Source organism: Pseudomonadota bacterium, from assembly GCA_041395565.1.
Classification (GTDB): Bacteria; Pseudomonadota; Gammaproteobacteria; order UBA9214; family UBA9214; genus UBA9214.
The window spans coordinates 1-83,847 of the sequence record JAWLAI010000011.1; the positions used below are offsets into that span (position 1 = coordinate 1).

The window sequence follows — 83,847 nt, forward strand, 5'->3', positions numbered from 1 at the left end:
GATACGCGGCCAGCGCAGTTCCCGGATCACGGCGGCCGCCATGCTGTCACCGTTGCCGGAAAGCACCGCCAGCAGGTCGTGCCAGCCGGTCGCGACGCTGCCATTGAGCAGGCCATAGGCCGCGCTGCCCGCGGCCAGTGCCAGCAGCAGGGAGAACAGTGCCAGGCCGCGCATCAGCCGTCGTGCCCCGTGGCCGCTGGCGCGGGCTGCGGCGCCGTCATCGCAGGCTGATCACCGGCCAGTCCCGCGCCCGCGCATGCGCCTCGAGGATCTCGTCGGGATCCACCGCCGTCGGCCAGGTGACCCGGGACAACAGCGGCAGGTCGTTGTGCGAATCGCTGTAGAAACTGCTGTCCTCCAGGGTAAGACGGCGGCCCGCCAGCCAGCCCTCCAGCACCCGGACCTTGCCGTCCTGGAAACAGGGGATGCCGGCGACAGCGCCGGTATAGCGCGGGCCGGCCATTGCCGGCTCGGTGGCAAGCAGATGCTCGACGCCGTAGAGATCGGCGATCGGGCGCGTGATGAAGCTGTTGGTGGCGGTGATGATCACCAGCGTGTCGCCGCGTTCGCGATGTCGGGTGATCAGCTGACGCGCCTTGGGCAGCAGGATGGGGACGATCTTTTCCTCGATGTACCTGGTACGCCAGTCCCGGAGCTGCGTGGGATCGTGTTCCGCCAGCGGCCGCAGCTGGAAGGCCAGGAATTCGTGGATATCCAGTTCGCCGACCTTGTACTGGTCGTAAAAACGCCGGTTCGCCTGTTCGTAGTGCGCGCCGTCGACGATACCCTGCTCGACCAGGAAACAGCCCCAGAGGTAGTCGCTGTCACCCGCGATCAGCGTGTTGTCGAGATCGAACAGTGCAATGCCCACATGAAAGCTCCGGCCGCCGCAGGTCACCAAGCATACACGAACGCGCCGCGCCGGCATGCGCGTGCCCGTGTGCCGATTTGCCAGAAATTGCGGCCTATGGGAGAATCATTTGCATTCGCGGTCGCGAGCGGGTTTTAGTAAGTGATTGATCCGGATGGGTTCAGGCCAAACGTCGGCATCATACTGTCCAACAGCAGCGGGCAGTTGCTGTGGGCGCGCCGCGCCGGCCAGGATGCCTGGCAGTTCCCGCAGGGCGGGATGCGCTCCGACGAAACCCCGACCGAGGCGATGTACCGCGAACTCGGTGAAGAGATCGGGCTCACCCCCGGCGATGTCGAGGTCATGGGTACCACGCGCGGCTGGCTGCGCTACCGCCTGCCGCGACGCTATATCCGCCACGCCAGCCGGCCGCTCTGCATCGGCCAGAAGCAGGTATGGTTCCTGCTGCGCATCCTCTGCACGGACCGGTCAGTCTGTCTCGACCGCTGTGCGCGCCCGGAATTCGACCGCTGGCGCTGGGTCGATTACTGGCACCCGTTGAGCGAGGTCGTCGCCTTCAAGCGCAAGGTGTACCGGCAGGCGCTGAAGGAGCTGGCACCTTTGCTGTTCCCGGAGGGTATTCCCGATCTCCCGGCGGGGCGCGAAAACTGACCGTGGCCGCAAACGCAATATTCGTGCACCGGCTGCGTGCTCCACCGGGGGCCTAAGCGCCACGCATCGACGTCCGCCATGCTGGAAACTCTCAGACGCATCATCCAGGAGGTCAACGCCGCGCCCGATCTCGAGCAGGCGCTCAAGATCATCGTGCAGCGCGTGCGGGCTTCGGTGAATGTCGATGTCGCCTCGGTGTACCTGCGCGATACCGAACGCCGTGAATTCGTCCTGCGTGCGACCGAGGGCCTGCGCCAGGATGCGGTGGGCAAGGTGCGCCTGCGTTACGGCGAGGGACTGGTCGGCATGGTGTGCGAGCGCGAGGAGCCGGTCAACATCGAGGATGCGCCCAGCCACCCGCGCTACATGTTCGTCGCCGAAACCGGCGAGGATCCCTATCACGGCTTTCTCGGCGTACCGATCATCCAGCACGGCAAGGTGCTCGGCGTGCTGGTCGTGCGCCAGCGCCGGGTGCGCCGCTTCGAAGACGAGGAAGAGGCCTTTCTGGTCACGCTGGCAGCACAGCTGGCCGGCGCGATCACCCACGCCGGCGCCAGCGGCGAGATCGCCAGCGCACTGACCCGCACCGAGGACGTGTCGGCTGCCGTGCGCGGCCTGCCGGGCTCGCCCGGCGTCGCCATCGGTCAGGCCATGGTGGTCTATCCGCCCGCCAACCTGGAGGCCATCCCGGACCGCGTTGCCGCGGACCAGGATACGGAGGTGGCGAATTTCGAGGCGGCCGTGTCCGCCGTGCGGGATGACCTGCGCGCCTACGCCAATCGCATGTCCGCGGTATTGCCGGCGGAGGAACTCGCGCTGTTCGACGCGTTGCTGCTGATGCTCGGCGGCGACAGCCTGGTCGCGGAAACCATCGAGCGCATTCGCGCGGGCAACTGGGCGCCCGGCGCGCTGCGCGAGACGGTGTCGCAGCACGTGGCCGTGTTCGAATCCATGGAGGACAGCTACCTGCGGGAGCGCGCGAGCGATATCCGCGATCTCGGGCGCCGCATCCTGACCCACATGCAAAGCCGGCCAGCGGCCGGGATCGAGATCCATCCGCGCACGGTGCTGGTGGGCGAGGACATCAGCGCCAGCCAGCTGGCGGAGATTCCGCTCGAGCATCTGGCCGGTATCGTGTGTGCGAGCGGGTCGAGCTCATCGCACGTCGCCATCCTGGCGCAGGCGCTCAGCATCCCGGCGGTGATGGGCGTCGCGGACCTGCCGGTCGGCCGGCTCGAGGGACAGACCATCATCGCCGACGGCTACCGTGGCGATGTGTATATCAATCCCACGCCGCTGGTGCGCGAGGAGTTCCTGCTGCTGCAGTCGCAGGAAACCGAGCTGACCCAGACGCTGAAGAAGGTTGCCGGTCAGCCATCGGTCACGCCCGATGGCATCCCGGTACCGCTGTACCTGAACATCGGACTGGTGTCCGGGATCGGGCCGGAGGTGCACAGCGAGGGTGATGGCGTGGGCCTCTATCGCACCGAGGTGCCGTTCCTGATGCAGGACCGCTTCCCCTCCGAAGAGGAGCAGCTGCGTATCTACCGCGGCGCCCTGGAGGCGTTCAGGCCGCGGCCGGTGACCCTGCGCACGCTCGATGTCGGCGGCGACAAGATGCTGCCTTATTTCCCGGTGCGCGAAGACAATCCGTTCCTGGGCTGGCGCGGAATCCGCATCTCCCTCGATCACCCGGAGATCTTTCTCACCCAGATCCGCGCGATGCTGCGCGCCAGCATCGGTCTCAACAACCTCACCATCATGCTGCCGATGGTGTCTTCGGTCAGCGAGCTCGATATCGCGATGACACTCATCAACCAGGCGCACGGCGAACTGCTCGAGGATGGCATGCCGGTCATGCGTCCGCCGATCGGCATCATGGTCGAGGTCCCGTCCGCGGTCTACCAGGTGGCGGCGATGGCCCAGCGGGTGGACTTTTTCTCGATCGGCACCAATGACCTGACCCAGTATCTGCTCGCGGTGGATCGTAACAATTCGCGCGTGGCGGGCCTGTACCAGTGCATGCACCCGGCGGTGCTGCGTGCCATCCGCCAGGTGGTCACCGATGCGCAGCGCCTGGGCAAGCCGGTGAGTGTGTGCGGCGAAATGGCGGGTGATCCGGCCGCGGCGCTCGCGCTGCTGGGACTGAAGGTCAATAGCCTGAGCATGAGTGCCAGCAATCTGCCACGCGTCAAATGGGTCGTCCGCAGTTTCACCCAGAGCGAGGCCATCGATCTCGTCGAACAGGCGCTCACCCTGGAAGAGCCGCGCGCCATCCGCGAACTCTATAACAGCGTGCTCGAACAGGGTGGCCTCGGCGGTCTGGTGCGTGCCGGCAACTGAGCCGCGACACTATGCCGCAGCCGTTGCCGCGGCGGGACGGACAGCGGCCGCAAGTGCACGAAATCCCGACGGAAAGGCAGACAGACGGCGGGCCGCTGCGGCTTTGCCGCCGCGACCGTATGTGCAACCGCCACCGCGCGCCCTGTCGAGTGCCAGCCGTTTCCGCTAGAATCTGCCGCCTGGTGTAATTCGTTCATTTCACATTGACTGATTTCGGAGCAAGTTATGCAGTGGTACAAGCAAGGTTTACTGGGCACGGTATTCGGCATCACGGCGACATGTGCGCTGGCAGCGGACTGGCAGGCGCTGCCGGAACAGGCCCCTGCGCCGGCAGACAACCCGACGACGACCGCGAAGGTCGAGCTGGGCCGGATGCTTTATCTCGATCCGCGTTTTTCTGCGACCGGCACCGTATCCTGCAATTCCTGCCACAATGTGATGCTGGGCGGCGATGACAACCGTCCCGTCTCGATGGGCGTGCATGGCAAGACCGGCGGTCGCAGTTCGCCGACCGTGTGGAATTCGGCCTTCAATTCGTCCCAGTTCTGGGATGGCCGTGCCGCGACGCTGGAAGACCAGGCCAAGGGCCCGGTGGTCAACCCGGTCGAGATGGGCATGAGCGAACTGGAGGAGGCGATGAACCGGGTGCGCGATATCCCCGGCTACCGCCCCTATTTCGAACAGGCCTTCCCCGGCGACAAGGAGCCGATGACGGTGGACAATGCCGCCAAGGCCGTCGCCGCCTACGAGCGGACGCTGATCACGCCGAACAGCGCCTATGACCGCTATGTAAAGGGCGATGAGCAGGCCATGACCGAACAGCAGGTGCGCGGCATGCAGACCTTCGCCGAGGTCGGTTGCGTCTCATGCCATTCCGGTCCCGCCTTCAACGGCCCGGCCATGGCGCCGGGTACCGGCTTCTTCATGAAATTCCCGACCTTCACCGACAACGACTATGTCAAGCAGTACGCTTTCACCGCCGACGGCGGCCGCTTTGCGGTCACGGGCAAGGAAGCGGATCGCGACATGTTCAAGGTGCCGACGCTGCGCAATATCGCGCTGACCGCGCCGTATTTCCACAATGGCGCGGTAGCGACGCTCGACGCGGCCGTGCAGGTCATGGCGAAGACCCAGCTCAACCGCGACCTCAGCGCCACGGAAACCGCCGATCTCGTTGCGTTCCTGGGCGCGCTGAGCGGGCCGTTTCCGCAGCAGACGCTGCCGCAGCTGCCGCCGACGCCGGGCCGCAGCATCGTCGCCAAGTAGGCAGGCGCTGTCCGCCGCGCCGGCGGCGGGAGCAGCGACCGCGCCGGCCCGTCACCGCACCGGTGTGCATTCTGCACGGGTGCGCACGGGCCGGCCCGCGACCCTGCGGGGTATGACATGATCCAACTCAAACCATCGATCCGGAGAGCGTGACATGAGACTTGCCCTGACCTGCCTGATGCTGCTGACGACCCTGCTGCAGCCGTTGCTGGGGCAGGCGGTGCAGCTGACCACGGGACTCGGCAGTGCGGATTATCCTGACTACCGTATCGACACCAACGGCTTCCTGCACCTGGTCTGGCACGATGCCACCGTGGACAACGGCGCCGTCATGTACAAGCTGTTCGACACGGCCGGTGTGGTGCGTATCCCCGACATCCAGATCAACAACAGCAGCGGCAGCGCCAATACCACGCCGGTGACGGCACTCGATGCCGCAAACCGCCTGTTCGTGGTCTGGCAGGACCTGGCCGACCAGGAAATCTATATCATGCGTCTGCAACCGTTGCTGGATGATCTCGATCCGGCCACGCCGGCCGTCCTGGCGACCATCAAACCGGTGCTCGGCGGCGTCGCTGATCAGGTGCGGGTGTCCAGTCCGACCGATGGCTGGCCCGCACGCAATCCGGCCATGGCCGTCGCTGCCGGAGGATTCCTGCATCTCGTCTGGGAGAGCGGCGCCGGCGGACCCGTGCAATACGTGAAGCTCGATGCCGAGGGCCAGCCGCAAACCACCATCCTGGACCTGTCGGCCGCCGCGGGTACCACGGGCAGCGGCAACGACCTGCCCGATATCGCCGTCGATTCGGCCGGCCACGTGCATGTGGTGTTTACCCAGGCCGGCGCGACCGCGGCTGACGAGGTGTACTATGCGATGATCGACGGCAGCAGCGGCGCCCTGCGCATCGCGCCCACGCTGCTGAGCGTCGACGACGGACTGCGCGCTGGCAATGCCACCGTCAGTGTCAATCTGGCGGACAATCGCGTCTACGTGGTCTACAAGCAGGCGACGACCCTGGCAGGTAGCGGTGACGAGCAGATCTATCTCGACGCCCTGGATCCGGCGCTGGACGACCAGAACGGCGGGCCGGCCGATCCCGCCGTCATGCGCCTGCACCGGACCGCGCTGACCTCCACGCCGGCGCAGTCCGCCTGGCACGTGTTCTCGCGCATCGGTTACGACCGGCGCGTGCACGCCATCTACATGGATTACGACGCGGTCGCCTGTCCGAGCGGCGTGAACTATTCCATCTTCAACACGCAGGCCACCTACGACGGGGTGATTCTGGCGAACGATATCCTGACCCAGACCGGTGCCACGCTCGGCTGCAATCCCCAGGCCCGGCTGGCGCCGCGCGGCGACCGGGTGGTGTGGGCCGACAACGCCACGGGCAATCTGGAGATCTATTCCGCCGGTTTCGCGCGGGCCGACGCCGGCAGCCGCGGTTACCTGACCTGTTCCCTGGGCGATCCGCATGCCGGTGCCGCGCGCGCCGGTGAGCTGTGGCTGCTGCTCGCCTTCATCGCCATCCTCTGGCGCTGGCGCGGTCGCAGGCACGCCCGCAACGCCCGGTAGTCCGGGTCGCCGGCGCGGCTGCAGACCCGCAGGGGTTCAGTTGCCGTCGGGGTCGGGGTGCCGGCCGCCGCTCCGATGCGCCCGGGCGCTTACCAGCCGTTTGCCCCAGAGCCAGATGCCGCTGACCGCGAGCAGCAGAAACAGTATGGCCGCCCCGTCCATGAGGTAGATGCCGCCGCTGCCGAGGATGCGGCCACTGTGCAGATCGAGCATGATCCGTTCCAGCGTCAGGCCGTCACCGCGCCAGGCATGGTTGAGTGCCGTGCGTTCGGCAGCCGTCGGCTGCGTCGGTGCTGCCCAGCGCACGGCGGCGTTGCCGGCGGGGCGCCAGGCGAGGAAATCGGCATCGGTGAGGAAGCTGCCGCCCGTCGTGCGCAGCGCGAGTTCGTCGCGGTCGCTCACGCCGATGGCGCGGATGTCGGCCGGAATCCCGCTGGCTGCATCGAGGCGTTCCACGAGTGTGCCGGCAGGCTCCAGCAGCAGCAGCTGGCTGCCGGTGGCGACCACGACCAGACCGGCGAATTCGACGGCGCCCTGCAACGGGCCTTGTGTGCCGGGCAGGCGCACCTGGTCCAGGAAGATCCTGTCCTGGGCCGCGCAGACCGCATGCGCGCCCGCACGATAGACAAGCAGCTGTTCCGGTGCATGGACACCATACCAGTCGAGCAGTGCGGGCGAGGCGATGTTGATCGAATCCAGGCCGAGTTCCTCGGTGTGATTGAGCAACAGGCCGGTGGCGGCAAGCACCACGACGAACGCAGCGGCGGCAAGGCCGAGGTACCGGTGCCAGATATACAGCGAGCGCAGCAGCCTGGCGCGCGCCTTACTGCGCGGCTGTCGGGTCATGTCGGCTGCTGGTCTGGGCGTGCAGGTAGAGGGCGAGGCGTGCGAGTTTCTCCAGTGCGCGAACCGAGAGCGTGGCGCCGGAGATGCCGTCGATGGATTTATCGAGTGCATGCTCGGGACCGCTCAGCCGGAGACCGCGGAACTGGTCGGTGAAAAAGGGATAGCGCACCTCCCAGCCGCGGTTCTCCCGGTAGGCAAGCACGCGTACCAGCTCGATACCCTCGGCATTGACCACCAGGCCCACGGTGATCGGCTGCTCCTTGCCCGTTTCCTCCAGGATCCAGGCGCTGCGACCGTCCTGCAGCCAGTAACGGATACGCAGGCCGGGGTAGGGGTGCCCGAGAATGGCACTGCTGGTCGTGCGGAGCTCGTCGCGTAACCAGAGCACGGCCGGTTGCGGTGGTGCGCCGGCAAAGACCCCCGCCAGGAAATCCTGTGGCGACTGGTAGACATCCTCGGCAGGCAACGCGCCGGCGAGTGACAGCAATCCCAGGAATGCGAGGAAACGGTACATAGCGAGCGGGAAGCATAGCAGAAGCTGTTCATGCGGGTAGTGGCCTCCCCGGCGTCAGAACTGGTAGCCGATGCCCAGATCGAAGGCGTCGAAGTCGCGGCCGGCCTCCGCCGCCAGGTCATGGTCGCGGCTGCGGTAGTCCGCCTTGATCACGACGTCCGGATGCGGCCAGTAATTCACGCCGATCTCCCACTGATCGAAGCGGTCCTGGCTGCGGGCGGCCGCGACATCCTCGTAGCGGGCATACAGGCCGATATCGCTGCGCACCCGGTAGCTCGGTTCGAGGTACCAACCGGTCTGCCGATCGGCGTCCGCGGCCGCCACCGCCGCACCGTCGAAGTCCCAGCGCGCATACAGGGCGCGCAGTCCGAACGGACCCTTTTCGTACACCAGGTGGGTTTCCAGCAGCAGTCCGGAGTCGAGGCCGTCACCGCCCACCTGCGAGGCATCGGTCTGGTAGTTGGCGCTGGCGGCCAGTTCCAGGCCCGGGATGCCGGTATAGCGCAGGCGGCCGCTCCAGGCCAGGTCGTCGGCACGGGCCTCGCTGGTCTTTTGCCGGCCGTCGCGCACGCGGAAGCTGGTGGTATCCATCCTCAGACCCTCGTGCACGGCCAGGTCCCAGCTGATGCCATTGGCGTGCCGGCCGCTGAGGCCGGCGCCACCGGCCCACCAGGTGGCCGGGATGATGATGCTCTCCACATCGTTGCGCTCGACACCATAGAAGGTATTCGGTTCGTGGGTCTCGTTGAGGATGCCCACCGGCAGCAGGAACAGGCCGCCCCGGGCCTGCAGGTTGTCGCGCAGATCGAACTCGAGATAGGCCTGCTCGAGTTCGAATTCGCCGTTCTGTCCTTCACCCGCTATGCTGTGTTCGAGCTCGATCTCCGAAAAAAAGCGGATGTCATCGGTGAACTCGTGACCGGCGAACAGCACGAAGCGCTTGAAGTCGAGTTCCTTCACGTCGTTGGCCGAGTCGCTGGCGTCGATGTTGTAGTAGTGCAGCTCGCCGTAGCCGCCGATCCGGGTGCGCTCGGCCCAGCCGCCACTGCCGCTGCTGTCACTCTCCACCGCATCCACGGCGGCCTCGGCCTTCTCGTCGGCCGCATCCGCCTTGCGCTCCGTGGCCTGCTGCTGGCGTTTCAGCGCCTCGATTTCCTGCTGCTGCTGCTGGATGATCTCCCACATCTGTTCCGGGGAGGGCATCGGTGCGGCACTCTGGCCGGTCAGTGGCAGGCCCAGGGCGGCAGTGCACAGGGCAAGCGGGAGGGCGGTGTGCTTCATGGGGCGGTACTCCTCTACGGTTGCTGAATGGTGCCCAGTCTACACAATCTAATTCTTAATGCAAATCATTATCATTTAGATATTCATCCAGTGTGTCCGGGATTGCGTCAAATTAAGCCGTTGTAATGTATTAATAAATATGTGGGATTCGGGCGATTTCCAGTTGACGTTAGGGGTGGAATACGGCAGTTGCTGCATATATATTGCATGGAGCGACAACTTTCCCGGGAACCATGGAGTTTGCTATGACACAGACAGCGAATGGCTTCAGCATGGAGCTATCCGATGCCGACCTCGCCCTGACCGAGGCGGCGCGCACGAAGATGCTGGAACTGTTCGGCCAGGTCGAAGACGAGGATCTGAAGGCGATCCGCGTGTTCGTCTCGGGCGGCGGTTGCGGCGGGATGGGCTATGGTATGACCTTCACCGATACCCGCACGGAGTACGATTGCGTGCGCACGCTGAACGGTTTCGATGTCTATGTCGATGTGGTGGCGCTCAACTACCTCCGCGGCGTGGAGATCGATTATGTCGAGCGTCCGACCGGCGCCAGTTTCGTCTTCAACAATGCCTTCGCGGTTACCGGCGGTTCCGGCACCTGCGGCGCCTGCGGTGCGGCGGGTGGCGGTTGCGCCTGATCCGATAGCCTGATCCCCCGACGCCAGCTCCGCGCCGGCCCGCGCGGGTCGGCGTGCGAGGCAATGGCAGCGGCTTCCACAGCAGGTGCGCAGCGCCCGCCGGCGCAGTCCGCCGCGCGGCTGCTGCTGGTGGCTGCGCCGGACAGCTATCGTACGGCAGCCTATCTTGCCGCGGCGCAGCGCTGCGGGATTGCCGTGCTGATCGCATCGGAAGGCCGGCATTCGCTGGTCAGTGCGATAGCCGGCGGCCTGCATATCGACCTTGCCGATCCCGCGGCATTCGAGGTCCTGCTGGCGGCGGATCGCGCGCACCCCTTCTGCGGTGTGGTCGCCACCGACGACGCTACCGTGGAACTTGCCAGTCGTGTCGCCGAACGGCTCGGCCTGCCGCACAATCCGCCGGAGGCGGCACGCCGCACCCGGCGCAAGGATCTGTCGCGGACGGCGCTGGCGGCATACGGAGCCGGCGTACCCGAATTCCGTATCCTGGATCTGGCGCGGCCGCTGGCTGTACAGCTGGCGCCGGTGTGCTATCCCTGCGTCATCAAGCCGCTGACATTATCCGGCAGCCGCGGCGTCATCCGTGCCGACAACCAGGCGCAGGCACTGGCCGCCTGTCGACGGATCCGGGCACTACTGGCGCGCGAGCCGCTTCCTGACCGGTTTGCCGCCACGCACCTGCTGCTGGAGTCCTTCGTGCCCGGGCCAGAAGTTGCGCTGGAAGGTATGCTCAGCGACGGTCAACTGCAGGTGCTGGCGCTGTTCGACAAACCGGACCCGCTCGATGGTCCTTACTTCGAGGAGACCTACTACATCACGCCCTCACGGCATGCCGCCAGTGTGCAGCAGGCGGTCAGCGCCAGCGTGCAGGTGGCGTGCCAGGCGCTGGGTCTGCGTGCCGGTCCCGTGCATGCCGAGGTGCGTATCGCCGCGCAGGGCTGCGTCATCATGGAGGTGGCCGCGCGCACGATCGGCGGCGATTGCGCGCGCCTGCTGCGGGCGGCGACCGGGCACGGGCTGGAGGAGCTGGTGATCGCGCATGCCAGCGGGCGGCAGCTTGCGTTCGAGCCGGCGCCCGGTGCCGCAGGGGTGCTGATGCTCCCGATCGCGCAGGCCGGCATCCTGCGCCGGATCGAAGGTATCGGGGCGGCGCGCGCCGTCCCCTTTATCGAGGACATCTCGATTGCCATCCGGGAAGGCTACGAGCTGGTGCCCCTGCCGGAGGGGGCGAGCTACCTCGGCTTCATGTTCGCCCGGGCGCCGACGCCGGCGCAGGCGGAGGCCGCATTGCGTGCGGCCCATGCGCAACTGGATATCGTGGTGGCCCCGTTGCTGCGCATGCACGACCTGCGTGCGGGTGACTGACTGGCGTTATTTCTTCGCGCCGGGCGGGCGGAAACCCTGCGGCGTGCCGCCGAGGTCGCCTTCCCCGAACAGGAAACCGACCATGTGCTGCTCGATCATCTCGACGCTGCCGGGATCGGCGGTATTCAGGCCGTTCTCGTTGATGATCATGGTGAGCCGGTCGAGCCATTGCTTCCAGCCTGCGGCGGAGACGTTTTCGTAGATCCGCTCGCCCAGGGTACCCGGGTGGGGCACGTAGTCCAGGCCCTCGGCCTCGCGTTTGAGTACGACACAGTTGACGATACGGCTCATGCGTTGATTCCTTCGGCTCGTTGGCGATAGCTGGCGGTTCCGCGTCATCCCGCGCCGCATCACGGGGGGGCTCCCCGGGGGGCGGTCGCGGCATGACAAGTCGACACATATTGTAACCGCTGCCGGGCGACTTGTCGTTGCGGTGACCCCGCAATCAGAAGGGTTTCACGACCACGAGCAGCACGATCGCGATCAGCAGCAGGGCGGGGATTTCATTGATCCAGCGGTAGAACACATGGCTGTGCTGCGCGGTCCCGGCCCGGAACTGACGCATGATGCTCAGGCAGTAGAGATGATAGACCACCAGTGCGGTGACCAGCGCCAGCTTCGCATGGAGCCAGCCCGAGGCCCGGTAGGCCTGCCAGGCGTAGTCCGCCAGCAGCCAGAGACCGAACACCGCCGTCAGCACGGCGCCGATGGTCATGATCGCGAAGAGTTTGCGTTCCATCACCAGAAACCGGGCATGGCTGATCTCGTCGCGTGCGTCGGCATGGTAGACGAACAGGCGCGGCAGGTAGAACAGGCCTGCGAACCAGGTGACCATGAAGATGATATGCAGTCCCTTTACCCAGAGCATGATGCGGGATCCCCTCGTTTGTCGTCGCAGCGGGTGGCGGTGGTGGCCTGCGGCAGCAGGCCATTGATCCTGGCGCGCAGCATGTCCGGGTCCAGTTCGCCGGCGGCGTGGAACACGATACGCCCGTCCGGGGCGATCAGAAAGGTCGTCGGGGTCATCTGCACGTCACCGAAGGCGTGCGCGGCAGCGGCGGTGATGTCGAGCGCGATCGGATAAGGAATGCGCCGCCGCTCGCGCATGGCGAGCACCTCGTTGGGCGGATCGTAGTGCATGGCAATGCCGATGATCTCGAGTCCGCGGGGCGCGAGTTCACGGTATAGCGCCGCCAGGCGCGGCATTTCCCGAATGCAGCCGGGGCAGCTCGTGGCCCAGAAAGTGACCAGCAGCGGGCGGCCGCGGTAGTCGGCCAGGTGCAGTTTCCCGCCGTCGATTCCGAGCAGGCTGATATCCGGGCTGGTGCGCAGGACCGGCGGGGCGAACAGCAGCCAGCCGAGGCCGACGAAGACGACCAGTGCCGCCACTGTGAGCAGTTCCTTCATGGCTTGTGCTTCCCGTGCGTCCCGTTGTCCTGCACCAGCTTCCCGCCTTGCCTGCCGCCGCTGCCGAACAGCCGGGCCAGCCATCCGAACAGCGACCTGATGCCGCGCCACAGCCTCGGCAGCAGCCAGATCATGAGCAGGATGAACAGTGCCAGCAGGATGATGAACAGTACCGGATTGTGCAATGCCGTCCACAGGCCGGCTACGACCGCGACGTCCTCGCCCACCGAGGCAAACCAGTTGCTGAAGGGTTCCGGCGAGCTGTTGATCATGACACGGGTGCCGGCCTTGGTGGCATGGCTGCCTGCGGTCAGGGTCCCGCCGGCGATACCGGCTGCCAGCTGGGCGGCCGTGCCGGCGTCGCCGATCGCGCCGGCCGCCAGCACGGCGCCGGCGGGGATGCGGATAAAGGTGGACAGCATGTCCCAGCCGCTGTCGATACCGGGGATCTTGTCGGCGAAGAATTCCACGCAGTACATGGCGCCGGCCGCCAGCATCACCGGCGGCTCGGTAAGGATCTCCAGTGCCGGCGGCAGATCGATGCTGCCGGTGCTGCCGAGGTAACCCAGTACCAGCAGCGCGGCATACAGGTTGATGCCGCTGGCCCAGGCCACCCCCATGGTCAGGGCGACGGTATGCGTGATATCCATCCCGACAGCCCCCGTCTACCCCGTGCGGCGCATGCGCGGCTGCCCGGTGCTATCCGGTCCTGCCTGCAGCCGTTTGGCGATTTCCCGTCCGGGCCCGGGCGGCGGCGTCGCCGTATCATGTAACATCCTGTTTGTGAAATAAAAAAAGATCATGAAAAACTGTAAATTTCGGACTGTGCCTTTATATAATAGGCGCGCTGTAAACAGGAAGTCATCGCTTATCGCTACCCAGGAGCAGCGCGTGCTGGAAGAATTCAAGAAATTTGCCATGCGCGGCAATGTTGTCGATATGGCGGTCGGTATCGTGATCGGCGCAGCGTTCGGCAAGATCGTAACGTCTTTCGTCAATGACGTGCTGATGCCGCCGCTCGGCAAGCTCATGGGTGGTGTGGACTTCAGCAATCTCTTCATCAACCTCGGCAGTGAATCCTATCCATCGCTGGCGGCGGCGCAGGAAGCCGGTGCTGCAACCCTCAATTACGGCGTTTTCATCAACACCGTGCTGGATTTCCTGATTGTTGCATTTGCTATCTTCATGCTCGTCAAGGCGATGAACAAGGTCAAGGCCGAGGAGCCGCCCAAGGCACCCGATATTCGGTCGTGTCCGCAGTGTCTCTCCGAGATCCCGATCGCGACCAAACGCTGCAGGTTCTGTACCTCGCAACTCGACTGAATACCGGACCTTGATTCAATCCGTAAAGCAAAACCAGGAGTAACGTTATGCACAGGAAACTCATTACCGCCGCCGCTCTGGCGCTGATTCTCGCCGGTTGTGGCGACAAGAACGATACGGCTACCGGTAGCAACGAGCCGGGCATGATGGACAAGGCGATGGATTCCGCCAGCGAGATGGCCTCCGATGTGGCCGACAAGGCCGGTGAGATGGCCGACGATGCCGGCGCAGCCGCATCCGATGCGGCCGATGCCGTCGGTGACGCGGTCGGCGACGTTGCCGAGGGCGCGAAGGAAATGGCTTCCGATGCAGTGGATGCGACCAAGGAGGCCGTCCATGACGCCGCCCAGGGCGTTGCCGATGCGACCGCCCCCGCGGAGCTCGACGAGGCCGCCACCAAGGAGGCCCAGGAAGCGTTCGATGCCATGAGCAAGGAAGCCGACGAGGCGCTGGGCCAGAAGTAGCGGCCGCATGCTCCGGGCAACAGGCGGCCGGGTGCGAGCCCGGCCGCCTTTTTGTTGCAGGTGATCGCGGATGTTGCGCAGCGCTTTCCTGGTCTTCATCGCCGGCTGGCTGGCCTGGTTCTGGATCGACAAGCCGGATCCGCGGCAGCTGCGTCTGCCGGGCGCGGGTGACAGCCTGGTCAATGATTTGCAGCAGGCATTCGACCTGCTGCGGGCAGGCCCTGCGGACATCGCATACGTGTATCTCTGGGATGCCCATTACCTCGTGCTGTCGCTGCTCGGGGGCGCGTTGCTGGCCCTGCTCTACGGTAGCGTTGCACAGCTGCTGGGGCGGCGGCGCATGCGCCGGTTGCTGTTGCCGCGGCATGGCGCCGCGGGCGCTGGCGGGAAGGAACCGGGCGGCGCGGGGGCGGGGCCACCGGCGACCCCGCCCACGGGCGAGTCTGACTAGAACCTATTTCATAATCCCGCGCTTGCCACCCGCTAGGGGTCAATGCGACAGGTGCTAGTGCTCGATCATCGGCTTGAGGTTCTTGGCTGCTTCGATCCACTTGCCGACGACCGTCTCGGATGGCACGGCGCGAGTCAGTTTCTTGCTCGCGTTGACCTCGGCCATCTTCGCGGCCAGGTTGTCAGCACGGCGGTTGCGCAGCTCCTTCACCGTGTCCACGCCGGCGGCCTCGAGCAGTTCCGAAAATTCCGAACCGACGCCCGAGATGCGCATGAGATCGGCCATGTTGGCCCATTTCAGCAACTGGCTTTCCTTCAGCCCGGTCTTGTCCGCGGTGGCCTTGCGGCCGCCCGCATCGCAGCACAGCTGCAGCAGGTCGGCGGTGGTCTTGATGCCGGCCGGCTCGAGTTTTGCTGCAAATGCAGGGCCGATGCCCTCTATTTCCTCGATTTTGTACGCCATTTTCTTCCTCGCTTGTTTTGCGTCAACCCGTTGCATTAAACAATGCTAGAAACAATGCTAGTCGGGTGCGATCAAGCGCGGTGCGTGAACATCGGCTTGCCGCCTGCGCTAGAATACCCGCGTGCGCGAGGCTGCGCGGATGTGCCGGCACAGTGCCGGTGGCGCCGTTGCCGCCATCGCTGCGAGAGAGATGCCATGAGCGGAAGCAGTCCCGCGGCCAACGGCCACACCGAGGAACTCGAACGCATCATCCGACGCATAACGGATCCAGCGTGCGATCAAGGCCGCGCGACAGCCTGCCTCGATGCTGGAACTGGAGGAGCTGCAAGCGCTGGGACGGGAATACGCGCGTATCATCGATCGCATGGCGAATGATCCGGACGATGCCGGACTGGCCTGACACCATCACAGCGGAGTCGCGACATCATGAATGACGAGCAGGACATATTCATCGGCAAGGGCGAGCAGCCCGTGTTCCTGTTGCCACGCCTGGCCAACCGCCACGGCCTGATCGCCGGTGCCACCGGCACCGGCAAGACGGTATCGCTGCAGATACTGGCCGAGGCCTTCTCGCAGCGTGGCGTGCCGGTGTTCATGGCGGACGTCAAGGGTGACCTTGCCGGCATCAGTCAGGCCGGTAAGGAAAACCCGAAGCTGGAGGAGCGTGCTGCGGCGGTCGGATTGGCCGACTATCACTACCAGGCATTCCCCGTGGTGTTCTGGGATCTGTTCGGCAAGCAGGGCCACCGGGTGCGCGCCACCGTCTCGGAAATGGGGCCATTGCTGCTGTCCCGGCTGCTGGACCTCAACGACACCCAGGAAGGCGTGCTCTATGCGGTCTTCAAAATGGCGGATGATCAGGGGCTGCTGCTGCTCGACCTGAAGGACCTGCGGGCGCTGCTGGTGTTTGCCGGCGAGAACCGGCAGCAGCTGCAACTCGAATACGGCAATATCTCGAGCGCCTCGATCGGGGCCATCCAGCGGCGCCTGCTGGTGCTGGAGGAGCAGGGCGCCGACCAGTTCCTGGGCGAGCCGGCGCTGGATCTGCTCGATTTCATGCGCAACGGTGCCAATGGTTACGGCAACATCAACATCCTCGCGGCCGACCGCCTGATGCAGTCGCCGCGCCTGTATGCGACCTTCCTGCTCTGGCTGCTGTCCGAACTGTTCGAGGAACTGCCGGAGGTCGGTGATCCGGAGCAGCCGCGCCTGGTGTTTTTCTTCGACGAGGCCCACCTGCTGTTCGATGACGCGCCGAAGGCGCTGGTGGACAAGGTCGAACAGGTCGTGCGCCTGATCCGCTCCAAGGGTGTGGGCGTGTATTTCGTCACCCAGAATCCGCTCGATGTTCCCGATGCCATTCTCGGCCAGCTTGGCAACCGTATCCAGCATGCGTTGCGTGCCTTCACGCCGCGCGACCAGAAGGCAGTGCGCGCCGCGGCGGATACCTTCCGTGCGAACCCGGCCTTCGACGCGGCCGAGGCTATCACGCAACTCGGTGTCGGCGAGGCGCTGGTCTCCACGCTGGGCGGCAAGGGTACGCCGGGCATCGTGGAACGCACGCTGATCCGGCCGCCGTCGTCGCGCATGGGTCCCGCCACGCCGGCCGAGCGCGATGCGATCATCGCGCAGAGCCTCCTCGGTAAGCGCTACGATACCGCCATCGATAGCCGTTCCGCCTACGAGATGCTGAGTGAACGTGCCCAGAAGGCCGCGGTGGACGCCGCGGAGGCGGCGTCTGCAAAGGCGAAGGAGAAGGCCGGGGGGCGCAGCAGCAACCGCCAGGGGGTCGTGGAGGCCATGGTGAAGAGTGTGGTGCGCTCTGTCGGCAGTTCGCTGGGGCGGAGTATCGCGCGCGGTATCCTGGGTTCGCTGCTGAAGGGCTAGGCGGCCGTATATCCATGCGCAGCAAGCGGTTAGGTGCCGGCAGCCGCCTGCTCGCGGTGTTGGTCGTGCTGGGCGCGCTGGCCTGGCAATATTATGAGCGCGGCGGCGTGGCGTTACCGCTGTCGCCGGCCGGGGATGCGGCAGCGGTCCAGGCCGCCTTCACCGCGCACCGTTCCGGGGTCTGGCTGGAGACCGGTGGCCGCGTCAGCCGCTTGCTGGCGGATGACAACGACGGCTCGCGGCACCAGCGTTTCATACTCACGGTCGGTGACGGTCATACGGTCATGGTGGCGCACAACATCGATCTGGCCGAGCGCATTCCCGTGCGTACCGGCGCGCGCCTGTCATTGCGCGGACGCTATGAATGGAACGAGCGCGGCGGTGTCATACACTGGACACACCACGATCCGCAAGGCCGGGAACAGGGCGGCTGGATCAACTGGAATGGCAAGAGGTATGAATAACACGCCGTCGCCGCGATCGGCACGGCTTTGACTTCCCCGGAGGATACCCATCATGAATCTGCTCGGAATGCTGCTCGATACCCAGGGTTCGGCTGCCCTGAAGCAACTCACTGGCGCGTTCGGCGTCAGCGAGAGTGAAGCAAGAACTGCATTGTCTGCGCTGGTGCCGGCACTCGCGCGTGGCATGCAGAACAATATGGCGACCCCGCAGGGCGCCGAGGATCTGCTGGGCGCGCTCGCGCGGGGCGGGCACCAGCGCTATATCGACCAGCCCGGCGCCGTGCCGGCGCAGCAGGTCACCGCGGACGGGAACGCCATCCTCGGGCACCTGTTGGGCAGCAAGGACGTGAGCCGCCGGGTGGCCGGACATGCAGCGGACCAGACCGGTCTGGACAGCGGCTTGCTGAAAAAGATGCTGCCGGTCATCGCCACGCTGGTGATGGGCGCGGTGAGCAAGCAGACCGGTGCTGTCCAGGGCCTGCCGGGCGGGCTGGGCGGCCAGGCCGCAGGGGGCGCCGGTCTCGGCGGGATGCTGACCCAGTTTCTCGATGCCGACAAGGACGGTTCCATACTCGACGATCTGATGGGCATGGCCAGGAAATTCCTGTAGCCAGCTCCCGTGCTGCATGGAGGGTGCGATGGCAGACCTGGAAAAGTGCTACGAGGACATCATCCGGGGGATCGGCGAGGACCCCGGGCGCGAAGGCCTGGTGAAGACGCCGGCGCGTGCCGCACGGGCCATGGAATACATCACGCGCGGCTATGGCCAGCGGCTCGACGAGGTGGTCAACAACGCCATCTTCGAGTCGGACAATGATCAGATGATACTGGTCAAGGACATCGAGCTGTACTCGATGTGCGAGCACCACCTGCTACCGTTCATCGGCAAGTGCCACGTGGCCTACATTCCGTCCGGCAAGGTGATCGGCCTGTCCAAGATCGCGCGCATCGTCGACATGTATGCGCGCCGCCTGCAGATCCAGGAAAACCTGACCAAGCAGATCGCGGACAGCCTGATGCAGATCATCCAGCCATACGGTGTCGGGGTGATCATCGAGGCGCAGCATCTGTGCATGATGATGCGCGGCGTGGAGAAGCAGAACTCGATGATGACCACGTCCATGATGCTGGGATCATTCCGGCACCACGACCGTACCCGCTCCGAGTTCCTGCGCCTCGTCAGGGACTGAGCGCGCGGGCCGTCAGACAACAACCCGTGGAGGGGCGGTCATGAGCATCGCCAAGGTTTCCGAGATCACCGCGTCGTCCGCCAAATCGTTCGAGGATGCCGTGAGCAGCGGCATCAAGCGCGCCAGCAAGACGCTGGACAACATCAAGGGCGCATGGATCCAGGAGCAGGGCGTGGTCGTCGCCGACGGCAAGATCACGGAGTACCGCGTGAACATGAAGATTTCGTTCGTGTTGAAGGACTGAGCGGGCGTGGCCTGCACCCGCACGCAAGCGCATGCTGTGTGCGGGAGTCTGTGACAGGCGCTAGCGATCCGGCGCGCCGCCGTCACTGGCGGCGGGTGCCGCCGGCTTCCTGCCGGGATCGTTGCCGAGGAAACTCTGCGCCAGTTCGGGATAGAGTGAATCGGGGCAGATCACGCGCGAGGTGATGTAGGCCATGAACGCCGTTGCCATCAGCGGCAGCACCAGGCCGGTGTCCCGGGTCATCTCCATCACGATCACCAGGGCGGTGATTGGCGTTTGTACCACCCCCGTGAAGTAACCGACCATGCCGAGGATAATGATGGCGCCGACGTCGGTGCCGGGCATGAGCGGCGCCAGCGCCGAACCCAGGCCGGCGCCCGTCGCCAGCGACGGGGAGAAGATACCGCCGGGTATGCCGCTCAGGTAGGATCCCAGGGTTGCCAGCATCTTCAGCAGGGGGTAGCCGCTCGGCAACTCGCCGGCGCCGGTAATGACCATGCGCGCCTCCTGGTAGCCGGTGCCGAAGGTCAGGTTGCCGCTGAGCATGCCCGTCACCGCGATGAACACGCCGCACGTCGCCGCCAGCAGGTAGGGATGGCGCTGCGCCAGCGGCGCGATACGGCGGGTGCTCCAGATCAGGGTATGGCTGAAGAGCCCCCCCAGCAGTCCGCCCACGATGCCGCAGATCAGGACGGGCCGGATCGTTTCCAGCGGGGTCAGCGTGGCGGAGCTGAAGCCGAAATAGGCGTAGTTGCCCTGGATGATGACCGCGACAATGCCCGCCAGGAAGACCGCTGTCAGCAGGGTGCCGCTGGTCCTGGCCTCGAAGCTCTTGCTCATCTCCTCGATCGCGAACAGGATCCCGGCCAGGGGGGTGTTGAAGGCGGCGGCGATCCCTGCGGCACTGCCCGCAAGTATCAGGCCGCGATCCATGTAATGCATGGGAAAATTGGCGAACCGGCCGAGCGAGAACATGATCGACGCACCGATATGCACGGTGGGACCCTCGCGGCCGATGGCCGCCCCCGAGAACAGGCCGATGACGGTGAGCATGATCTTGCCGCAGGCGATACGCAGCGAGAGCACCCTGCTGCGGGTGGCGTGCTCCGTCATCGCGAGCGCCGCGATGGATTGCGGGATGCCGCTGCCCTGCGAGCCGGGAAACAGGGTGCGCGTCAGATAGGCCACAACGGCCAGCCCCAGCGGGCACACGACCAGTGGGGCGAATGCCCAGGCGTCGATCAGCGCATGAAAGCCGTCGTTGGCGAACTCGGCGGCGGCGGCGAAGGCGACGGCCACCAGGCCGACGGTCACGGCGCCGGCCCAGAACACCAGCCGCGTCTTCCAGGCGTCGGCGGAAAGCAGTTCCCTTCCGGTTGTCTTCAGGTGTCCGAACATGGCGGGGTCTGGATCGCGGAATCAGTTGTGAACGATACCCCGTGTGATTACGATTCAGCAAGTTGCCGACAACGGGCGGCAGGCGTGCCGGCCGGTGCGTGCCGCAATCGCGCCGTGCCGTCGTTTTATTTTTGCTAACAATCAACGTTTGCTGTAAAAAAATGCCCATGCAGATCAAGGTAGGTGTCGTTGGCGGGACCGGTTATACGGGCGTGGAGCTGCTCCGTTTGCTGGTTACCCATCCACAGGTCGAACTCGAGGTGATCACCTCGCGTACGGAGGCGGGTCGCCGGGTGGCGGACCTGTTCCCGAACCTGCGTGGCCACACGGAGCTGCGCTTCACGTTGCCCGCTGCCGGTGAGCTGGAATCCTGTGACGTGGTCTTCTTCGCCACCCCGAACGGCACGGCCATGACCCTGGTGCCCGCGCTGCTCGCCGCCGGGGTGCGCGTCATCGATCTGGCCGCCGACTTCCGCCTGCAGGACGCGGCGAGCTGGGAGCAGTGGTACGGCATGCCGCATGCCTGCCCGGAGCTGTTGGGCGAGGCGGTGTATGGATTGCCCGAACTCAACCGGTCCGCACTCGCGCAGGCCCGGCTGGTGGCGAATCCGGGCTGTTATCCGACCGCCGTCCAGCTCGGCTTTCTGCCGCTGCTCGAGGCCGGCCTGGTGGATACCGACCACCTCGTCGCGGATGCGAAATCGGGGGTCAGCGGGGCCGGCCGCAAGGCCGCCACCGGCTTCCTGCTGTGCGAGGCGAGCGAGAATTTCAAGGCCTATGCCGTGCCGGGTCACCGCCACCTGCCGGAGATCCGCCAGGGTCTGCAGCACATGGCCGGCGCACCGGTGGGGCTCACATTCGTTCCGCATCTCACCCCCATGATCCGCGGCATCCATGCCACCCTCTACGCGCGCCTGACCGCACCGGCAAGCGACCTGCAGGCGCTCTACGAGACACGCTATCGCGACGAATTCTTCGTCGACGTCATGCCGGCCGGCAGCCATCCGGAAACCCGCAGCGTGCGCGGTGCCAACCATTGCCGGCTGGCGGTTCACCGCCCCCAGCAGGGCGATACCGTGGTCGTCCTCGCGGTGATCGACAATCTGGTAAAGGGTGCCGCCGGCCAGGCGATACAGAACATGAACGTGATGTTCGGGCTTGCGGAACCGACCGGTCTGGCCGATATCGCATTACTGCCCTGAGGTGCCGTGGCGCGCGGCTGCCGCGAGCCGCACCAGCGGGGCGCTGGACCACGGAGAGACAGGCGGGGCGCTGGTCCGTTCCGCAACAGGTTCATGAACCGTACCCTCATAACACGGCTGGCCGGTCTGGCCGGGATCCTCGCACTGCTGGCCTATACCGGCTGGCGGCTCTACGACCTGGGCAAGCTGCGTGGCGTGAGCGAACTGCAGGCCCTGCGCACCGAAAACGCGACGCTGGAACGGCAGAACAAGGAACTCGCTGCCGATGCCGAAGACCTGCGCGAGCGGGTCGCCATCCTCGAACGCTCCAGCCAGATCGACCGCGAGGCGGCGCAGTCGGTCAAGGCGGACCTCGGCCAGCTCGAGGAGGAACTGCAGGCGACGCGCGAGGAGGTCGAGTTCTACCGCGGCATCGTGGCGCCGGGCGACGTGAACCCGGGCTTGCATATCCACCGCTTCACGCTGGAGCACGGCAAGGCGGCGGGCGAATACCACTTCGATCTCGTGCTGACCCAGCTCAAGCGCAACGATCAGTACGTCAGCGGCGAGGTGGACTGGAAGATCGCCGGCCGGATCGCGGGCGAGCGCGGGGCGCTGACGCTGGTCGACGTCACCCGGCCGGCGACCCAGCACCTGAAGTTCCGCTTCCGCTATTTCCAGGATCTCGCGGGGACGATTACCCTGCCGGGCGATTTCGAGGCCGAGCGCGTGGTGCTGACCATTCGTCCGGAAGGCAAGGGTAAACAGGAGCCGGTGGTGCAGCAATTCGACTGGCCCTAGGCCGGCGGGTGCTGCGGCGTGCGGCGGGTTAACACAGGAGAAGGCATATGTTTGGAGACAGCAAGAAGCCCAAGAGCGGCGGCGCAAGGGTCGATACCATCATCGGCCAGCAGACCCGGATCGAGGGTGATATCCACTTCACCGGCGGCCTGCATGTCGATGGCATGATCAAGGGCAACATCATTGCCGAGGCCGGGTCCGCATCGGTACTGACCGTCAGCGAGCACGGCCGGATCGAGGGCGACGTGCGCGTGCCTACCGTCATACTCAACGGTACCGTCAGCGGCGATGTCCGTTCCGGCGAACGGATCGAGCTGGCCGCGCGGGCCGAGGTTACCGGTGATGTCTACTACAACCTCATCGAAATGGCGATGGGCGCCGCGGTCAATGGCAGCCTCGTGCACCAGGTGGCGCAGACGACGGCGCCGGCCGGAAAGGGCACCGCCGCCCAGGGTGGCGGCAAATCCGCGGTGGTCAGTTTCGAGCGCGAGGCGCCGGCGGAGCCGGGTCTCGGCAAGGAGAAAACTTGACCGAATTACTCGGGATATCCATACTTGCCGGCATCCGAGTGAACCTTTTTTTGACGAGGCAGTGATTTCATGAACGAGGCAGCAACCGCGACGGATGTCGATATCACCTTTACCGACGCCGCGGCGGGCAAGGTCAAGCGATTGATCGATGAGGAAAATAATCCGAATCTGAAGCTGAGGATCTACATCACCGGCGGTGGCTGCTCAGGTTTCCAGTACGGTTTTTCCTTTGACGAGAACATCACCGAGGGTGATATCACGGTCGAGAACGGCGGCGTCGCCCTGGTGATCGATCCCATGAGCTACCAGTACCTGATCGGCGCCGAGGTCGATTACAGCGAAGGCCTGCAGGGGGCGCAATTCGTGGTGCGCAACCCCAACGCGACCACCACCTGCGGCTGCGGTTCGTCGTTCTCCGTCTGAGCGCCGCACACCCGGACTGTGGCGGGGGCCTGCGGGCCCCCGCGCTGTTTCCGGTGTAAGGCCTCAGTGCCGGAACAGCCTACCCAGTACCACGGCCGCGCGTGCGCCGGTGACCGCCGGGATATTGCCCGGCAGCCCGCGCAGGTGGCGTTGGGCCAGCCAGCCGAAGGTGAGCGCCTCCACCCAGTCGGGGTCCACGCCGGCCGCCGCGGTGGATTCGACGCTGATCCCGGGCAATGCAGCCGCCAGCCGTTGCAGCAGCAGCGGGTTGTGCACGCCGCCGCCACACACCAGTACCCGCGTTGCCGCGGCGGCATGGTTGCCGATCGCGGTGGCGATGCTGCGTGCCGTCAGCTCGCACAGGGTCGCCTGGACATCCTGGGCGGAACAGGCGCTAGCCGCGCCGGCCGCTTCCAGCCAGGCGGCATTGAAATACTCGCGGCCGGTGCTCTTCGGTGGCGGCTGGCTGAAATAGGCATCGGCCAGCAGCTGCTCCAGCAGTGCGGTGTCGACCTGGCCACCTGCCGCCCAGCGACCGCCCTCATCCATGCGCGTCCCGAGGTGGCGCGTGGCCCAGATATCCATGAGGGTATTGCCGGGGCCGGTGTCGAAGCCGCGTACTGGCTGGCCGCTCTGCGACGGCGGCAGTACGGTGATGTTGGCGATGCCGCCGATGTTGAGCACGACGCGGGTCTCCCCGGTGGTGCTGAATGCCGCCTGGTGAAAGGCGGGGACCAGCGGCGCGCCCTGGCCGCCGGCCGCGATATCCGCCGTGCGGAAGTCGGCGACCACGTCGATCCCGGTGCGCTGGCTGATGGTGCGGGGAGCGCCGATCTGCAGGGAGTACGGGGCCGGCGCATTCGGTTCGTGCCGTATGGTCTGGCCGTGACTGCCGATCGCGATCACGTCGCCGGGTGCGACGCCGGCCTGTGCGAGCAGGGCATTGGCGGCGTTGGCAAAGGCTTCGCCGACGGCGATGTCGAGCGCTTCCAGGCTGCCCGTATGCGGATCGTCGAGCAGCAGGGCGGCATCCAGCGCCCGGCGCAGCTCGGCGGAGTAACTGCCCGCGTGGGTGGCGAGGAGCCGGGGCCGGGGTGTGCCGCAATCGAGCAGCGCCGCGTCGACGCCGTCCATGCTGGTTCCGGAAATCAGTCCGACGAACAGCTCTGCCATGGCGGGAGGCGGCGGGCAGGTCGGGGCAGCGGCGGACCTACTGGGTGCTGGCGAGCTGGACGTCGCGGACCAGGTCGAGTTGTGCCATGAGCGCCTCGGCCTTCTGCTCGAAATCGGCGCGGTACTTGCCGTCCAGCGGTTCGGCGCCCGGCAGCTTCACGCGCAGCGGATCGCGGTGCACGCCGTCGATCCGGAACTCGTAGTGCAGATGCGGCCCCGTGGCCAGTCCCGTGCTGCCGACATAGCCGATGATCTGACCCTGCTTGACGCGGCTGCCGGTCGTGAGGCCGCCGCGGTACTTGGACATGTGCGCGTAGAGTGTACTGTACTTGTTGCCGTGCTGGATGATGATGGTGTTGCCATAGCCGCCTTTGCGGCCCAGATGCACGATCTTGCCGTCACTGGTGGCCTTGATCGGGGTGCCGGTGGCGGCGGCGTAATCGACGCCCTTGTGCGCACGGATCTTGTTGAGCACGGGATGTTTGCGGCCCAGGCTGAAGCCGGAGCTGATACGGCTGAACTCCACGGGCGTGCGCAGGAAGGCCTTGCGCATGCTCTTGCCGTCCAGTGAGTAGTAGTCGGTCTTACCGCCGGCATCGGTATAGCGCACCGCCTGGTAGCGCTTGCCCTGGTTGATGAACTCTGCGGCCAGGATGGTGCCGTTACCGATGTTCTCGCCGTCCACATACATTTCCTGGTAGAGGACAGTGAAGCGGTCACCCTTGCGGATGTCGAGCGCGAAGTCGATGTCCCAGCCGAAGATGCCGGCCAGCTCCATGGTCAGGCTGTCGGCCAGGCCGGCCTTGCCGGCGGCGGTGAACAGCGAGCTGTCGATCACGCCGCTGGCATTCTTGTGGCGGAATTCCGGAGTGCGGGTGACCGTGCTGATATCGAATGTGTCGTCCTGGCGTGCGATCTCGAGGGTATTGAGTTCGTCTATCGGATAGCTCAGCCCCAGCAGGCCCTGTTCGCTGCTGGACTGGATGCGCAGTGTCTGGCCCGGATAGATCTTCTTCAGGTTCTCGACCGGTCCGCCCTGGTCCAGCAGCGCCTGCAGCTGCTGCGGGGGGATGTCGAAGCGCGCGAAGATGGCCGCAAGACTGTCGCCGCGCTTCACGGTGACTTCCTGCCACAGCGCGAGCGGCTCGGTGTGCGCCGGGGCAGTCGCCGGTTGCGTTTCCGGCAACGGCAATTCGCGGGCCGTATCCTGCGCCGTGGTGGCCGCCAGGGCCGTCGCTGCCGGCTGCGCCTCGAGCGCGGCCGGACCCGCCTGCGGTGCCGTGGCCGCCGGCGGCAGCGAGAGTACGGTGTCCTGCGCCGTGCGCGCGCTGTGGATGCGCGGGTAGCTCAGTGCCAGCGCCGTCATGACGGCTATGCTGGCCAGCAGGAGGAGGAGGGACCTGTCGAATATCGCCCCGATTCTGGATGCCCCGTTCAGCGACTTGATGTCGCGCTTGCTAAGGTACTCGGTAGTCACGATAAGCCCTTGTAAAGGTTTGGCATAAGTTAAACCCAGAGCGATGGCCGGTCAACAGGTCAATAAGCCTGTATCGCCTGCTGCGGCGGTGATCTTGAGTCGTATTCCCGCCGGGGCCCGGCGCATCTGGCCGGATGCGTATGTTAATCTCTGCTGCTGCTGCTGTGGGGAGAATTTCATTCATGTCGAAGTCCGAAGCGCTGGCGCAGATACGCCGTGGTGTGCATGAACTGCTGGTTGAGGCGGAGCTCGTCGAGCGGCTGCAAACCGGGGTGCCGCTGCGGGTCAAGGCGGGTTTCGATCCGACCGCGCCCGATCTGCACCTGGGGCATACGGTGCTGATCAACAAGCTGCGCCAGTTCCAGGAACTCGGGCACGAGGTGCTGTTCCTGATCGGGGACTTCACCGGCATGATCGGCGACCCGACCGGCAAGAACGTCACGCGCAAGCCGCTCACGCGCGAGGAAGTGCTGGCCAACGCGGCCACCTACGAGCACCAGATCTACAAGATCCTGGATCCGGAACGGACCACGGTCATGTTCAACTCGCAGTGGATGGGCGCTATGAGTGCGGCCGATCTCATCCAGATCGCGGCGAAGTACACCGTCGCGCGCATGCTCGAGCGCGACGATTTCAGCAAGCGCTATGCCGCCAACCAGCCGATTGCCGTGCACGAATTTCTCTACCCGCTGATCCAGGGCTACGACTCGGTGGCCATGCGCTCGGATGTCGAACTCGGCGGCACCGACCAGAAATTCAACCTGCTGGTCGGGCGCGAGCTGCAGAAGCACTACGGGCAGCGCCCGCAGACGATAATCACCATGCCGATCCTCGAGGGGCTCGACGGCGTGCAGAAGATGTCGAAGTCGCTCAACAACTACATCGGGATCAACGAGCCGCCGGAAGAGATGTTCGGCAAGCTCATGTCGATCTCGGACGGCCTGATGTGGCGTTATTTCGAGCTGCTGAGTTTCCGGCCCCTGTCCGAGATCGAGCAGCTGCGGCGCGACGTCGCGGCGGGCGCCAACCCGCGCGACATCAAGTTCCAGCTCGGGCGCGAGATCGTGGCGCGCTTCCATGACGGGCCGGCGGCAGAGGCGGCCCAGGCGGCGTTCATTGCACGCTTCCAGCAGGGCGCGCTGCCGGATGATATGCCGGATGTGACCCTGCAGTCGCCTGCCGCAGGGCTCGGCATCGGCAACCTGCTCAAGCAGGCCGGCCTGGTGGAGAGCACCTCGGAGGCCTTCCGCCTGATCCGCCAGGGTGCGGTGCGCTGTGACGGGGAGCGCATCGAGGACCGGAATCTCTCGTTCCTGCCCGGCGCTACCCATGTGTTCCAGGTGGGCAAGCGCCGCTTCGCGCGCGCAACCCTAATCTCGGATTGAACATGGGGTTGCCCGCCCGGCGCGCGGGGTGAAAATTTGTTGTAAACGGCTCTACCTTTCCCGTGGGACTGCGGCTATACTGGTTGACCCAGCCGGGTGTTTTTCTCAGCACCCCATCCGGGGTTGCGGGCACGAAGGCATCACGATTATTTTCTCGAATCGGGTGTTGACGGGGCTGGAATCGTGCGTATAATTTGCGCTCCTTGTCGGGCACCGTTCCTGGCAACTGCTCTTTAAAAATTCGATCAGGTAATTTGTGTGGGCGCTCACGTCGACAGGTTGCGTATGCAACAAATTTCGATGAGAGTGTCTGATGTCCGGCAACGGACGTCAATTTAGACAGTAATCATCGAGCAAGGATCCGGTTGCTCCTAAAAGCAACCAAGCAAACTTGAAGTGAAGAGTTTGATCCTGGCTCAGATTGAACGCTGGCGGCATGCCTAACACATGCAAGTCGAACGGCAGCGCGGGCTTCGGCCTGGCGGCGAGTGGCGGACGGGTGAGTAATGCATAGGAATCTGCCCAGTAGCGGGGGACAACCTGGGGAAACTCAGGCTAATACCGCATACGCCCTACGGGGGAAAGCGGGGGACCTTCGGGCCTCGCACTATTGGATGAGCCTATGTCAGATTAGCTTGTTGGTGGGGTAAAGGCCTACCAAGGCGACGATCTGTAGCTGGTCTGAGAGGACGATCAGCCACACTGGGACTGAGACACGGCCCAGACTCCTACGGGAGGCAGCAGTGGGGAATATTGGACAATGGGCGAAAGCCTGATCCAGCAATGCCGCGTGTGTGAAGAAGGCCTGCGGGTTGTAAAGCACTTTCAGTAGGGAGGAAACTGTAACGGAACAATACCCGTTACCTTGACGTTACCTACAGAAGAAGCACCGGCTAACTCTGTGCCAGCAGCCGCGGTAACTATAGAGGGTGCAAGCGTTAATCGGAATTACTGGGCGTAAAGCGCGCGTAGGCGGCCAAGCCAGTCGGATGTGAAAGCCCCGGGCTTAACCTGGGAATTGCATTCGATACTACTTGGCTAGAGTGTGGTAGAGGGAAGCGGAATTCCAGGTGTAGCGGTGAAATGCGTAGATATCTGGAGGAACATCAGTGGCGAAGGCGGCTTCTGGACTAACACTGACGCTGAGGTGCGAAAGCGTGGGGAGCAAACAGGATTAGATACCCTAGTAGTCCACGCCGTAAACGATGTCAACTAGACGTTGGGGGGTTTAACCCCCTTAGTGTCGCAACTAACGCATTAAGTTGACCGCCTGGGAGTACGGCCGCAAGGTTAAAACTCAAAGGAATTGACGGGGGCCCACAAGCGGTGGAGCATGTGGTTTAATTCGATGCAACGCGAAGAACCTTACCTGCCCTTGACATTGACAGAACCCTGCAGAGATGCGGGGGTGCCTTCGGGCCTGGAAAACAGGTGCTGCATGGCTGTCGTCAGCTCGTGTCGTGAGATGTTGGGTTAAGTCCGCAACGAGCGCAACCCTTGTCCCTAGTTGCCAGCATTCAGTTGGGCACTCTAGGGAGACTGCTGATGTCAAACCGGAGGAAGGTGGGATGACGTCAAGTCATCATGGCCCTTATGGGCAGGGCTACACGTGCTACAATGGTCGGTACAGAGGGTTGCCAACCCGCGAGGAGCCTAATCTCACAAAGCCGGTCGTAGTCCGGATTGCAGTCTGCAACTCGACTGCATGAAGTCGGAATCGCTAGTAATCGTAGATCAGCATGCTGCGGTGAATACGTTCCCGGGCCTTGTACACACCGCCCGTCACACCATGGGAGTGGGTTGCAAAAGAAGTAGGTAGCTTAACCTTCGGGAGGGCGCTTACCACTTTGTGATTCATGACTGGGGTGAAGTCGTAACAAGGTAGCCCTAGGGGAACCTGGGGCTGGATCACCTCCTTTAAAGAGAATGCGTCGCAGCCAGCGGCGTGAGCTCCCACACAAGTTACCTGATCAAGTGAATAGGCTGTAGGAATGCAACGGCCGTCAGTCTTATGCTCTGCAATGGGCCGGACCGGCGTATGCGCACACCGGGTCTGTAGCTCAGTTGGTTAGAGCGCACCCCTGATAAGGGTGAGGTCGGTGGTTCAAATCCACCCAGACCCACCACTTTCGCGCAGCTCTTCGTTGAAGCGATGCTCGTTTATCCCAATAAACTTCGCATCTCTTCGCCTCGATCTGCACAAAAGTCCGAATATCGGCTTAGAACGAGCACTTTGTTCTTAGGCATGGCGCACGAGCGATGAGATAGGGAATGTGCTGCAAGGTACCATGACCCACGAAAGTGAGTGCAACGCGGCATAAGGGCAAAAGGCGAGGTTATAAGGGGCCATAGCTCAGCTGGGAGAGCACCTGCTTTGCAAGCAGGGGGTCGTCGGTTCGATCCCGACTGGCTCCACCATACCGCAGCCTGGTCGTCAGTCCTGAGCAACCTGTCGAGGTTGTTCACGACTGATCACCGTAATCAGTACTGTTCTTTAACAATTCGGAAAGTTGTAAATAGGCGCGAGGCAAGCCCCTCTCAAGAGCTTGCCTCATAGAAACGAATTTGTGATGAATTCGTTTCGGGTATGTTACATTTGTAAACGAGTAACCAGTTAGTCAGCATATAACCTGTCGCAGCGATGAAACTTGCATTGCTACGACGAAGTCAAGGTTTGGCGCAGATCATGGTTTCGAGTGCAAGGTGCGCGATGAGCGAGGCCCAGGTGTACACATGTACATGAGGACCGAGCGAAGAGCTGGCACAATCGGAAACAGGATCAAGCATAAACGACTAGCAGGGTTATATGGTCAAGTGACTAAGCGCGCACGGTGGATGCCTAGGCAGTAGGAGGCGATGAAGGACGTAGTAGTCTGCGATAACTGGTGAGCTGACAAACAAGCTTTGACCCGGAGATTTCCGAATGGGGCAACCGGCACTTCTGGTGGTCATCCGTACCTGAATACATAGGGTGCGGAAGCGAACCCGGGGAACTGAAACATCTAAGTACCCGGAGGAAAAGAAATCAATTGAGATTCCCTTAGTAGCGGCGAGCGAACGGGGAGCAGCCCTTAAGCGGGCATTACTTTAGTCGAACGGTCTGGAAAGTCCGGCCATAGTGGGTGATAGCCCCGTAGGCAAAAGGATGTAATGCGTGAAATCGAGTAGGTCGGGACACGTGTTATCTTGACTGAATATGGGGGGACCATCCTCCAAGGCTAAATACTACCTACTGACCGATAGTGAACCAGTACCGTGAGGGAAAGGCGAAAAGAACCCCGGAGAGGGGAGTGAAATAGAACCTGAAACCGTGTGCGTACAAGCAGTGGGAGCCCCTTCGGGGGTGACTGCGTACCTTTTGTATAATGGGTCAGCGACTTACTTTCAGTGGCAAGGTTAACCGTGACAGGGGAGCCGTAGGGAAACCGAGTCTGAATAGGGCGATTGAGTCTCTGGGAGTAGACCCGAAACCGGGCGATCTATCCATGGCCAGGCTGAAGGTGGGGTAATGCCCACTGGAGGGCCGAACCGGGATCTGTTGAAAAAGATTCGGATGAGCTGTGGATGGGAGTGAAAGGCTAATCAAGCTCGGAGATAGCTGGTTCTCCTCGAAAGCTATTTAGGTAGCGCCTCGTGTATCACTTCCGGGGGTAGAGCACTGTTATGGCTAGGGGTCATCCCGACTTACCAAACCTGGCAAACTCCGAATACCGGAAAGTGCGAGCACGGAGACACACGGCGGGTGCTAACGTCCGTCGTGAAGGGAAACAACCCAGACCGCCAGCTAAGGTCCCCAAATCACAGCTCAGTGGGAAACGATGTGGGAAGGCCCAGACAGCCAGGAGGTTGGCTTAGAAGCAGCCATCCTTTAAAGAAAGCGTAATAGCTCACTGGTCGAGTCGGCCTGCGCGGAAGATTTAACGGGGCTTAAGCAGTGTACCGAAGCTGCGGATGCAGCTTGTTTGCATGGTAGAGGAGCGTTCTGTACGCCTGCGAAGGTGAACCGTAAGGTTTGCTGGAGGTATCAGAAGTGCGAATGCTGACATGAGTAACGATAATGCGGGTGAAAAACCACGCCAGCCAAAGTTTCCTGCGCAACGTTAATCGGCGCAGGGTGAGTCGGTACCTAAGGCGAGGCCGAAAGGCGTAGTCGATGGAAAACAGGTTAATATTCCTGTACCTGTTATTACTGCGATGAGGGGACGAAGGCTAGACCAGCCGGGTGTTGGATGTCCCGGTTCAAGCGAGTAGGGAGTGTTCCTAGGCAAATCCGGGGACACAATCCTGAGACGTGATAACGAGCTTCCATGTGAAGCGAAGTGGTTGATGCCATGCTTCCAGGAAAAGCCTCTAAGCTTCAGGTAATAACAGACCGTACCCCAAACCGACACAGGTGGGTGAGGAGAGAATCCTAAGGCGCTTGAGAGAACTCGGGTGAAGGAACTAGGCAAAATGGTACCGTAACTTCGGGAGAAGGTGCGCCCCTGACGGTGATGAGACTTGCTCTCTAAGCTGTTGGGGGTCGCAGAAACCAGGTGGCTGCGACTGTTTATCAAAAACACAGCACTCTGCAAACACGAAAGTGGACGTATAGGGTGTGACGCCTGCCCGGTGCCGGAAGGTTAATTGATGGGGTCAGCCGCAAGGCGAAGCTCTTGATCGAAGCCCCGGTAAACGGCGGCCGTAACTATAACGGTCCTAAGGTAGCGAAATTCCTTGTCGGGTAAGTTCCGACCTGCACGAATGGCGTAACATGGCTACACTGTCCACCAGAGACTCAGTGAAATTGAACTCGCTGTTAAGATGCAGCGTACCGCGGCTAGACGGAAAGACCCCGTGCACCTTTACTACAGCTTTGCATGAACTTTGAACCTGTTTGTGTAGGATAGGTGGGAGGCTTTGAAGCGGGACGCCAGTTCGCGTGGAGCCAACCTTGAAATACCACCCTGGTATGTTTGAGGTTCTAACTTAGGCCCGTTATCCGGGTCGGGGACAGTGTATGGTGGGTAGTTTGACTGGGGCGGTCTCCTCCCAAAGAGTAACGGAGGAGCGCGAAGGTACCCTCAGCGCGGTCGGACATCGCGCAATGAGTGCAAAGGCATAAGGGAGCTTAACTGCAGACTGACAGGTCGAGCAGGTGCGAAAGCAGGCTTTAGTGATCCGGTGGTTCTGCATGGAAGGGCCATCGCTCAACGGATAAAAGGTACGCCGGGGATAACAGGCTGATTCCTCCCAAGAGTCCATATCGACGGGGGAGTTTGGCACCTCGATGTCGGCTCATCACATCCTGGGGCTGTAGCCGGTCCCAAGGGTATGGCTGTTCGCCATTTAAAGTGGTACGCGAGCTGGGTTCAGAACGTCGTGAGACAGTTCGGTCCCTATCTGCCGTGGGCGTTGGAGATTTGAGAGGAGCTGCTCCTAGTACGAGAGGACCGGAGTGGACGATCCTCTGGTGTTCCGGTTGTCACGCCAGTGGCATTGCCGGGTAGCTATGATCGGACGGGATAACCGCTGAAAGCATCTAAGCGGGAAGCCCCCTCAAGATGAGATCTCACTGGGACCTCGAGTCCCCTGAAGGGCCGTTGAAGACTACGACGTTGATAGGCCGGATGTGGAAGCGTAGCAATGCGTGAAGCTAACCGGTACTAATTGCCCGTGAGGCTTGACCATATAACACCCAAGCAGTTGGTGTTATGACTGGTTACAGGCAACATACTTCGCCTTTACAACTTTTCGAAATTCATGAAGCGCGGTGCGGCTTGATTTGAAGCTGGATCCCGGAACACGTCCGGGACCTTTTGAATCGCTCCGCTCTTCAAAACGGTTTGCCTGGCGGCATTAGCAAGCGGGAACCACCCGATCCCATCCCGAACTCGGAAGTGAAACTGCTTAGCGCCGATGATAGTGTGGGGTTTCCCCATGTGAAAGTAGGTCACTGCCAGGCTTTTATTCTGAACCCCTGCAATCATGGATTGCAGGGGTTTTTATTTTGCAGACTCGAGACGGAGTGGAATTCCTGCCACCAGCAGCTGCAGCCCGCGCGCTGCCAGAACCTTCACCCGGGACGCCGGCAATCAGGTCCCGGGACTTGCAACTGTCGCCGATGGCCATATATTTTGTGGGTAACACTGCTGTAGAAAACGAGAATACTGGGTCAGACAGGCGTTGTTTCTGATGCGTGGCTGAAGTCAGCGACTCCAGAGCAGAAGCCCGGCTCTGGCCCCGGTTCTCAGCGTATGAATGTGCAGGAGTCCATTTTATGCCGACCTATGACTATCGCTGCGCCGCCAATGCGCGCGTCGTTGAAGTGAATCACCGTATGAACGAAACGCTCAGGACCTGGGGCGAATTGTGCGCGCAGGCCGGCATCGAGCCGGGGGATACCGCCGTCGATGCGCCGGTGGAACGCCTCGCCACCGGCGGTCAGGTCGTGCGCAGTTCGAGCCTGGGTGATGCGCCCGCGCCAGCCTGCAGCAGTGGTCCCTGCTGCGGTGGCGGTATGTGCGGCATGCAGTAAGCGTGCGTCGGCAGTCCCGCGGGGACGGCCGGTGTCATTCCAGCTTGTTTGACTGTATGCTTGCCGCGTGCAGCGGCAGGGCAGCTAGCGGGCGGGAGGTCCGGCTTGGTCGATGAAGAGACAAGGCCTGAGCAGGTCGTCGAAATCCAGTACCGCATTTCGAATGCGGACGGGCAGGTGCAGCGCTATACAATCCGACTGGACCGCCTGACCGCACGGCTGCTGAATACGCCACCCGCGAATCCGCCTGCATGGACCCGCCTGAACGTCTGCCAGTGCGAGAACTGTCCGCTGGATGTCGCCAACCATCCGCACTGCCCGCTGGCGCTCCAGGTGGCCCACGTCGTTGACGACTGGGCCAGCGCGTTTTCCTTCCTGACCGTCGACTACAGCGTCACTACCCAGGAACGGCAGTTCTCCGGGAACACCGAGGCGCGCAGGATTCTCGGCTCCCTGCTTGGCTTGATCATGGCTACGAGCGACTGCCCTCGCATGCAGTTCCTGCGACCGCTGGCGCGTTTTCATCTGCCGCTGGCCAGCCCCGAGGAAACCGCGTTCCGGGCGCTGTCAGCCTACCTGCTCGAACAGTATTTCCTCGCCCCGGAAAAAAAGTCGACCGAGACATTCGACAGTTTTATCGAGCGCTACACCGAACTCCAGACCGTCAATATCGGCCTGGCGGCGCGTATCAAGCAGGCGAGCCGGGAAGACGCCGTCATCGATGCCATGCTGGGGCTGGACCTGCTGGCGCACCGGGTGCCGTTTTTCGCCCGCGAAACCGTGGAATCGCTGCGTCCGCTGTTTGCCTTTCCGGCCTGCGAGGTCAGCTGATAGCGGGCGTCACGGCCAGCAGTACGGTTGCCGCTGTCTGTCCGGGGGGCCGGATCGCTTCCCTCCCTCCGCTGGCCTGCTGCAGGAAATACGCTGGCGCTAGCTGCCGGCCCCAACGCGGTTGCGCATCCCCCTGTCACGCCACTTTCCCCTGCAGCACAGCCTGAGCGCGCCAATCTGGCGTTGTGCGAGGTTGTGATCCCGCCGCCGGTTGGCAGATCAGTTTCGACCGCCGCGCGCCTGCTGCCTTCCGCCTGCGTCTCGATCCGGCTGCGCCGAAGACCGTTCTGCCGGGCAGATTCCGCTTGCAACTCATGCGCTTTCGAGCATTGCGGCAGTCTCATGGACGGGCCGCAGCGGCCGGCCCGGCGTGGGCCCGGCCGCTCGATTGCGCCGGAGTGCGCCTGATGCATAGGCATGCGTCTATGCTGCGTCTAAGAAAAATCGATTAGTAATGATTCAACGCCCTGCCTAGACTTTTTTTCATATTCACACTTGATGACTGATTCACTCACCTGGATATGAAAGGAGTTGGCAATGGCCTCGAAATCATACGATGCAGGCGTTAAAGAATATCGCGATATGTACTGGACCCCGGACTACGTTCCGCTGGACACCGATCTGCTCGCCTGCTTCAAGTGTACCGGACAACCGGGCGTGCCGCGCGAGGAAGTCGCCGCTGCAGTCGCCGCCGAATCTTCCACGGGTACCTGGAGTACCGTGTGGTCGGAGCTGCTGACCGACCTCGAATACTACAAGGGTCGTGCCTACCGCATCGAGGATGTGCCGGGCGATTCCGAATCTTTCTATGCCTTCGTGGCCTATCCCATCGACCTGTTCGAAGAGGGATCAGTCGTGAACGTGCTGACGTCGCTGGTCGGCAATGTTTTCGGATTCAAGGCCTTGCGCCACCTGCGTCTGGAGGATATCCGCTTCCCGATTGCCTTCATCAAGACCTGTGGCGGCCCGCCGGCCGGCATCCAGGTCGAGCGCGACCGTCTCAACAAGTACGGGCGCCCGATGCTGGGCTGCACCATCAAGCCGAAACTCGGCCTGTCGGCGAAGAACTACGGCCGTGCCGTGTATGAATGTCTGCGCGGCGGTCTGGACCTGACCAAGGACGACGAGAACGTCAACTCGCAGCCGTTCATGCGCTGGCGCGATCGCTTCGAGTTCGTCGCCGAGGCGATCCAGAAGGCCGAGCAGGAAACCGGCGAGCGCAAAGGTCATTACCTGAACGTGACCGCGGCCACGCCGGAAGACATGTACGAGCGCGCCGAGTTCGCCAAGGAACTCCGCATGCCGATCATCATGCATGACTTCCTGACCGGTGGTTTCACGGCGAATACCGGCCTGGCCAACTGGTGCCGCAAGAACGGCATGCTGCTGCACATCCATCGTGCGATGCACGCGGTGATCGACCGTCATCCGAAGCACGGTATCCACTTCCGTGTGCTCGCCAAGTGTCTGCGCCTGTCCGGCGGCGATCACCTGCACACCGGTACCGTGGTCGGCAAGCTCGAGGGCGATCGCGCATCGACCCTGGGCTTCGTCGACCAGCTGCGCGAATCCTTCGTTCCGGAAGACCGTTCACGCGGTGTCTTCTTCGACCAGGACTGGGGTTCCATGCCGGGCGTATTCGCGGTCGCCTCCGGCGGTATCCATGTCTGGCACATGCCGGCACTGGTCACCATCTTCGGCGATGACTCGGTGTTGCAGTTCGGCGGTGGCACGCAGGGTCACCCCTGGGGCAACGCGGCCGGTGCCGCAGCCAACCGCGTCGCCCTGGAGGCCAGCGTCAAGGCGCGCAACCAGGGGCGCGAGATCGAGAAGGAGGCGCGCGACATCCTAACCGAGGCCGCGCGCTACAGCCCCGAGCTGGCGATCGCCATGGAGACCTGGAAGGAGATCAAGTTCGAGTTCGAGACCGTTGACAAGCTGGACGTCTCCTGAGCAGTGGAACCCGAGAACGCGGAATTTTGACAAACACAGAGGATAGTTTCATGTCCATGAACAATCAGCAGATGGGTGATTTCCAAACTTCACAGACCCTGGAGACCTTCGGTTTCCTGCCCAAATTCAGCCAGGATGAAGTCTACGACCAGATCGCCTACCTGGTCTCCCAGGGCCTGACGCCGGCCATCGAGCATGAGCATCCGGGCGCTTCGGCCAACCATTACTGGACCATGTGGAAGCTGCCGATGTTCGGCGAGCAGGATCCCGTGCGCGTCATGGAAGAGCTGGAGAACTGCCGCCGCAACTACCCGGATCATCACGTCCGTCTGATCGGGTATGACAACTACACCCAGAGCCAGGGCCTGTCGTTCGTCGTCTTCGAGGGACGAGTCGACGGCCGGTGACTGCCGGCAGGGATACGGCGATCAGGTAACCGATAAAGGCATCGATCAACCACAACGGTAAAAAAGGCGGAACTCAGCATGGCACACGTTGCGATGGCAAACTCAGGTAACGGTCGGTCGGTTGCGCTGGAGCGGCGCAAGGCCCTGTCCAGTGGCGGCAAGGCGGCGTTGCAGGGCAACGCCGGCGGCGCCGTGCAGTCAGGCAGCCCGCAGTCTGCCGGCGCTGCGTCAGCCGCAACGGCCCGACCCGCAGCGGGTACGCCTGCCCGAAGCCAGGGTGGCAGCGCCCGGTCAGCCTCGCTGGCGCGCCGCAAGGCAATGTCCAGTCGTGGCAAGACGGCGGTGCAGGGCCATGACCGTATCCGTACCGGTACCCGCCAGCAACCGGAGCAGTCCGGGGCGCGCAGCGCCGCTGCGGCGCCGCAGCGGGATTGCGGCTGTGGCTGTGGCAGTTCCGGCAAGGCCGGGTCGGCCGGGCCTGATGTGAAAGAGGCAACTTCCGGTACCGCAACCCGGTCGGCCCGCGCCCGCATGATCCGACGCCCGCAGACTGCTTCCGGCACCGCCAAGGTGGCCGCGCTGGCGCGTCGCAAGGCGTTGTCCACGCGCGGCAAGGCCGGTATGGCCGACAGCACGATGAGTGCGGCCCAGGCGGTGCGGGCCGGCAACCCGAAACTGTCCGGGCGTGAGCTGGCACAGGTGCTGCGCGAGCAGCGCAGCCGCCGCGGCAATGCCGGCCAGAAAAAAGCCGCGCCCAGCGGCCGGCAGCGCAAGCGGCCTGAGCCCGGCGTGGGTGCCGCGCAGGATGCGCCGTGGAAGGTCGGGGCCAGCCAGACCAGCAGCGGGCAGACCGTGACCGGTACCATGGTCGGACGCAATAACACGATGACCGGTGACGAACCGAGTACCTGCCGCACGATTACCGGTACCGAGTACCTGGGCGCCGACATCTTCACCAAGTTCTGCCAGAGCGACGCGAAGGCGACAACCGCGCGCAAGGTCAGCGTGACCACGACCTCGCATGGCAATGCGATCAGCGGTAACCGTATGGGACGCGCTAGCAATGTCACCGGCAACGAACCGGGCACCTGCAAGCGCGTGACGGGCGCGGAATATGTCGGTGCAGAGCAGACGCAGGGCTACTGCGGCGAGCTTGCCAGGAAGACGCCGCGCAAGGTCTCGATGGCGGAGACCATGAAGGGCAAACCGGTCACCGGCAACAACGTCGGTCGCAGCGAGAAGGTCACCGGTGACGAGTACGGCATGCGCCGGCTGCTCACAGGGACCCAGTACAGCCAGCCGGCCGATATCGGTAGTGCGCCGGCCAAGGTCGGCAGCAGCGGCACGCTGCGCGGCGGCAGTGTCACCGGCACCATGATCGGACGCCGTGACCGCATGACCGGAGACGAAGCCGGCAGCTGCCGCAACGTGACCGGCGATGATTACGTCGGTAAGGAACAATACAGCGGATTCTGCCAGTCGACGCCGCAACCGCAGGATCGCAAGGTCGGAGTCTCGCAGACCCTGCAGGGTCTCGCGGTGACCGGCAGCCTGGCCGGACGTTCGCGTCGTGTCACCGGCGATGAACCCGGTACCTGCAAATCGGTGACCGGGACGCCTTACGCAGGCAGTGACCAGTACCGGGAATACTGCGAGCCGCAACAGGCAGCCGCTGCGCAGGCGCGCCTGCAGCCGGCCGCCCGGACCTGGGGCAAGCCCATGACGGGCCAGCAACCGGGCATCGGCGGCACGTTGACCGGCGCCGGCAAGGGTGCCTGCGAACCGGTCAGCGGCACGCCCTACGTTGGCGCCGACCAGGTGGCAGCGGCGTGTCCGGCGCTTGCGGCGGAGCCGGGCAGCCCCGACTTTCCGCAGTCGCTGGGACCGACGCCGTGGGGTGACTTCAGCGTCAAGCCACCCGCCCATGCCGCGCGTTACGACATGAGTCCGCAGAACGTCACCGGCACGCATTATGAAACCGGACACATCACCGGTCCGTTCGGCATGGCGGCCGGCAAGGTCACCGGTACCGAACAGGCCAGATTCGACCGGCCGCAGGCCGAGACCGTCGCCATGCCGGCCACCGCCGGCAGTATCGACGGTCGCGTCAAGTCGCGCATTACCGGCGAAGGCATGGATGCCGGGCCCAGGATCACCGGTGATGACTGGGAGCGCGGTGATCACGTCACCGGCACGGAAGGTGCCTCTGCGACACGTCGGAATCCGACCCGGCGCGGCGGACCGATGAGCATGATGCAGGCGCGTGCGGACATGCAGCGCCCCGAGCAGGTGCCGGCTCCGGTCAGCAAGGTCACCGGGGGCAGCGGCAACACGGAAAAGGGCGCATTAATCACCTACTCAGGTGGTGCGCGCGGCTGAGTGCAGGGTAACGGGATACGGATACAGAGATGCTGCGTACGGTACGACAATCCCAGCAGGGCAACCGCGGTGCCGGTACGGCGCCCCTGCGCCGACCGGGTGCGGTGGCCAGTCAGTCCGCGCTGAGGCAGCAGCCTGGCGCGCGCGAGCACGGGGTGCAGCGCGACCGTGCGCCGGCCGGCGTCGTCCGCGGCAGGCCAGCTGCCGCCCGGCATCCGCTGTGCCGCCAGGACGTCAATGCGCAACTGGCGCAGTACGAGGATGCTGTCAAGCAGGCCTTCGATGCAATCGTGCCGACACTGAAGCAGATCTCCGCGCTCCAGCACGAGGCCGATTTCGAGGCGCGCGCCCGGCGCATAGCACGTGACGGTCTCGGCTTCGAACTGCCGCCCGCCATCCTCGCCGCTGCCTGGGTGGAACAGCTGGATATGCGCCGCCTGTTCGCCTGGTGCGTGTTCCAGACCTACAGCCGCTTCTGCAACGATTTCTTCGGCGCGAGGCCCACCGGTGCCGCCGAGGAGTTCGAGGAGTTCCTGCGGTCCTGCGGCTTTCACAGCATGGACATCTCACCCTGCGCGGACGGGCGCCTGGCGCACCTGGTGCGCTACGTACTGCGGCTGTCGCCACGCGCGGTGCGGCGCAAATCCTACGCTGGCGCGATGTTCGACGTGGACGACAGTGTGCGGAAATGGACGGAGGTCGAACTGCGGCGTTACCGGGAAGGCAAGCCCAACGCCGCGGACGCACCGACGCGTTACCTGAAACTGGCCGTCTACCATTTCAGTTCCGGTGCGCCCGAGCGCGAAGGTTGCGCCGCGCACGGCTCGGACACCGCGCAGGCGGCGCAGGCCGCGCTGGATCGCCTCATTGCGTTCCGGCAGGCGATCGAAAACAGTTACTGCTGCGGTGCATCGATCGACCTGTTGCTGATCGGCCTCGATACCGACTGCGATGCCATCCGCATCCATGTGCCGGATGAGACCGGTGAAATGGCGCTCGAACGCCATATCGATTCGCAGCGCCTCTATGACGAGACCGCGAAGCTGAGCGCAGCGGCCGCGGCCGGCAGTATCGAGGACGCGGTCCGGAGCTGCTCGCCCGGCGTCGCGGCTGGCATGGCGAACCTGATCGTACGCCTGGTCGAGAACAACCTGTCGCAGATTGACTATGTCCGCGCTCGCCATGGTGTCGCCTATCCCGATATCGGCCATGCCGAGCGCTTCATCGGTGCCGGCGTCGGGTTCGAGGATGTCCAGTTGCGCAACCTGATGTACTTCGCCTATCTCGACACCGTCGAGGACGGCGCCGCGGATATCGACGTCGGGATCAGGATCTTCAAGGGCCTGAATGTCAGGCACGGTCTGCCGGTACCGGTGGTGGTGCGCTTCGATTACCACGGCGTTGTACCCGGTGCCCGCGACCGGGCGGTACAACACTGCGGTCGCGTCGCGCAGGCATTGACCACACGCTACGCGGATCTGCATGCCAAGGGCCTGCTGCACGTGTTGCAGGCGGTGCGTGACTGCGACACGGCCGCAGCGCTGGAAATCATTGCCTGTTCAGTGGATCAACCCGAAACGGAGGCACACTGATGAAGATCTGCCAGATCGAGCGGCCTCTGGTAGCGACCAACCGCATACCCGGCCTGGAACACCGCCACCTGCAGGTGGTGAAGGACGGCAGCAGTACCGCCGTGGCGGTCGATGCCGTGGGCTGCAAGCCGGGAGACTGGGTGATCTGTGTCGGCAGCTCCGCGGCGCGCGAAGCGGCCGGCAGCAAGGAATACCCGAGCGATCTCACCATCGTCGGCATCATCGACCATTGGCCACCGGGCGGCACTACCCCGGAAGGGGCGACGTGATGGAGATTTTGCAGGTGGAATCGGCACTGGTGTGTACGCGTCGCGTCGATGGTCTGCATGCGAAGAGCCTGCGGGTGCTGCGCTCGAAGAACGGCGTCAGGCAGGTTGCCGTCGATCCGATCGGCGCCAGGCCCGGTAACTGGGTGTTCACCGTCATGGGTTCGGCGGCACGCTACGCGGCGGGGGATTTCGATGTGCACACCGATCTGACCATTGGCGGAATCATCGATTACTGGGAGCCGGAAGCACAGGATACGGCGGTCAATGGCAAACAGGATTAAAGAAAATTCGTTAACCAATACTCGCAACAGGAGATACGAAGATGGCAAGTGAAAACTACGGCATAGCACTGGGTATGATCGAAACCCGCGGTCTGGTGCCAGCGATCGAGGCGGCGGATGCCATGACCAAGGCCGCCGAGGTGCGGCTCATCAGTCGGGAATATGTGGGTGGCGGTTATGTCACCGTCATGGTGCGGGGCGAGACCGGCGCGGTCAATGCGGCGGTGCGCGCCGGCGCCGATGCCTGCGAACGGGTCGGCGACGGCCTGGTCGCAGCACACATCATCGCGCGTCCGCATCGTGAAGTGGAACCGGTACTCGGTAACAAGTGAGGCAGTGCGACCGTACAGTGGTCGTCATGATTGAAACGTTTTACTAATCTTGGAGACAAGACAATGGCTAATGAAAACTACGGTATTGCCCTGGGTATGATCGAAACGCGCGGTCTGGTACCTGCCATCGAGGCGGCGGATGCCATGACCAAGGCGGCGGAAGTGCGTCTGATCGGTCGCGAATTCGTCGGCGGCGGTTATGTCACCGTGCTGGTGCGTGGCGAGACCGGTGCGGTCAATGCGGCGGTGCGTGCCGGTGCCGATGCCTGCGAGCGGGTCGGCGACGGCTTGGTCGCGGCACACATCATTGCGCGTCCGCACCGCGAGGTCGAGCCGATCCTCCCGACCGGCGGCGAAACCTCCAGGGCGGCGGCGGCCTGAGCGGAACAGGCTGGCTAGGCAGGCGGCGCGATGCTGGCGGCACGATCCGACCAGAAGGTTCTGGGATACCTGGGCAGGGCGCTCTCCCTGGAACTTTCCGCTGTGCAGCAGTACAGCACCCAGGCGCGGCTGGTTGCGTCCTGGGGGCTGTCCGATGCTGCAGCCGGTTTGCGCAAGGAGGCCCAGGAGGAACTGCAGCACGCGGACCGGATCATCGAGCGCATGCTGGCGCTCGGCGCGGCACCGGCCGGATCGCAGTTGCGTCCCGTCCGACTCGCGCCCGATCTGTCGGCGCTGCTGCTGGTCAACCAGCAGTTCGAGGCGGATGTGATACGCCTGTATCAGGCCGCCGCGTCCCACAGCGCCGGCGCGGGTGACCATGACAGCCGCATCTTTTTCGAGGAGCTGCTCAGGGAGGAGCAGGCACATCTCGCCGAACTTGAATCCTGGCTGCAGCGCTTGCAACACGTGCCGGAACAGCGCATGCGCGGCAGCCGTTAGACACGCATGGCCCGGATAGCTCAGGCTGCGGGCCGGAGGGAACTGGTATGACATTACAGCATTGGCAGGAGCGGAATCGTCCGGCGCGCCTGGAACGGCGCTACGAGTTTGACAACTACGATGCGCTGCGCGCGTTTCTCGACCGGGCCGCGGATCTGTCCGAGGCGAAGGGGCTGTATCCGGATATCGGCTTCGGACGCACCCACGCGAACTTCACCATTCATGCCGACGAGACGAGCGCGCAGCTGACGCAGTCGCAGCGCGAGTTTGCCGTCATGCTGGATAACCTGGAATCTTCGGGGCAGGCGTAACGGGGCGCGGACCATGCCGGTCATAGCCATGGTCGGGAACAAAGGCGGGGCCGGTAAGACCACCCTCTGCGTCAACCTGGCCAGCGGGCTGCACCGGCGCTGTTCCACACTGCTGCTGGATGCCGATCCGCAACGCTCATCCCTGCAGTGGCGTGATATCGCGGGACGCGAGGATCTGGTCGAGGTGCTCGACGCCGTGGACGACGTGGCAGGCTCGGTCCGGCAGCAGCGCCAGCGCTACGACTGCCTGGTGATCGATTGCCCGCCGTCGGTGCAGTCCGATCAGACCAGGCAGGCGCTGAGCTGCAGCGATCTCGCCATGATCCCCGTGCTGCCTTCCCCGCTGGATCTCTGGGCCAGCGTGCACGTGGAGCGGGAACTGGCGTGGGCGCGCTCGGTGAATCCGGGCCTGCGTGCCTGTATGGTGGTCAACCAGCTCGAGCCGCAAACGCGCCTGTCACGCCTGATGCATGACGCGCTCGCCGAAATCGGGCTGCCTGTTGCGGCTACCGCGATCCGGCGCCGGATGATCTATCGCAATGCCATGCTGCAGGGGTGCAGCGTGCTGGAGGCCGGTGCCGCGGCCGGACCCGCGGTTGAGGAGATTGGACAATTGATCGACGAGGTGGTGAGGCTGTCATGACCAGTAAAGACAAGACCGGCGACCAACTGGTTGCATCCATTAGGAAAAGCAAGTCCGGCGCCGTGGCCCGCAAGGCCGCAGGCCGCCCCGCTGCCGGCAAGTCCGCGCGTGCGCCGGAGCCGGCGGCAACGCCTGCGCAAGGGCCCGCAGGACAGGGCGACGGTTACAGCCTGGGTCGCCGGGTCTGGCCGGATTGAGCTGCGCCCGCTGGCAGCTTCCGCTACCATGATACCCGGCAGCCGGCGTCTCTCCCGGCATTGGTTGCCGCACCGGGCAGCAGGTCAAGTACGACAACCTATCGAACGGGCCGGGTGAATCAGAGAAGAGAGCCAATTATGCCGCCGTACAGCGAACCCGGATACACGCCACCGGCCGCGATGCCGGAATACCTGATCAGGTATGCCACGCTGCGGCAACTGCAGGTTTTCGAGGCGAGTGTCCGGCTGGGCAGTTTCTCCCGGGCGGCCGAAGAGCTGTTCGTGACCCAGCCGACCGTTTCCATGCAGATCAAGAAACTGGCGGACGCGCTGGGCCTGCCGCTGTTCGAGCAGATCGGGCGCAATGTCCGGCCGACCGAGATCGGCTACGAGTTGTACGAGTCATGCCGGCGGATATTCGAGAATCTCGCCAATCTGGAGATGAAGATTTCCGATCACAAGGGCATGAAGCGAGGACGCCTGCGTCTCGGGGTGGTGACCACGGCCAAGTACTTCGTGCCGGAAGTGCTGGGCGAGTTCTGTCGCCTGTATCCCGGTATCGATGTGGCGCTGAAGGTGTCCAATCGGGACCGGATCTTCGAACGGCTCGCGGCCTACGAGGACGACCTCTACATCATGGGGCAGGCCTCGGACGACGTGATGGACATCGAGTCCTATCCGTTCGCGCCGAATCCGCTGGTGATGATGGCACCGCGTGACCATCCCCTGGCCGGACAGAAAAACATCCCGCTGGCCAGGATTGCGGAGGAGCCCCTGATCCTGCGCGAGCCGGGATCGGGCATACGTGATGCGACCCTGCGCCTGTTCGAGCAGCACGGCCTGAAGCCGAAAGTGCGCATGGAACTGGGCAGCAACGAGGCGATCAAGCATGCTGTGGTCGGCGGGCTGGGCATCGCGGCGCTGTCCCTGCACACGCTGTCGCTGGAAGGTCCGAACGGCCCGGTGCTGCTGCTGGATGCCGAGCATTTCCCGATCATGCGCCAGTGGCACCTGGTCTATCCCAAGGGCAAGGACCTGTCCCTGGTCGCCGAGGCATTCCTGGAGTTTTCCCTCGACATGGAGCCGCGCATGCGCGAGAAAATGAAACAGCTCTGGCCGGAAATGGCCGCGGTGCTGACGGCGGCCGATCCGGCGGGAAAGGTGGCGGCGAAACAGGGCCGGTAAGCAGCGGCTGGATCCGCGCTGAATCCGGATACGCTGTTCCGCTCAGGCCGCCGCCCGCAGGCGCCGGCTCTTCTCCAGCATGCGGTAGGTGGACAGGTTGTTGTTGAAGCGCGTCACCGCCTCCAGCGGGACCCAGAGCACTTGATGCGATTCGTCGTTGCCCGGTACGTGCAGGCGGTCGTCGATCTCCACCAGGAAGCGGATGTCGAAGTGCATGTGCTCGGGGCCGGCCGGGCCCGCTGGTATGGTGTGGATGTCCACATCGAAGATCTCGCCATCGACCAGGTGGATGGCGTCGGCCGGCAGACCGGTCTCCTCGCGGGTCTCGCGCAGCGCGACGCGCAGGATATCGGCATCGCCATCGGCGTGGCCGCCGGGCTGGAACCATTGGTCGTGCTTGCGGTGATGCAGCAGCAGGACCTTGTCGCGTAACGGATTCACCACCCACACCGATCCCGTGACATGCCCCGGCCAGAGGTGGCTGTCGAAGCAGTTCTCGTGCTGTTGCACAAAATAGCGCGTGCGTGCCGCATGACCGGCTTCCGTATTGAAGGTCGTCCTGTAGCGTTCCAGCAGGGATAGCAGTTCCTGGCGATGCATGATGGTCTCCCGGGTTCAGGTTACCGACGGGTTCTCGACAGCGGCGATGGCCGCCGCCGCGGCTTCGTCCACATCGCCCTCGCGTCCCGCGAGGATCAGGCGCCCGAAGGCGCCCACCGCGCGCACGTCGATCAGGCTGATACTGGCCGCCTTTTCCGCCTGGTTCGCGGCATACACGATGTATCCCGCCGGTTCGGTCTCGAGGATGAACATGCTTTGTCCCGGCAGGATCATCGATCCGCGCCGGTCCTGGCGGTTGATGAGCACGGTGTGGTCCGGCGTCATGCCGCGGATGATCTCGCTCCATGCCACCCGGCAGACCTGGCGGTCCTGGGCGGTGGCGCGCATGTTGGACAGCAGGATATTGCCGGCTTCGCGCACATCGCTCTGATCGCGCTGGTGTATCACCATCGAGCCATACGCCCGTTCCACGACCTGCTGCGCCAGATGGACGCGCGTCGCCTTCAGGGCGATGTCGGTGAGCCGGTGCACGGCCATGCCCGGTGACACCTCCACCCACAGGCAGGCATCGCCCGGGACGGGCAGAAACCCCTGGGACACGGTTGCCATGTAGGCGGCGAGCTGCGGCTGCAGGGCATCGATATAGACGTAGGTTCTGAGTGAGATCATCCCGTTTTGTGGCATCTGTGCGTGTGGAGTCCGCCGCCGTATGCGCGCATGTGTAGTGCGCCCGGCCGGCGCCAGACATAGATATAGACGGTTTCCAGGCTAATTAAAAAGAGAAGTTTCTGATCGCTTGTATAGAGTGAAGTCTATCGATTGCGGCGGGGCGGTCCGCCGGTCCCGGGCCGGTGCGGCCGCTGCCTGCGGTCGGCGCGTGCTCCCACCTATAACCAATAGGCAATCCAAATGGTAAAAAAAATTGAGTAGTCCAGGGCCAGCTAATTCCCAATACTCACTGCACGTCATCGTGAGCAGCAAGCCGCTCATTTATCTGTGAATCTGACATGTGTCGCCGCGGATCGGGAAACCCGTCCAGACACGCCCGGGTCATGCACCGCACGGTACGCGCGGGAGCCGGTGATGAGGACGAAACGACATGCAGCAGTTGATTCTTGTGGTTCTCGCATTACCGTTCCTCGCGGCCCTCGTCGTGCAGGTGTTCGCGGCGCGACTGGGCCGGCGCGCTGCCGCGGTGAGTGTCGCGTTCGGCTGGCTGACCATCCTGTCCGCCGCCGTGACCCTGTGGCTGGCAATTTCGGGTGCGCCAGTCGCAGAGTTCATGCTGCTGCAGGACTGGGGCATCATCCGTTTCGATCCGCTGAGTGCGCTGATGGCGCTGGTGATAGCCGCGATCAGCCTCATCGTGCACCTCTATTCGGTCCGCTACATGGTCGAGGAGCCCGGTTACGCACGCTTCTTCGTCCTGCTGGACTGCATGACAGGCACGCTGCTGCTGATGGTGGCGGCCGGGGACCTGCTGACGCTGCTGGTCGCCTGGCACCTGGTCGGTATCCTGCTCTACTTTCTCCTCGGATACGACACGCGCAGCCGGCCGGCATACCGGTACGCCTTCTGGACCTGGATCACATACCGCTTCGGTGACCTGCCGTTGTTGCTGGCCGCGGTGTTGTTGTACCAGGCATTCGGCAGCTGGTCGCTCAGTGTCATATTCGAACGTATCGCCGCCGATCCCCAGGTGCCGACCATCCTGGGGCTGTCACTGGTTGATGTCGTCGCAGCGCTGGTCGCGATCGCGGCCTATGCGCGTTCCGCGCAGTTTCTGCTGCATACCTGGCTGCCCTACACCATGAGCGGACCGACACCGGTATCCGCGCTGATGCATGCCGGCATCGTCAACGCCGGCGGCTTCCTCATCAACCGGTTTGCGCCCCTGTTCGTCGAGACCGGCGGTGTCCTGCACTGGGTATTCATCGTGGGGCTGGCAACCGCGGTGATCGGGTCGGTACTGATGCTGACGCAGAACGACGTGAAGAAGGCCCTGGGCTATTCGACCATGGGGCAGATGGGATTCATGATCATGGAGTGCGGTGTCGGCGCCTTCTCGCTGGCCATTTACCACCTCATCGCGCATGGCCTGTTCAAGGGCACGTTGTTCCTCGGGGCCGGCGGCGTGATCAGCCAGGCTCGCAAGGACGACGGTGTGCCGCAGGATCCGCTGTACGATTTCGTCGTCGAGAAGAACCCGGCGCGCGGCCGCAGGCCGTGGTTGCTGATGGCCGCGATGACGCTGCTCGTGCCTGCCGTGATCCTGTTTGCCGCGCACTGGCTGGTGGCGCAGGATTTCTACCACAAGCAGGGTGCCGTGGTCCTGCTGTTCTTCGGCTGGGTGACGGGCGCGCAGCTGATCTTCGTCACCTATCGCATGCGCACCACGAACATCGTGCGCCTGTTCGGCCAGGTGGTCTTCTCGTTCGCCGTGGTGGTCCTCGGCTACACGCTGATCAGCCATGCCTTCGACCTGTTCCTCTACCCGGATGAGGCGTTCCGCGCGAGCATCTATGCCGCGGCGGCCATCGACGTGTTCTGGTTCGATGTCCTGGTCGTGCTGATGACCGCCATCATCATCAGTGGCTGGTTGCGCACCTATTACAGCGAGCGCAACGGCCGGCACCAGCATGCGCTGCTGCGGCCGCTGTGGCTGGGCTTTTATGCAATGATCTCGCGCGAGTTCTATGTCAATGATCTCTATGCCTGGATGGCACGCCGCCTGGAGGCGCTCGCCGTGCGGCTGAACGTCTGGTTGAGGTGGGTCTGAGATGCAGGAATTGAGCCTCTTATGCGCCGCGCTGTTCCTGCCGCTGTTCCCGCTGGGGATGGTGTTCAACGCAATCTTTCAGCGCTCGCGCAACGCCTGGCTGCGTACCCTGCTGCTGGTCGCCTGGCCGCTGGCAGGCCTCGGCGTGCTGCACCTGGCGGCCGTCACGGTGCCGGCATGGTTTGCCCTGTGGGCACTGCTGAGTGCCGCACTCTACGGTGTTCGCGCGGTAGTGGTCCGCGAGGTCGGCATATGGACCGGGTTTCTCGCGACCTCGGCCTGGGCAATGGTATGGATCGCGCTTGCGACCGGGCTGGCGCCGGGAGCGTTGGTGCTCCATGTGCTCGCATTCAGCCTGCCGCTGGTGTTGCTGGCGTTCATGACAGCCGAGATCGAGCGGCGCTACGAATCCGCGTATGCCGGTGTCGTTGCCGGCATCGCGCAGGCGCAGCCGCGGCTCGCCGGAGTCTTCGTCGTCACCCTGCTGGCGGCCATCGGCAGCCCGCTGTTCCCCGCCTTCTTCGCATTGCTCGACAGCATCGTGCAGGCTGCCGCCGTAGCGCCGGCCATCGCGTCCGGGGTGGCGGTCGTGTGGCTGATGTGGAGCTGGTCGGGCATCCAGTTGCTGCAGCAGTTGCTGGTCGGACCGGCAGCGGCCACCCGGTGTGACGATATCGCCCGGGGCATGACGGCGACGTACAGCGCGTTACTGCTCGCCCTGCTGCTCGGTGGCATCTACATCTCGGGGGTGATGTTATGAGTCTCGAACTGGGCATGCAGGCGCAGATTCGCTCCATGGTATTCGTGGCCGGCGAACCGATCCCGTACTTCTGGCCGATGCGCGCGTTCATCCATCACAATCCGCTGCATGGCCTGGAGCAGCTCCCGTTCGAGGACGCCGTCGCGGAGGGACGGCGGCTGTTTCACGGCGCGGGCTTCTTGCCGCCGTCGGTGTACCGGGGCATGCTCGAACAGGGCAAGATCGATGCGCTAACGCTTGCCGAGGGCGTGCGGTCATTTTTGGACGCAAGGGAGCCGCTAGCCGGCATCGACCTGCATGCATGGATGCTGCAGCTGCTCACCAGCTCCGAGGTGGATTTGAGTACGGACGGCAGTCTCGCCACGGTTGCCGCCGTCGGCGCCGCGCTACGGCGCGAGAGCGTGCCGGCCGGACCGGAGCCGGATGCCGGCCCGCTTGCCGAGCATGGCTGTGACGAGATGCTCGGCGGGCGTTCCATCTACGAGGCCCTGGATCTCTTGTTCGGCAGCGGCATCGGTGAGGAACTGGATGAGCTGGTGATCAAGAGCTGCCTGGATTTCTTCGATGAAGGGCAGTCCGTATGGCAGATGCCCGACCGCGAGCGGGGCTTCTTCTCCGCCTGGCGCGAGGTTGCCCTGCGCAACGCCCGCCTGTTTCTGCGCGGCCGCAATATGCGTGAGACCCTGGAGGCCGATGCCGACCCGGAAGGTGTCATTGTTCACGTCATGCAGCGGCTGAAGGTGCCGCAATCACAATGGATGCAGTACTTCCGCCGCGAGCTGTCCCGGCTGCACGGCTGGGCTGGATTCATCCGCTGGCGTGCGGCGGCCCGTCACTATTACCTGGGGCGCAGATTCCCCGGTGACCTGGTGGATTTCCTGGCCGTGCGTCTGACCCTGTCACTGGCGCTGATCAGTGAACGCGGCAATGACGGCATCCCGATTGACGCCGAGGCGCTCGAACAGTTCATCCGCCGGCACCCGGCGGAGACCTGCCTGCGCCGGGAATTCTTCGGCCGGACTATTCTCCCCGCCTGGGCGCAGCGTGCCGAGGTTGCACTGCTTGGCGGCGACCAGCACCGTATCGAGGAACTCGGCCTTGCCTATCTGCGGGAGAAGCGTGCCCGCGATGCCGCTGCTCAGGCCGCCGCACTGGAACGGCTAGCCGGGCAAGCCGGGGCGGGTGGCGTGCTGCAGCGCATGGATAACGCCACGCTTGCACGCCTGCTCGAGCGGGTGCAGGAATTCCACCGGCACGAGGGCATGATCTGGCTGGAGGCCATGGAAGCGACCGCCATGCAAACCCTGCTGCGCGGCGTGCGGCGTTCGCTACCCGCGGCCAGCGACAAGCGGCCCTTTGCCCAGGCGCTGTTCTGTATCGATACGCGTTCGGAACGCCTGCGCCGCCACCTGGAAAGCGTCGGTGACTATCAGACCTTCGGCATTGCCGGCTTCTTCGGCGTGCCGGTCAGCTTCATGGAACTCGGCAAGGGCAGTGAAACGCACCTGTGTCCGGTGCTGCTGACTCCAAAAAACCTGGTGATGGAGATGTCCGTCAGCGAGGTACAGGACACCGTTGCCCTGACGGCGATCGAGAAGGCCTTGCACGAACTCAAGGAGTCGGTGCTCACGCCATTCGTGACGGTGGAGGCGATCGGGCTGCTGTTCGGCTTTGACATGGTCGGCAAGACGATCGCGCCGACGGCTTACAACCGCTGGCGTTCACACCTGCATCGCCACAAGCCGCACACCCACCTGCTGATCGACAAGCTGAGCCTCGAGCAGGCCGATTCCATCGTCCGTGCGGTACAGCGTGCCGTGATTGCCAAGGCCGTCGAACACGAGTTCGAGGTGTCCGCTGAACATATCAGGGACGACATGGTGCGCGAGCTGCGCGAGGTCGCACTCGGGCATGCCGAGGTGGCGCCGTTGCTGCAGCGGGAATTGCAGCTTGACGAGGGCGGGGCGCGGGCCTTCATCGACCGGCTGCGCACGACCTACCGGATCAATGCCGCCGATGCGCGCCTGCAGATGGAGCGCCTGGGGCGCATCGGCTTTTCGCTGGACGAGCAGGTCAACTTCGTCTCGCAGGCGTTGCATGCGATCGGCCTGACCGGCAATTATTCCCGCTTCATACTCGTTGTCGGCCACGGCAGTCAGTCCGAGAACAATCCCTACGAGTCGGCGCTCGATTGCGGCGCCTGCGGGGGCAACCTCGGTCTCTACAATGCGCGCATCTTCGCCAGTATGGCCAACAAGCCGGCCGTGCGGCTGCGCCTGCAGGAGCAGGGCATCGATATTCCCGATGATGCCTGGTTCATCCCGGCGCTGCACAACACCACGACCGATGAGGTCGCGCTGCATGACCTCACCCTGCTGCCGTCGTCGCACCCGGTCTACCTCGACCGCCTGCAGAAGGGGCTGGTCGCGGCGTGCCGGCTCTGTACCCAGGAACGCGTACCCAGCCTGGATTTCATCTCGGACACACCCGACCCCGAGCGCGCCGACAAGCGTGCGCTGCGCAACGCGATGGACTGGTCACAGGTGCGTCCGGAGTGGGGGCTGTCGCGCAACGCCTATTTCATCATCGGCCGCCGTGCGCTCACGGAGGCATTCTCGCTGGATGGCCGTGCCTTCCTGCACTCCTACGAATACCGCGTCGACCGTAAATTGCGCTTGCTGGAGAACATCCTTACCGGCCCGTTGGTCGTTGGCCAGTGGATCAACATGGAGCATTATTTCTCGACAGTGGACAACGAGCATTACGGCAGCGGCAGCAAGGTGTACCACAATGTCGCAGGCCGGTTCGGCGTGATGACCGGCAACCTCAGTGACCTGCGTACCGGCCTGCCTGCGCAGACGGTGCTGGCACAGGGCCAGCCCTACCACGAACCCATGCGCCTGATAACCGTGATCGAGGCGCCGTTCGACCGCGTGATCAGGGCCATCAACAGGGTGGCCGTAGTGCGTCGCCTGCTGCACAACGGCTGGATCCGCGTCATGATCATCGACCCTGATTCAGGCAAGATCCATCTCTACAGCCATGGGGAATGGCAAGAGCGACCTGTGCCGGGCGACACCGGTACGGTGACCCACGATGAGGCAATCGCATCATGAAAAACCTGAAATTCAGCCCGCTGAAGAAACTCGAAATCATCCTCGAAGGTGGCTACCAGGAATTCGCCACCGACCTGCTGGACCGGATCGGCGTCAAGGGCTACACCATCATCAACAACCTCTCCGGCAAGGGTAGCCACGGCTTCCATGACGGGCACGTGATGTTCAACGAGGACGACGTGCTGGTCATGATCATCGCCGCCGTTCCGGAGCAGTTGGTGAAACCGATCCTGCAGGGGTTTGCGCCGTTCTACAACGAGCATTCCGGCGTCGTCTTTATCTCGGATATCCAGGTGACCCGCCTGGTGAAGTTCAGCGACTGAGGCCGTGCCCGGGTGGTAGAGAAGTCGTCATTCCCGCGCAAGCGGGAACCCAGATGGTGCGGGATTTTCACGAACTGGATTCCGGGTCTCCACTTCGTTCCGCCCGGAATGACGGAAGACTTGGCTTAAGGAAGCTTCATTAGTATCCGGCCCCGGTTGGGGTCAAAAAGGGGTCGGATACATTTATTCCCTGGCCCCTTTTTCACTAGGCCGTGCCCGATTGGTAGAGAAGTCGTCATTCCCGCGCAAGCGGGAATCCAGATGGTGCGGGATTTTCACGAACTGGATTCCGGGTCTCCACTTCGTTCCACCCGGAATGACGGAAGACTTGGCTTAAGGAAGCTTCATTAGTATCCGGCCCCGGTTGCAACAGATCGCTATCCTTGCAGCGTAAAGACCGGTATGTTTATAGAGCATCTTGGTATTTAAAAAATCCCGTTATTGCGAGCGTAGCGAAGCAATTTCATCACTGTATTTACAGTAAGTTGTTCACTTCGTTCCTCGCATTTGCGAGCTAAGCAAGGTTCCTTTGCCAGAGGGTCAGGTGCCGATTCCGGTCAGTTCCTCGAGGCTGTCGGCGGCGATCTCCCTGACGTGGTGGTCGTCATCTTCCAGCAGCGGCCGGATCCAGTCCGCCGCATGTTGTGCGCCGCTCAATGCCAGGTAATGACAGGCGTCGCCGCGCACCCGCGCATCCGGGTGAGACAGGAGCGCTCGCAATGGCTCCGCGATCGATAGCAGGGCGGGCGTACCTGCCAGCGTTTCCATTACCGCGCTGATACCGATGCGGACATTCAGTTCCACGTCAGGGTCGGTGAAGCGCTGCAGCAGGCCCTGCAGCGCGCCGTGATCCGCCCGCAACAGGGCCACGCATTTATCGAGTTCGCCGCTGGCGAGGAGTTCCTCGAGATAGCGGGCCTGCCCCCCGGCAGCGCCGGCCCTGGCTGCCCACTCGCGCAGTTCCTGCTCACTGCGCAGGCCCGGCAGTTCGAAACTGCCGATGCGCACCCAGGGTACCGATCGCACCCCGAGCCTGGCAGCCTGCTCGGGATGATCATCGAGCACGACGGTCTCCAGGGCCCCGATCGCGCCTTCCGCCTGCAGCGCCTGCAGGTGCTTCAGTACGGTCGGACAATACGGGCACTGCCGGCCCATCAACAGCAGTGCGTCCGGCGGCGCGGCCATTACCAGATACCGCTCAGCAGCGCGATGCCGTGCGCGTTGTGCGCGCGCGCGGTATCGAGCATGTCGGTGCGCATGCCGCCCAGCGCGTACACGGGCATCGGCATGCCGGCGCAGGCGCTGGCGAAGCCGTCCCAGCCCAGCGTGGGTGCGCCGGGATGCGATGCGGTCGGCAGCACCGGGGACAGCACCGCGAAGGCCGCGCCGAGGCGCGCGGCCTGCTGCAGTTCATCGCGGTCATGGCAGGAGGCCGCCCACAGCAGATCGGTCACCGGCGGCTGCGTGCACCCGATATACTGGCCGGTCTGCAGATGGACGCCGTCGGCGCCGGTTTGGCGCGCGAGTTCGGTAGCGCCGTTGATCATGACGCATGCGCCGTGATCATGACACAGCTTGCTCACCGCCGCCGCGAAGCGTTCCAGCTGCGTGCGGTCCATCTCCTTCTCCCTGACCTGCACCAGCCGGACGCCGTGCTCCAGTGCGCGCCGCAGGCGCTCCATGAACACCTCGACCCCCAGCTTGCCCGCCTGCGTGATGGCGTACAGCGCCGGCAGGCGCAAGGCATCCATGATGTCGTGGTTCGCCGGCAACAGGGGGGCGATGTCGACGCAGTGCGGATCCTGCCAGCTCAGGCGCTGGCTCTCGCGGCCGTGCGGCTCGCCCTGCCAGCCGGTGATCCGGAACAGGTGCAGGTTGGCGATGGCATGGGCATAGCGGAAGGTGCGGGTGATCCAGGGCGTTGCCGCCTCGATGTCGATACCGAGCTCCTCGTGCAGCTCGCGCGCCAGTGCATCGGCTGCGGCTTCGCCGGGTTCGATCTTGCCGCCGGGGAATTCCCAGTAGCCGGCCATGACCTTGCCGGCGGGCCGTTCGGCCAGCAGCACGCGGCCGTCCGGCCGGGTCAGGACGCCGACCGCGACATGGAGTTCGGGCGGGTTGTTCCCGGTCATGCGTCGCTGCGCGCCGCGCGCGCGCCGGATGCGGATGCCTTCAGCAGGGTGGCGGCCTCCTTGAGTACGAATGCCTTGAATGCCTGGGCGACGGCGGTGAAACGCTTGCCCTCACGATGCACGATATACCAGTGGCGCATGATCGGGAACCCGGCCACGTCCAGCGTCACCAGCCGCTTGAGCATCAGCTCCACTTCCATGGTGTGTATGGAGAGGCAGCCCAGCCCGAGTCCGGCCTGGACCGCCTGCTTGATGGCCTCGTTGCTGTTCATCTCCATGGTCTTGCTGAAGGTGATGCCGCCATGCTCCGCAAAGAAGCGTTCGCGCGCCGCGCGTGTGCCGGAACCCCGCTCGCGCGAGATGAAGGTTTCCTCCTCCAGCCGCTTGAGCGGAATGTTGCGCCTGCCGGCCAGGGGATGGTCGGGTGCGGCCAGCATGACGATCGGGTTGTCCATGAAGGGCGAGGCCGTCAGCGCCAGGCCGTCCGGCGGCTTGCCCATGATCGCGAAATCGATGGTATTCGCGGCCAGGGCCTTGAGCAGGTTTTCACGGTTGGTCACCTCGATATCCACGGTGACACCCCGGTGGCGCTGGCTGAACACGCCCAGCAGATTGGGCAGGAAGTAGTTGGCGGTGCTGGCCACGGCCAGCGTCAGGCGGCCGTGCTGCAGTCCTTTCATCTCCTCCAGGACCTTTTCCATCTCCTCCAGCTGCCGGCTGATGGCCTGGCTGTAGCGGAATACCTCCTGTCCGGGTTCGGTCAGATAGATCTTCTTGCCCAGCTGCTCGAACACCGGCTGGCCGAGCTGTTCTTCCAACTGCTTGATTTGCATAGAAACTGCGGGCTGCGTCAGGAAGAGCTCCTCGGCTGCACGGGTAAAGTTGAGGTGTCGGGCGACGGCCTCGAAGACCTGTAGCTGGCGCAGGGTGATGTTCATGCTTGCGTCGTTGCCGGTGTGTTTCGACCCGGTATCTATAGCGATTCCTCTATGATAACTATAACTTATCGTTTATATCAATAAACCTGATTTTTAATTATAAGTTAAACGACGTAGTCTGCCATCCACCACATGAGCGGCACCCTGTGTCCGGGGCCGGCTCGCGCAGTGGACGCATTTCCATAAGACCTCTGGAGGGTTTATTCAATGGCCAAAACCTATAACGCGGGCGTGAAGGAATACCGCGAAACCTACTGGATGCCGGACTACACACCGAAAGACACCGACATCCTTGCCTGCTTCAAGATTACCCCGCAGCCGGGTGTGCCGCGCGAAGAGGCTGCCGCTGCCGTGGCCGCCGAGTCTTCCACCGGCACCTGGACGACCGTCTGGACCGACCTGCTGACCGACCTGGACTACTACAAGGGCCGTGCCTACGCCATCGAGGACGTACCGGGTGACGACACCTGTTTCTACGCCTTCATCGCCTACCCGATCGACCTGTTCGAGGAAGGCTCTGTCGTCAACGTGTTCACCTCGCTGGTGGGTAACGTGTTCGGCTTCAAGGCCATTCGCGCCCTGCGCCTGGAAGACGTGCGCTTCCCGATCGCCTACGTCATGACCTGCAATGGTCCGCCCAACGGCATCCAGGTCGAGCGCGACAAGATGAATAAGTACGGCCGTCCGCTGCTCGGCTGCACCATCAAGCCGAAGCTGGGCCTGTCCGCCAAGAACTACGGCCGTGCCTGCTATGAAGGCCTGCGCGGCGGTCTGGACTTCACCAAGGACGACGAGAACGTCAACAGCCAGCCGTTCATGCGCTGGAACCACCGCTTCGACTTCGTCATGGAAGCCATCCACAAGGCCGAGGCCGAGACCGGCGAGCGCAAGGGGCATTACCTGAACGTCACCGCGCCGACCCCGGACGAGATGTTCAAGCGCGCCGAGTACGCCAAGGAACTGGGCGCCCCGATCATCATGCACGACTACATCACCGGCGGTTTCTGCGCCAACACGGGCCTGGCCCAGTGGTGTCGTGACAACGGCATCCTGCTGCACATCCACCGCGCCATGCACGCCGTGCTCGACCGCAACCCGCACCACGGCATCCATTTCCGTGTGCTGACCAAGATCCTGCGCCTGTCCGGCGGCGACCACCTGCACACCGGTACCGTGGTCGGCAAGCTCGAGGGCGACCGCGAGGCCACGCTGGGCTGGATCGACCTGCTGCGCGACAGCTATGTGAAGGAAGACCGTTCGCGCGGTATCTTCTTCGACCAGGACTGGGGTTCGATGCCGGGCGCCTTCGCCGTGGCATCCGGCGGTATCCACGTCTGGCACATGCCGGCACTGGTCACCATCTTCGGCGACGATTCCGTGCTGCAGTTCGGCGGCGGTACGCTGGGCCATCCCTGGGGCAATGCCGCGGGTGCTGCGGCCAACCGCGTCGCGGTCGAGGCCTGTGTGGAAGACCGCAACAAGAACGGTGTGGAAGGTCTCGAGAAGCGTGGCGGCGACGTGCTGCGCCAGGCCGCCAAGTCCAGTCCGGAACTGGCTGCCGCCATGGAGACCTGGAAGGAGATCAAGTTCGAGTTCGATACGGTGGACAAACTGGACGTTGCTCACAAGTGACCTTGCGGCGTAGCCGCAAGGTCATCCCGGACTAGCCGAAGGCGCAATCCGGGATCCAGGCGGACAAGCGCAGCCGCAAGGTCATCCCGGACGCGCCTCGCGGCGCGTTCCGGGATCCATATCAAACCCGAACATACAATTTGAGGATTAAACAATGAGTGATATGCAGGACTACCAATCGAGCCTGGAAGACGTTAACAGCCGCAAGTTCGAGACCTTCTCGTATCTGCCGGCGATGTCCGACGACCAGATCCGGGCCCAGGTGAAGTACATCGTGTCCAAGGGCTGGAACCCGGCCATCGAGCACACCGAGCCGGAAAATGCGATGGGCAGCTACTGGTACATGTGGAAGCTGCCGATGTTCGGCGAGACCGATGTGGACACCATTCTGGCCGAAGCCGCAGCCTGTCATGCCGCGCACCCGAACAACCACGTGCGCCTGATCGGTTTCGACAACTATGCCCAGTCCAAGGGCGCCGAAATGGTGATCTACCGCGGCAAGCCCGTGTAATCATCCCGGCGTACGCCGAAGAGCAGAGCCCCTGCTCCGTTCAGCGGGGCAGGGGCTTTTTTTCAGGGTTTGATTGCGGTCAGGGTGCGGGTATGCCGGCAAGCGTATCCTGACCCCATCAAATCCGGTCAGTTGGAGGTCGCAAGTGAGTGAAGTAAACGCGGATCAGTACCTGATCTCAGAGGAACCCTACTACCGTCCCGTCCACAATGAAGTGGAGATGTATGAAGCCGCCTACGCGGCGCGCATGCCGGTCATGCTCAAGGGCCCGACCGGCTGCGGCAAATCGCGCTTTGTCGAATACATGGCCTGGAGGCTGAAAAAGCCGCTGATCACCGTCGCCTGCAACGAGGACATGACGGCATCCGACCTGGTCGGGCGCTTCCTGCTCGATATCAACGGCACGAAGTGGCAGGACGGCCCGCTGACCGTGGCCGCACGCATCGGCGCGATCTGCTACCTCGACGAGGTGGTCGAGGCGCGCCAGGACACCACGGTGGTCATCCACCCGTTGACCGACCATCGGCGCGAACTGCCGCTGGAGAAGAAGGGCGAACTGGTGCATGCACATCCGGATTTCCAGATCGTGATCTCCTACAATCCCGGTTACCAGAGCCTGATGAAGGACCTCAAGCAGTCCACCAAGCAGCGCTTCGGCGCCATGGATTTCGATTACCCGGACAGCGCAGTGGAGACCGAGATCGTCAGCCACGAGGGCGGCATCGACGCGGAGACGGCCGGCAAGCTGGTGCAGGTGGCGCAGCGTTCGCGCAACCTGAAGGGGCACGGTCTCGACGAGGGCATGTCGACACGTCTGCTGGTGTACGCTGCCCAGCTCATGTCCAAGGGTATCAGCGCCGAACACGCCTGCCAGATGGCGCTGGTACGGCCGCTGACCGACGACCCGGACATGCGCGACACCCTGGACGCGGCGGTCAACACCTTCTTCTGAAAATTGCCACCGAGGACACAGAGGGCACAGAGAATACTATTGCTGCCGCTGCGCAAGCTATTCAAGGAATCTGCGGACCGGGAAGTCAGCTTGCCGTATCAGGTATAGGAAGCAACTCATGTTTTTCAGCTGTTATCCCTCTGTGTACTCTGTGGCGGATCTTTTATGTCCATAGACTTCTCCGAATACGTCTCCGCCTGCATCAAGGACGACGACCATGAGCACCGTGCGGCACTCGAGTCGTCCTACCAGGAGGCCTCGCGCGTTATGTCGCCGCGCGGGCTGCAGAACTATCTGGAGGGCATGCGCGCCATGTGCGCGCTGAACCGCAGCCAGGACCTGGTGCTCACGTACGTGCAGGAGATGCCCGCGGTCGCCAAAGAAGTCGGCGAGGACATCATCCCGGACATCGTCACCGGCCTGATGAAGCTCTCCTCGCACACCTCCGGAACGGTGGTCACGCTGACCATGGCGAACATGCCGCTGGTCGCGCGCCGCCTCGGCGACATCGAGGTGATGCGCGGCTATCTGAATCTGATCCACCAGCTCTCCGGCAAGGCGCCGCGCGGCCTGCGCCCCATGATGGAGAATCTCGATGAACTGCTTTCCAAGCTGACGCTCGGCGGCTTGCGGCGCTGGGCGTTGTGGGGTGCCCAGGCGCACCAGCGCGATCTGGACGGCCAGATGGCGTATTTCGCACTACAGACCGAGTCTTCCCGCTCCGTGCTGCAGAAGGAACGTCGCGGTACGCTGTTCGTCGACAACCAGCGCAAGCTGAATTTCTACCTGCGCGCACTGTGGGGACGCGCCTTCTTCATGCGGCCCACCTCCGGTGACTACGAAACCCGCCAGGGTCTGCGTCCCTTCATCGAGTACTTCCAGGTACACCTGCCCGATGCCTTCGACAGCTTCCGCGGCATCAAAGGGATCGAGGTCTACCGTGCGGCTGCCGCGCATTGCGCAGCCCACATGGTCTATACGCGCGCGCCACTTTCCGCCGAACAGCTCAGTCCCGCGCAGATGAAGATGATCGAGCTGTTCGAGGATGCACGGGTCGAGCAGCTGGCAATCCGCGAATTTCCCGGGCTTGGCAAACTCTGGCTGCAGTTTCACACGGCGCTGCCCGAGCCGAAGGAAAAGGTGGAGCCGCTGCATCCCAGCATGGACCTGATGATGCGGATGGCACGGGCGCTGCTCGATGGTGACTACCGTGACGACGCGGATTTCATCAACGCGCTCGCGGCCGAGTTCCGCACGGCGCTGGCGCAGGATGCCGGCGGTAACCGCATCTCCTGGATGTTCGGCGTGCGTTTCTACAACCTGCTCACCGAGCATGCCGCGATCCCGGCCCTGCGTATTCTGGAAAACATGCCGCTGCCGTACCGCGACGACAATCGCTACATCTGGGCCTTCGCCGAGAACCTGTTCGACACCCGCGGTGCCGACTATCTGCCCGAGCGCGAGCACCAGGTCAGGCGCAAGGTCAGCATCATCGAGATGGCCAACGAGGTCGACGTGGAGAACGCCGGTGACGATGCACAGGAGATCTGGACCTGCGAGACCGAGGTCTTCCCCTACGAGGACATGGGGGTCAGCTATAACGAGATGTGGGGCAAGGAGCCGGTGTCCGATCCCTACCATTACCAGGAATGGGATTATCACGTACAGCTGTACCGGCCCGACTGGACCACGGTATACGAACGCCGGCAGGGCCGCGGCGATCCGGAACTCATGGACGATATCCTCACCAAGTACAAGCCGGTCGCCTCGCGCATCCGCCACCTGATCGATGCGCTGCAGCCGCAGGGTATCGTGCGCCGGCGCGGCTACGAGGAGGGCGAGGAACTCGACCTGAATGCCGCGGTGCGTGCCATGATCGATATTCGGCGCGGTGTCATGCCGGATCCACGCATCAATATTCGCATCACCCGCCACGTACGCGACCTGGCGATCGTGTTGCTGCTGGACCTGTCCGAGTCCACCAACGAGAAGATTGGCGATGCCGACGAGAGCGATGAGCAAGCGCCCAGTATCCTGTCGCTGACACGCGAATCGGCCGGCCTCCTGAGCTGGGCCATCGATTCCATCGGCGATGCCTTTGCCGTCCACGGCTTCGCCTCGGACGGGCGCCACGATGTGCAGTATTACCGCTTCAAGGACTTCGAACAGCGCTACGAGGACGAGGCCAAGTCACGCCTGGCCGGTATGAAGGGCGGCCTGTCGACCCGCATGGGCGCCGCGCTGCGCCATGCCGGCACGCACCTGGTGAAGCAGAACGCCACCAAGCGCCTGGTGCTGCTGGTTACCGACGGCGAGCCGGCCGACATCGACGAGCGCGATCCGCAATATCTGCGCCACGACGCCAAGAAGGCGGTCGAGGACCTCGCCATGCAGGGCGTCTATACCTACTGTCTCACGCTCGATCCGGAGGCCGACCGCTATGTCGCGCGCATCTTCGGCGAGAACAACTACTCCATCGTGGACAACGTGGAACGGCTGCCGGAGCGCCTGCCCAACGTGTTCGCGGCGATCACGGGCTAGCCAGTCTGGGAGTGCCGCCGCGGCAACTGCCGGGCGTGCGCTGGCCACAGCCTAGGCGCTGCCGGTGCGGTTGGCGGCCGGCGGGACCGCCCGGGCATGCCGCAGGATGACGGTGACGAGGGTCTCGGCATCGATCGGTTTGGCTACGTGGTCGACCATGCCCGCTGCCAGACACCGTTCCCTCTCCTCCGCGAGTGCATGCGCGGTCAGCCCGATCACCGGCAATCCCGGGGCGATTTCCTGTAGGCGCCGTGTCGCCGTCAGGCCGTCCATCACCGGCATCTGCACATCCATGAGGACCAGGTCGGGTTCGTCCGCACCCGCGCGCTCCAGGCGATCCAGCACCTGCTGGCCATCAGTTGCGAATTCAACCCTGGCAGCCTCCTGTTCGAGCATGTACTGCAGGATGTAGCGGTTGATCTCCATGTCTTCCGCGGCCAGTATTTTTAGTCCATTCAGCCTCATCCCGTTTACTCCTGTGCTTGCACTGTCACTGTCGGCGGGCGGCTGCGCCGCCGGCAGCGGTAATTCCAAGGTGAATTCGCTGCCGGCACCGGGTTGGCTTGCCACCGTGATGCGGCCGCCCATCAGCTGCGCCAGGTTTTGGCTGATGGCGAGGCCCAGCCCGGTTCCGCCGTGATCGCGGGTAATTGATATATCGGCCTGCTCGAACGGAATGAAGAGTCGGGCGATCACCGCCGCGCTCATGCCGATCCCGTTATCCCGCACCGTGAAGGTGGTCATCGCGCCCGCTTGCCGCACGCTGAGTGTTATCGCGCCCTGCCGGGTGAACTTGATGGCGTTCGCGAGCAGGTTCAGCAGGATCTGCTGCAGCCGCAGGGCGTCGCCCGTGACCCAGGCCGGCAGGCTGGCATCGCAGTGGTTCGTGAACGCCAGGCCTTTCTCGTCGGCGCGCATGCGCACCATGCCCGCCACTTTCTCCACCTGTCGCGCGAGCTGGAACGGCTGCGCTGTGATACGGAACTTGCCCGACTCGATCTTGGAGAAGTCGAGGATGTCATTGATAACGCCCAGCAGGTGCTGGCCCGAATCGATGATGTGCGTGAAGTGTTGCCGGGAACTGCCGGTTGCGCTCTCGCGCAGCCCGATCTGCGCCAGGCCCAGTATGGCGTTCAGTGGCGTACGAATCTCATGGCTCATTGCAGCCAGAAACCTGCTCTTGGCCCGGTCGGCCTGCTGCGCTACCGCCTGGGCACGGCCGGCCTGCTCCAGTTCCAGGGCGTTGCGCCAGTTGCGGCGCTCCAGGCGCTGGCTGTGCAGCACGAGACCGAGGCTCGTCAGGATCAGCAGTGACACGATGACGCCGATAGCGATCGAAAGGTTGCGTTGGCGGGTCTCCTGCGCAAGCCGGTGCTGCGCCGCTAGCTTGCCGACGGTCGGGTCTTCGTGTGCGGACGGCAGGTATACCGCAACGCCGAATCGTTCCGCGCTGAAATGCGTAACGGCCTGTTGGCCCGGTGCCGAGATAAGGAACTCCAGAAAGCGTTCGGCCAGCTGCTGCCTGGCGCCGGGAACGCTGCTTGCGTTGACGACGATCGCACTGATCTCGTTCCTGAAGGCGACATCATCCCGGTACACGGGCCGCAGTGCGTGCGCCAGCCGGTCCCGGTTTGCGAGGTAGAGTCCGACATCGGCGAAACTGTAGGCGCCGGCATCAGCCGCTAGGGACAGCGTGGCGCTGGCACTGCTGCCGGTATTTTCATAGCCCAGCCAGTCAGGTGCGATGCCGGCAGAGGCCCACAGTTCCTCGAGTTTGCGGTACGTGCCGCTGCGCGGGGAGGGGACCAGCATCTCGGCACCCGCGTCCCTCAGCAGGTGGAAGGCCTGGATGAAATCCGTTTTGCCGAGTTCGAGCGTGTCGGGATACGGCCCGAACAAGGCATACTGGCTGTACATGAACTGGATCCGCTGCGTGGCGTAACCCAATTGCAGGAAGCGCTGCTCTTCCGGCGGGTAATGGGTGACGATCAGATCGGCTTTGCCCGTGCGGCCGTCATCCAGCGCCGTCAGGGCGCCCGTGGCGCTGACCGCTACGCTTATGTCCGGATGCCGCTTACGGAACTCGCCCGCGAGATATTCGACCAGGCCGGTGTCGGCCACGGCGCGCGCGGCAGAGACCCGCAGTGTGGTGGCGGGGTCGGTTGCCGCCGTGGCCGGTACGCTGCACAGCAGCCAGCAGGCGATCAGTGCCAGGCTGCGGCGGCACTGCCGCGGGAACCCCGGTGCCGGCCACGCCTGCCGGCAGACGCCGCTTGCGCGTACTCTGGTCGTGCGGCGCGCGATCAACGTCTTCCCCGTGTCGTAATCAGCTGCATTCCATGCCTGTCCGGTTTCCGTGCAGTGCGGCTGCCGCTCGCTGCGAGGGTGCCTGCTTTACGTGCCCGCGGTGCAGCTTGAGCGCACGCGCCGGCTACTGCAACGGGATGATACGTGCTCCGCCCGGCGGCAGCGCCCGATTGCGGTAGCGCACATCCAGCTGCACGAGTGCCTCGCGGTAGGCGCCGACCAGCCGTTGCTGCAGCTGCCTGCCGTCCTGCGTGTAATGGATGATACGACAGGGCTGCGGCTGATCGAGGGCCGCGCGCGCGGCGGCCGCATCGAATTTCCAGGCCAACGTGATCAGGCGACCGCCCTCATTCTCGTGGACGGCATAAGCCTGGCTGTCGACGAACACGATCTCGTCGCGGGTGATCACGGCCAGGAACTGCATGCTGCGGATGGGGACGAAGGTGCAGTTGAATTCGCTGCGTCCGAGCAGGGTGCGCGACAGGTTGTAGATATCTGCCGGCAGTGTCCATGCCTGTTCCGCGACGGCGCCCGGCAGGAAAGGTTTCTGTGACCCGTCTGACCAATACCGACTCCACTCCACAGGTGAGGGTGTGTCCCGCCGCCCGGGAGGATCGGGTATGCCAGTCCGCCGGTGCGTGCTCCAGCACCAACCATAGGCAATCGGTTCGCTCAACGCAACCGTCGGGTCAGGGGATCAGGTGCTGGTGGGTGATCCCTTCCTTCCAGTGTATCCGGTGATCGATGGCAGGGCTGGTATAGATGGTTCCGTCCGCGCTTATCAGCAGCAGGGCGTGGGTATCCATGCGGTCCGCGAGGCTTTTCCAGTTGCCGGGACCCGCGACCAGGAAGGCCGTGGCGGCGGCACTGGCGACCATGGCGCTGCGGTGCACGACGGTCACCGAACGGACCTCGCTGACCGGCTTGCCGTTGCGCGGATCGACAATGCGCCGGTAGAGCGGCTCCTGCCGACCGGCTGCGATGTCCATGGCGTGCACGGTGACCACGCTTTCATCGTCGCCGGTTTCGATCGACCCGATCAGGTGGCTGCCGCCGGCATCGGGAATGCCCGCCCACCAGGCATGGTCGCCGCGCTTGCCCGTCGTATGCACGTTGCCGCCGATGACAGTCATGGTATTGGCCGCGCCGGCCCGGCGCAGGCTGCTGCTGCCAAGGTCCAGGGCAAGCCCGCGTATCACGTCGCCGAACTCGAGCTGCACCATGCGGTTTCGGCCGCTCACGCGATTACCGTTCACGACCAGGTCGTCCATGGTGGGTGCGCGCTGCAGGATCCGCGCCACCTTGGCATCGACCAGCGCCTGCACCTCCTCCGGATAGGGCGGCGGCGTATCGCAGGCGTAATGTTCGCAGGGAAATTCCCACAGTGCGGCCAGCTTGCCGGCCGCCGGGTTGAACAGGCCGGCGCTGGCGTACGACAGCTCGCGTGACCGCGCCAGCAGCTCGACCATTTCGTCGCTGACGGCAATGCTGCGTCCGTGCGCCAGCGCCTCGTTCACGCGTTGCAGTTCGCCGCCGCTGGCGAAGGTGTAGCCGATGTGGTCCAGCGACCGGAACGTCTGCTCCGCCTGCCGGAACGCTGTCTCGGCCTGTTCCGGGGGCAGTCCGGCGATACTGACCTGGGCGAAGGTCCCAAGCACATCGAGGCGGGCTTCGGCCACCTCCGGTCTGCGTGAGCAGCCCGCCGCGGTTGCCAGCAGCAAGGCCACGACGAGCGTGGCCTTAAAGGGTGTGGGTTTCATGGTCTGCACCATCGGTTGGCATTGCACGATCCGGTTCCTTGCGGCATTCAGAAATACGCGGCGTTGACCCACATGTGGACCTGGATGCTGGCTGCATATCCGAGCGCTATCACCGGCGTCCAGCGCAGATGGCCGAAGAACGTGTACTTGCCGCGCGCCTGACCCATCAACGCGACACCTGCGGCGGAGCCGATCGACAGCAGGCTGCCGCCAACGCCGGCCGTCAGGGTGATCAGCAGCCACTGGCCGGTGGGCATGTCCGGGTTCATGGACAGCACCGCGAACATGACGGGGATGTTGTCGACGATGGAGGACAGGATGCCGACGCTGATATTGGCGGTGGTGGCGCCCCATTGGTTGTACATCACGTCCGAGGCCATGGCCAGGTAGCCGAGAAACCCCAGGCCGCCGACACACATGACCACGCCGTAGAAGAACAGCAGGGTGTCCCACTCGGCGCGCGCGACTTTGTTGAAAACATCGAAGGGCACGATGTCGCCGAGCCTTCCGGCATGTTCGCGTTCGATGTCGTTGAACTGCAGCATGCGGCTTTCCGCGCGTCGCAGCAGAAAGCCGAACAGCTGCAGATAGCCCAGGCCGGTCAGCATGCCCATCACCGGCGGTAGCTCGAGGAAGTTGTGGAAGCAGACCGCCGTGACGATGGTCAGCAGAAACAGCACCATGATGGTCCTGGCGCCGGGCTTCATGGCGATCAGCTCGCTGCCGCTGTCCGGCTGGCCGGCGGGTACCGCGAAATGCATGATGATGGCGGGCACCAGGAAATTCACCAGCGCCGGCACGAACAGGGCGAAAAAGGTGCCGAATTCCACCATGCCTTTCTGCCAGACCATCAGGGTGGTGATGTCGCCGAACGGGCTGAAGGCGCCGCCGGCATTGGCGCTTACGACGATATTGATGCAGGACAGCGTGACGAAGCGGGTGTTGTCGCCACCCACGGCCAGCACGACCGCGCACATGAGCAGTGCCGTGGTCAGGTTGTCGGCGACCGGTGAAATGAAGAAGGTGAGGGTGCCGGTCAGCCAGAACAGTGTGTGAAAGTCGAATCCCTTCCGTATCAGCCAGGTCCGCAGGGCATCGAACACGTTGCGTTCGTCCATGGCATTGATGTAGGTCATCGCGACCAGCAGGAACAGCATCAGCTCGGCGTACTCGAGCAGATTGTGGCGCGCGGCTGCCTCGGCCAGGTGGCCGTTGCCGCTCTCGCCCGCGGCCCAGGCCACCAGCCCCCAGATCAGGCCGGCGGCGATGATGACCGGCTTGGACTTGCGCAGGTGGATGAATTCCTCGGCGGTCACCAGCAGGTAGGCGAGCACAAAGATCGCCAGTGACAGATAACCCACCGGACTTGTGGCCAGGTCGGATATCCCGCCCTGGCCACCGGTGGCGGCGAAGAGCATGTCCGGCTGCAGGGCCGCGATGGCCGGCAGCCACGCCCGGCGTGCAGTGCGGTTATTTTTGTTTGTGTCGGTATGCACGCGTTATCTCACGGGTCAGGGCCAGCGCGCGCGGCAGGGCAGCAGTCGCGCAGCGACGCAGCTGCGCGGTAAGCACGCAGCCTTCGCTGCCAGGCACGCCGGCTCCGCCGCAACCATCAGTGGAATGGCGTGCTGAAGAAATCGAAGAACGCCCACATGATGACGGATGAAGTCACCAGGGTCAGCAGCATGGCCGGAGTACCCTTGCGGAACCACAGGCCGGGTGTGATGCGCAGGCTCGGGTCCCCGCTGTCCTTTGCCAGGCGTTCGGACAGGGTAACGATGAACACGTTGGCAGTGGAACCCAGGTGCGTGCCGTTACCCCCCATGCCGACGCCGATGGCCAGTGACCACCACAGAGGCGTGACGTTGATTCCCTGCTGTTCCATGCCCAGGATGATCGGCACCATGGCTGCGGTAAACGGGATATTGTCGATCATGGCGGAGAGGATCGCGGCGCCCCACATCAGGACGATGGATGCGAGCAGCAGGTCGGATTCCACGAACGGACGGATATACTGGCCGAGGAACTCCAGGAAGTGGCTGTGTTCCACGCCGCCGACAACCACGAACAGGGAGATGAAGAACATCAGCAGACTCATCTCCACATCTTCGAACGATTCGTCGAGTTCGATGTGATGTGCGATGAATACCAGCAGCGTGAGACCGATCGCTGCCACGAACCACGGTTCCCATCCCAGTTTGTGATGGAAGATGAAAAGCACGACCATGATGAGCAGCACGATGACCGAGGCATACCATGCCTGGCGGTCCTTGATCCCTTCCCGGTTGGAGAAATCCTGCTGCTGCGGTGTCACCGCCAGTTCGCGCGCGAACAGGTATTTCTGGGCGATCAGGATTGCCAGCCAGGCGGCAAAGACGATGCCGCCCATGTGGATCAGGAACGTGTTGAAGTCTATGTTTGCGGCCGAACCGATCATCAGGTTGGGCGGATCCCCCACCAGTGTGGCGACGCCGCCGGTATCCGACAACAGGGCTGCGGCCAGCAGGTAGGGCACCGGGCTGACCTTGAGCGCCTGACAGATCAGCACGATCAGCGGGCCGAAGATGACCACGGTGGTGACATTGTCGAGCAGCAGCGAAATCACCGTGACCGCTGTGCCCAGCATGGCGAGCAGGATGAACAGTCGGCCACGGCTCAGGTCGGCGATGCGATAGGCCAGGGCCTGGAAGCCCCCGGTGGGGATCATGATGGCGACGATGGTCATCATGCCGCCGAGCAGGAATACCACATTCCAGTCAATCGCCTCGACGGCGAGTTCCGGGCTGTAGAAGTCGAACACCTGTCCGAACAGGACCATCAGGGCGGCGCCGCCCATGGCGAATTTGGTGCGGTGAAAACCGTGCACGCCCTCGGTGAAGATTCCGATAAAGGTTGCAATCAGGATAACGGCGGAGATCGCCATTTGATTGTTCCATATCAGCGGTTCGGTCAGGGTGTGTGCTTCCATTGAATGAAATCCTCAGAAAATGATGTTCAACATGATCATCATGACGGCGAGGAACAGTACGGTCATGACACCGCCTGCACGCATGAAGTCCGGCACCCGATACCCGCCCGGTCCCATCAGCAGTGCGTTCACCTGGTGCGTGGGGATCAGGAAGGAGTTGGAGGTGGCGATGGCCACCGTGAGCGCGAATACCGCCGGGTCGGCGCCGGCCTTGAGCGCCAGGTTCACGGCCAGGGGCACCAGTAGCACCGTGGCGCCGACATTCGACATCACCAGCGTGAAGAAGGTGGCCAGCGCGGCGAGCGCGGTCTGCAATATCCAGATCGGAACCTCGCCCAGCAGCGCCAGTGTCTGTTCGGCGATCCAGGCGGCGGTGCCGGTGTTTTCCACCGCCATGCCGAGCGGGATCAGGCTGGCCAGCAGGAATACGGTTTTCCAGCTCACTGCCTTGTAGGCCTCGTCCATGCTCAGCACGCCGGAGAGAACCATGCCGAGCGCGCCGGTCAGCAGCGACACCGAGAGGCGCAGGTCGGTGAACAGCACCAGCGACAGCGCGACCAGGAAGAAGACCAGCGCGTGGCCGACCTTGTTCGGGCGCACCTCCTCGTGCGGGTATTCTGTCGTGATCACCACGAAATCAGGATTGGACTCGAGCCGGAACAGGGCATCCCAGGTGGTGTGCACGACCAGTGTGTCGCCGGCCTTGAGCGGCAGGTTGCGGATGTCGTCGCCTTCCCGCATGGTCTTGCCGTCGCGGTGCAGGCCGACCATGGCGATGCCGTAGGTCTTGCGCATCCAGACATCGCGCGCGCTCTTGCCGATCAGGTGGGAGCCGGGCGGTATGACCACCTCGGCGACGCCGGACTTGGTCGGCGCCAGGGCCTCGCCGAAGGTTTCCAGGTTCCTGCTGCTTTTCAGCGCGTATTTCTCGACGAAGTTCTGGACGTCAGCCGGGGAGGCGAGGATGCCCAGCACCATGCCGCCTTCGATACCCAGGTCGCGCGCCAGCGCGCCCGGACCGATGCGGGTGTCCTTGTCGGTACGCATGGTGGCGATAATGCGGATATGCGAGTTGCCCTCGACTTCGTCGAACAGCTTGCCGACCAGCGGGCTCGCGGCCGGGACCCGCACCTCGAACAGGGCATAGTCGATGCCGTAGACGTCCTGGAAGTAGCGCATGGTGTTGGATCCGACCGTGCTGCTTTCCGTCTGCCCGGCCGGCAGCACCAGCCGCCCGAGCAGCACGAAGTAGGCGATACCGGTGGTGACCAGGGCCAGGCCGACAGGCGTGACGCTGAACAGGCCGAAGGTATTCATCTTCTGGTCCGGCGGCAGGGCCTGGTTGGACGTCAGGATCAGGTCGTTGAGCAGGATGAGCGGACTGGAACCGACCATGGTCACGGTACCGCCGAGGATGGCGCAGAAGCCCATGGGCATCAGCAGCCGCGAGAGCGCCAGGCCGGAGCGGGCCGAGATGCGGCTGACGACCGGCAGGAACAGCGCCGCGGCGCCGACGTTCTGCATGAAGCTGGAGATGATCGCCACGGTGCCGGAGATGAACGGAATGATGCGGGCCTCGGTGCGGCCGCCATGCTTGAGGATGAAACCCGCGACGGTGCTCATGACGCCGGTCTTGTCCAGGCCCTTGCCGATGATCATCACCGCGATGATCGAGATCACGGCGTTACTGGCGAAGCCGTCGAACAGATGCTTGGTCGAAACGAAGGGCTGTTCGAGGCCGAACAGCAGGGGGCCGGCGAGCGACATCAGCCCGAGCAGGACCATGATGCTGACAGCTGCCACGTCGACGTCGACGATCTCGAACACGAACAGGTAGATCGTCAGCAGGAGTATGCCGGAAACCCAGGCGATTTCGGCGGTCGGGACCGCGGTACTGAGTTTGAATGCGACGGCGAGGAAGACCAGCGCACCGATGAGGCGCTTGATGAGGATGTTTTTCGCTGTTGTGTTCACGTCTACTCCAGTCATGCCAGGACAGGCGCCGTGACGCCCGTAGCAACAGAATGACAGCATGGTCTGGCCAGCTACGCGGGTGGACCGGTAACCGTCAGGGCATTGCCGTCATGATTTATCCAGTCACGCCGCGGTGGTCTGGGACCCCGCCGCGGCGGTTGCAAATCTGGTCTTCCCTCCGGTGCTGCAGGGAAATGCGCCGGTTCCGGTCAGGCTGGTATGCGCATGCCGCCGGGTGGCCCACGAATGAGCTTGATGCGTCCGGTCTCGGGGAATGCGGCATGCGGCGCGCACGCCGGCAAGCGCAGGTCGAGACGATGGCGCAACACGGTGCCGGGAATCGAGCCCGGGGCGGCGGCCGTATCGTCAGTGTCCGGTTCCACGCAGGCAGGCTTTGTCTCCGGCTCGCAGCCCGATACCGGTGTCCCGTCCCACGCCGAGGCGACACCCTCGACGGCATACAGGGCGAACGTCACGAGCAGCGCCCGCCACAGGCAGTTGAAAATGATCATGCGGAATGCAGGCATGCGCAGCTCGAACGGGACCAGGATCATCGACGTAAAAAAGCCGCCGAACTATAGCAAGATGCATTGCCCCAGTCAAAGGCGGGATTAAAAAACGGGTTTGTATTCCGCAGCTTAGCGGGCATGGCCGATTGCTGCGGCCGCTTGGGAGGGGGCGGGCTTGTGTACCGCGCTGGCGGCGTGGGTGGCGGATCAGCCCTCGTCGCTCAGGTCGGCATCCCAGCCGGCCGTGCGCGCCCGATCCACGGCGGCCTGCTGGATACGCAGGTAGCGGGCGCGGATATCCTCGGGCAGGTCATTGACGCGGTGATTGTACTTCCCCCATTCGACGCTGGTTTTTTCCCACAGCTGCTCGATCGCCAGATGGTTCCAGCCGGCGCAGGTCTCGGTTTCCGGGATCAGGCCGAAGGCCCAGGCATCGCGGATGATACGGCCGGTGTCGGTCATGCCGCCGTTGATATCGTTGTCGATGCCGACGTAGCGCTGATCCTTTTTCTGCTGCATGCCGCCAGTATAGCGAACAGTCGGCGGCGCCGATACTTGCCGGTTCCTCTCCGTACCGGCCCGTCCGCTGGGCGGTGCGGCTATAATGCAAGCTGATCCGTGCGAATCGTGGGGGGTGAACATGGCTGGCGTTACCAGGATGCCGACACCTGAAGAGGCCCTGCCCGGGCGCGAGCGCGGCATGCCGGTGCCGGAGCGGCACGCCGTGAACGGCCACCCCCTCGTTCCTCCCTTTCCCGCAGGCATGCAGACGGCGTTGTTCGGGCTCGGCTGCTTCTGGGGCGCGGAACGCAAGTTCTGGCAGCTGCCTGGCGTTTACAGCACGGCCGTCGGATATGCCGGCGGGTTTACCGAGAATCCGACCTACGAGGAGGTATGTACCGGCCTGACCGGACACACCGAGGTGGTGCTGGTCGTCTATGACCCGGCTGCAACCAGCTATGAGGCGCTGCTCAGGGTGTTCTGGGAATCACACGATCCCACCCAAGGGATGCGCCAGGGAAATGACGTTGGGACGCAATACCGTTCCGCGATCTATCTCTATGGCGCTGATCAGCGCGCGGCTGCCTTGGCTTCCCGCGAGGCCTACCAGGCGCGCCTGCATGCGCGCGGTTTCGGCCAGATCACCACCGAGGTTTCCGAGGTCCCGGTCTTCTATTATGCGGAGGATTATCACCAGCAGTACCTCGCGAAAAATCCGCGTGGCTATTGCGGTCTGGGTGGCACGGGAGTCAGTTGCGGCTGAGCGCGATCCGCTGTTGCCGCGGGCAAAAAAAAGGTGGCCATCGGCCACCGGGAGTTGAAGACTGTAATGATGGCGGTGTGCCGCTGTAGCGCCGTCGTCGTCGCGGGAAACTTACCCTGTCTGACCGTCGGTGTCATTAGTACTTATTTCCTAGTCCATCCGATATGCCTGCCCCGCAGTCCGCTCCCGGCGCCCTGCCGCCCGCGACTCAAGCGCCTACCCGTACGCTGAAAGCGTCCCTGACATACCGGCCACTGCTGCAAAGGCAGGCGCCGTGCGCCGTGCGCAGTGCGCAGTGCATGGAACGGATCTGCCCGATGCCTACCCCTGGCCCGTTGCGGCACGCACATGCAGCAGCGGCAGATCCCGATCGCAGCAGGGCGCCACGCAACAAAGCCGCCACGGCTGCGGGTCTGGGAATAGCGGCGTTAGGTTCTGTGTTACTCTTGCGCGATGCTACTGCGGGGTCAGTTACTGAACCGTCTCGCTGACGGTGAATATCATTCTGGAGCGGCCCTTGGCGCTGCGCTTGGCGTCAGTCGCATGGCAGTCTGGAAACACCTCAGCGCACTGCGCGAACTCGGTATCGAGCTGGAAACCGTGCGTGGCCGGGGGTACCGCCTGCGCAATGCCTGCGAGTTGCTCGATGCGGACAGCATCCTGTCGCATGTCGGCATGGGCGCGCGGCCGCTCCTCGGTCCGCTCGAGGTATTGCTCGAGACCGATTCGACCAATTCGCGTCTGCGCCAAAGGGCACTGGATGGCGCGTCGTCCGGCACGATCTGCCTCGCCGAAATGCAGCACGGCGGCCGCGGCCGGCGCGGCCGGCGCTGGGTCTCGCCGTTTGCCTCGAATCTCTATCTCTCGCTGCTCTGGCGGACGCCGCTGGGTGCGGCGGCCCTGGGCGGACTGAGCCTGGTGGCCGGGATTGCCGTGTTGCGCTGCCTGCGGGCATTCGGGGTGACGGCGGCCGGCCTGAAATGGCCCAACGACGTGATCGCGGGCGCTGCCAAGCTGGCCGGTATCCTGATCGATGTGGCCGGTGAAGCGGCGGGACCCTGCGCGGTCGTGGTCGGCGTCGGTATCAATGTCGCCATGCCGCCGACCGCCGCGCGGGACATAGACCAGACCTGGACCGACCTGCGAACGGTGACAGGGACCGGGGACATCTCCCGCAACCGGCTGGCGGCCGGACTGCTCGACGAGCTGTTGCCGGCGTTGCAGGCATTCGAAACGGACGGGTTGCAGCCATTCATGACCGACTGGCAACGTTACGACTTGGTCGGCGGGCGCCCGGTGAACGTGCACCTGCACGACACGGTGGTGCAGGGCCTGGCCCGTGGCATCGACGCGGGCGGGGCCTTGCTTGTCGATACCGACAGCGGCCGGAGGCGCTTCACATCCGGCGAGGTCAGCGTGCGGGTCACGGCATGAACCTGCTGGTGGATATCGGCAATACTTCCGTCAAATGGGCCTGTGCGAACGGTTTGCAGTTCGTGCAAACAGGCCGCTTTGAGCATGCCGGTGGCGATCCCGACGCGCAGATGGAGCAGGCTTGGGGCGCGCTGCCCGCGCCTGGCCGCGTCATGGCAGCGAACGTGGCCGGTGGCGTGCGCGCGACCCGGTTGTGCGCCTGGGTCGAGCGCGCCTGGCAGCTGCAGCCAGCGTTCGTCCGGGCCGCCCGGCAGGCGGCCGGTATAACGAACGCCTACACCGAGCCGGCACAGCTCGGCGCGGATCGCTGGGCGGCGATGATTGCGGCATGGCACGCGATCCGTGGCGCGGTCTGCGTGGTGGACTGCGGTACGGCGATCACCATCGACCTGATCGACACGGCCGGTCAGCATCGCGGTGGCCAGATCCTCCCGGGCGTGACGATGATGCGGCATGCGCTGGGAACCCGAACCGCACAGCTTCCCCGGGTGCACGGTCAGCGGGAGCCGGTGCTGCTTGCGCGCGACACCGACGCTGCCATCTACAGCGGCACACTCTATGCCGCGGCGGCGGCGATCGAGCGTATCGTGGCCGACATGGCGACGGCCACGGGACTGCGGCCCGAACTCGTGCTCACCGGAGGCGCGGCGACGCTGCTGACGCCGCAGCTGCTACCGGCCTTTAGTTACGATGCGGATCTGGTCCTGAAAGGGATCGCCTTACTCGCCGGAGATACTTGATGCGCCATCTCGTGTACCTGTTGCTGATCCTCAACGTAGCCTATTTCGGCTGGAACCTGTTTGCTGCCGGTACGCCCGAACAGCAGCAACGTGAATTGCCGCCGCTGCCGGCCTCGGCCAAGCCACTGGTGACCCTGCAGGAGATGCAACAGCACTCCGCAGCCGTGCTGGAGCAGGATGCCGACGGGGTCGATGCGCTCACCAGGACGGATCCGCCCGGTGCCGGTGGCACGGCGGTCTGCCAGCGACTGGGACCGTTCCTGGCGGAGGCGGATGCACGCGCGGTGGCCGCGCAGCTCGACCGGCACGGTCTCGAGCCACGACAGCGCGTCAGCGCGGACCGGCAGGAAAGCAGCTACTGGGTCTACCTGCCGTCGATGACGCGGGCTGCGGCAATGGAGATAGCCCGACAGCTGGATGCGCAGGGCGACCACGAGTACTACATCGGCAAGGACAATTTCATTTCGCTGGGCACCTTCCGGGACAGCGCGCGTGCCGAGATCAGGCAACGGCAGTTACAGGAGATGGGTCTGGATGCGATGCTCGAGCCGCGCCACGCGACCCGGGACAGCTACTGGCTGGAATTCCGGGGACGGCACGAGGCTGCGCCGATAGTGGCAGAGGTGATGGACCGGTATCCCGGGCTGCTGCTGCAGCCCATGGCGTGTCTGTGACCGCGTCAATTGCAGCTGCTGTGGCCTTACAATACACTATCAGCCCTGTCCTGCCGGACAGGCTGCCGGCGTAGCTCAGATGGTAGAGCGCTTCACTTGTAATGAAGATGTCGGGGGTTCGATTCCTCTCGCCGGCTCCATTCCCCAGTTCCCGCCATCCCGGCAGCCAGCAGTGCCGGTAGCATCTAAAGCGGTCTGATTCCGGGCCGATACGTCCTGAGGCGCCATGAACTCGGGCGCCGGCATGTCTCTTCTCCGGTGACGGTCTTTACAAGGATGTAAAGCGTGACGGCTAGCAAACAATCCCTTGCAGCGCAGCTCAGACGCAAGGAGCAGGAATTTCAGCTGCTCAGCCAGATCACCCAGATGGTCGGCAGCGAGCACAACCTGCAGAAAGTGTTCGATACCGTTGCCAGCAGCGCGCGCGAATTGCTCCGGGTCGAGACCGTTGCCATTCCCATCTTGTCGGACGACGGGATGCGCTACACCTACCGGGCGGCGTGTGGTGTGAATGCCGATGATTTGCGCGACACCGAGCTGCCTGTAGAGGTCGGCCTGTGCGGCTGGGTGCTGCGCCACCGCCGCGCCTGGTGGCAGGGGCTGACCGAGGCGCTGGCGGAGCGCGACGGCAACCGCTGGGAAGGCGACGGCGCAGCGGTGATCCTGGTGCCACTGGTCGGCAAGCATCGTTTCCTCGGCGGTATCGCCTGCATGCGCAAGGTGGACGGCCAGGCCTTCGCGGCGGAAGACCTGGAGCTGCTCACCCTCTTCGCCGGCCAGGTCAGTATAGCGATCGAGAATGCCATGGCATTCGAGGAGCTGCAGGCGGCCAGGCTGGCTGCCGACGCCTACCGGGACAAGCTGGAGCGACTTAACCAGAAACTGATCGCCGCCAACCGCGAACTCAAGCATCTTGCGGTGCACGATCCACTCACCGGTCTGCCGAACCGAACGCTGGTGCTCGATCGCCTGGAACAGTCGATCATCAGCGCACGGCACAACGGGGAAGGTGTGGCGCTGATCATGATCGACCTGGACCACTTCAAGGAAGTGAACGATACCCTGGGGCATGGTACGGGCGATCAGTTACTGATCAAGATCGGCGAGCTGTTCCGGAACGTCCTGTGCGAGGAAGACACCATCGGGCGGTTGGGCGGAGACGAGTTCGCGGTAGTGATACCGGCGGCGGGCAAGAACGAGGCGCTTGCCGTTGCCGAACGGCTCGGTGCCGCCCTCAAGACGCCGGTGCTGATCGGGCAGACGGCCTGTTCTGTGGGCGCCAGCATGGGCATTGCGGTCTGTCCCGAACACGGCGCACATCCATCGGCACTGATGAAATGCGCGGACGTCGCGATGTATATCGCCAAGCGCAACCGCAACGATATCTTCATTTACGACGAGGCGATGGATACCAACCGTCCGGAGCGTCTCGAACTGGTCAGGGACCTGCATCTCGCCATCCAGCAATGGGAGATCGATGCGGCCTTCCAGCCGAAGCTGGACCTGCAAACCGGGCTGATCATCGGCGCGGAAGCCCTGGCGCGCTGGACGCGCCCCGGTCACGGCCTGGTATCGCCGGTCGAGTTCATCCCCATACTCGAGCAGACCGGCCTCATCAAGCCGTTCACCCTGCAGATGGTCGAACACGCGGTGCGCTTCTGCAAACTGTGTGTGCAGTCGGGTTACCGGATCGGTGTCGCGGTCAATCTTTCCGCCCACAACCTGCGTGATCCCAGGCTGCCGGAACAGGTCGGGGAGATCCTGTCCTATCACGGGCTCGCGGGGAACCTGTTGACGCTCGAGATCACCGAGAGCGCAGTAATGATGGATCCCGAGCTCAGTTTCGAGATTCTGAGCCGGCTGCACGCGATGGGCCTGCAGTTGTCCATCGATGACTTCGGTACCGGCTATTCGTCGCTGAGCTACCTGAAACGCATGCCGGTGCAGAAACTGAAGATCGATCGCTCCTTTGTGCGCGATATGGTGCGGGACAGCGATGATGCGATAATTGTCCGCTCCACCATCGATCTGGCCCATAACCTGGGCCTGAAAACCATCGCGGAGGGGGTCGAAACCGAGGAAACGCTGGAGGTGCTGCGGGGGATGCGCTGCGATATGGTGCAGGGGTATCTGATCAGCCGGCCGCTGGCGCCCCGGGATTTCCTCGCCTTCCTCGGTGACAGCGACTGGCAGGTACAGACCGCTGCCGGCGCCTGAGCCGGCAGCGGATTCCGGACCCCAAACGAAGAGCCCCGCAGCAGCGGGGCTCTCCTTTCAGCAGAGTGACTCTGGTTCAGGCCGCCTTCACGTTGCTCGCCTGCAGGCCCTTGGGGCCCTGCTCGACATCGAACGTAACGCTCTGGCCTTCAGTCAGGGTCTTGAAGCCATCGCCGACGATGGCGGAGTAGTGTACGAACACATCCTCACCACCATCGCTGGGCGCGATAAAGCCGAAACCCTTGGACTCGTTGAACCACTTAACAGTACCTGTCGCCATTAAAACTTACCTCGAAACAAAAAAAACGAAATTTCAATCGCAAACCGTGCAGGGCCTGTGCAGGAGGGTCAATCTATAATTCCGATACAACCTGAAACGTGCAACTGAAACGCATGCCGGGTCCGAGGCGGCTGCAGTTGCATCCGTCCGTACCTCGTCAGAAGGGATAGTACACCAAGCGTGGCGGAATTGCGCTAGTTATTGCAGCGTTGCGGGTTACGGTCGCTTGTTCAGCGTAAGCCACGGCATCTCCGAGAGCAGCAGCTGGCGTTCTTCCAGATCCAGGTTTTCCATGCGCCGGTCGCGGCGCTTGCGCCGTTCCCGGGCAAACTGCGCGCGGCCGTTGTCTTCCAGCGGATCGTGCCCCGTGTCTTTGGCCTTGCGTCTGTCCGTGCGATGTTTCATGACCCCCCCCAGGCGTCGCGACGCGGATGTTCGCTGTCAGCTTAGCGGCCGGGCGGGTGGCCACTTGAGTGGCTGAATGCAAAATAAACAATGAGATACCGAATGACCGTGCCACTCGTGCCCGCCTTGCCGGCCCGCCGCCGACCCCGGCGTGGCGGATCGTGATCCGGATCATGGTTTTTTCCGGAAGACTGTAGTGTGGCGGAAAACGGCCGATATCCCCCGGTACGAACAAGGTTGCAGTGGTGGGGCGGTCCCGTGACCACTGCATTGTCAGGAGGGGTCGGCGTTGCGCGTTCGCAGTATGAAAATGTTCAACTCGATCGGTTTTATCGGTCTGGTTGTGTTCTGCGCCGTCGTGCTGACATCCATCGTTTTCTCCGCCCCGGCCACGGTCGCCCCGCCGCTGGCCGAGCATCTCGCCGAGTGGCCCTGGCTGCTGCAGGCGCAAACGCCAGCCACCGCTCCCGCTGCCCTGCTGCCCGCGGTGGAGTCTGTGCAACGCTGAACCGGTTGCCGGTATTCGACCGACCGCTGCTGCAGTGCGCACGGGGCTGAGATGCGCTCTTCCCTGTGCTGCGCGACATTGTCCAGCGCCGCGGGAGTCAGGAGCGGTGAGACCGCATGGCGGCCGAGGTAACGGCCTGGGTCAGGCTGCATTCACGACCGCAACGCGGTTCCGCGGGATCGTGTGACAGGTTCTAGAACCTATCTCAAAATTGGCACAAGCATTCTCACATCGTCATGCCCGCGCAGGCGGGCATCCAGAAAACCCGCGAAATACTGGATTCCGGCCTGCGCCGGAATGACGAAAAACATGGCCGCCGCAGGATTTTCCAAATTTGAGACAGGTGCTAGTCTCTGCCATAACGGCGTCTGACGTAATCGTCGACCAGCTGGCGAAACTCGGCAGCGATGCCGCTGCCCTTGAGCGTGACCGATTTGGTGCCGTCGATATAGACCGGTGCAACCGGTGTTTCACCGCTGCCCGGCAGGCTGATGCCGATATCCGCGTGCTTGCTCTCGCCCGGTCCGTTGACGACGCAGCCCATCACGGCCACCTTCATCTCCTCGACCCCCGGGTAATGCTGTCGCCAGTAGGGCATCTGCAGGCGCAGGTGCGCCTCGATTTCCTGCGCGAGCTGCTGGAAGAACGTGCTCGTGGTGCGGCCGCAGCCCGGACAGGCGATCACCGCGGGGGTGAAGTGGCGCAGGCCCATCGACTGCAGCAGCTCCTGCGCGACGGCCACCTCGCGGGTGCGCTCACCACCGGGTTCCGGTGTGAGGGAGATGCGAATGGTATCGCCGATCCCGTCCTGCAGCAGCACCGCCAGGGCGGCGGTCGATGCCACGATGCCCTTGGTGCCCATGCCGGCCTCGGTCAGACCCAGGTGCAGGGCGTAGTCGCATTGCGCGGACAGCAAGCGGTAGACCGCGATCAGATCTTGCACGCCGCTCATTTTTGCTGACAGGATGATGTGATCGCGCGGCAGGCCGAGCGCCTCCGCTTGCGCGGCGCTTTCCAGCGCCGAGGTCACCATGATTTCGTGCATGATCTCGCGTGCGTCGAGCGGGTCCGGGCGCTGTGAGTTGGCATCCATCAGGCGCGCCACCAGGGCCTGGTCCAGGCTGCCCCAGTTGACGCCGATGCGCACCGGCTTGTCGTAGCGGCAGGCGCATTCGATCATCTGCGCGAACTGTTCGTCGCGCTTGCGGCCGCGCCCCACATTGCCGGGATTGATGCGGTACTTGGCCAGCGCCCGGGCGCAGTCCGGGTACTGCGCCAGCAGCTTGTGTCCGTTGAAATGGAAATCCCCGATCAGCGGCACGGTTGACTCGCCATCCCGCGCCAGTTGCTCCGCGATGAGCGGCACTGCCGCGGCAGCGGCCTCGGAATTGACCGTGATGCGGACCAGCTCGGAGCCGGCCCGAGCCAGTGCGCGCACCTGTTGCACGGTGGCCGCTACATCCGCAGTGTCGGTGTTGGTCATCGACTGCACCGCCACCGGGGCGCTGCCGCCGATGACGACGGCGCCGACCCGGACGGGGATGCTGTGGCGGGTATGAATCGGGTGCGCGGCTGTTGTCATGGGTGGGCTGGACCTCGTTGCGGCTATGATAATGAAAAATCGTTCCGGCGGTACAGTTCCGGCGCGTCGGCGGCGGGCCGTGTCCCGTCGGGACCGGCGCCAGGGAGCGGCCGGGTCGGGCAGGCTTGCAAGTCCGGCGGGACTGGATATAATCACAGCTACTGTACGGATAACCAGTAGCCGCATATGACCCAGGATACGCTGACTGCACGCCAGGCCGAGATTCTAGAACTTATCCGCGCGCACGTCGTGGAGGAGGGGTGTCCGCCTACCCGCGCCGAGATCGCCGACAGCCTTGGCTTCCGCTCCCCGAATGCCGCGGAAGACCATCTGCGTGCGCTGGAGCGCAAGGGCTACATCGAGCTGGTTCCCGGCGCCTCGCGCGGGATCCGCCTGCTGGAAGAGGATTACGGCCTGCCGGTGATCGGCCGTGTCGCGGCCGGTGCGCCGATCCTGGCCGAGCAGAACATCGAGGATTACTGCCAGGTCGAACCCGCCCTGTTTTACCCGGCTGCGGATTATCTGCTGCGCGTGCGCGGCGACAGCATGCGTGACATCGGCATCCTGGATGGCGACCTGCTGGCCGTACATCGCACAGCGCGGGCCGAAAACGGCCAGGTCGTGGTCGCCAGGCTGGGCGACGACGTCACCGTGAAGCGCTTCCGGCAGCGCGGGGCGGTTGTGCGTTTACTGCCGGAAAATCCGGACTACGAGCCCATTCGCGTCGATCTGCGCGAGCAGGAACTGGTGATCGAGGGTTTGGCCGTCGGCATATTGCGTAAGGAGATAGCTTGATGAATACCGTGACAAAATTGCATCATCTGAACGCCTGGGAGCGCACTGCGGCGGGTGGGGCAGGCGTCGTGTCCAGCGGGATATCCGGCCTGGATGAACTGCTGCCGGCTGGCGGCTGGCCGCGGCACGGCGTGGTGGAGATCATCGTGCCGGACATGCTGGCCGATGCCATGGGTCTGGTGCTGCCGGTCCTGCGTCGCCTGGGGCAGCAGGGCCGGATGCTGGCGCTGGTCACGCCTCCGTTCGAGGCTCGCGCGAGCCTGTATGCCGATGCGGAGATCAATGCCAATCGCGTGCTGCAGGTCAACCCGCATCCGGGTCGCAGTGCCCTGTGGACGGTCGAATCACTGCTGGAGACCGGTGCCTGCGCGGCCGTGCTGGCCTGGCCGGGATGCAATACCGAACTCATGGGCAAGCGGCTGCGGAAGGCGGCTGCGGCAGGTCGTTGTCTGGGTATCCTGTTTCGCTATGCCGGGCTGGCAACGCGGCGCAGTGCCGTGGACCTGCGGCTCAGGCTCGATGTCACCGGGGCGGGCCGGGTGCTGTATCGCGTGAACGGCAACGGCGAGACCCTGGCGGGTATCAGTATCTAGCGTACCCGAGGTACCACCGGATGGCGGAGGATGTCCTGCTCTCGCGGCATCACCGTGCCGCCGGGGCTGGCCGTCAGCATTGCCGGTAGCGCTGTAGCAAGGCGTATGGCGCAGCGCCTGCGCTGGGGATGCCGTTGCGTGCTGCGTGATCCTTGGCCGTCAGCCCGGTCAACTCCGTGTCGCGTTCGCCCTCCAGCCCTGGCGGCTGGCAAAACATCGCTCGAAATAGCGTTCCGTGGCCGTGATCAGCTTGCGTTGCTCTGCGTTGAGCGCGGATTCCAGCGTGCCGATCCGGGTCATCATCGCCAGCAGCGCGGTTGCCTGTTCCGGTGTGAAGCGGGAACTGCTGGCTTCGAGGATCCGGTCCAGCTTGTCGACCAGGTAGATCTCGTCGCGAATGAGATGCGCGCTGGCCAGCATCAGGTCGGAGGCCGCGTTGCCGTCAAGCTTGAATTCCTGCTCGAACAGGGTTCGGAGCGCGTGTTTCTGCCCGCTGCTGATCTCTCCCTCGCACTTCGCCGTGCCCAGCAGCAGCACGGCGGCAACATCCATCGGATCGTCCAGACGATACAGGGCCGGGGTGTTGTACTGTCTGCGCCAGCGCGAACGGCGCAGCCAAAGCAACGGGTTGATCGAGTCAGGGTTGAATCCGGAACGCTGCAGCGCAACAAGGGCCCAGATCAGGCCGGCGACCGATGACAGGATGGCGAGTACGATGTGCATGCACGGTTTCCGCTCTGGCAGTCCTTGATTTAACGGCTGAAATCTCCGGCGATGTAGAACCTGTCCCGCTATACCCCGCAGCGGCGGCGATTTGTTGGCTTGGCAAAACGCGGTGGGCGCGGAGTTGCCGTCGCTACAGGTGGACTGCAGCGCTGCCAGATGAAAAAAAGTGCGCGGTCCCAGTGGGTTGCGACCGGGTTGCGGTCGGCAGCGCGGCACACGTGGAATGGCGAGACAGGTTCTGGTGTCGCCCATCATGCTGCCATTTTGGCAGGCTGGCGTGACCGGCCACCGGTCAGTGCATCAAACCCATCCGGGTTCGTCGGGAGGCGCTCTCGCTGCCATTCGCGATCCGGCCACCCGGCTGCGCTCGGGCGCACCGCTGCATCCGCGCGGTGATCCGGCTCACGAGCGCAGGTGCGACCGACGATGCGCCCTGATGTCGACTGCGATCTTGAGCGTGACAGGCAGTAACAGGGCGGCAACCGGGCTGCCCAGGGCGAGGCTCAGGCCGCCGCCGATGATCACGGTGACGTGCATGATCATGATCCGGTCGTAGGGCCCGCGCATCAGCTCCCGCGGGCGCTGGCGACGGTATTCGCCCTGGCCGATGAAATGGTAGTAGAACGACAAACCGTGACTGAGCAGCAACGCCAGCAGTGCCGGCCAGAGCGCATACAGGTATCTGCCGACATCCGCCAGCGCGCTGTCGCCGCTGCCTTGTCGCGCCACGAACAACTCGAACACGAACAGGAAATGTACTGCCATGAAGGCGCCGAAATGGCTGACAAACAGCAGCCCCGTGAAGAGCGCCGCCCAGCGCTGCACCACGGCCATTTTCAGCAGGTTGAAGCATCCGATGACGGCGCTTTCCGCCCAGAACAGGACCATGAGCCGTCCGAGATCCCATCCGAACAGCAGTACGCCGGCGATGGGTACGAGGTTGGCGGCAAGCAGCGCCAGCGCGGTCAGTCGCGAACCGTCAGCTGCAGTAGAGGATGCCGCCGGCTCGGTCTCGGCTGCCTGTGCGACGTCCCCGGGCAACCGGCGTGGCGCGCTCAGGAAAAAGCCCGGTGCCGCGGCCACAGTTGTGACCGGCAATGCGCGGATCCGCTCGGCCAGCCCTTCGGCGGTAGCCGGGTCGAGGTCCGAGCCGAGTTCCATCCGCGTCCCCGCGTAGTCGAACGCGAGGTGCGGACCGCGCCAGGCCGTGCCGGCGCCCGGTTCCGGTATCCGACGGTGCAGGTTGGTGATGCGGGTCGGATCGAGCCGGAACCGTACGAACAGCAGCGGCAGCCCGAGCCGGACTTCCACGCTGCCGGGCCGCAGTACCACGACCTCCCGTCCGAACCCGAGCAGCGCGAGCAGGCCATAGAGCACGGCAAGACCCAGCGACCAGCCCAGGAGCCAGGCCGTCGTGAACAGCGCCATGGTCAGGTTGAACAGGCCGTCAAGGGCGACCCAGCTGCCCGCGGCCTG

Annotated in this window: 80 protein-coding genes, 3 tRNA genes and 3 rRNA genes; 56 read left to right on the forward strand and 30 right to left on the reverse strand. The window is 63.9% G+C overall.

All coding sequences use genetic code 11. From position 1 onward, the window contains the following. Positions 1-217: 217 nt before the first annotated feature. Positions 218-871 (reverse strand): HAD family hydrolase, encoded by a 654-nt coding sequence (locus R3F42_15845; GenBank protein MEZ5543491.1) that lies wholly within the window; start codon positions 869-871, stop codon positions 218-220. Between the two features lie 141 nt (positions 872-1,012). Here R3F42_15845 and R3F42_15850 point away from each other — a divergent pair, with 141 nt between their 5' ends. The 4 genes from R3F42_15850 to R3F42_15865 all read left to right on the forward strand — a co-directional run bounded on the left by R3F42_15850 (position 1,013) and on the right by R3F42_15865 (position 6,707). Beyond that, positions 1,013-1,522 (forward strand): RNA pyrophosphohydrolase, encoded by a 510-nt coding sequence (locus R3F42_15850; GenBank protein MEZ5543492.1) that lies wholly within the window; start codon positions 1,013-1,015, stop codon positions 1,520-1,522. 78 nt (positions 1,523-1,600) lie between these two features. Next, positions 1,601-3,865, forward strand: coding sequence for a phosphoenolpyruvate--protein phosphotransferase (gene ptsP, locus R3F42_15855; protein MEZ5543493.1), 2,265 nt, complete (start codon positions 1,601-1,603; stop codon positions 3,863-3,865). Positions 3,866-4,090: 225 nt separating this feature from the next. Then, a complete protein-coding gene (locus R3F42_15860; protein ID MEZ5543494.1) occupies positions 4,091-5,131 on the forward strand; it encodes a cytochrome c peroxidase in 1,041 nt (346 codons plus the stop codon). Between the two features lie 154 nt (positions 5,132-5,285). Next, on the forward strand, positions 5,286-6,707 hold the full coding sequence (locus R3F42_15865; protein ID MEZ5543495.1) for a hypothetical protein: 1,422 nt from the start codon (positions 5,286-5,288) through the stop codon (positions 6,705-6,707). A 36-nt stretch (positions 6,708-6,743) separates the two neighbouring features. Here R3F42_15865 and R3F42_15870 read toward each other — a convergent pair whose 3' ends face one another. Genes R3F42_15870 through R3F42_15880 form a run of 3 tightly spaced genes read right to left on the reverse strand, consistent with a single transcriptional unit; the run spans position 6,744 to position 9,348 of the window. After that, positions 6,744-7,553: a PepSY domain-containing protein gene (locus R3F42_15870; protein MEZ5543496.1), complete on the reverse strand. Its 810-nt coding sequence runs from the start codon at positions 7,551-7,553 to the stop codon at positions 6,744-6,746. Next, complete coding sequence (locus tag R3F42_15875) at positions 7,531-8,067, reverse strand: FMN-binding protein (GenBank protein MEZ5543497.1); 537 nt, start codon at positions 8,065-8,067, stop codon at positions 7,531-7,533. The genes R3F42_15870 and R3F42_15875 overlap by 23 nt, the downstream gene beginning before the upstream one ends. A gap of 54 nt (positions 8,068-8,121) precedes the next feature. Then, positions 8,122-9,348 (reverse strand): porin, encoded by a 1,227-nt coding sequence (locus R3F42_15880; protein ID MEZ5543498.1) that lies wholly within the window; start codon positions 9,346-9,348, stop codon positions 8,122-8,124. 245 nt (positions 9,349-9,593) lie between these two features. On the opposite strand from R3F42_15880, the gene R3F42_15885 reads away from it, so the two are divergent. Both R3F42_15885 and R3F42_15890 read left to right on the forward strand, forming a co-directional pair. Next, positions 9,594-9,986, forward strand: coding sequence for an iron-sulfur cluster assembly accessory protein (locus R3F42_15885; protein MEZ5543499.1), 393 nt, complete (start codon positions 9,594-9,596; stop codon positions 9,984-9,986). A gap of 63 nt (positions 9,987-10,049) precedes the next feature. Further along, the gene (locus R3F42_15890) at positions 10,050-11,351 is read left to right on the forward strand and encodes an ATP-grasp domain-containing protein (protein MEZ5543500.1); all 1,302 of its coding nucleotides are present in this window, start codon (positions 10,050-10,052) and stop codon (positions 11,349-11,351) included. 6 nt (positions 11,352-11,357) lie between these two features. Here the strand turns inward: R3F42_15890 and R3F42_15895 are convergent, their stop codons facing one another. The 4 genes from R3F42_15895 to R3F42_15910 all read right to left on the reverse strand — a co-directional run bounded on the left by R3F42_15895 (position 11,358) and on the right by R3F42_15910 (position 13,408). Beyond that, the gene (locus tag R3F42_15895; GenBank protein ID MEZ5543501.1) at positions 11,358-11,642 is read right to left on the reverse strand and encodes an oxidative damage protection protein; all 285 of its coding nucleotides are present in this window, start codon (positions 11,640-11,642) and stop codon (positions 11,358-11,360) included. A gap of 154 nt (positions 11,643-11,796) precedes the next feature. Continuing rightward, positions 11,797-12,219: a CopD family protein gene (locus R3F42_15900; GenBank protein ID MEZ5543502.1), complete on the reverse strand. Its 423-nt coding sequence runs from the start codon at positions 12,217-12,219 to the stop codon at positions 11,797-11,799. Further along, positions 12,207-12,758, reverse strand: a complete 552-nt coding sequence (locus tag R3F42_15905; protein MEZ5543503.1) for a TlpA disulfide reductase family protein — start codon at positions 12,756-12,758, stop codon at positions 12,207-12,209. Before R3F42_15905 ends, R3F42_15900 begins: the two co-directional genes overlap by 13 nt. Continuing rightward, on the reverse strand, positions 12,755-13,408 hold the full coding sequence (locus R3F42_15910) for a DUF4126 domain-containing protein (protein MEZ5543504.1): 654 nt from the start codon (positions 13,406-13,408) through the stop codon (positions 12,755-12,757). The genes R3F42_15905 and R3F42_15910 overlap by 4 nt, the downstream gene beginning before the upstream one ends. A 241-nt stretch (positions 13,409-13,649) precedes the next feature. On the opposite strand from R3F42_15910, the gene mscL reads away from it, so the two are divergent. From mscL to R3F42_15925, 3 genes are all read left to right on the forward strand, one after another. After that, positions 13,650-14,081 carry a large conductance mechanosensitive channel protein MscL gene (gene mscL, locus R3F42_15915; protein ID MEZ5543505.1) on the forward strand — a complete coding sequence of 144 codons (432 nt, stop codon included), beginning with the start codon at positions 13,650-13,652 and terminating at the stop codon, positions 14,079-14,081. A gap of 47 nt (positions 14,082-14,128) precedes the next feature. Continuing rightward, positions 14,129-14,545 (forward strand): hypothetical protein, encoded by a 417-nt coding sequence (locus R3F42_15920; GenBank protein ID MEZ5543506.1) that lies wholly within the window; start codon positions 14,129-14,131, stop codon positions 14,543-14,545. A gap of 70 nt (positions 14,546-14,615) precedes the next feature. After that, positions 14,616-14,996 (forward strand): hypothetical protein, encoded by a 381-nt coding sequence (locus R3F42_15925; protein ID MEZ5543507.1) that lies wholly within the window; start codon positions 14,616-14,618, stop codon positions 14,994-14,996. 54 nt (positions 14,997-15,050) lie between these two features. Here R3F42_15925 and R3F42_15930 read toward each other — a convergent pair whose 3' ends face one another. After that, the gene (locus R3F42_15930) at positions 15,051-15,458 is read right to left on the reverse strand and encodes a DUF4332 domain-containing protein (protein ID MEZ5543508.1); all 408 of its coding nucleotides are present in this window, start codon (positions 15,456-15,458) and stop codon (positions 15,051-15,053) included. A 426-nt stretch (positions 15,459-15,884) separates the two neighbouring features. Here R3F42_15930 and R3F42_15935 point away from each other — a divergent pair, with 426 nt between their 5' ends. Genes R3F42_15935 through R3F42_15955 form a run of 5 tightly spaced genes read left to right on the forward strand, consistent with a single transcriptional unit; the run spans position 15,885 to position 19,243 of the window. Beyond that, positions 15,885-17,345, forward strand: coding sequence for a helicase HerA-like domain-containing protein (locus R3F42_15935; protein MEZ5543509.1), 1,461 nt, complete (start codon positions 15,885-15,887; stop codon positions 17,343-17,345). 14 nt (positions 17,346-17,359) lie between these two features. Beyond that, positions 17,360-17,809, forward strand: a complete 450-nt coding sequence (locus R3F42_15940) for a DUF3465 domain-containing protein (GenBank protein ID MEZ5543510.1) — start codon at positions 17,360-17,362, stop codon at positions 17,807-17,809. A 52-nt stretch (positions 17,810-17,861) separates the two neighbouring features. Next, positions 17,862-18,419, forward strand: coding sequence for a DUF937 domain-containing protein (locus R3F42_15945; protein MEZ5543511.1), 558 nt, complete (start codon positions 17,862-17,864; stop codon positions 18,417-18,419). A gap of 28 nt (positions 18,420-18,447) precedes the next feature. Beyond that, positions 18,448-18,999 carry a GTP cyclohydrolase I FolE gene (gene folE / locus R3F42_15950; protein MEZ5543512.1) on the forward strand — a complete coding sequence of 184 codons (552 nt, stop codon included), beginning with the start codon at positions 18,448-18,450 and terminating at the stop codon, positions 18,997-18,999. Between the two features lie 40 nt (positions 19,000-19,039). After that, the gene (locus tag R3F42_15955; protein ID MEZ5543513.1) at positions 19,040-19,243 is read left to right on the forward strand and encodes a dodecin family protein; all 204 of its coding nucleotides are present in this window, start codon (positions 19,040-19,042) and stop codon (positions 19,241-19,243) included. Positions 19,244-19,303: 60 nt separating this feature from the next. Here R3F42_15955 and R3F42_15960 read toward each other — a convergent pair whose 3' ends face one another. Continuing rightward, positions 19,304-20,641 (reverse strand): chloride channel protein, encoded by a 1,338-nt coding sequence (locus tag R3F42_15960; protein ID MEZ5543514.1) that lies wholly within the window; start codon positions 20,639-20,641, stop codon positions 19,304-19,306. A 167-nt stretch (positions 20,642-20,808) separates the two neighbouring features. Between R3F42_15960 and argC the strand changes: the two genes are divergently transcribed. From argC to erpA, 4 genes are all read left to right on the forward strand, one after another. After that, positions 20,809-21,843, forward strand: a complete 1,035-nt coding sequence (gene argC, locus R3F42_15965; GenBank protein MEZ5543515.1) for an N-acetyl-gamma-glutamyl-phosphate reductase — start codon at positions 20,809-20,811, stop codon at positions 21,841-21,843. A gap of 93 nt (positions 21,844-21,936) precedes the next feature. Further along, a complete protein-coding gene (locus R3F42_15970; protein ID MEZ5543516.1) occupies positions 21,937-22,623 on the forward strand; it encodes a DUF6776 family protein in 687 nt (228 codons plus the stop codon). A 47-nt stretch (positions 22,624-22,670) separates the two neighbouring features. Further along, on the forward strand, positions 22,671-23,153 hold the full coding sequence (locus R3F42_15975; protein MEZ5543517.1) for a polymer-forming cytoskeletal protein: 483 nt from the start codon (positions 22,671-22,673) through the stop codon (positions 23,151-23,153). A 69-nt stretch (positions 23,154-23,222) separates the two neighbouring features. Continuing rightward, the gene (erpA, locus tag R3F42_15980) at positions 23,223-23,576 is read left to right on the forward strand and encodes an iron-sulfur cluster insertion protein ErpA (GenBank protein MEZ5543518.1); all 354 of its coding nucleotides are present in this window, start codon (positions 23,223-23,225) and stop codon (positions 23,574-23,576) included. 63 nt (positions 23,577-23,639) lie between these two features. Here erpA and R3F42_15985 read toward each other — a convergent pair whose 3' ends face one another. Then, positions 23,640-24,749, reverse strand: coding sequence for an anhydro-N-acetylmuramic acid kinase (locus R3F42_15985; protein MEZ5543519.1), 1,110 nt, complete (start codon positions 24,747-24,749; stop codon positions 23,640-23,642). A 37-nt stretch (positions 24,750-24,786) separates the two neighbouring features. Further along, complete coding sequence (locus R3F42_15990; GenBank protein ID MEZ5543520.1) at positions 24,787-26,226, reverse strand: peptidoglycan DD-metalloendopeptidase family protein; 1,440 nt, start codon at positions 26,224-26,226, stop codon at positions 24,787-24,789. 182 nt (positions 26,227-26,408) lie between these two features. Here R3F42_15990 and tyrS point away from each other — a divergent pair, with 182 nt between their 5' ends. The 21 genes from tyrS (at position 26,409) to R3F42_16095 (ending at position 45,390) form a co-directional block, all read left to right on the forward strand. Continuing rightward, the gene (gene tyrS / locus R3F42_15995) at positions 26,409-27,611 is read left to right on the forward strand and encodes a tyrosine--tRNA ligase (protein MEZ5543521.1); all 1,203 of its coding nucleotides are present in this window, start codon (positions 26,409-26,411) and stop codon (positions 27,609-27,611) included. Between the two features lie 393 nt (positions 27,612-28,004). Further along, a 16S ribosomal RNA gene (locus R3F42_16000) occupies positions 28,005-29,530 on the forward strand. A 130-nt stretch (positions 29,531-29,660) separates the two neighbouring features. Beyond that, positions 29,661-29,737, forward strand: a tRNA-Ile gene (locus tag R3F42_16005). Between the two features lie 216 nt (positions 29,738-29,953). Further along, positions 29,954-30,029 (forward strand) — tRNA-Ala (locus R3F42_16010). Between the two features lie 390 nt (positions 30,030-30,419). Beyond that, positions 30,420-33,281, forward strand: a 23S ribosomal RNA gene (locus tag R3F42_16015). Between the two features lie 158 nt (positions 33,282-33,439). Next, a 5S ribosomal RNA gene (gene rrf / locus R3F42_16020) occupies positions 33,440-33,555 on the forward strand. The 16S, 23S and 5S rRNA genes sit together here with 2 tRNA genes alongside, the layout of an rRNA operon. A 315-nt stretch (positions 33,556-33,870) precedes the next feature. Beyond that, positions 33,871-34,128, forward strand: coding sequence for a zinc ribbon domain-containing protein (locus R3F42_16025; protein MEZ5543522.1), 258 nt, complete (start codon positions 33,871-33,873; stop codon positions 34,126-34,128). Between the two features lie 105 nt (positions 34,129-34,233). After that, complete coding sequence (locus R3F42_16030; protein ID MEZ5543523.1) at positions 34,234-34,959, forward strand: hypothetical protein; 726 nt, start codon at positions 34,234-34,236, stop codon at positions 34,957-34,959. Positions 34,960-35,496: 537 nt separating this feature from the next. Continuing rightward, on the forward strand, positions 35,497-36,912 hold the full coding sequence (locus tag R3F42_16035) for a form I ribulose bisphosphate carboxylase large subunit (protein ID MEZ5543524.1): 1,416 nt from the start codon (positions 35,497-35,499) through the stop codon (positions 36,910-36,912). Between the two features lie 50 nt (positions 36,913-36,962). Beyond that, positions 36,963-37,319 (forward strand): ribulose bisphosphate carboxylase small subunit, encoded by a 357-nt coding sequence (locus R3F42_16040; GenBank protein MEZ5543525.1) that lies wholly within the window; start codon positions 36,963-36,965, stop codon positions 37,317-37,319. Between the two features lie 78 nt (positions 37,320-37,397). Then, entirely contained in the window at positions 37,398-39,698 is a 2,301-nt protein-coding gene (locus R3F42_16045) for a CsoS2 family carboxysome shell protein (GenBank protein ID MEZ5543526.1), read from the forward strand. 29 nt (positions 39,699-39,727) lie between these two features. Continuing rightward, positions 39,728-41,290 (forward strand): carboxysome shell carbonic anhydrase, encoded by a 1,563-nt coding sequence (locus R3F42_16050; GenBank protein MEZ5543527.1) that lies wholly within the window; start codon positions 39,728-39,730, stop codon positions 41,288-41,290. Continuing rightward, the gene (locus R3F42_16055; protein MEZ5543528.1) at positions 41,290-41,559 is read left to right on the forward strand and encodes a carboxysome peptide A; all 270 of its coding nucleotides are present in this window, start codon (positions 41,290-41,292) and stop codon (positions 41,557-41,559) included. Before R3F42_16050 ends, R3F42_16055 begins: the two co-directional genes overlap by 1 nt. Next, complete coding sequence (locus tag R3F42_16060) at positions 41,559-41,840, forward strand: carboxysome peptide B (protein MEZ5543529.1); 282 nt, start codon at positions 41,559-41,561, stop codon at positions 41,838-41,840. Before R3F42_16055 ends, R3F42_16060 begins: the two co-directional genes overlap by 1 nt. A 41-nt stretch (positions 41,841-41,881) precedes the next feature. After that, positions 41,882-42,172: a BMC domain-containing protein gene (locus R3F42_16065; protein ID MEZ5543530.1), complete on the forward strand. Its 291-nt coding sequence runs from the start codon at positions 41,882-41,884 to the stop codon at positions 42,170-42,172. A 63-nt stretch (positions 42,173-42,235) separates the two neighbouring features. Beyond that, positions 42,236-42,553, forward strand: coding sequence for a BMC domain-containing protein (locus tag R3F42_16070; GenBank protein MEZ5543531.1), 318 nt, complete (start codon positions 42,236-42,238; stop codon positions 42,551-42,553). A gap of 30 nt (positions 42,554-42,583) precedes the next feature. Next, positions 42,584-43,054: a ferritin-like domain-containing protein gene (locus R3F42_16075; GenBank protein ID MEZ5543532.1), complete on the forward strand. Its 471-nt coding sequence runs from the start codon at positions 42,584-42,586 to the stop codon at positions 43,052-43,054. Between the two features lie 47 nt (positions 43,055-43,101). Continuing rightward, positions 43,102-43,365 carry a 4a-hydroxytetrahydrobiopterin dehydratase gene (locus tag R3F42_16080; protein MEZ5543533.1) on the forward strand — a complete coding sequence of 88 codons (264 nt, stop codon included), beginning with the start codon at positions 43,102-43,104 and terminating at the stop codon, positions 43,363-43,365. 13 nt (positions 43,366-43,378) lie between these two features. Next, positions 43,379-44,008 (forward strand): ParA family partition ATPase, encoded by a 630-nt coding sequence (gene parA / locus R3F42_16085; protein MEZ5543534.1) that lies wholly within the window; start codon positions 43,379-43,381, stop codon positions 44,006-44,008. Then, positions 44,005-44,205, forward strand: coding sequence for a hypothetical protein (locus tag R3F42_16090; GenBank protein MEZ5543535.1), 201 nt, complete (start codon positions 44,005-44,007; stop codon positions 44,203-44,205). The genes parA and R3F42_16090 overlap by 4 nt, the downstream gene beginning before the upstream one ends. A gap of 138 nt (positions 44,206-44,343) precedes the next feature. Then, positions 44,344-45,390 carry a LysR substrate-binding domain-containing protein gene (locus tag R3F42_16095; GenBank protein MEZ5543536.1) on the forward strand — a complete coding sequence of 349 codons (1,047 nt, stop codon included), beginning with the start codon at positions 44,344-44,346 and terminating at the stop codon, positions 45,388-45,390. A gap of 42 nt (positions 45,391-45,432) precedes the next feature. Here R3F42_16095 and R3F42_16100 read toward each other — a convergent pair whose 3' ends face one another. After that, positions 45,433-45,990 (reverse strand): NUDIX hydrolase, encoded by a 558-nt coding sequence (locus tag R3F42_16100; GenBank protein ID MEZ5543537.1) that lies wholly within the window; start codon positions 45,988-45,990, stop codon positions 45,433-45,435. 15 nt (positions 45,991-46,005) lie between these two features. Next, entirely contained in the window at positions 46,006-46,620 is a 615-nt protein-coding gene (locus R3F42_16105) for a hypothetical protein (GenBank protein ID MEZ5543538.1), read from the reverse strand. A 430-nt stretch (positions 46,621-47,050) separates the two neighbouring features. On the opposite strand from R3F42_16105, the gene R3F42_16110 reads away from it, so the two are divergent. The 4 genes from R3F42_16110 to R3F42_16125 are packed head-to-tail and all read left to right on the forward strand — an operon-like array spanning position 47,051 to position 52,929. Then, complete coding sequence (locus tag R3F42_16110) at positions 47,051-48,730, forward strand: proton-conducting transporter membrane subunit (protein ID MEZ5543539.1); 1,680 nt, start codon at positions 47,051-47,053, stop codon at positions 48,728-48,730. Position 48,731: 1 nt separating this feature from the next. Beyond that, positions 48,732-49,490, forward strand: a complete 759-nt coding sequence (locus tag R3F42_16115; GenBank protein ID MEZ5543540.1) for a hypothetical protein — start codon at positions 48,732-48,734, stop codon at positions 49,488-49,490. Next, on the forward strand, positions 49,487-52,606 hold the full coding sequence (locus tag R3F42_16120; protein MEZ5543541.1) for a DUF2309 domain-containing protein: 3,120 nt from the start codon (positions 49,487-49,489) through the stop codon (positions 52,604-52,606). Before R3F42_16115 ends, R3F42_16120 begins: the two co-directional genes overlap by 4 nt. Further along, the gene (locus R3F42_16125) at positions 52,603-52,929 is read left to right on the forward strand and encodes a P-II family nitrogen regulator (GenBank protein MEZ5543542.1); all 327 of its coding nucleotides are present in this window, start codon (positions 52,603-52,605) and stop codon (positions 52,927-52,929) included. Before R3F42_16120 ends, R3F42_16125 begins: the two co-directional genes overlap by 4 nt. 540 nt (positions 52,930-53,469) lie before the next feature. Here R3F42_16125 and R3F42_16130 read toward each other — a convergent pair. Genes R3F42_16130 through R3F42_16140 form a run of 3 tightly spaced genes read right to left on the reverse strand, consistent with a single transcriptional unit; the run spans position 53,470 to position 55,999 of the window. Then, positions 53,470-54,114 (reverse strand): HEAT repeat domain-containing protein, encoded by a 645-nt coding sequence (locus tag R3F42_16130; protein MEZ5543543.1) that lies wholly within the window; start codon positions 54,112-54,114, stop codon positions 53,470-53,472. Further along, the gene (locus R3F42_16135) at positions 54,114-55,061 is read right to left on the reverse strand and encodes a Nudix family hydrolase (protein ID MEZ5543544.1); all 948 of its coding nucleotides are present in this window, start codon (positions 55,059-55,061) and stop codon (positions 54,114-54,116) included. Before R3F42_16135 ends, R3F42_16130 begins: the two co-directional genes overlap by 1 nt. Then, entirely contained in the window at positions 55,058-55,999 is a 942-nt protein-coding gene (locus tag R3F42_16140; protein MEZ5543545.1) for a LysR family transcriptional regulator, read from the reverse strand. Before R3F42_16140 ends, R3F42_16135 begins: the two co-directional genes overlap by 4 nt. 207 nt (positions 56,000-56,206) lie before the next feature. On the opposite strand from R3F42_16140, the gene R3F42_16145 reads away from it, so the two are divergent. The 4 genes from R3F42_16145 to R3F42_16160 all read left to right on the forward strand — a co-directional run bounded on the left by R3F42_16145 (position 56,207) and on the right by R3F42_16160 (position 61,635). Further along, entirely contained in the window at positions 56,207-57,631 is a 1,425-nt protein-coding gene (locus R3F42_16145; protein ID MEZ5543546.1) for a form I ribulose bisphosphate carboxylase large subunit, read from the forward strand. 154 nt (positions 57,632-57,785) lie between these two features. Beyond that, positions 57,786-58,142 carry a ribulose bisphosphate carboxylase small subunit gene (locus R3F42_16150; GenBank protein MEZ5543547.1) on the forward strand — a complete coding sequence of 119 codons (357 nt, stop codon included), beginning with the start codon at positions 57,786-57,788 and terminating at the stop codon, positions 58,140-58,142. Between the two features lie 145 nt (positions 58,143-58,287). Then, positions 58,288-59,094, forward strand: a complete 807-nt coding sequence (locus tag R3F42_16155) for a CbbQ/NirQ/NorQ/GpvN family protein (GenBank protein MEZ5543548.1) — start codon at positions 58,288-58,290, stop codon at positions 59,092-59,094. A 165-nt stretch (positions 59,095-59,259) separates the two neighbouring features. Then, positions 59,260-61,635: a nitric oxide reductase activation protein NorD gene (locus tag R3F42_16160; protein ID MEZ5543549.1), complete on the forward strand. Its 2,376-nt coding sequence runs from the start codon at positions 59,260-59,262 to the stop codon at positions 61,633-61,635. A gap of 51 nt (positions 61,636-61,686) precedes the next feature. On the opposite strand, the gene R3F42_16165 is transcribed toward R3F42_16160, so the two are convergent. The 8 genes from R3F42_16165 to R3F42_16200 all read right to left on the reverse strand — a co-directional run bounded on the left by R3F42_16165 (position 61,687) and on the right by R3F42_16200 (position 71,672). Next, positions 61,687-63,942: an ATP-binding protein gene (locus R3F42_16165; protein ID MEZ5543550.1), complete on the reverse strand. Its 2,256-nt coding sequence runs from the start codon at positions 63,940-63,942 to the stop codon at positions 61,687-61,689. Between the two features lie 124 nt (positions 63,943-64,066). Then, on the reverse strand, positions 64,067-64,525 hold the full coding sequence (locus tag R3F42_16170; GenBank protein ID MEZ5543551.1) for a hypothetical protein: 459 nt from the start codon (positions 64,523-64,525) through the stop codon (positions 64,067-64,069). A gap of 106 nt (positions 64,526-64,631) precedes the next feature. Beyond that, entirely contained in the window at positions 64,632-65,702 is a 1,071-nt protein-coding gene (locus R3F42_16175) for an FAD:protein FMN transferase (GenBank protein ID MEZ5543552.1), read from the reverse strand. A 47-nt stretch (positions 65,703-65,749) separates the two neighbouring features. Next, positions 65,750-67,120 carry a sodium:proton antiporter NhaD gene (gene nhaD, locus R3F42_16180; GenBank protein MEZ5543553.1) on the reverse strand — a complete coding sequence of 457 codons (1,371 nt, stop codon included), beginning with the start codon at positions 67,118-67,120 and terminating at the stop codon, positions 65,750-65,752. Between the two features lie 194 nt (positions 67,121-67,314). Continuing rightward, positions 67,315-68,670, reverse strand: a complete 1,356-nt coding sequence (locus R3F42_16185) for an ArsB/NhaD family transporter (GenBank protein MEZ5543554.1) — start codon at positions 68,668-68,670, stop codon at positions 67,315-67,317. Positions 68,671-68,682: 12 nt separating this feature from the next. Continuing rightward, the gene (locus tag R3F42_16190) at positions 68,683-70,644 is read right to left on the reverse strand and encodes an SLC13 family permease (GenBank protein MEZ5543555.1); all 1,962 of its coding nucleotides are present in this window, start codon (positions 70,642-70,644) and stop codon (positions 68,683-68,685) included. A gap of 209 nt (positions 70,645-70,853) precedes the next feature. Then, on the reverse strand, positions 70,854-71,198 hold the full coding sequence (locus R3F42_16195) for a hypothetical protein (protein ID MEZ5543556.1): 345 nt from the start codon (positions 71,196-71,198) through the stop codon (positions 70,854-70,856). A 162-nt stretch (positions 71,199-71,360) separates the two neighbouring features. Next, positions 71,361-71,672: a hypothetical protein gene (locus tag R3F42_16200; protein ID MEZ5543557.1), complete on the reverse strand. Its 312-nt coding sequence runs from the start codon at positions 71,670-71,672 to the stop codon at positions 71,361-71,363. Between the two features lie 121 nt (positions 71,673-71,793). On the opposite strand from R3F42_16200, the gene msrA reads away from it, so the two are divergent. The 6 genes from msrA to R3F42_16230 all read left to right on the forward strand — a co-directional run bounded on the left by msrA (position 71,794) and on the right by R3F42_16230 (position 77,482). Further along, positions 71,794-72,417 carry a peptide-methionine (S)-S-oxide reductase MsrA gene (msrA, locus tag R3F42_16205; protein ID MEZ5543558.1) on the forward strand — a complete coding sequence of 208 codons (624 nt, stop codon included), beginning with the start codon at positions 71,794-71,796 and terminating at the stop codon, positions 72,415-72,417. Positions 72,418-72,870: 453 nt separating this feature from the next. Beyond that, positions 72,871-73,851, forward strand: a complete 981-nt coding sequence (birA, locus tag R3F42_16210; protein ID MEZ5543559.1) for a bifunctional biotin--[acetyl-CoA-carboxylase] ligase/biotin operon repressor BirA — start codon at positions 72,871-72,873, stop codon at positions 73,849-73,851. Then, entirely contained in the window at positions 73,848-74,591 is a 744-nt protein-coding gene (locus R3F42_16215) for a type III pantothenate kinase (protein ID MEZ5543560.1), read from the forward strand. The genes birA and R3F42_16215 overlap by 4 nt, the downstream gene beginning before the upstream one ends. Further along, positions 74,591-75,265 (forward strand): hypothetical protein, encoded by a 675-nt coding sequence (locus R3F42_16220; protein MEZ5543561.1) that lies wholly within the window; start codon positions 74,591-74,593, stop codon positions 75,263-75,265. The genes R3F42_16215 and R3F42_16220 overlap by 1 nt, the downstream gene beginning before the upstream one ends. A gap of 64 nt (positions 75,266-75,329) precedes the next feature. Continuing rightward, positions 75,330-75,405, forward strand: a tRNA-Thr gene (locus tag R3F42_16225). 145 nt (positions 75,406-75,550) lie between these two features. Beyond that, positions 75,551-77,482 (forward strand): EAL domain-containing protein, encoded by a 1,932-nt coding sequence (locus R3F42_16230; protein MEZ5543562.1) that lies wholly within the window; start codon positions 75,551-75,553, stop codon positions 77,480-77,482. Between the two features lie 76 nt (positions 77,483-77,558). Here R3F42_16230 and R3F42_16235 read toward each other — a convergent pair whose 3' ends face one another. Next, complete coding sequence (locus R3F42_16235; GenBank protein MEZ5543563.1) at positions 77,559-77,762, reverse strand: cold-shock protein; 204 nt, start codon at positions 77,760-77,762, stop codon at positions 77,559-77,561. A 216-nt stretch (positions 77,763-77,978) separates the two neighbouring features. Then, the gene (locus R3F42_16240) at positions 77,979-78,167 is read right to left on the reverse strand and encodes a hypothetical protein (GenBank protein ID MEZ5543564.1); all 189 of its coding nucleotides are present in this window, start codon (positions 78,165-78,167) and stop codon (positions 77,979-77,981) included. A 304-nt stretch (positions 78,168-78,471) separates the two neighbouring features. Here R3F42_16240 and R3F42_16245 point away from each other — a divergent pair, with 304 nt between their 5' ends. Then, positions 78,472-78,675 (forward strand): hypothetical protein, encoded by a 204-nt coding sequence (locus R3F42_16245; protein ID MEZ5543565.1) that lies wholly within the window; start codon positions 78,472-78,474, stop codon positions 78,673-78,675. Positions 78,676-79,021: 346 nt separating this feature from the next. Here the strand turns inward: R3F42_16245 and ispG are convergent, their stop codons facing one another. Next, positions 79,022-80,257 (reverse strand): flavodoxin-dependent (E)-4-hydroxy-3-methylbut-2-enyl-diphosphate synthase, encoded by a 1,236-nt coding sequence (ispG, locus tag R3F42_16250; protein ID MEZ5543566.1) that lies wholly within the window; start codon positions 80,255-80,257, stop codon positions 79,022-79,024. Positions 80,258-80,443: 186 nt separating this feature from the next. Here ispG and lexA point away from each other — a divergent pair, with 186 nt between their 5' ends. Next, entirely contained in the window at positions 80,444-81,052 is a 609-nt protein-coding gene (gene lexA, locus R3F42_16255) for a transcriptional repressor LexA (protein ID MEZ5543567.1), read from the forward strand. After that, the gene (locus R3F42_16260) at positions 81,052-81,645 is read left to right on the forward strand and encodes a SulA-like leucine-rich domain-containing protein (GenBank protein ID MEZ5543568.1); all 594 of its coding nucleotides are present in this window, start codon (positions 81,052-81,054) and stop codon (positions 81,643-81,645) included. Before lexA ends, R3F42_16260 begins: the two co-directional genes overlap by 1 nt. 168 nt (positions 81,646-81,813) lie before the next feature. Here R3F42_16260 and R3F42_16265 read toward each other — a convergent pair whose 3' ends face one another. Both R3F42_16265 and R3F42_16270 read right to left on the reverse strand, forming a co-directional pair. Further along, positions 81,814-82,368, reverse strand: a complete 555-nt coding sequence (locus R3F42_16265) for a TerB family tellurite resistance protein (protein ID MEZ5543569.1) — start codon at positions 82,366-82,368, stop codon at positions 81,814-81,816. A gap of 405 nt (positions 82,369-82,773) precedes the next feature. After that, on the reverse strand, positions 82,774-83,847 hold a 1,074-nt coding region (locus R3F42_16270; protein ID MEZ5543570.1), incomplete at its 5' end, for a DUF6498-containing protein.

Coding starts and splice junctions, on each gene's coding strand:
- ptsP (MEZ5543493.1), top strand. CDS start 1,601: ATGCTGGAAACTCTCAGACGCATCATCCAGGAGGTCAACGCCGCGCCC.
- R3F42_15860 (MEZ5543494.1), top strand. CDS start 4,091: ATGCAGTGGTACAAGCAAGGTTTACTGGGCACGGTATTCGGCATCACG.
- R3F42_15865 (MEZ5543495.1), top strand. CDS start 5,286: ATGAGACTTGCCCTGACCTGCCTGATGCTGCTGACGACCCTGCTGCAG.
- R3F42_15870 (MEZ5543496.1), bottom strand. CDS start 7,553: ATGACCCGACAGCCGCGCAGTAAGGCGCGCGCCAGGCTGCTGCGCTCG.
- R3F42_15875 (MEZ5543497.1), bottom strand. CDS start 8,067: ATGTACCGTTTCCTCGCATTCCTGGGATTGCTGTCACTCGCCGGCGCG.
- R3F42_15880 (MEZ5543498.1), bottom strand. CDS start 9,348: ATGAAGCACACCGCCCTCCCGCTTGCCCTGTGCACTGCCGCCCTGGGC.
- R3F42_15885 (MEZ5543499.1), top strand. CDS start 9,594: ATGACACAGACAGCGAATGGCTTCAGCATGGAGCTATCCGATGCCGAC.
- R3F42_15890 (MEZ5543500.1), top strand. CDS start 10,050: ATGGCAGCGGCTTCCACAGCAGGTGCGCAGCGCCCGCCGGCGCAGTCC.
- R3F42_15895 (MEZ5543501.1), bottom strand. CDS start 11,642: ATGAGCCGTATCGTCAACTGTGTCGTACTCAAACGCGAGGCCGAGGGC.
- R3F42_15900 (MEZ5543502.1), bottom strand. CDS start 12,219: ATGCTCTGGGTAAAGGGACTGCATATCATCTTCATGGTCACCTGGTTC.
- R3F42_15905 (MEZ5543503.1), bottom strand. CDS start 12,758: ATGAAGGAACTGCTCACAGTGGCGGCACTGGTCGTCTTCGTCGGCCTC.
- R3F42_15910 (MEZ5543504.1), bottom strand. CDS start 13,408: ATGGATATCACGCATACCGTCGCCCTGACCATGGGGGTGGCCTGGGCC.
- R3F42_15920 (MEZ5543506.1), top strand. CDS start 14,129: ATGCACAGGAAACTCATTACCGCCGCCGCTCTGGCGCTGATTCTCGCC.
- R3F42_15925 (MEZ5543507.1), top strand. CDS start 14,616: ATGTTGCGCAGCGCTTTCCTGGTCTTCATCGCCGGCTGGCTGGCCTGG.
- R3F42_15930 (MEZ5543508.1), bottom strand. CDS start 15,458: ATGGCGTACAAAATCGAGGAAATAGAGGGCATCGGCCCTGCATTTGCA.
- R3F42_15935 (MEZ5543509.1), top strand. CDS start 15,885: ATGAATGACGAGCAGGACATATTCATCGGCAAGGGCGAGCAGCCCGTG.
- R3F42_15940 (MEZ5543510.1), top strand. CDS start 17,360: ATGCGCAGCAAGCGGTTAGGTGCCGGCAGCCGCCTGCTCGCGGTGTTG.
- R3F42_15945 (MEZ5543511.1), top strand. CDS start 17,862: ATGAATCTGCTCGGAATGCTGCTCGATACCCAGGGTTCGGCTGCCCTG.
- folE (MEZ5543512.1), top strand. CDS start 18,448: ATGGCAGACCTGGAAAAGTGCTACGAGGACATCATCCGGGGGATCGGC.
- R3F42_15955 (MEZ5543513.1), top strand. CDS start 19,040: ATGAGCATCGCCAAGGTTTCCGAGATCACCGCGTCGTCCGCCAAATCG.
- R3F42_15960 (MEZ5543514.1), bottom strand. CDS start 20,641: ATGTTCGGACACCTGAAGACAACCGGAAGGGAACTGCTTTCCGCCGAC.
- argC (MEZ5543515.1), top strand. CDS start 20,809: ATGCAGATCAAGGTAGGTGTCGTTGGCGGGACCGGTTATACGGGCGTG.
- R3F42_15970 (MEZ5543516.1), top strand. CDS start 21,937: ATGAACCGTACCCTCATAACACGGCTGGCCGGTCTGGCCGGGATCCTC.
- R3F42_15975 (MEZ5543517.1), top strand. CDS start 22,671: ATGTTTGGAGACAGCAAGAAGCCCAAGAGCGGCGGCGCAAGGGTCGAT.
- erpA (MEZ5543518.1), top strand. CDS start 23,223: ATGAACGAGGCAGCAACCGCGACGGATGTCGATATCACCTTTACCGAC.
- R3F42_15985 (MEZ5543519.1), bottom strand. CDS start 24,749: ATGGCAGAGCTGTTCGTCGGACTGATTTCCGGAACCAGCATGGACGGC.
- tyrS (MEZ5543521.1), top strand. CDS start 26,409: ATGTCGAAGTCCGAAGCGCTGGCGCAGATACGCCGTGGTGTGCATGAA.
- R3F42_16025 (MEZ5543522.1), top strand. CDS start 33,871: ATGCCGACCTATGACTATCGCTGCGCCGCCAATGCGCGCGTCGTTGAA.
- R3F42_16035 (MEZ5543524.1), top strand. CDS start 35,497: ATGGCCTCGAAATCATACGATGCAGGCGTTAAAGAATATCGCGATATG.
- R3F42_16040 (MEZ5543525.1), top strand. CDS start 36,963: ATGTCCATGAACAATCAGCAGATGGGTGATTTCCAAACTTCACAGACC.
- R3F42_16045 (MEZ5543526.1), top strand. CDS start 37,398: ATGGCACACGTTGCGATGGCAAACTCAGGTAACGGTCGGTCGGTTGCG.
- R3F42_16050 (MEZ5543527.1), top strand. CDS start 39,728: ATGCTGCGTACGGTACGACAATCCCAGCAGGGCAACCGCGGTGCCGGT.
- R3F42_16055 (MEZ5543528.1), top strand. CDS start 41,290: ATGAAGATCTGCCAGATCGAGCGGCCTCTGGTAGCGACCAACCGCATA.
- R3F42_16060 (MEZ5543529.1), top strand. CDS start 41,559: ATGGAGATTTTGCAGGTGGAATCGGCACTGGTGTGTACGCGTCGCGTC.
- R3F42_16065 (MEZ5543530.1), top strand. CDS start 41,882: ATGGCAAGTGAAAACTACGGCATAGCACTGGGTATGATCGAAACCCGC.
- R3F42_16070 (MEZ5543531.1), top strand. CDS start 42,236: ATGGCTAATGAAAACTACGGTATTGCCCTGGGTATGATCGAAACGCGC.
- R3F42_16075 (MEZ5543532.1), top strand. CDS start 42,584: ATGCTGGCGGCACGATCCGACCAGAAGGTTCTGGGATACCTGGGCAGG.
- R3F42_16080 (MEZ5543533.1), top strand. CDS start 43,102: ATGACATTACAGCATTGGCAGGAGCGGAATCGTCCGGCGCGCCTGGAA.
- parA (MEZ5543534.1), top strand. CDS start 43,379: ATGCCGGTCATAGCCATGGTCGGGAACAAAGGCGGGGCCGGTAAGACC.
- R3F42_16090 (MEZ5543535.1), top strand. CDS start 44,005: ATGACCAGTAAAGACAAGACCGGCGACCAACTGGTTGCATCCATTAGG.
- R3F42_16095 (MEZ5543536.1), top strand. CDS start 44,344: ATGCCGCCGTACAGCGAACCCGGATACACGCCACCGGCCGCGATGCCG.
- R3F42_16100 (MEZ5543537.1), bottom strand. CDS start 45,990: ATGCATCGCCAGGAACTGCTATCCCTGCTGGAACGCTACAGGACGACC.
- R3F42_16105 (MEZ5543538.1), bottom strand. CDS start 46,620: ATGATCTCACTCAGAACCTACGTCTATATCGATGCCCTGCAGCCGCAG.
- R3F42_16110 (MEZ5543539.1), top strand. CDS start 47,051: ATGCAGCAGTTGATTCTTGTGGTTCTCGCATTACCGTTCCTCGCGGCC.
- R3F42_16115 (MEZ5543540.1), top strand. CDS start 48,732: ATGCAGGAATTGAGCCTCTTATGCGCCGCGCTGTTCCTGCCGCTGTTC.
- R3F42_16120 (MEZ5543541.1), top strand. CDS start 49,487: ATGAGTCTCGAACTGGGCATGCAGGCGCAGATTCGCTCCATGGTATTC.
- R3F42_16125 (MEZ5543542.1), top strand. CDS start 52,603: ATGAAAAACCTGAAATTCAGCCCGCTGAAGAAACTCGAAATCATCCTC.
- R3F42_16130 (MEZ5543543.1), bottom strand. CDS start 54,114: ATGGCCGCGCCGCCGGACGCACTGCTGTTGATGGGCCGGCAGTGCCCG.
- R3F42_16135 (MEZ5543544.1), bottom strand. CDS start 55,061: ATGACCGGGAACAACCCGCCCGAACTCCATGTCGCGGTCGGCGTCCTG.
- R3F42_16140 (MEZ5543545.1), bottom strand. CDS start 55,999: ATGAACATCACCCTGCGCCAGCTACAGGTCTTCGAGGCCGTCGCCCGA.
- R3F42_16145 (MEZ5543546.1), top strand. CDS start 56,207: ATGGCCAAAACCTATAACGCGGGCGTGAAGGAATACCGCGAAACCTAC.
- R3F42_16150 (MEZ5543547.1), top strand. CDS start 57,786: ATGAGTGATATGCAGGACTACCAATCGAGCCTGGAAGACGTTAACAGC.
- R3F42_16160 (MEZ5543549.1), top strand. CDS start 59,260: ATGTCCATAGACTTCTCCGAATACGTCTCCGCCTGCATCAAGGACGAC.
- R3F42_16175 (MEZ5543552.1), bottom strand. CDS start 65,702: ATGAAACCCACACCCTTTAAGGCCACGCTCGTCGTGGCCTTGCTGCTG.
- nhaD (MEZ5543553.1), bottom strand. CDS start 67,120: ATGCTCTTCGCCGCCACCGGTGGCCAGGGCGGGATATCCGACCTGGCC.
- R3F42_16185 (MEZ5543554.1), bottom strand. CDS start 68,670: ATGGAAGCACACACCCTGACCGAACCGCTGATATGGAACAATCAAATG.
- R3F42_16195 (MEZ5543556.1), bottom strand. CDS start 71,198: ATGATCCTGGTCCCGTTCGAGCTGCGCATGCCTGCATTCCGCATGATC.
- R3F42_16200 (MEZ5543557.1), bottom strand. CDS start 71,672: ATGCAGCAGAAAAAGGATCAGCGCTACGTCGGCATCGACAACGATATC.
- msrA (MEZ5543558.1), top strand. CDS start 71,794: ATGGCTGGCGTTACCAGGATGCCGACACCTGAAGAGGCCCTGCCCGGG.
- birA (MEZ5543559.1), top strand. CDS start 72,871: ATGCTACTGCGGGGTCAGTTACTGAACCGTCTCGCTGACGGTGAATAT.
- R3F42_16215 (MEZ5543560.1), top strand. CDS start 73,848: ATGAACCTGCTGGTGGATATCGGCAATACTTCCGTCAAATGGGCCTGT.
- R3F42_16220 (MEZ5543561.1), top strand. CDS start 74,591: ATGCGCCATCTCGTGTACCTGTTGCTGATCCTCAACGTAGCCTATTTC.
- R3F42_16235 (MEZ5543563.1), bottom strand. CDS start 77,762: ATGGCGACAGGTACTGTTAAGTGGTTCAACGAGTCCAAGGGTTTCGGC.
- R3F42_16240 (MEZ5543564.1), bottom strand. CDS start 78,167: ATGAAACATCGCACGGACAGACGCAAGGCCAAAGACACGGGGCACGAT.
- R3F42_16245 (MEZ5543565.1), top strand. CDS start 78,472: ATGAAAATGTTCAACTCGATCGGTTTTATCGGTCTGGTTGTGTTCTGC.
- ispG (MEZ5543566.1), bottom strand. CDS start 80,257: ATGACAACAGCCGCGCACCCGATTCATACCCGCCACAGCATCCCCGTC.
- lexA (MEZ5543567.1), top strand. CDS start 80,444: ATGACCCAGGATACGCTGACTGCACGCCAGGCCGAGATTCTAGAACTT.
- R3F42_16260 (MEZ5543568.1), top strand. CDS start 81,052: ATGAATACCGTGACAAAATTGCATCATCTGAACGCCTGGGAGCGCACT.
- R3F42_16265 (MEZ5543569.1), bottom strand. CDS start 82,368: ATGCACATCGTACTCGCCATCCTGTCATCGGTCGCCGGCCTGATCTGG.